Below are 86791 nucleotides of genomic sequence, written 5' to 3'. Positions count from 1 at the left end.
AATGGGTGGCCGGATCATCGTGGAATCAGTGGCCGGATGTTTATGGAATAGGTGGCCGGATGGCCGTGGAATCCGCAGTACCCACTGCAGCTGCTTTAACTAGCGCTAATCCGGCACCAATTGTTGGTCTACCAGGTACACCCCGTCTCCTTGTTTCTCCTTTGGTTTGGGAGACGGCTTAGGCGCCCTAGTGGCGCCTTTTTTTATGGCGCGTAGCTCCGTGACTGGCGCTGTTCGGCTCATTACGGTGATTAGTCGGACGACTTAGAGGCGCAAGTCCTCTACACACCCGGCAAGGGGAAGTGTTAGCCAGAGGCAAGGGTGTCGCGGGCGACTGCGAATCTGAAGGAAGCCCGAGGCAAAGACGAACAGGAGGCAGATAGCGGCGGTGCAGCGGGGTAAGACGGCCCATACCGTTGAAGCTCAATACTTGCGTGGAACGCTGCGACGTAGAGCGCGGAATAGAAAGTATTTGTCCCGCTGCATAGCTATGTCACTAACCATGCAGGGACAGGATCGAGGGGCCAGATTATTTTCCGGGGTACTCAGCAATGACCTGGTCTGTGCCTGCTTTGGACAAGCCGATTACCTGGTAAGCATCACGTTTTCCGTTGATTTCCATGCCTGGAGATCCAGCCGGCATGCCAGGAACGGCGATCCCGAGAAGGTCGTCACGTTTGCTCATCGCAATGATTTGCTCGGCGGGCACGTGACCTTCAACAAACTTTCCATTGATCATTGCTGTGTGGCATGACGAGAGTCGTGGAGAAACACCGAGTTCCTGCTTGACCGCGCTCATGTTGGTTTCTACATGATCAACGACCGTGAAGCCGTTAGCTTCAAGGTGCTGGATCCACTTCTTGCAGCATCCACAGTTAGCGTCACGATGGACGTCAATCGTCAGCGACTCTGCTGCATGACCAGCTGAACTGATAAACAGAGCCGCGAATGCAGCGAGGCGAAGTGCCCGACCGGGACGAAGAAAGTTATTTCGCATGGGTATGCTCCTTCCCATCCGCGTGGGTATGAGTTTTTGGCTGAACGGCCGGAGGTGCAGAAGCGTCATGTGAAGCCTCCACAACCTGAGGATGGGCGTGTTCGGTACTTTCATCCTGAGAAGGCGCTGCGGCGGCCTCATGGGCATGGGCGCTGTTTCTCTCGCCATGATGGTCGCCTGCTTCGGCTATCTCTTCGGCTGCACCCGCATCATGATGCCCAACAGCAGCCCCTTTTTGGACCTCATGCTGGCCTTCATGGTTATGCATTTTGCTCTCACCGCCACCGTGTTGATGACCACCGCTGCTGGTTGTTAGAGCGTTGTATTGCTCTGCATCCAATGAAGGCAGCTGCTGGAGAAAAGCGACCATTCCCCATATGTAGGGATCGGCCATGCTTTTACCCCAAGCGGGCATGCCTGTGGACTTGATTCCATGCTTGATGATCCAGAAAGCTGCGGCAGGGTTTCCATCAACGCCCAGTTTTGAAAGATTTGGAGGTGCAGGGTAAAGGCTGTTACTTAACTCGGTTCCTGCAATACCCGGAGCCAGATGGCAACCGATGCACATAGAGTTGTAGTTGCCAGCACCTGCGCGGATGAGAGCTACATCGCTCAGGTCGGGCACTTCAATGTCGCGTGAGCGCACTTCGATCGAGCGATCTCGAGCGGTGGAAAGTAGCGCGTAAACGGGATCGGAATGTGGTTCATCCGCCCCAACATTAATCACACCAAAATACACCACGCCGGCGCCTACTATTGCGGCGACCACCCCGGCAGCAGTCAATGTTTTCAATGTTCTTTTCATGTTAGGCCCTCAAAACCACATCCGAATACCGGCGACAAACCGCGCCTCGTTGGCATCCTCTCCTTCATCGCTGGCCAGGTCAGCCGTATTGCCGTAGGAGCGGCTCCAGCTAACCCCAATGTAAGGGGCAAATTGGCGAACAATCTCATAACGCAATCGGAGCCCTACTTCGGTGTTTGCCAATCCAGACCCAATACCGCGCTGAGGATCATTTTTCCCGTAAAAATTGGCTTCGGCCGTCGGCTGCAAGATCAGGCGATTGGTCAGCAGAATGTCGTAGTCGCCTTCCAATCGAGCAGCGGTCTGACCATTCTCACCGATGTAGGCAGTCGCTTCGGCTTCAAAGTTATAGAGGGCCATGCCCTGAATACCGAGCGCTCCCCACGTTTGTGGTGACCCGGGCTTGAAGTCTTGTCTTACGCCGGTGACGACATCCCACCATGGACCGATGGAGTGCCCCCAAAGAGCTGAGAGTTCAGCGTTTTCCGTTACGCCATTGGTACGTTCGCCTTCCGAGCGCAACCACAGGCGGTCAACGTCACCGCCGATCCATCCTTTTGCATCCCAGGCCAATGCACTACCGTTGTCAGCATCCTGGTACTCAAACTTATCCAGCAGCATGAAGGAGTTGACCTTCTTGTCGTGAACACCATGACCAGCCACATCAGGGAACGCGGCTGCACGGTCGGCGTCGGTCAGTACAGGGATTGGAGTTCGGCTGGTGGTGGTAGCCCCTCCATCCATACTTTCCATACCGTCCATTGCTCCATTGTCCATGCTCATCTTGCTGTGATCCATTGCCCCCATCTTGCTATGGTCCATAGCTCCCATCGAGCCGTGATCCATCTTGGAGTGATCCATCTCTTCTGCCGCCTGGGCCATGAAAGAGAAAGCAGGACTGGTAGAGACAGCAATTGCTAACAACGTTGGGCGTATGAATTTACTGGTCATGATCTCAATCTGCCTTTTTGGTTTTTTGGTCATGATCCATCGACTCATGGCGCTTCTTGCTGTGATCCATTGACCCATGATCAGGCTTTGACTCGGTTGTCGTAGTTGCGGGCTTGCTCGTTGCTTTTGCAGGAGTAGCAGGTGAATGATCACTGCTATCTTCGACTGCCAGCGCCACGGACGAGAGTCCACCCATCAAGCCGATGGCAAAGAGGCAACCGACCAGCGATTTACGATTTAGGTATGTGCTCACAGATCGTCTCCTTTACTCATCAACCCGTACTTCACGGAACATGCCCATTTCCATATGGAAAAGCAGGTGGCAGTGATAGGCCCAGCGACCTAAGGCATCAGCGGTGACTCGATAGCTGCGCTTGGTACCTGGTGGCATGTCGATTGTGTGCTTGCGTACCATGAACTTGCCGTTCTCATCCTCAAGGTCACTCCACATACCATGAAGGTGGATGGGGTGAGTCATCATGGTGTCGTTCACCAAGGTGATGCGCAGACGTTCTCCATACTTCAGGCGCAGCGGCTCGGCGTCAGAGAACTTGATGCCGTTGAACGACCACGAAAATTTCTCCATGTGGCCGGTAAGATGCAGCTCAATGGTGCGATTGGGCTCGCGGCCATCAGGGTCTTGGAAAGTGCTTTTCAGGTCAGAGTAGGTAAGTACTCGACGACCGTTGTTCCGCAGCCCGATACCTGGATCGTTTAGCTTTGGCGTCGCGGTCATGGCTTGCATGTCAACCAAGGGGTTGTTGGTTTCGGAAGCTGGATGGGTCAGCATTTCGCCACCCATACTGCCCATGCCAGTCATTTCTGACATATCTCCACCATCCATCCCTGCCATCTTGCTGTGGTCCATACCAGCCATCTTGCTATGGTCCATGCCTGCCATGTTACCGCTGTCCATACCGGTCATCCCGGTCATGCCACCTTGGTCCATGCCGGTCATCTTGCTGTGATCCATGCCCGTCATCCCGGACATGTCACCGTGTTTCATCTCGCTACCACCCATACCAGCCATGCTGCCATGGTCCATACCCGCCATCCCGCCCATTCCCATGTCATCCATGGTTAAAAGAGGCCGAGGATCCAGCGCAGGTACCTGTGCTTTTAATCCCTCGCGAACGGCCAGCGTTCCGCGTGCGTACCCAGTTCTATCCATAGATTGGGCGAAGATGGTGTAAGCCTCTTCGCTGGCAGGTTCTACGATGACGTCATACGTTTCTGCCACGGCAATACGGAATTCGTCGACGCTTACTGGTTTGACGTGTTGTCCATCGGCGGCCACAACGGTCATTTTCAAGCCAGGAATACGGACATCGAAATAGCTCATAGCCGAGCCATTGATGAAGCGCAGGCGCAGCTTCTCGCCCGGTTTGAAGACCCCGGTCCAGTTACCGTTCGGTGCCTGGCCATTCATGAGGTATGTGTAAGTATCCCCACTGACGTCTGCGAGATCAGTGGGATTCATTTTCATCTCAGCCCACATCTTCCGATCGGCCACGGCAGCAGACCAACCTTCCTTGCTGACATCGTCGATGAAGTCGCCAACCGTCCGTTTGTGGTGGTTGTAATAGTCTGATTGCTTCTTGAGCTTGGCCATGACCCGAGCAGGATCTTCATCGGTCCAGTCAGTCAGCATCACCACGTAGTCGCGGTTGTATTGGAAAGGTTCGGGCTCTTTCGAGTCGATGACGATTGGACCGTAAACGCCTGCCTGTTCCTGTAAACCAGAGTGGCTGTGGTACCAGTATGTACCGTTCTGATGAACCTTGAATTTGTACTCGTACATGCCATCGGGAGCGATGCCATGGAAACTCAAACCCGGTACACCATCCATGTTGGCGGGCAGAATAATCCCGTGCCAATGGATGGAGGTGTCTTGGTCCAAGCGATTTTTTACACGCAGCGTGACTGTTTCCCCTTCACGCCAGCGCAGCAAAGGTCCCGGCAATGAGCCATTGATGGTCATGGCTGTGCGTGGCGAGCCGGTGATGTTTACAGGGGTTTCTCCAATAAACAGATCAAATTCGTTACCGGTGAGCACGCTCGGCAGACCAGGACTGGTCACTGCCCATACAGGAGTGCGCCACAGACCAAGGCCGCCGAGAATGCCACCAGCGGCCAAGCCTTTTACGAATGTCCGCCTAGAGGTTTTGGAATTCATGCCGTTTATATCCAATCAGTCAAAAGGGAAGCCGTGCGAACAACCAATGAGCTGCTCAGGTTGAAGGCACTCTCTCGGGGTGAGTAATGAGCCCGGATGAGCTTCGCCCGCCGTTACTGAAAAAGAGCTTTGACGGCAAGCGAGCTCTGAAATTGCCACATTTGAACCATCAAAGTGATTACATTTCTGTCAGCTTTGGAGTGCTGCAAGCTATTCAGCAATTCTTGTGTTCCATCTCTTTGACTTTGCTTTCCGCGACAGGTGGTTGGGATTTTTGTGTTTGAGCTACTTGGTACGACTCCATTGAACTAATCCTTGCCGCTTCCATACGTGCGAATGTCCGATCACCGCCGCCTTCAGCCATAGCCAGCGAAGAGATGGACAGAGCGGCGATGACGAACAAAGTTTTGATAGGTTTCATTTTGGTTCCTCGAATGTATTGGTAACCCCCGAATCCACAGCAATTGATGATTCTTAGGGGAGAGCTCAAGGCTCAATAGGACTATACAACTCACCCCCTGTCAGGAACCTTAGGTGAATATTACAGTTGTGTCAGGTTGCGATATTTCTCTTGAGGAACACGCTATTTAATCCGTAAGGTCTCGATCTCCAGCGTTACACCGCTATTTATTGAGTATCAGTTGAGGTGCCTAACATTGTAAGTATCCGATTGCTTTCAAGGTGCAGACGTTTTTTTAGTTTCTGCACCGGGACTGCGAATGTGAGCCTGGGTGCACCGCGTCAACACTTGAGTGTTCAATGCTCATGGAAAATGGCAACGCTAGTGAGGGTGATTGAGTGTGAGTATTAATTTTGAGAAAGCGCTTGGCCCCGCAGAAAGAGCGTTAATTTATCGTAGTCAAAGAGCCGAAATCCTGAGTAACAATATCGCAAACGCTGATACGCCGAACTTCAAGACCCGAGACTTAGATTTTTCTACTGTGCTTGCAAGCCAGGCAAAAGAAACTCCTGCTACTCCGTTTTCTTTGAAGACAACAAATGTAAAACATATAATTGGACAAGCGTCAGCAAGTGATATTTACGGAGGTGCTTTGCTTTACAGCACACCGGCTCAACCTGCCATTGATCAAAATACTGTCGGTCAGCAGGTCGAGATCGCAAAGCACACAGAAAATGGAATACGTTTCGACGCCGCTTTTACTAGGTTGAATGGAGCATTCAAAGGTTTGCTCAAAGCTCTGCGAGAGGATTAGTAGCGCAGGGGCTTGTGAGCGGTAATTGTGGCCGACGCGGCTGCTTCGGTACTCCCAAAGGGTTCACCAAGGGGAGTCCTCTGCATACCGGGCTCTGACCAGGGGGGCAGGTCAGCATTCAAGCGCTGATCTGGGAAGGAAAACCTAACGCCTCGACAGCTTTACGAATCTGCTCAGGGCTTTCGCTGCTTTCAACACTCACTTTGCCGGCTGACCGATTAACGGAAACGGTAGCTTCGTTGTCCAGTGACTGAATCGCTTTGGTGATTTTGCCGACGCAACTGCCGCATCCAATGCCTGATACATCTAAGACGAACATGGTGATTCCTCTCGTGCTGAGCGGTCTCTTTTCACCGCACCGACAGCATCAACGTTGACACGATGGTAAGGTCAACAGTTTTCCGTTTCGGGTTGTGACCGTCATTAATGGCTAATTGCAAAGACTTGACCACCCGTTTGCGTCGTATTCGACCAGTACGCTTCTTGGCCATGGCCGGCAGAGAACGGCCAGAAGTGACATTCCAGGTCCTCTCGCTTCATCCCTGCTAATTGAAGCCTCTCTTTCCTGCCGCGGGCTTTAGATGATTTGTTCGTCTGCCAATTTTGCATAGGTATAGGGGGTATGCCTATCATGCGTGACATATAGGTAGGGGGGGTATTCCATGGGTCATATCGCAGCACACAAAGACGACCTTCTCAAGCGCGTAAAACGTATCGCCGGACAAATCCAAGCCGTTGAACGGGCATTAGAATCGGATCACGATTGCGCCAAAACACTACACCTTGTTGCGGCCACTCGCGGAGCCATCAACGGCTTGATGGAGGAAATTATCGAGGACCACGCGCGGGAGCATGTCGCGAACCCTGCGCTCAGCGAAGAACAGCGTAACAAGGGCGTCGAAGAGCTTCTTGAAGCCATTCGCCGTTACTCCAAGTGAACGCATCTAGGTACACACTCATGAGCAGCACCAACATCAACTACACACACGACCACGTGTTCCTTGGCTCAGCGCACGACGAAAATGCCAAGCGTACGCTTTGGGTTGTGGCACTGACGGTGGTGATGATGATTGGCGAGATCACCGCCGGCTATATCACGGGTTCGATGGCGTTACTGGCCGATGGCCTCCACATGGCAACCCATGCCGGCGCATTGGGCATCGCGGCGGCCGCTTACGGATACGCAAAACGCCACGCTTCCAGCCAACGCTACAGCTTCGGTACCGGAAAGGTTGGAGACTTGGGTGGGTTCGCCTCGGCGCTCATTCTCGGCATGGTCTCCTTGGGAATTGGCGTTGAGTCTGTCATGCGCCTCTTGCAGCCAACGGAAGTTCAGTTCGGCACCGCTACTCTCATCGCGATTGCTGGTTTGATCGTCAACATTGTCAGTGCTCTGCTGCTGGGCCACGGGCACAGTCATGGGCACGAGCACGAGCACGAGCACGAGCACGAGCACGAGCACGAGCACGATCACGATCATGGCCATGCCCATCACGGGAACGACAACAACCTAAAATCGGCCTATGTCCACGTCCTGGCGGATGCGCTGACGTCGGTTCTGGCCATTGCTGCACTGCTCGCCGGCCGCTACCTCAGCTGGGTGTGGCTGGACCCGATCATGGGCATTGTCGGCGCCATCGTTATCGCGCGTTGGGCATGGACCTTGATGCGGGTCACCGCAGGTGTATTGCTGGATCAGACAGACGCACACGTTGCCGAGGAAATCCGTGAACTGGTTGAGAAACCTGGGGATGCCACCATTACCGACTTGCACGTCTGGCGGGTCGGGCCGCAAGCCCATGCGGCCATCGTCAGCGTCCTGGGCCGAGCAAGCGTGAATGCCGATAGCATTCGTGAGCGGCTCAAACCGGTTCACGAAGTCAGCCATCTGACGGTCGAGTTTCGACTGGGCTGATGAGCGCCTCCCCTCCATGGTCTCCAATGGAACCCGCAATGGCCCTAGCGAGAATCGGGGTAAGAGCGTTGCCATGACGCTGTACAGGTGGGCTGCGGCGGTACCCAAACCAATCAAAGCCCACATGTTTGGACTGCTATTGCTGATAGAAGTGATGCCCCTTACAAAAAAGGGCTGACCTGCCCATAAGGTCACCGGTGTCGCCAGAGCGTGCTCGATCCAGTTTTGGATCGAGCCATGGACGAGTTGCAACGAGTGTCCCGCCATGGCGAGCATGGTCACCATCACGGTTAAGGGCAGCGACCACCAAAAGCGGCGAGCGCAAACCCGGAGTTCAGGATTTTCTTCTTCATCGAACGCGGGCATGACCGGCTCTAATGTCATGCCACATTTAGGGCAGTTGTCGGATTCGGGCTGGCGTATTTCCGGGTGCATCGGACAGGCAAATTCAGTGCCTGTTGTACCGCAGACTCTGGAGTGGTGACGCGAGACTCGGAGCTCGAAATATTACCGCTGAAGCGTTCAGGATCAGCTCGAAATTTCTCCTGGAATTGGCTAGGCAACCAAGCTTACTGAATTGTAATCACCATTGTGGCTGGCTTATGTCATCTTCCGATCAAACACGCATGTGGCAGCTGACCTCGGACTTTAACGCCTGGCGCCGCTACTGATGCTTGCTCAGATATCCGTCTGATGGGATTTGGCGCAATGCAATCCAAAACTTTGAGGCGCACCTTAGTGAAAGGTCTGGCCGCCGATGGAGTCTTCGGCGGCCTGGGGCAATGGCGCACCCCCATCTTGGCCATAACCAGGCCAGGACAGTGCCACGTCCTTTCGCGTACAGAGTTTGATCTTTTCGTTGGTGAAAGCTCGGTGAGTATTACAGGCCCCCCGCACCTTCATGACCGTCAACGGCGGATTTCCTGGACATCTGCTGCGATAGCGGGGGTTCTTGGGGTTCGCAAGTGGTTTTGAACACAGCAAAAAGAACGTGAAATAAACCAATCGACAAGCCGACAGCCTCGCGCTGTGGGGAGCCTTGCATGTCTATATTCAAAGTTACTGCTGTTGCCGTTGCCCTGACCTCCGGACTTTTAACGAGTGCATTGGCACAGGCGCACTCTAAACTGTTGTCCTCCACCCCGGCGGAAGGAGAGAGTGCCACTGCTCCAGCGAAGATCGAACTGTATTTCTCCGAAAACCTGATAATTACTTATTCCAAAGCCGAGCTGATCAAGATCGACGCACCCATGTTCCACTCGCCGGTCGTAAAAGCTACTGTCGCGAGTGGTAGCGATCCAAAGACTATGATCATTACGCCAGCATCGACTCTTCCCTCCGGCGCCTATAGGGTGGAATACCATGCTGGAACGCATGACGACAGAAGCACCATACACGGCAACTTCACCTTCAAAGTGAAATAAGCCATTAGCGATTCACTAGACGTTGCACTGCGTTTTACCCTTTACACCGATCTCATGTTGCTCTTTACAGTCTACGGGGCAGAGAGCGGATATCGGGAGCGGTGCTAAATTTTGAGTCGCTGCTGGTGGGGAAAGCCGTCCTCGGTATGGTGCTGTCTCTTGCGGCTGTAGCAGTGCTCGCTCAAAACATGAGCGGCGCCCCAAATTGGGCTGAGCTGCGCCCTCATATTGAAATGATTCTGGCCGACGCCGAAGTGGGTTTTAGTTGGATTGCTCGCAGTCCCGAGATGGAGATGGCGGCAAAATAACCGGACAATCCCAGCCGGCCCAGCGAGCGGAAATTTCACTGGCGTCTTACTGGCTGCTAGGAATGTCAGCAACAATGTCCCGCGAGCCTGCCTTGGCCACATCTACCGTGGTATGAAGGCACCGCTTCGCAGCGCTAACCAAACTGAACCATTATTCCTCTCGTGCTGATCGGTCTCTTCACCGCACCGCCAGCATCAACGTTGACGCGATGGCAAGTGTTTCGGGTTGTGAGCGTCATTGACGCTCAGTCAATTCGGGTATTCCTCAGTCTCAATGCATTGAAAACTACAGATGCAGAACTGACGCTCATGGCTATGGCGGCGATCATTGGCGACAGGAGATGTCCCGTCAGTGGATAGAGCAAGCCTGCGGCAAGAGGAATGCCCATCGAGTTGTAAAGAAAAGCGAAACCCAAGTTTTGCCGCATGTTTTTTACTGTTGCGACCGAAAGAGCCCTTGCTCGTAAAATCCCCATGAGGTCGCCTTTTACCAGCGTGAGTTGTGCGCTATTCATCGCAACGTCAGTCCCTGTCCCCATGGCAATGCCCACATCGGCTCGCGCCAGGGCCGGTGCATCGTTGATACCGTCACCAGCCATGGCAACTTTCCGGCCGTATTGCTGGAGGTCTGCCACCAGACGCTCCTTGTCCTGAGGTTTCACTTCACCGTGGACTTCTTCAATCCCCATCTCCCTGGCGACAGCCCGAGCGGTGGTGAGCCCGTCGCCAGTAGCCATGATGATTTTGATGTCGTCAGCCTTGAGCTTGGTGACTGCCTCTTTGGAGGTCGGTTTAATTGGATCTGATACTGCCAACAACCCTGCCAATTCCCCGTCGACTGCGAGGTAGATGATGCTGATGCCATTAAGTCGCAACAACTCTGCACGCTTTTGTAGGGGACTTGTGCTCACGCCTGCGGCGTCCATCAACGCGGTGTTCCCCAGCTGGATGTTCCTGCCATCAACGATGCCACTGACCCCGATACCTGAACCAGACTCAAAGGATTCTGGCTTGGTGAGCTTAATATTCTCGGCTCGGGCGTGATCGACGATTGCATGAGCCAAGGGATGTTCGCTGCCCTGATCAAGGCTGGCAGCCAGTTGAAGAACATCGTGGGGTTTGAAACTGGGTTTGGCCTCCACGCTGTGAAACACTGGCCGTCCCTCTGTCAGGGTGCCTGTTTTATCGACAATCAGTGTGTCGATCTTGCACAGGTTTTCGATGGCACTGGCATCCCTGAATAGCACGCCCATGCTGGCTGCTTTACCTGTCGAAACCATGATCGACATTGGCGTAGCAAGACCCAACGCACAGGGGCAGGCGATGATCAGCACGGCGACAGCGTTGATCAGACCAAACACCCAACTGGGCTCAGGGCCAAAAAGCCCCCAACCGACAAATGTCAGTATCGCAATCGAGATAACACCCATCACAAAGTAGCCGGCAATCGAGTCGGCCATTCGTTGCATTGGTGCTTTGGAGCGCTGAGCCCGAGCGACCATCTGTACGATCTGTGACAGCATGGTCTCGGCGCCCACCTTCTGCGCCTCCATTACCAAGCTCCCGTGTGTATTGAGCGTGGCGCCGATCAGGCTATCTCCAGCTCTCTTCATTAGCGGCACTGGCTCGCCAGTGAGCATGGACTCATCCACCGCACTTTCACCCTCCAGTACTGAACCATCAACTGGCACCTTTTCACCTGGCCTGACCCGCAAGCGGTCTCCTAGGTGAACATGGGTGAGAGGAATATCTTCCTCCTGGCCATCCGCATTGATCCGGCGTGCGGTTTTGGGCGACAGGCCGAGTAGGGACTTAATGGCGGCGGAAGTTTGCGATCGGGCTTTGAGCTCAAGAATTTGCCCAAGCAAGGTGAGCGAGATGATGACTGCGGCGGCTTCGAAGTAGACGCCGATACGCCCATCTTGCATAAAGGTAGTGGGAAAGCTTTGGGGAAAGAGCGTTGCCATGACGCTGTAAAAATAGGCTGCGGCGGTACCCAAACCAATCAGAGTCCACATGTTTGGACTGCGATTTCTAATAGAGGCTATGCCCCTAACAAAAAATGGCCAACCTGCCCATAAGGTCACCGGTGTCGCCAGAGCGAGCTCGATCCAGTTTTGGATCGAGCCATGGAGGAGTTGTAACGAGTGTCCCGCCATGGCGAGCACGGTCACTATCACGGTTAATGGCAGCGACCACCAAAAGCGGCGGGCAAAATCCCGCAGTTCAGGATTTTCTTCTTCATCGAGCGCGGGCATGACCGGCTCTAATGTCATGCCACATTTAGGGCAGTTTCCGGGTTCGGGCTGGCGTATTTCAGGGTGCATCGGACAGGTAAACTCAGTGCCTGTTTGTACCGCAGACTCTGGGTTGGTGACGCGGGATTCGGCGCTCGAAACGTTACCGCTGAAGCGTTGAGGATCAGCTCGAAACTTCTCCTGGCATTTCAGACTACAAAATCGATACGTCTGTCCCTGATAAGACTCACCGAATTTACTTGATGAAGTGACTGCCATTCCGCACACCGGGTCACGTAGATCATCGTCATTGAGCGGAGCAGCATGGGCGTGACTGTGGTCGTGGTGGCTCGATATAGTAGGCATGGCTATTTCCCTTTTTCGTCCTTGTGCGTTGCTGCCTGATCGCCATGGCTATGTCCGCCATGTCCATGTCCAAAAAAATGCATCAAAGGACAGATCAACAGAATCAGATAAGGCCAAAATGGATAAACGTGGCTGAAATGCTCCCGCAACACGTAGAAGGCACCAATCGCAATGAGCATGATTAGTACAACGCCTGTTTTGCGCCTCCAAAATGGTGCGGTGATGTTTCCATCCGGATGTTGATGGTTGTTCATGATCTAAACCCCACTGTGTAAGCGTTGCTATGATCTCTGCGACAGAGCGTAGCCAACTCGTGCGTCGAAGCGTTGTTAGCAGCCAACCCCGGCTTACTTCAGGTCAAACGGACCAACCATCCCTGACTGATAATGCCCTGGCACGTTGCAGGCAAACTGAAGGCCTGTGCTGTTGTTGAAGGTCCAGATCAGCTCTTGGGTTGCGCCAGGCTCAATCAGGACGCTGTTCGGGTCGTTGTGCTCCATTCCGACCATCTTCATCCCACCCATGCTGTGGCCCATACCGCTCATCGTTTTCCCGGTACCGGTGGGGTTAAGCGTCCCGTTCTGGAACATGCTTGCCATTTCTTTTTGGTGTGCTGCATGAGCAGCGACTTTTCCGATGTTGAACTCGTGCAGCAGCGAACCCTTATTGCGAAGGACAAAGCGAATAGTTTCACCAGGCTTTACGTCGATGCTTTGAGGTTTGAAGAAAATATCGCCCATTTCGACCTCCACCGTACGGGTAACCTCAGAGGCCACTCCAGGCTGGCCGATGTCCTCTTTCCCATGCCCTGCGCTGGCCATAGCCGTAGCACCGAAGAGTAGAGCGATGGCTGCGATGACAGGGGTAACGAGCTTAGCTTTCATAGTGACCTCGAGAGTAAGAGTGGGAACACTGGTTATGCTAAAGACACGGAGCTGCCAGTTAACTGACCTGAACACTACATTTCTGTCAGTTTCATAAAAAACACGGCGTTCAGATGACGCCGTGTTATCACGCTCTAACCAGAAAATGCGTTGAGCACGAATTACTGATGGCACTCTGAAAGCATCAACTTGTGCTCGCGCTGCATTTGGCTCAAAACGTCATCGACGATTTTGTCGTGCTTTTCCATCCAGGCCAGGTGCTGCTGAGGTGACATTGAGGCGTCTGGATGATCTTTATGGAGTTGGCTCATGATGTCGCCGAGCATCTTCATATGCTCGGCCATGTGGACATGACGCTGCCCTTCAGGGGCTTTTTCAGCTTGTATCAGGACGGCTTCCGCCTTGTCGCGCAGGCGTTCCATTCGCTCCACGACCCGATCTCCACCACTTTCAGCCCATACAGAAGCCGAGACGAGTATCGAGCTCACAAAAAACAGCATTTTTAGGCGATTCATGGGGCAGCTCCTCATGGAATTGATTTCCGGCTCCCATACGTTTCATGCTGAAGAGTCGGTCGAGCGCTAGGAAGTGCTCATGTGTGAACCCTAGACAGCGGTCGCTGACATTTACCTGAGGCCAATATTACTTTTCTGTCAGTTGCTGGTTGGCTAGCGTGTTTCGTTGCAGACTGCGCTTCATCATTATCCGAGAGCCACCCTCATGAGACTTCTGGTTGCTGAAGACGAACCCAAAATAGGTATCTATTTGGAGCAAGGACTCACGGAGGCGGGGTTCAATGTGGATCGCTTTACCAATGGCAAAGTGGCGCTTCAGCACGCTTTGAGCGAGGCCTATGACCTGCTGATTCTCGACGTCATGATGCCTGGGCTGGATGGCTGGGAAGTACTTCAGAAGGTTCGGGCATCCGGAAAAGATGTTCCCGTGCTCTTCCTCACGGCGCGAGACCGCGTTGAAGATCGAGTGAAAGGACTTGAACTCGGGGCAGATGATTACCTGATCAAACCCTTCGCATTTTCTGAACTGTTGGCTCGTGTCAGAACGTTGCTGCGTCGGGGTAACGGCGCTCCCTCGCAAACCTATATGAAATTGGCTGATCTCGAGGTGGACCTGCTCAAGCGTCGGGCCATTCGTGGAGGTAAGCGCATAGACCTTACGGCCAAAGAGTTTGCGTTGCTTGAGCTGTTGCTACGACGTCGAGGGGAGGTACTGCCAAAGTCACTTATCGCCTCCCAGGTTTGGGATATGAACTTTGATAGCGATACCAACGTTATTGAGGTTGCAGTGAGAAGGCTGAGGGCAAAGATAGATGACGACTTTGAGGTCAAATTGATTCATACCTCAAGGGGAATGGGTTACATGCTCGACGCACCTGATTCGGAGTCGGAATGAACCGAATGTCCCTGACGACTCGCATGAGTCTGATGTTCATGCTCGCGGTAACGGCCGTACTCACGGTCGCCGGACTCAGTTTCAATAACCTAAGCCGGCATCATTTCAAGATGCTGGATCAGCAGGCATTGAACGAAAAACTCCACTCGACCCAGAGAATTTTGTCGGGGTTGAACAGCATCGATCAATTCAGCGAATTTAAGCCTGAGCTGGAGGCGCTGCTGGGTGCTCACCGCGATTTGACTGCCCTAATAGTCGATGGTGACGGCAAGCTGCTGTTTGCTGATCCCGGCCCGGTAGATATTCCGAAGGAGTTCCGCACAACCACAAACAACAACGTCTGGGAGTGGCGGCAGCAAGAGCAGATGTTCCGTGGCGTGACAGCACAAGCCGTTGTGACGGGGCAAGAAAAGCCGTTGACCGTCATTTTGATCTTTGACGTTACTCAGCATATGTCCTTTTTCGAGACGCTTGAACGCTGGTTTTGGATAGGGTTGGTGATCAGCGCACTGGTCAGTGCGGCACTCGGCTGGATGGTTGCAAGCAGTGGTATGCGGCCTATTCGCCAGGTCACGCGGGTCGCTGCCTCAATGTCAGCAAAATCACTCAAAGAGCGCATCCCCTTAGCACCCGTTCCGAAAGAACTTCAGCAAATGGTGCTGTCGTTTAACGCAATGTTGTCCAGGCTCGACGATGCATTTGTCCGGTTATCGAACTTTTCCGCAGACATTGCCCACGAACTACGGACCCCCGTAAGCAACTTGATGACCCACACCGAAGTGGTGCTTTCAAGAAAAAGGAATATTGAAGACTACGAGGACAACCTGTACTCAAATCTTGATGACTTGAAGCGTATGAGTCGGATGATTGATGACATGCTTTTCCTGGCGAAATCGGACAACGGTCTGATCACACACGAGAACAAACCAATAAACCTGTTGGAAGTCGTGGAAAAACTGCTTGAGTACTACCGCCTTTTGGCTGATGAGCGAGGGATTGAACTCAAGGTTTCAGGAAGGGGCAGCGTCCGAGGCGATGTCCTTATGCTGCACAGAGCCATTTCTAACCTGCTCTCTAACGCTCTGCGCTACACCTCTGAAGGGAAGACGATCAGTGTCGATATTAAGCAGAAGGAAATGTCGGTATTGGTCGTTGTGGAGAACCATGGAGAACCCATTGCTCCCGAACACCTGGAAAAGCTGTTCGATCGCTTTTACCGCGTGGACCCAGCTCGGCGAGAAGGCAGTCCAAGCAATGCGGGGCTAGGTTTATCGATTACCCGATCAATTATTGAAGCGCATGATGGCAAGATCTGGTGTACGTCCTTTGATGGAAAAACGGCCTTTCATCTAGAGTTCCCTAGTGTTGACTTGAAGGTCAGCTGATCAACGGTAATCAACGGAGATCTCTCAGCCTGCGCCCCGCGTTCCACTTTCGTAATTTTGAATGAGTGAAAACCCTACTATAGCGGGCACGCGGTCTCGTCTTTAAGTCTCGCTACACCCGCCAGTTCGAGGCCAAACACCGCGTCAAGCTGACTGAAATGTAATCGAACAGTTTGCATTCGTGTGGCATCGTGTTCTTGCACTGTGACGTTGGGGCCTAGTGAGTTTCTCGTGTTCAACCTGCCCTAAAACACGGAGGCTGCTAGCTAATCATCAGTGGTTTTAAAAAGAATCGAAAAGTAAAAACTAGATATTCCCAAACAAATCTCGAATCAACAGCTCTTGCTGTGAGGAGTCTTGCATGTCATTCCTTAAAACTACGACCGTAGCTGTTGCGCTTACCGCTGGTTTGCTTCTGAGTGCAGTTGCTCAAGCACATCCAAAGCTCCTTTCTTCCACTCCGGCAGAAGGCTCGGATGTGGCGGCCCCTGCGAAAATTGAGCTGCACTTTTCTGAGAATCTCACCACTCAGTTTTCCGGTGCAAAACTGATCATGACCGATATGCCTGGCATGCCGAATTCCCCAATGGGTGTTAAGGCCGCCGTCGCTGGTGGCGGTGATCCGAAAACGATGGTGATTACACCGGCAGCACCTCTGACCACCGGTACCTACAAAGTCGAATGGCGTGCTGTCTCCTCGGACACTCACCCGATCACCGGCAACTTCTCATTTAAAGTGAAATGATTTATGAGCGACTCAATAAATATTGTGGTTCGCTTTGCTCTTTATTTCGACCTGATGTTGTTATTCGGATTGGCAATTTTCGGCTTGTACAGCCTCAGGGGAAAGGAAAGAGTATCGGGCACGGTCTTGAATTTTGAGTCGCTTCTTTACGTTACTTCTGTTGCAGGTATAGCTCTATCCCTTATCGCCATGTTGTTGCTTGCGAAAGCAATGAGCGGTGTGTCGGAGCTTATGGAGCTACATCACCATATTTTTGAAATGGTCCTCATGGGGACTGACGTCGGGTTGACCTGGATGGTCCGAATAGCTGCCCTGGTGATGGCAATTATTGGCGTCGCATTGAATAAGCGATTTCCGACACCCAGTCTCTGGGTCGTCACCGTATGCGGAGCGATTGCGTTGGCGACGTTGGCTTGGACAGGGCACGGTGCCATGGATGAAGGCAGCCGACGCTACTGGCATTTCATCACCGATATATTCCATCTTTTAGCCGCAGGTGGCTGGTTGGGTGCTCTATTGGCATTCGCTCTACTGCTGCGGTTGAAATCGCTAAAGGGCGAGCAAGAAGCTCGAATTCTTGCACGGGTGCTGACTGGTTTTGAGTCGGCCGGCGCTGTGATCGTAGTGATCATAAGCATCACAGGCGTAGTGAATTATCTGTTTGTCATCGGTCCAAATCTCGATGAAGTGATGCTCAGTACGTATGGCCAACTGCTGTTTTTGAAGATCCTGCTCTTTGCCGGGATGATCGTGTTAGCCACGCTGAACCGCTTTCACCTAAGTCCAGTATTGGAGCGGTCAGTTCGAAATGGAGAATACTCTGCCGCGGTCAATGCCTTGCGCCGCAGCATGACACTCGAGTTTGCAATGGCAGTCATCATAATTTGTCTTGTCGCCTGGTTAGGCACTTTAAGTCCGGAAATGGAAATGAGCGCCGAATAGAGGTTGGTGACAGCCGACTAAGGAGTCTAGAAGGTGAATTGTAAGCGCCATTTCCACCGGCTACACTCCAGCCCATGAAACGCTATTTGCGGTTTTGCATCATCTTCATGATCAGCTTGGCGCTTCCCCTCAGCGGGATGGCGGGTGTTCAGGCGCCAACAGAACCTTGCCCCATGAAGACGATGGACATGGCGATGATGGACGGCATGGGGCAAGACTGCTGCCAGGATATGAAAAGTCCCACCGAGCACGGCAAACCCTGCAAGCCAGGCCAGGAGTGCAAGACTGGTGGCATTCTGCAGGTCTCCATCATCAAGCCTCCTATTACCTTATCCAATCCCCTCGTACTGTCCTTCTCCATGGATTCCCTTCCAGTACAAACCCCCTCAGGGGTATGGCGACCGCCTCGCGTTTGATTCCTGTCCAACATTGAGCCTCATTCCGCGTTAGCGGGATGGCATATCTGCGTGCATGTCTGATGAAGCGCGCAGTGGATCATCACAGGAATCGTGAACATGAACTCCAAGTGCTATCGCACAGGGTGGTCCCTCGTGGCCGGCCTGGCGGCAAGCGTACTGGCATTGCCGAGTCTCGCTGCCGCATTGACACTCGATGAAGCTTTGCAGCTGGCTGAAAACAATGCGCCGTCGCTGACTGCACAAGACGCGAAAATTCAGGCTGTCAGCAATGCCGCCATCCCCGCTGGTGAACTGCCCGATCCCAAGTTGCTGCTAGGCGTACAGAACTATCCCATTGGTGGACCGGATCGCTGGAGCATCGATCAGGACTTCATGACTATGCAAATGGTCGGAGTCAGTCAGGAGATGCCCAACAGCGCCAAGCGCAAAGCCCGCATCGAGGTCGCTGATGCGGCCATTGACCGCGCCGCCGCTGAGCGCCGGGTCGAACGTCTAAAGGTTCGTCAGGCCACGGCGCTGGCCTGGATCAACAGCTTCTCCGTTGAGCGTAGAGACGCGCTGTTCCAGGATTTCTACAAAGAAAACCGTTTGCTGGCCGATACCGTCCGTGCACAGATTGCCGGCGGCCGTGCTCAACCTGCTGATGCAGTAACGCCCAAACAGGAAGCGGCACAACTGGAGGAGCAGCAAGATGATCTGATTCGCCAGAGAGCGCAGGCCCGAGCGGCCCTGAAGCGCTGGATTGGACCAGCCGCCAATGACAAACCTGTGGGCAGCTTGCCGGAGTGGCCTGTCGAAGCCTCTGGCTACTCTCATAAGCTGCAACATCATCCAGAATTGGCAGCGTTTGCGCCAATGACCCGCGAAGCGCAAGCCAAGGTCCGTGAAGCTGAGGCGGAAAAACAGCCGGATTGGAGCTGGGAACTGGATTACCAGCGCCGTGGCCGTGAGTTTGGCGACATGGTCAGCGTGCAATTTTCTTGGGATCTACCGCTGTTTCCTGGCTCTCGGCAAAACCCCAAGATCGCGGCCAAGCACGCTGAACTCAATCAGCTTGAGGCTGAGCGCGAAGCCCTTGCACGCGAGCATACCCAGCAACTGGAGAACGAACTGGCTGACTATGAACGCCTGAATCGTGCCGTGCGCCGTACCCAGGAGACCCTGTTGCCGTTGGCCATGAAAAAGGTTGAGTTCAGCATGGCTAGCTATCGCGCGGGCAAGGGCGACTTGAGTTCGGTTGTTGCCGCCCGCCGGGAACTCATCGAAGCCCGCCTCAAACAGGTTGACGTTGAAGAACAGCGTGCTCTAACCAGCGCTCGCCTGTATTTCGCCTATGGGGAGTCCGCTCAATGATCTCTAGAACTTGGAAAAGGGCTTTAGTTGTCGGCATCTCGGTTGCCTTGGGCGTTGCCGGTGGTTACTGGTTTGCTCAACCGAGAATGAGCGGAGAACCGGATGCAGCCCCGGAGCAGAAGCCCGAGGCGTCAGTCGATCGCAAAGTTCTGTATTGGTACGACCCCATGTACCCACAACAGAAATTCGATAAGCCGGGTAAGTCACCCTTTATGGACATGCAGATGGTCCCTCAGTACGCCGATATCAAAGGGGAAAGCGCCGCCGTTCGTATTGATCCAAGCCTGACTCAGAATCTCGGTGTGCGACTGGCTACCGTCAGTCGAGGCGTGTTTGCTTCGAATCTGGACGTGGTCGGTGTGTTGACCCTCAACGAGCGGGACGTCGCCGTAATCCAAGCCCGTACGGCGGGTTTCGTCGAGCGCGTGTATGCCCGTGCTCCTGGCGACGTGATCAAAGCCAATGCCGCCTTGGCGGATATTCTTGTACCTGAGTGGGCTGCGGCTCAGGAGGAGTTTCTCGCACTCCAGCGCAGTGGTGATGCGGGCTTACTGACAGCGGCTCGCCAGCGTTTGCGGCTCACCGGGATGTCGGCAGCCTCAATTGCTCAAGTAGAGCGCAGTGGCAAAATCCAACCAAACCTGACACTCACCAGCCCTATTAGTGGCGTGCTGCAAGAGCTAAATGTACGCGAGGGTATGACGGTGGCCGCAGGCGAGACACTGGCACGCGTTAATGGATTGAGTAGCGTCTGGCTGGCCCTGGCCGTTCCGGAGACTGAATCTGGTTCGATCCTGATGGGTCAATCGGCAGAGGCGCGTTTGCCCGCGTTCCCAGGGGTTGTGCTCAAGGGCGTCGTCAGCGCGATTCTTCCGGAAACCAATCCGGATAGCCGCACACTTCGCGTGCGCGTCGAGTTACCCAACCCGGAAGGCCGTCTCAGAGCGGGTATGACCGCACGAGTGAGCCTCAATCGTTCAACGGAGGAAAGTGTGTTGTGGGTGCCGAGCGAGGCCGTCATTCGCACCGGCCGACGTGCCCTGGTGATGCTCGCTGAAGACGCTGGTCGCTATCGTCCCGTGGAGGTGCAAGCCGGGCAGGAAAGCGATGGCAAGACGGCGATATTGAAAGGTCTGGAAGAGGGCCAGAAGGTGGTTACCTCTGGCCAGTTCCTGCTCGACTCGGAGGCCAGTCTTAAGGGCATTGTTGCCCGCTCAGAGGAAGAGTCACCACCCAGGGCAGCAGCCTCCAGCTTTCATGAAGCGGATGGGCAGATCGTTGAGATCAACGATAAAGAAGTCACGCTTGCCCATGGTCCCTTCAAAACGCTGGGCATGCCGGGTATGACGATGACGTTCCCACTCGCTAGTCCGGCGCTGATGCAGGGCCTCAAAACGGGCGATAAAGTGCGGATTGCGGTGAGCCAGACCGATGATGGCTTGCGTGTTGAGCGTCTGGATAAATCGGGGAGCCAGCCATGATCGCTGCCCTGATTCGTTGGTCAGTAGCCAACCGATTCTTGGTGATACTGGCGACGCTGTTCGTCACTGCTTGGGGCATCTGGTCGGTGCAGAGCACGCCCATCGATGCGCTGCCGGATCTCTCGGATGTTCAGGTGATCATACGCACCCCGTATCCGGGACAAGCGCCGCAGATTGTCGAGAACCAGGTGACCTATCCGTTGGCCACCACCATGCTCTCAGTACCGGGCGCCAAGACGGTGCGTGGTTATTCCTTCTTCGGTGACAGCTTCGTTTACGTGCTGTTCGAAGACGGCACTGACTTGTATTGGGCCCGCTCGCGGGTGTTGGAATACCTGAGCCAAATACAAAGTCGATTGCCGGCCAGCGCCAAGCCAGCGTTGGGGCCGGATGCGACGGGAGTGGGCTGGATCTATCAGTACGCACTGGTGGATCGCAGTGGCGGACACGATCTGGCGCAATTGCGCGCCTTGCAGGACTGGTTCCTCAAGTTCGAACTCAAGACCCTGCCCAACGTTGCGGAAGTGGCTACGGTGGGTGGCATGGTCAAGCAATACCAGGTGCAGCTTGATCCACTCAAACTGGCCAGTCTTGGAATCACTCAGGCCGAAGTGACTGAAGCTATTGGCAAGGCCAACCAGGAAACCGGTGGGGCCGTGCTGGAGATGGCAGAGACCGAGTTCATCGTGCGTGCTTCCGGCTACTTGAAGACGCTCAATGACTTTCGGGCGATCCCGCTCAAGCTGGGCTCGGGCGGCGTGCCGGTGACCCTTGGCGATGTCGCCGCAATCCAGTCGGGGCCGGAAATGCGGCGTGGCATTACCGAGCTCGACGGCGAAGGCGAGACCGTCGGCGGCGTTGTGATTTTGCGCAGCGGCAAGAACGCTCGCGAGACCATTGCAGCGGTCAAGACCAAGCTTGACGAACTGAAAAGCAGTTTGCCGGCCGGAGTGGAAATCGTCACCACCTACGACCGCAGCAAGCTGATCGACCGTGCTGTGGAAAACCTCAGCCTCAAGCTCATCGAAGAGTTCATTGTCGTCGCGTTGGTGTGTGGGATCTTTCTCTGGCACTTGCGCTCATCACTGGTGGCGATCATTTCGCTGCCGGTGGGGGTGCTGATTGCCTTTATCGTCATGCGCTACCAGGGCATCAACGCCAACATCATGTCCTTGGGCGGGATAGCCATCGCCATCGGCGCCATGGTCGATGCCGCCGTGGTGATGATCGAGAACGCCCACAAGAAGATTGAGGCTTGGCACGCGGCCAATCCGGGAGAAGAGCTGAAGGGTGAGCGTCATTGGCATGTAATGACCGAAGCGGCGGCAGAGGTAGGCCCGGCGCTGTTCTTCTGTTTGTTGATCATCACTCTGTCGTTCATTCCGGTGTTCACGCTGGAAGCTCAGGAAGGACGGCTGTTCGGTCCTTTGGCTTTCACCAAGACGTACGCCATGGCCGCAGCGGCGGGATTGTCAGTGACCTTGGTGCCGGTGTTGATGGGCTACTGGATTCGGGGGCGAATTCCCAATGAGCAACAGAACCCGCTAAACCGTTGGCTGATCCGGATTTATCAGCCGGCTCTGGACGCGGTCTTGCGTCGACCAAAGATCACGCTACTGGTGGCGCTATTGGTTTTTGTCAGTGCGCTATGGCCAATGTCTCGCTTGGGTGGCGAATTTCTTCCCCCGTTGGACGAGGGCGATCTGCTCTATATGCCTTCGGCTCTACCGGGGCTGTCAGCGCAGAAAGCGGCGCAACTGCTGCAACAGACCGACCGCCTAATCAAGACCGTGCCAGAGGTTGAACACGTCTTTGGTAAAGCCGGCCGCGCTGAAACCGCCACCGACCCGGCGCCGTTGGAGATGTTCGAAACCACCATCCAATTCAAGCCGCACGAGCAATGGCGTCTAGGCATGACCCAGGAAAAGTTAGTGGAAGAACTGGATCGAGTGGTACGAGTCCCTGGGCTGACGAATATCTGGATACCACCGATTCGCAACCGTATCGACATGCTGGCCACGGGGATCAAAAGTCCCATCGGAGTGAAAGTTGCCGGCACCAACCTATTGGAGATCGATGCCGCGACTCAGGCCGTCGAGCGAGTAGCCAAGGGAGTACCCGGCGTTAGTTCGGCTCTGGCCGAGCGACTAACTGGTGGTCGCTATATCGATGTGGATATCGACCGCAAAGCCGCCGCTCGTTACGGACTGAATATCGCCGATGTGCAGTCCATCGTGGCCGGTGCTATCGGTGGTGAGAACGTCGGGGAGACCATTGAAGGGCTCGCACGTTTCCCGATCAACGTACGTTACCCTCGTGAGTGGCGTGACTCGCTCGGCGCTCTGGAGCAATTGCCGATCTACACCCCGCTAGGGAGCCAGATCACCCTGGGCACTGTGGCGAAGGTCAAGGTCAATGACGGCCCGCCGATGCTCAAGAGCGAGAATGCACGCCCCTCTGGTTGGGTATACATCGACGTGCGTGGCCGGGACATTGCCTCGGTAGTCGCCGATCTACGCCGGGTCGTCAGTGAGCGGGTCACATTGCAGCCAGGTATGAGCCTGAGCTACTCGGGGCAGTTCGAATTTCTCGAACGGGCCAACGCACGACTCAAGCTGGTGGTGCCTGCCACGCTATTGATCATCTTCGTGCTGCTCTACCTGACTTTCGCCCGCTTCGATGAAGCCGTGTTGATCATGGCCACGCTGCCATTTGCGCTCACGGGCGGGGCATGGTTTCTCTATCTGCTGGGGTACAACTTGTCGGTGGCCACCGGAGTCGGCTTTATCGCCCTGGCCGGTGTATCGGCCGAATTTGGCGTGATCATGCTGCTCTACCTGAAAAACGCCTGGGCCGAACGTGAAGACCTCGGCGACAACACTGAGCGCGGGCTGATTGCGGCCATTCGTGAAGGTGCCGTACAGCGTGTTCGACCCAAGGCCATGACCGTGGCCGTGATCATTGCTGGTCTGTTACCCATCCTGTTGGGCAGCGGCACCGGCAGCGAGGTCATGAGCCGCATCGCCGCGCCTATGGTGGGCGGCATGATCACCGCGCCCTTGCTGTCCCTGTTTGTCATTCCGGCAGCGTATCGCCTAATGCGTCGCCGACACCTTTCAGTCGAACCCATCAATCCTCAAGGAAAAGGCGTATGAAACTGACTCTGATTTCAGTTGCAAGCACCGTATTGGCGCTGCCACTTTTCGCCCACGCGGTGGATATGCCGGGCATGAAAATGGACGGAATGGATGTCATGTAGATGAAGCAGGTAACAACGCAGGCTCCAGTCGCCACCGCCGACGGAGCGATCAAGTCTATCGATACTACGAAGCATGGGGTGACCATCTCTTACGGAGCTGTTCCCGCTGTGCAATAACCGCCGATGACTATGGCCTTTTCCGTGACGGAAGATCATCTAACAGGGCTTAAGGCTGGAGACTGTGTGTCGTTTTCGTTTCGGCTAGATCGGTTGAATCCACAGCCGATTGCTGCCTAATCATGAAGGGCTGCAACCGACTCAGCTGGCGGTGAGGACTGGCAATATCCGGCCAGTTCCGGTCCTTGGCCAGTCCCGCCGGGCAGTCATTCGAACGGCTGATCCGCTCCGAAACTTGCCCGATAGAGATAATGCCGTTTCGCTGACCTTAGGCGGGGCGAAAACATTCAGGAAGTAGTACGACCAACCCCACTTGTCTATCGCCATTACATCTGTCTGCCATTGCGGGCAGCGATCGCAACGGTGGTCGGCGAATCAGCAAGTGAAACGAATTGTCGTGTCGCACCATCAAGCGCATCGATGCAACCCGCCTCGATGTCGTAGACCCAGCCGTGCAGATTCATGCGTCCCTGCTCGAGCGCCAGCGCAACCGATGGGTGAGTACGCAGATTCGCCAGTTGCGCGATCACGTTTTCGCGCACGAGGCCGTCGAGCTTCGCGCGAGGCGTGTCGAACTCATGCGCCGCGTTAATCGCTTTCGCGGCGTCCGAGTGACGTAGCCAGTTAGCGACCGCCGGAAGATGGTCGAGACACGTGCAGCGTGAAATCGCGCCCATCGCTCCGCAGTCCGAGTGGCCGCAGATCACGATGTCCTGTACGCCCAGCACTGCGACCGCATATTCGACGGTAGCCGAGACGCCGCCCGGTTCGGGACCATACGACGGCACTATGTTACCGGCGTTGCGAATCACGAACAGCTCGCCCGGTTCACGCTGTGTAAGGAGTTCAGGCACAACACGACTGTCCGAGCAGGTGACGAACAACACCTTCGGATTTTGTGTCGTCGCGAGCTGCCTGAAAAGCTCGACGCGTTGCGGATAAACCTCGCGCTGAAAGCGCAGAAAGCCGTCAATAATGTCACGCATGGAGTCCTCCAAACCCGAATGCCGGATGCTGGCACGAGCCCTCAATATGCCATCGCGCCGCTGTGGTCGCATTATCGCAGACCTCCCGCGCCTTGGCTGTATTCGATCAACGATGGACTTCGAGCCGCGACCAGCGCGGCGAATGTCCGAAGCACCCTGGCAGCCACCATTTATCTTTCGCTGGCTGAAAGGCGAGTGAATTGCCCGGTTTTTTATAGACATCCTATGACCGCTTCTGGCCCGACTGCTGCCGGTCTAGGACACGCCGTGTGCTGGTCAAATACGATGCAACCGCCTGGTCAGGTCGAATGCAAATGACTGCTCAGAGGCAATGCAAACGGGTGGTCAAGTGGAATGCGATTCTCCACATGCAGGCAAGAGAGATCAAGCTGGCAGGAGTGCGGAGCAGCTTAATCGAAGGTGGGAAGCCCGGCGTGCTCAATGAACCTATCGAGCACCGCTCGTTCGTCATACGATGTGGGGGTTCCGCCGTGGGACGCTTTGCCACGGAGATCGACTTCCCAGCTGGCGTACCAGGCGTCTTCTGGTCCCACATACACAGCTTCGCGTCCATCAGGAAACTGGTCTGCCGTTAGGTCAACAATCAGCGAATTCACAGCGAGCCACATGTGCGACTTGCCGTCACGCATAGCGCTAATGGTTTCGGCTTCAGGGCCGCCCGGTATGCTGTTGAAATAGTCGCCAAGCAGTTCGGAAGTCACTGCGCAGCAGGCATCCGGAAAATCTGCCATGTGCTGCGGGAGAATGCCCAGGACTTTCTGTTCTTCGATCGATGCACGAAAGTCATGCGCGATCTTGTGTAACTCAATCAGCATACTGCGAACCATCATCATGGGTGAGTCGAGGTCGCCGCTTCTGGGGCGCCCACAAAAAAGCCCCGGCGGTAATCCGAGGCCTTTTAACTTCCTAAGCCGTAACGCTCTGAAAGGAGCAGCTAGGGCGAAACCACGAACCGACCGTTACGAGCCGCAACATGGAATCCCCCGCGTGTCGGAGAGTAAATTACCTCACCCACAAACCGGTTTCAAGTGCAAGCAATCCATCGGGCGAGGCAAGCTAAGGAATGATCACGTAGGCCAACTGGCTCGATATCGCTGTGGCTTCCCGGCTGAATGGCAGCAGCATTGCAGTAGGTGGGGGGGGGTGGGTGGCTGAGCTGTCATATGCCTGCTTCAAAGCGTCAAGCGCGACGTGTTAACCACTTTTTTGATCTGTAAACCACAGTGGTTTACAGATCAAAAAAGTGGTTAACAACCAGCGAGCCCGACCTCGTGTTCGCATTGCCACCAGTCCTATCGGGAGAGTGAATTTGACTGGGAAAGGTTAGCACCAAGATCTAGCCGTTCGGCTTCTATCGACACCTGCTTGAGCAATTCCGCTACTGATCGGTTTTCCTTTAGGGCGTAGCTCCCTATTAGGAGTGTGACAGGGTGCACGTCGAGCACCGACGCTATGGAGTCAAGCTTCTCAATGGTCGGTACATACCTTCCCCTTTCCAGCGTACTGATGTAAGTACGGCTGCTCACCGTTGCGAAATCTTCCTGCGTAAGCTTTCGCTTGACTCTCACCCATTGCAGTACCCGACCGAAGGCGCTTTTCAGTTCCACTTTGCATTTTCCGCAAAAGGAAAGATGAGGCACCCGTGAACAGTATATGACTACAATGTATGCTGTTCATTTGAGAGGAAGTCGGGATGTTTATCACCAACCGATGGGCTGAAGTGGATCGTTCCTCCGCCTGGCTGGCTGAGGATCAGCAGGCTTGGCATTTCGTAGAACAACGGCTTTCATCGCCATGGCTTCACATCACGATTACGAGAGCGCGAGGAGAGGACACTTGTATCGAGGTCTTTTTTCTGGAGGATATGCGGGGGCTCGAGCATTTCACACGGATGGCCCTAGACGGCGCAGCTGTTCTGTCCCTGCAGATTGTCACCCCTGGGTGGATGAACGGTAGCGGTGGGTGGTCAATGGAGCATCTGGAGTCTATTCATGAAAGCGAGGATGGCTTATACAGGTGTTACACCGTTCAGAGCGGTCGGCGGTATTGCCAGCCTAATAGCACCGATTGCCTGCGCTGTTGTTTTTTCAAAGAGCTTTACCGACGGATATAATGGGCTTATCAGGTCGTCGCATCGTTGAAATACCGCCTTGGGTCCATGGCATCCTCTGTCATCAGTTGAGCAGCTTTGATGATAATCTGAATCAACCGGTTGTTCTCCGCTCGCGCGTTTTCCAACTGCGTTTCGAGGGCAAAAATTCTGGCATTGCTATTTTTACGCCCGGCCTTTTTGACATCCTTAAGATAGGTCTGGGTGTCCGCATATAATGACCGGATCTCCTGATCTCGCCATAGCGTTTGCCTACTTACAGCGACCTGCTGGGCAAGACCATTTTGTGTGAGCTGTCCCTGAATCCGTCCGGCTTGGTAATCGGCGAGAATGGATTTCACTTGCTCCTTCCATTTTTTTACTTGCTTCATAATGAGGCCTTCTCAGATACTGAGTAAACGTCTAAGGCTGCCTTGCAGCTCGTAACCATATCTGACACAAACAACACGTGCTGATCAAATACTTGGGTATTATCGAGTTCAGCCTTAATGCTTGCTGTGATATCAGTTTGGTTGTCAAAAATAACCTTCAAAATTTTCTCATATTCACTGAGCAAGGTCTCGATAGCGGCTTTTGCTTCCAGATCACTAGGGTTCAGATGAAATGATTTACACCCGGCGTCCGTACCGAAGCCTCTGATACACATGAGGCCCCTATCACAAGGGCTAATGTAGAGTTCACGCGAGCATCCGCCCCAGGGCGTTAGATTTATAATGCTAAGCTTCTCGATGATCATTTCTTCGATTCGGTCGTCAGCGATTGACTCTTCCCGCCATCGGATGACCAGCTTGCCCAAAAAGTCTTGGGGAGGATCATCGGTCAAGTATAACGACCTCACATATTCTGCCCGTTCTTTAGCTGTACGATAGTCATATTGACGACTCTGGCGTGGGGTGCGACCCATCCACAGGTCCACAGCCATTTCAGAGGGGCCGGCGCGAAGAATTGCGGTGGTAACCCAGCGGCGGATTTGGTGAGGTGTGATTGAAAATAGCTCTCCGTCTTGCCCTCTTAGCTCAAGACGTTGAAAAATTGTGCTCTTTGAAGAGTTTGTAGAGAGATAGTTGTAGAGGTCGGCTCTGAAAAGGGGGCGAGGGATGATGCCTTGCTCAGATACCGAGTTAAATTGGTTTTCCCAAATAACAATCAGGTTGTCGCTCAGTTTGTTAGGGTAACCTTTGGCGGTGTGCTTCGCCTGGTAACGTGCTTCTTCGCCATCATTGGGCATTGCAAATTGTTCGTCAAAATGGCGCTGAAGATAAAACCTGTACTTTTTTTCCAAAGCGCGTTTAAACAGCCTGATATCTATGACCAGGGATGGAACTCCGGCTCCAGTTCCTCTTCTAGATAACATGACTTCTCTGATGGTAGCCCACTCTTTCTTTATCTCAAGGAGATGCGGGTATGAGGGTCTGTAGCCAGGTTTGAAAAGTCCTCTTTTGACCATTCCTTTAAGAAAAGTGCGCAGAGACTCAATAAACCATCTGCATTTGCTTACTGACGACTTCGAGGAGTTGGTGTGTTTTCCTATATCAAGAACAGATACACTGTAACAGTTGTTTTTGTACTGGTTTAGGTAGTTTGACCAGTCCCAGTTTAGCATTCGTTCGTCTATCCAAATCGCAAACCTTGCGGCTGTGATTCTGGGAAGCTCAATACCGCAGCTGGAAAATCGCCCCCCGCTGTACAGCTCTTTACTGGATATCGAAAAACACCCAGATATTTCCTCCACAAAATAATGGTGCTCTACGGGTAGGTCCAACGATGAGATCTGATCCACGGCGCCAGGTTCTAGAGGATAGTTGTTTCGGTGGGCTGCGAGTGTTTTCTCTACGAAGGAAAAACCATTTGCTTCGATATCAAGAGCGCGTTCTCTGGCGCCCTGGCAGCATGCCAGCAGATACTCATAAGCCTCTGTGAGGGGGCCGCTCCATAGGTCTGCCACTGGCACGGCGCTGGGTATGAGGTTTTTTTCAACAGGTACCCGCACAAAAGTTGTATGAGTATCGCGGTCCTGAAAAAGGCAATTCGCCGGCAAATTTGTTATTTCACCAACTCTCAAACCAAGCGCCATGCCGAAGCAAATCGCCTCCAGGCGAATTCTATCGAAGCCATAGGTTGGCTCAAGACTTGGATCACTTTTGATAAGCCATCTGGCTTGCGCGATCCCCTGGTGTAAATCAGGAGAGAATAGGCTTTCTTCTCGATTTTTGAACTCTTCCGAAGTGAGTTCTAGTGCGCTGTGAGTCGGGTTAGGAACTCCGGTAGTCCACTTGATAAACCTGTCAATGAATCGAAGTGGTACCCCATCGATTGCGGTGCTGAGTTGGTTAAGGAAATCTAGAAACGCCTTTAGTGCATTCGCTCTATGATAAACCGTAGACTCTGCATGATCTTGCCTTATAGCGGCTACGGTCTTGTCGAAGACTTTACGCGTTATGTCGCTCCATTCAATGTTCTGGCTATCCATTACCGCAGAGAGGTGTCTGATCGACGCCATGCGCCCGATGACAAGCGTCGCTGACGGCTGGCGAAGTATTTCTTTAGCTATAAAGCAGCGAGCAAGCTTCCCAGTCACCTCCGGAAGAGCAGGCTGATTTTTATTCCGTTTTTGCAAAGAGTCGAGTGACGTGAATGGGATAATGCTCGCTCTGTATTGCCAAACCTTACCCTCAAAGTCTCCGGCCACTAATCCGCTTGCTTTAAGATCATTGAACTGTTGTTCTGCAAGCTTGTACCGCTCTTCGAGAACCTCCATAGATATACTCAATCATCTAGCTCCTTCACGGCGATTATCACGGACTTGGCGCCGTGAATTGCTGCTTCGACCTGCTGGGCCATTGCGCCCGTAGAAGTACTCCCCAACATCTGCTGAAATTTAGTGATATCAGCTAGAGCTGCTTCATGATCAGCGTGACGACTGGGCCTGAATTTGGGACATGCATAGCATGTCACCGTGGGATGGTAAGGACATGGCTCGGTGGAGCTGCACAACCCTAAGCTGCTAATTGCTGTTAGTGAAGATCTGTCAGCAGTTACTTCCATGAATTTTCCGCACCACATTTGCACTGCAAGATTGATTTCTGGGCTCGCCATGTGAGTTGTATTTATAAACTCTTGTAGTTCAAGGTTGTAGCGAAAATAGTGCTTGATGGAATTAAGGTTTCTATGGTCTAACGCTTCTGCGACTTCTTCCGGAGATGCTCCGGAGAGAACCATGGAAGTTGCTTTGGTTCGGCGCAGTCTGTAAGCCGAGATCCGCATAAAAGGAGCTGTTTCTTGACGGCTTCTGTGCGGATCAGGCAGTTTGAGCGTCCAGGTAAGCGAGGTTAACTCATAGCTCAAGCGGTGATTGTCAAGGTGCAAAGTGAATGGCGTCAATTTGGGGTTGATTAGGAACCGCAGGAGTCGAATCTCAGATTTATAGACCGCAGGAAACAACGGAGTAGGCAGTTTGGGAACGCTTATGCCATGCTTGGCGCATAACGCATGAATTGCCCCGGATGCGGCATTGCATTGGTGCTCAGCTGAGGCGCACTGTTGCTTTACAGCTTCTGCCGTATCGTTAGAAATGTAACGTTTTACTAAGTTACTTGGATGCCTCCTGAGCCTTGAACGTCGAATCCCTTTCACGCTTGGCACCCTGACAAAGGGGCCGCTTTCATCAACGCCAAAGTCTGTAATCTGCATTAGAGCTAATTGTATGGGGCGAATACCCCAGTCGCGAGCAAGGAGAAAAAGCGTGCGCTGTGCATGAGTTACGAACTCACAGGTGGAGAGGTGCATCTCGATGTGCGTGAGTTGGACCCGAGTGAAGGGGCCGAAGTCATCGTCTCGCATCGTGACCAAGTGCCTGTTATCAAATGCCGTTACTGTCAGCTGCGATAGTTCAAGGCTGTCGTGTTCATTGAATCCTGAGACTTCTTCGTCCAAGCACCATCGATAGAAAACTCGAAGTGCAACCAACTCATCATTGCAGCTTAACGTTTTTAACCGAGTACATTCGCGTACAGCAAGTGACGACAATCCATTTCCAATAGTCTCTGCGTCATCTCCCGGAAATTCATGAGCAGCTAGAAGCCGCTGGACGACAATTAGTGGTCTAAGGTCAATGTGAGTTTGAATGCGATCTATGAACCATCCTCTGAGAAGCCACTCAACTAACAAGTTAGCGTGTAGAGGGCGGCCCCACGCAATATTCGTCGGGGCGCACCCGATTTTTTCTATCGTTAGCTTTTCAAGCCACGCGGTATCATTACGAACCGTGATGGTTTGACCGTATGTAGATTGAACCATGAAAGGGAAGGCATCAGTTTCGATGCCGAAACGACATTCGATTTCACTGATCAACTCAGTCGGCGAAAAGCTAGTCATCGGCCGTCTCTCGCAAATTTGAGCTTTCGGATTTTCTGATAATTTCTCCGAGGCGGTCCGATATTGCTTGCCGAGAATACTGCTGAACGCTTTCGCTGTTTGGACTCCAGCCCCCCAGATACGCCAAGGCGTCCTTTACGTTAATGCTAGGAGCGCCGCTATTCTCAAATCGTTTGCGGGCTATGTTTGCCCCAGTCGATCTCAGTCCGTGCGGATGAATCCGCGTTGAGAATTTCGGTAGGCCGAGGCAGGCTGCGACGGTTCGAAGAACCGTGTTTACGGTTCGAGCAGACAATCGTCGACCATCACGAGAGCTTACAAAAAGGGCGGTGCAAGGCCTTCTGGGTTTGAGCAGCTTTGCGCGATGATCGGAGATATATTCGTTCAGGCTCGCGGCTAGCGAAGCGCTTATTGGGACTTCCCTTCCGCGCGTCTTAAGGCTTGCCCCATCTTTTCTTCGCTCCCTGTTGATATCGCTTGGGCGTTTGATGCGGATGGTTGGAGAGGGTCCAAGATCAACGTCGTTCAATTCTATGAGAACCACCTCGCCACGCCTGGCAAGTGTTTCAAGCATAACCAAAAATAGGCAGTGATTACGGGCCTGTGTTTGTACGCTGTTAAAGGGGTTTCTCGAGTCACCTGGGCTTAACACGCTTTTGAGTAAAGCTTGCTCACTTGAATCAAGCGGAGTAGCAGGGAGCGATGGCTCTGATTGCTGCGCGATTTTAATGACTTTTTTGTGAAGGTTTCGGAGATTCTTATTTTTGTTTTTCTCAGCTTGACTTTGCTCCAGTAGGCTAAGTCGATTGAGCTCTACGTAATGCTCAAAAGAGAAGTCTATGAATGATTTGATGGATTCGAGCCGTCGCGCGCATGTCGATTGGCTGGCTTCCGCACCGCGTTTGGTGGAGCAGAGGCGTTCGGCCAGCGAGGTCAGCTCGGTTGAACTGAAGACCGCCAAGCGCTCAAGTTTTCCCTCCAGTGGGGAACCTCGGCTGAGAGCCCACTCATACGCGATAGCAACGTCACGAAGGTAGTTTTCGACGGTGTTGAGACGTGATTTTTGAAGCAAATCCTCGGCCCAGAGGTTTGCTAAAATTACCGGAACTCCCTCCACCAGAAGGTACGGTCTGAGGCCGCTGGAGGCAGTACGGATCATTCGGATTTCGCAGAAAGGGACGTCTGGCATCGGTACCTCCAGCTCTGCAACGTTTCAGAGCATATACCATAACTGTCACAACCATCCGTCAGGCAACACTGACCCCAGCCAGGCTGACCGGATGCTGACCAAGCGCCTGCAGAAGGCGCTGGACCTCATCGATGTGCGGGTGCTCGACCATTTCATCATTGGCGATGGCAACCCGCTGTCGATGGCGGAGTACGGGTGGATGTGACCCCCCCCCCGTGTAGGAGCGAGCATGCTCGCGATGGTGGTAGGGGCACCGCTTTCTTTCAGGCGGCCCTTGTCATCGTTGACGACCATCGCGAGCATGCTCGCTCCTACAGGGTTTTGTGTCGGGTGGCCTATTTGATGTTGACCTTCGAGTAATCCTGTCGCCCAAACGGGCTGACCGAGTATCCCTCGACGGCCTTGCTGGTCAGGGCGAAGGCGGTTGGATGCGCCAGGGGCAGCCACAGTGCCTGTTGCTGGATCTGCGTCTGGGCCTGTTCGTAGAGCTTGGTGCGCACGCCTTGCTCACCGGTGGTCTTGCCGGCATTGATCAACTTGTCCAGGTCCTGGTTGCAATAGCGCGCAAAGTTGGTGCCGGACTTGACGGCTGCGCAGGAAAACTGCGGCGTGAGGAAGTTATCCGGGTCACCGTTGTCACCCGCCCAGCCCATGAACAGCAAGTCGTGTTCGCCAGCTTTGGCGCGGCGAATCAACTCACCCCATTCGATGACGCGGATTTCGGCCTGAATGCCGATTTCCGCCAAATCGGACTGAAGCAGTTGAGCGCCGAGGCTCGGGTTAGGGTTCAGCAGGCTGCCCGAAGGACGGGTCCAGATGGTGGTCTGGAATCCCTCCTTGAGCCCGGCCTTAGCCATCAACGCCTTGGCTTTCTCGACGTCATGCGGGTAACCCGGCAATGTTTTCGCATAGCTCCAGGTGTTGGGCGGGTAGGGGCCGTTGGCGGGTTCAGCGGTGTCTTCGAACACGGCCTTGACGTAGTTGGCCTTGTCGAAGGCGAGGTTGATCGCCTGGCGCACTTCGGGTTTGTCCAAAGGCGGGTGCTGACTGTTGATGGCAACGAAGGCGGTCATGAAGGCGTCAGTCTTTTCGACTTTCAGCGTCGGCTCCTTCAGCGCCGCCTGGACATCCAGAGGCTTGGGCGACAGCGCAATCTGGCATTCATTGCGGCGCAATTTCTGCAAGCGCACGTTGGCGTCAGGGGTAATGGCAAAGATCAGCGGATCGACCGAGGGCTTGCCGCGGAAGTACTCGGCGTTGGCTTTGTAGCGAACGGTGGCGTCCTTCTGGAAACGCGTGAATACGAACGGGCCAGTGCCGATCGGTTGGTTATTGAGCTTTTCCGGCGTGCCGGCTTTCATCAGCTTGTCAGCGTACTCGGCCGAGTAAATCGAGGCGAAGCCCATGCTCAGGGTGGCGAGGAAGGTGGAGTCCGGGTGATCCAGGGTAAAGCGTATGGTCAGGGGGTCCAGTGCGTCGATCTTCTTGATCAGTGCGGGCAATTGCATCGACTGAGCATGGGGGAAGCCGCTCTGGGCGACTTTGTGCCATGGGTTGGCCGGATCGAGCATCCGGTCAAAGCTGAACTTCACGTCCTCGGCGGTCAGTTCACGCGTTGGGCTGAAGTAGTCGGTGCGATGAAATTTCACCTGGGGGTGCAACTTGAAGATGTAGGTCAGGCCATCCGGTGTGACCTCCCAACTGTCCGCGAGGCTGGGGACAACTTTGCCGCTGGCATTGTCGAAGTCCACCAATCGGTTCATCAGCACGTCAGCCGAAGCGTTGGTGGTGGTCAGCGAGTTGTATTGCACCACATCGAACCCTTCGGGGCTGGCCTCGGTGCAGACGCTCAGGGCGGCGGCGTAGGCCTGTGGGCCCAGCAGGAGCGGGGCAAGCAACAGCGGTAGGGCAGCGAGGCGCATGGTCGGGTTCCTTTACAGATCGAAGGCCCATCTGCAAGTGCAGTCTGGAAAAGGCTTACCCTAGTGGGCTGGATTGCAAATGACTATCCCCTTTTTCGTTTTCAGGGGACTATAGCCGATCGATTCTGGCGAGCGCTGGTTGGGAAAAAGCTGGATCGGCTTGTTGCGCAGATTCTCTGCGACGAGCGGTCGCAAGCGACGATAGCCTTGATCCAAGGCGCCTGGCGCCTGAAAAACAGGGTTTTTATCAACTCAGCGCACACTGAATGTTGTTGCTCTCTAGTCTTTCTGGTATAAAGCAGCGCTCTTTTCTAGGGGCCCGGTTCCTTCGTTTGTAGGTGTAGCCGGTAAGACCCTTAAAGAAACGCGGCGCCTGGCGCCAAATGACTGAGAGATTAAGCGGCCAACCCATGCCGGGTTGGGCATGTGGTTTTAGAGGGCTGAGGCATGTCGAGAGTCTGTCAAGTTACCGGTAAGGGTCCGGTGACTGGGAATAACATTTCCCACGCAAATAACAAAACCCGTCGTCGTTTCCTGCCGAACCTGCAGCATCACCGCTTCTGGGTTGAAGAAGAGAAACGTTTCGTGCGTCTGCGCGTATCTGCCAAAGGCATGCGCATCATCGACAAGCGTGGCATCACTGTCGTGCTGGCCGAAATCCGCGCCGCTGGCAAGATCTAAGGGAGCTAATCATGCGTGAATTGATTCGTTTGATTTCGAGCGCCGGTACTGGTCATTTCTACACTACCGACAAGAACAAGCGTACTACTCCGGACAAAATCGAGATCAAGAAATTTGATCCGGTTGTTCGCAAGCACGTGATCTACAAGGAAGGCAAAATCAAGTAATTGATTTTTCCTGACTTACGAAAAAGGCCCGTATCGCGAGATACGGGCCTTTTTTGCTGCCTGCAAAAAAATCAGGCTTTCTGTTCAAACGCCACATAGATCTTGCGGCACGGCTCCAGCACTTCCCAGGTGCCACGGAAGCCTGCCGGGATCACGAAGCGATCGCCCGCGCGTACGGTTTTGCTGTTGCCGTCGTTGTCACGCAACACAGAAACACCCTGAACGATTTCGCAGTATTCGTGCTCGGTGAAATTCACCAGCCACTGGCCGACCGCGCCTTCCCACACACCGGCATTCAACTGTCCGCAAGGGCTGTTGTAGTGGTTGTACACGGCTTGCTCGGGATCGCCTTTGAGAACTTTCGCCGGGTCTGGGCGATAGCGTTCGACGGCAGTGGTGGCCTGGCTGAAGTCTACGATGTTCTGGATGCTCATTATTGTATTCCCCCGTCTTTGCGGTGCGAGTGGCTGGTAATGTTTAAGTCTATGTTTATTAAAATGAACATCGCAAGGCCGTTTGCCGGTGTTATGTCAAATATATTGAAACTTCACCTGCCGCTGGTTTAGGGTGGTGGTTGCCTTGGGCCGCAAGCTGGCTGGCCGGGCAGAATTCCTGACAGCGCCCGCGAAGAACGCGGGTGTCGTATTCAATAAGAGGAGGACACTCGCATGACCACCCTGACTCGTGCCGACTGGGAGCAACGCGCTCGCGATCTGAAGATCGAAGGCCGCGCCTACATCAATGGTGAATACACCGATGCCGTCTCCGCCGAGACCTTCGAGTGCATCAGCCCGGTCGATGGCCGCCTGCTGGGCAAGATCGCCAGCTGTGACGCCGCCGATGCCCAGCGCGCTGTTGAAAACGCCCGCGCCACCTTCAACTCTGGCGTCTGGTCGCGCCTGGCGCCGACCAAGCGCAAAGCCACCATGATTCGTTTCGCCGGCCTGCTGAAACAGCACGCCGAAGAGCTGGCCCTGCTTGAAACCCTGGACATGGGCAAGCCGATCAGCGACTCCCTGTACATCGACGTTCCTGGCGCGGCGCAAGCACTGAGCTGGAGCGGCGAAGCCATCGACAAGATCTACGACGAAGTGGCGGCAACCCCGCACGATCAACTGGGTCTGGTCACTCGCGAGCCAGTCGGTGTTGTCGGTGCCATCGTGCCGTGGAACTTCCCGTTGATGATGGCGTGCTGGAAACTCGGCCCGGCGCTGTCCACCGGTAACTCGGTGATCCTCAAGCCGTCGGAAAAATCCCCGCTGACTGCCATCCGCATCGCTGCCCTGGCCGTCGAAGCCGGTATTCCGAAAGGCGTGCTCAACGTGCTGCCGGGTTACGGTCACACCGTCGGCAAGGCCTTGGCCCTGCACAACGATGTCGACACCCTGGTATTCACCGGTTCAACCAAGATCGCCAAGCAACTGCTGATCTACTCCGGCGAGTCGAACATGAAGCGCGTCTGGCTCGAAGCCGGTGGCAAGAGCCCCAACATCGTGTTCGCCGATGCACCGAACCTGCAAGAAGCCGCCGAAGCCGCTGCGGGCGCCATCGCGTTCAACCAGGGCGAAGTCTGCACCGCTGGTTCGCGCCTGCTGGTGGAACGCTCCATCAAGGATAAATTCCTGCCGCTGGTGATCGAAGCCTTGAAGACCTGGAAGCCTGGCAACCCGCTGGATCCGGCGACCAATGTCGGCGCGCTGGTCGATACCCAGCAGATGAACACTGTGCTGTCATACATCGAGTCTGGCCATGCCGACGGCGCCAAACTGGTGGCCGGTGGCAAGCGTACGCTTCAGGAATCGGGGGGCACCTACGTTGAGCCGACCATTTTCGACGGCGTAAGCAACGCGATGAAAATCGCCCAGGAAGAAATCTTCGGGCCAGTGTTGTCGGTCATCACCTTCGACAGCGCCGAAGAAGCCGTCGCCATCGCCAACGACACGCCTTACGGCCTGGCCGCCGCGGTGTGGACTGCCGACATCTCCAAGGCTCACCTGACCGCCCGCGCACTGCGTGCCGGTAGCGTCTGGGTCAACCAGTATGATGGTGGCGACATGACGGCGCCGTTCGGTGGCTTCAAGCAGTCCGGCAACGGTCGCGACAAGTCGCTGCATGCGTTCGACAAGTACACCGAGCTGAAGGCGACCTGGATCAAGTTGTAATGTGACGCGAGCCCTGGCTATGCCGGGGCTCAACGCAGACCCCCTGTGGGAGCGAGCCTTTGTGGTGAGGGGATTTATCCCCGTTCGGCTGCGAAGCAGTCGCAAAGCCAGTGCAAGCGGTGTATCGATACTCCGCTGTTGCAGGTTTTGGGGCCGCTTCGCGACCCAACGGGGATAAATCCCCTCGCCACAAAGGCCCGCTCCCACATTGCTTTGTGCCGCCTGTAAAAATAACAATCCACAGGAGCGTGGAACATGCGTTGGGCGACGTATTTCGCCGTATTGGCGTCTGTCTTGAGTGTCGGCCTGGCCCTGGGTGTCAGCATGCCGCTGGTGTCGTTTCGCCTGGAAAGCTGGGGATACGGCTCGTTTGCCATCGGCGTAATGGCCGCGATGCCGGCCATTGGTGTTTTATTAGGCGCGAAGATTTCCAGTCACCTGGCAGCGCGTCTTGGCACGGCCAATCTGATGCGCCTGTGTTTGTGGGGTGGGGCTGTGTCCATCGGCCTGCTGGCATTGTTGCCCAGCTATCCGATCTGGCTGGTGCTGCGCTTGTTGATCGGCGTGGTTCTGACCCTGGTCTTCATCCTCGGTGAAAGCTGGATCAACCAACTGGTGGTCGAGGAGTGGCGCGGGAGGCTGGTGGCGCTGTACGGCAGTAGTTATGCGTTGAGCCAATTGGCTGGGCCGATATTGCTGGGCGTCCTCGGCACCCAGCACGATTATGGCTTCTGGGTTGGCGTCGGATTGCTGGTGGCGGCACCGTTGCTGTTGTTGGGCCGCAGTGGTGCGCCCAGTAGCGAGGCCTGCAGCGTGACCTTCGGTGATTTGCTGACCTTCTGCCGTGGCCTGCCGGCGATTGCCTGGGCGGTGTCGCTGTTCGCGGCGTTCGAAGCGATGATCTTGACGTTACTGCCGGTGTATTGCCTGCGCCAGGGCTTCACCACGGAAATCGCCCTGGCGATGGTCAGCACGGTGGTGGTGGGGGATGCTTTGCTGCAATTGCCCATCGGCGCGCTGGCGGACCGGATGTCGCGCCGAGCATTGTTCACCTGGTGCGCGGTAGTCCTGTTGGTGTCGAGCCTGGCGATCCCGCTGCTGATCGACACTCTGATGATCTGGCCGCTGTGGGTGCTGTTCGGCGCCAGTGCTGGCGGGCTGTTTACCTTGTCGCTGATCCTGATTGGCGAGCGTTATCGCGACGATGCGCTGGTCCGAGCCAATGCCCACATCGCGCAGTTGTGGGGCATCGGTTGCCTGCTCGGGCCGTTGATCGCCGGTGCTGGCAGCCAGTGGATCAGCGGGCACGCGCTGCCATTGCTAATGGCGGCGGGAGCGTTTGGCCTGGTGATTCTGCTGTCGCGCCAAGGGGCATTTGGCGCCGTACAGCCAGCATAAGATCAAAAGATCGCAATCTTCGGCAGCGCCTGCAGGCGATCGCATTTCAGTGGCAGGACTGCCGAACGCTCGGGTCTTTTAAAGCATGCGCTCCAGTCCCACTGTAGTGCTGAGCCAGGCATTGAAGCGTCGCCACCAACTGGCCGGCTCTTCGGTGAGGGTGTGCATCTTGCCGTCGTCTTCGGTCACCCATACCACTTGGCCATTCTCCAGCCGCGCCTGATAACTCAGGGCTGGCGCCATGCCTTCCAATGCCAGTTCGCGCACGCGGGCCGCGAGTTCCGGGCTGTCCACCAGCACGCCGACTTCGGTGTTCCACAGTACCGAGCGTGGATCGAAGTTGAATGAACCGATGAAGGATTTCTGTTGGTCGAAGATGATCGCCTTGCTGTGCAGGCTGGAGTCGGACTCGCCATAGGACCTGCGGGAAAACAGGCGCGGTCCGCTGCCGCTTTCATCGCCGGGCTGGCGGCGCAGTTCGAAGAGTTGTACGCCATGCTCCAGCAACGCCTTGCGATACGGGGCGTAGCCGCCATGCACCGCCGGTACGTCCGTGGCCTCCAATGAATTGGTCAGCAACCTCACCGACACGCCGGCATCGGCGCGGCCGGTCAGATACACCAGGCCCGGCTGACCGGGCACGAAATAAGCGGAAATCATCACCAGTTCTTTACTGACGCCATCGAGTTCGGGTGCTAATTGGGTGGTCAGCAGCAGGTGCGGGTCTGGCTCGCCGTCCGCAAGCACTTTGCTCGGTGCATCCCACAACGCCTGGTTCCAGGCCCAGATCAGCTCTTTGCGCCAGGTATCCAGGCGCGGGTCCGTGGCAAACTTCCTCAACTGCTGAAAGAGCGCATGGTTCTGTTTGCGTGATTGTTCCAGGGATTCTTCCAGTCGGGCCCGGGTATTTTTCAGGTCCTGTGCGGTCGGTTTGCTCGACAGAAACTGTTCGACCGGTTTGCTCAGGGCGCTATTCCAGTATTGGTCGAAACTGTGCCCGAGCTGCTCCGCGATCGGGCCGACGCCGAGGATGTCGATGTCGGTAAAATTCAGATTGGGTTCGGCATCGAAATACTCGTCACCCAGATTACGCCCGCCGACGATGGCCATGCTGTTGTCCGCCAGCCACAGCTTGTTGTGCATGCGCCGATGTTGTTGTGACAAGTTGAACAAGCGACCCATGGTACGCGTTACGCCGGTGCTGCGCCCCAGGTGCAAAGGGTTGAACACTCGAATCTGGATCTGCGGATGCGCTGCAAGCGTGGCGATGGTGACGTCCTGGCCGTCACTGGTGGTGTCGTCGAGCAGGATGCGCACACGCACCCCGCGGTCGGCGGCCTTGAGCAATTCCTCCACCAGCATCCGCGTGCTGACGCCGTCATGCACGATGTAGTACTGCAAATCGAGACTACCTTGGGCGTTGCGGATCAGTTCGGCGCGGGCGGTGAAGGCTTCGGTGCTGTCCGATAGCAGGCGAAAGCCGGATTTCCCTTCATGGGGTGCCGCCTGCGCCTGGACCGAACGGCCAAATGCCGAAGCGCTCGCCGGCAGCGCCTGGCTTTGTTCGCGCTGCACGTCGAGGCTGGCGCAGCCGCCAAGGAACGAAGCAAGTAACACCAGAGCTAGCAGGGGCTGTCTGATTCTCACGTGGGACCGTTCCGATTGGCGGCAGATGTTGGTATATGGACGCTAATTTGCGCAGAAAGGTCAGTCAGTCAGCCCGTTGGTTTGCGCCAGCAGTTGGATGGCAGCGGCGCCGACCTTGCGCACAGCTTCTTCAACCTGTGCTGTTGGTTTGGCAGCGTAGTTCATGCGCAGGCAATTGCGGTACTTGCCCGAGGCAGAAAAGATGCTGCCGACGGCAATCTGTACGCCCTGATCGTGCAAGGCGCGATTGAGTTTCAGGGTGTCGAAGCCTTCCGGCAACTCGACCCACAGCATGAAACTGCCTTGCGGGCGGCTGGCGCGGGTGCCTGCGGGGAAATACCGCGTGACCCAATCGATCATCGCGTCGCGATTGCGCTGGTATTGCGTGCGCATGCGCCGCAAATGCGGTTCGAAATGACCGGCCTTGAGAAACTCGGCGATGGCAATCTGTGGCTGCGGCGCGGTCGAGCCGGTGCTGATGTATTTCATGTGCAGCACGCGCTCCAGATAGCGTCCCGGCGCCACCCAGCCAATGCGCAGGCCGGGAGCGAGGGTTTTGGAAAACGAACTGCACAGCAGGACACGACCGTCTTCGTCGAAAGATTTGATGGTGCGCGGGCGAGGATAGCTGTAGGCCAGCTCGCCATACACATCGTCTTCGATGATCGCCACGTCAAAGCGCTGTGCAAGCATCAAGAGTGAGCGTTTGCGCGACTCCGACATGATATAGCCCAGCGGGTTGTTGCAGTTTGGGGTCAACTGTATGGCCTTGATCGGCCACTGTTCCAATGCCAGTTCCAGTGCATCCAGGCTGATCCCGGTGAGCGGGTCGGTGGGGATTTCCAGGGCTTTCATCCCCAGGCCCTTGAGGGTTTGCATGGCGCCATGAAAGCTTGGCGAATCCACAGCCACAATATCGCCTGGCTCGCAGATCGAACGAATGCTGGTGGACAGCGCCTCGTGGCAGCCAGTCGTTACCACCAGGTCGCCGGGGGCCAGTTGGCAGCCGGAATCGAGCATCAGCCGGGCGATCTGCTCGCGCAGTTCCAGATTGCCGTGGATGTTGTCGTAATACAGGCCGGGCATGTCTTGTCGGCGGCTGAGCTGCGCCAGGCCGCGCAGCAGCGGCTTGAGGGTCGGCGTTGTGATGTCCGGCATGCCGCGACCCAGTTGCACGACATCCTTGCGCGGCACCGCACGGATCAGCTCCAGCACCTGGTCCCATTGGGAAATGTCTACCGGCCGCTGAGCCGGGCGACCCACCGCTGGAAGTTCGGGCAGATCGCGGCTGACCGGCACGAAATATCCGGATTTAGGCCTTGGCGTGGCCAGTCCGCTGTCTTCCAGCACGCGATAAGCCTGCTGCACTGTGCTCAGACTGACGCCGTGTTCAACACTCAGCGCGCGCACCGACGGCAGTCGGTCACCGGGGCGATAGAAGCCTTGTTCGATTCGCGTGCCGAGCAGTTCGGCGAGGTTGACGTAGAGAGTCATGGTGCAGTCTCGTCTGAGGTCAGGTGATTGACCAGTACAGATGGAGCAAAAAATCAGGATTCAGTACCTACAGCGTTAAATCTGTATGGAGATAATACATTTTGGTTGAATCTGTAATGCTTTTCGCCGTCCACGCATCATGAAAGCTCTGGCTACCCAAGTAAACAGGAGCAATCAAAATGAACGGCTTGAGCGATGTGCGGCTGACGTTACACAGTCAAGAGCTGACGGCAGGGCAGGATCACGGTGCGCGCGAGGCGGACATGCGCGGCGCGCCTTTGAAGCGCTGGGATCGGTTCTGGCGTCGTCTGCACACGCGCAAGGCATTGCTCGAACTGACACCTGCTCAGCTCAAGGATGTCGGGCTGACGCGTGAGCAGGCGCGGGAGGAGGGGCTTAAGCCTTTCTGGAGAGTTTGAACATTGCGGTGTTCATTCGATCCATTCGCGGGCAAGCCCGCTCCCACAAGGACCGCGTCGGTCACAGATGTTTTGTACGACACGGCTCCTGTGGGAGCGGGCTTGCCCGCGAAGAGGCCCGGTGAGCCGAAACCAAACGATCAGACCAACTCTTTGAGCCGATGCCACAACATCCCCAACGCCAACAACGGCGAGCGCAAATGCTTACCGCCGGGGAACGTGATGTGCGGCACCTGGGAGAACAGGTCGAAGCCACCGCTGTGCTGCCCGCTAATGGCCTCGGCCAGCAACTTGCCCGCCAGGTGCGTGGCGTTCACCCCGTGACCGGAATATGCCTGGGCGTAATACACATTTGGCTGATCTTTAAGTCGTCCGATCTGCGGTAGACGGTTGGCGCCGATTCCGATCATCCCGCCCCACTGATAATCGATCCTCACGTCGGCCAATTGCGGGAAGACGTCCAGCATTTTTGGACGCATATAGGCGGCGATATCTTTCGGGTCCCGCCCCGAGTAATGGCAGGCACCGCCGAACAGCAGGCGGCGATCCGCCGAGAGTCGATAGTAATCCAGCGCCACCCGCTGATCGCAGACCGCCATGTTCTGCGGCAACAGTGCGTGGGCCAGTTCTTCGCTCAAGGGTTCGGTCGCGATGATATAGCTGCCGGCGGGCAACACCTTGCCGCTGAGTTCGGGATTGAGCTCATTGAGGTAGGCGTTGCAGCCCAGTACCAGCGTCTTTGCCCGGACCGAGCCTGTGGCGGTGTGCACCTTGACCTCGGGGCCGTAGTCGATGCGCGTGACGGCCGACTGTTCGAACAGTTTCACGCCCAGTTGCCGGGCGGCGGCGGCTTCGCCCAGCGCCAGGTTCAGTGGGTGCAGATGCCCGGAACCCATGTCGATCAAACCGCCGACGTAGCGGTCGGAGCCCACTACGGTGTGCATTTCATGGGGTTGCAGCAGACGGGTTTCGTAGCGGTAGCCGAGGCTGCGCAATTCTTCGGCGTCTTCGGCGAAACCTTCGAGATCACGGGGCTTGTTGGCCAGGTCGCAGTAACCCCACGTCAGGTCGCAGGGGATCTGAAAACGTTCGACCCGCTGTCGGACGATTTCAACTGCTTCCAGGCCCATGAGCTTCATCTGACGTACACCGTCGGCGCCGATCACGTTGGCAAACTGATCAAGGCCATGGCCAACCCCGCGAATCAGTTGCCCGCCATTGCGGCCGCTGGCGCCCCAGCCGATTTTATGGGCTTCCAGCAGCACCACGCTCAGGCCGCGTTCCGCCAGTTCCAGCGCTGTGTTCAATCCGGAGAATCCGCCCCCGACCACGCAGACATCAGCCATCTGTTCGCCGGACAGCACCGGAAAGTCAGGCTGAGGCAGGCTGCTGGCGGCGTAATAGGAGGCGGTGTGCCGGTGATTCGGGACAGGCTGCTGGGCACGGCCATTCATGTGCGTGATCCTGATGGGTGTGTCTAGAAAATTCGACGGAGCATAAGCCGGACCTCGAAGGCGGGCAACACTGGTCGCTCGGTGCTGTCTGGATGGGGATTTTTACGTCAGAATCTGCCTCTGTTTCGAGATCGGTAATAGTTTGGATGAGCTGCAACAGTCAGAAAATTCGCACGTTGCGCCAGCAGATTCCCTCGTTCGAGTGCGTCCCCGGCTGCCATGACTGCTGTGGTCCGGTAACAACCTCGCCGGAGGAAATGTCCCGCCTGCCACGCAAGAGCCGCGCCGAGCAGGATGCGGCGATGGATGAACTCAACTGCGTCCATCTGGGGCCGAACGGCTGCACGGTGTATGACGAACGGCCGCTGATCTGTCGGTTGTTTGGCACTACTAAAACACTGCCATGCCCGAATGGGCGGCGGCCGGTAGAGCTGATTCACCCTCGGGTCGAGAAGCAGATCCATGAATACATGGCCAGCACCCGGCAGGTTCTTGTTTGATCGTTCCCACGCTCCGCCTGGGAACGATCCATGTCGAGTCAATCCGGAATCGGCAGGCTCAAGCTCTCTTTCACCTCTTCCATCACGATATAACTCTTGGATTCGCGCACATGCGGCAGCTTGAGCAGGATGTCGCCCAGCAGTTTGCGGTACGAGGCCATCTCCGATATCCGCGCCTTTACCAGGTAGTCGAAGTCGCCTGATACCAAGTGGCACTCCAGGACGTGGGGCAGTTTCAGCACGGCGCGTCGGAATTCTTCGAAGGTATCACCGGACTTGTAGTCGAGGCTGATCTCGACGAATACCAGCAGGCTTCCCTTGAGGTGCTGCGGATTGAGCCGGGCGTTGTAGCCCATGATGATCCCTTCGCGCTCCAGGCGCCGCACCCGCTCGGTACAGGGCGTGGTCGAGAGCCCGACCTTTTCCCCAAGTTCCGTAAAAGATATGCGCCCATCCGCTTGCAGGATCCGCAGGATATTGCGGTCGATCTTGTCCAGCTCACGTTTGGTTTGAGTGTTGGTACGCATAGGGGATGCGCCTCCGTGAAAAGGGTTTTTGCCGAGAATTGTCGCCAAATATAGGCGCTTATATAGTGAAAAGCACTGGCAAATCTTTTTTACACTGCGCACATCCGAAGCTTTGAACAACAAACGTCAGCGGTTAGCCGCGATGAGGGAAATGAAAATGCGCGTTATGGTCTTGGGTAGCGGCGTCATCGGTACCACCAGTGCTTATTATCTGGCACGCGCCGGGTTTGAAGTGGTGGTAGTGGACCGGCAGCCGGCTGCTGCCATGGAGACCAGTTTCGCCAACGCCGGGCAGGTCTCGCCGGGCTATGCCTCGCCGTGGGCCGCGCCGGGTGTGCCGCTCAAGGCTATCAAATGGCTGTTGCAGCGCCATGCGCCCCTGGCGATCAAGGCCACTGCCGACATCGATCAGTACCTGTGGATGGCACAGATGCTGCGCAACTGCACCGCCAGCCGCTACGCGGTGAACAAGGAGCGCATGGTCCGCCTGTCCGAGTACAGCCGTGACTGCCTTGACGAACTGCGCGCCGAAACCGGTATTGCCTACGAAGGCCGCAGCCTGGGTACTACTCAATTGTTCCGCACCCAGGCTCAGCTCGATGGCGCTGCAAAAGACATCGCCGTGCTGAAAGAGTCCGGCGTGCCGTTCGAACTGCTTGACCGCGAAGGCATTGCCCGCGTCGAGCCGGCCCTGGCCAATGTGACCGACATCCTCGCCGGTGCCCTGCGCCTGCCGAACGACCAGACTGGCGACTGCCAGATGTTCACTACCAAGTTGGCAGAGATGGCCACTAACCTTGGCGTGCAATTCCGCTTTGGCCAGGACATCCAGAGCCTCGACTTCGCCGGTGACCGCATCAACGGTGTGTGGATCGATGGCAAACTGGAAACCGCTGACCGCTACGTGCTGGCGCTCGGCAGCTACTCGCCGCAATTGCTCAAGCCGCTGGGCATCAAGGCGCCGGTGTATCCGCTCAAGGGTTACTCCCTGACCGTGCCGATCACCAACCCGGCGATGGCCCCGACTTCGACCATTCTCGACGAGACCTACAAAGTCGCGATCACCCGTTTCGACAACCGTATCCGCGTTGGCGGCATGGCGGAAATCGCCGGTTTTGACCTGTCGCTGAACCCGCGTCGGCGCGAAACCCTGGAGATGATCGTCAACGACCTTTATCCTCAGGGCGGCAATCTGGCCGAGGCCAGTTTCTGGACCGGCCTGCGTCCGACCACGCCGGACGGCACGCCGATTGTCGGCGCTACCCCGTTCAAGAACCTGTTCCTGAACACCGGTCACGGCACCCTCGGCTGGACCATGGCGTGTGGCTCTGGCCGCTTGCTGGCCGACCTGATGGCCAAGAAAAAGCCGCAGATCAGTGCCGAAGGGCTGGATATCTCCCGGTATGGCAGCAACCGTCAGGAGCCTGCAAAACATGTCAATCCAGCGCCGGCTCACCAGTGAGCCCACGCTAGGCGCGCTGCGAAAGCGATAATGCGAGATCCCTCTCCCGGTGCTACTGGCGGTTATCGCCGCCCGCAGCGCCGGTTTTTTATTAACCGACCGACCAGAAGTCTGCCGCCATGCGTCCTGCCCGTGCCCTGATCGACCTCCAAGCCCTGCGTCACAATTACCAGATCGCCCGTGAAGTCACGGGTGCCCGTGCTCTTGCGGTGATCAAGGCCGATGCCTACGGCCATGGCGCGGTGCGTTGCGCCCAGGCGCTGGAAGCCGAGGCGGACGGGTTTGCCGTGGCCTGCATCGAAGAGGCCCTGGAGTTGCGAGCGGCGGGCATTCGTGCGCCCGTCCTGCTGCTGGAAGGTTTTTTCGAAGCCAATGAGCTGCCGCTGATCGTCGAGCATGATTTCTGGTGCGTGGTGCATTCGCTGTGGCAACTCGAAGCGATCGAGAAAGCTGCATTGAGCAAGCCGATCACGGTCTGGCTCAAGCTCGACTCGGGCATGCATCGGGTCGGCCTTCATCCGAAGGACTATCAGGCAGCCTATCAACGGCTGCTGGCCAGCGGCAAAGTTGCGAAGATTGTGCTGATGAGCCATTTCGCCCGTGCTGACGAATTGAACTGCCAGGCCAGTGCCGAGCAGGTCGCGGTCTTCGAAGCGGCGCGTCAGGGCTTGTCGGCCGAAGTCAGCCTGCGAAACTCCCCGGCGGTGCTGGGTTGGCCGCAGATTCCCAGCGACTGGGTTCGCCCGGGGATCATGCTGTACGGCGCCACGCCGTTCGAGGAAGCCAACGCCGTGGCCTCGCGCCTGCAACCGGTGATGACCCTTGAATCGAAGGTGATCAGCGTCCGTGAATTGCCTGCTGGAGAGCCGATCGGCTACGGCGCCAAATTCATTACCCAGAAGCCGATGCGCGTTGGCGTGGTGGCCATGGGTTATGCCGATGGCTATCCGCGGCTGGCGCCGACCGGGACGCCAGTATTGGTCGCCGGGCAACGCAGCCAGTTGATCGGCCGGGTGTCGATGGACATGCTGTGCGTCGATCTGACTGACATTCCACAAGCAGGCCTGGGCTCGACCGTCGAGTTATGGGGCAAAAACATCCTCGCCAGCGACGTGGCCATCGCCGCCGGCACGATTCCGTACCAGATCTTCTGCAACCTGCGCCGGGTGCCAATGCTCTATTCCGGGAGCTAGGGCAAAGCCGCCCAGACCGGAAGTCGCCTCGCCGAACAGGATTCAGGTCAAGGTGTTGTAAATACTGAACGCTGTCGCCATGATAACGCTCAATATTCCAACAACCTGAATCCTTGGAGGCGCAAGCTTGGACGTCGGTGAACGACTGCAATCAATCCGCAAGCTCAAAGGTCTTTCCCAGCGTGAGCTCGCCAAACGCGCGGGCGTCACCAACAGCACGATTTCGATGATCGAGAAGAACAGCGTCAGCCCCTCGATCAGTTCGCTGAGGAAGGTGTTGGGCGGGATTCCCATGTCCATGGTCGAGTTCTTTTCCGAAGAAATCCTGCAGGAAATACCGACTCAGATCGTCTACAAAGCCAACGAGCTGATCGATATTTCCGATGGTGCAGTGACCATGAAACTGGTCGGCCGGGCTCACCCGAGCCGCGCTATCGCATTCCTCAATGAAATCTACCCTCCAGGCGCCGATACCGGTGAGGAGATGCTCACCCATGAGGGCGAGGAAACCGGGATTTTGCTGGAAGGGCGACTGGAACTGGTGGTCGGGCTTGAAACTTTTGTGCTCGAAGCTGGCGATAGCTACTACTTTGAAAGTACCAAGCCGCATCGTTTCCGTAATCCATTCGATGCGCCGGCGCGACTAATCAGCGCAGCAACACCCGCGAACTTTTAAGGAAAGAGGCGTCCTGCCAGCACGGCAGAGGCACTTGAGCCGTTTGACCGTTGCGCAACAAGACCCCTTCGACTTTGGGGTTGTTTCAGTGTCGCGGGCTTACCGCTATACTTGCGCCCGCCTGCGAACCGTGGCCGTAGGCGTGACTAGCCACCATTGAGGGTGAACGCGTGAATCTAATTATGAAAATGCTGGCCGTACCAGCAACCGTATTGGCCCTCTGGGCTGCCAGCGCTCAAGCTGCGACCAATGACGAAATCGCCAAGCGCCTTGAGCCAGTCGGCCAGGTCTGTGTCCAGGGCAAAGAGTGCAAGGGCATGGAAGTCGCCGCTGCTGCTGGCGGCGGCGGTGGTGCAAAAACCCCGGATGAGGTGATTGCAAAACATTGCAACGCTTGCCACGGTTCAGGCTTGTTGGGCGCACCGAAAATCGGTGATGCCGCCGCCTGGAAAGAGCGTGCCGATCACCAGGGCGGCCTCGACGGCATCCTGGCCAAAGCCATTACCGGTATCAACGCGATGCCACCTAAAGGCACCTGCGCCGACTGCTCCGACGCCGAGCTAAAAGGCGCCATCCAGAAGATGTCCGGCCTGAAATAAGCCTGAGTCTTCCTGCTGAAAAGCCGCTTTCGAGCGGCTTTTTTTGTGCCTGCGATTTCGTTAATCGCTCCTACAGGGTTTCCTGTGTGGGTCGATTGTTTTTAATGGGCTGGTCAATGCAGCAAAGACCCGGCAAGCTCGGTCCAACCTCACTCATGGAATGTACGGGAGGATCGGATGGTACAGCTGTGTTCTATCGAGCAAGCGGTCGATGAAGTGTTGGCGAGGTTGCCGGCGCATATTCACATGGGCTTGCCCTTAGGATTGGGTAAGCCCAATCACTTCGTCAACGCGCTGTATCAACGAATTGCTCAGTTGCCTGAGCGACGGCTGACGATTTACACCGCGTTGTGCCTGGGACTCCCGCCCTTGGGCGATGGCTTGCAAAAGCGCTTCCTTGAACCCTTTATCGAACGGGTTTTCGGCGATTATCCGGAGCTGGAGTTCCTCGCCGACCTGCGTCGCGATGATCTACCGGGCAACATTCACATCCAGCAATTCTTCATGCAGCCCGGCAGTCTGCTCAACAGTGCCACGGCGCAACAGGATTACGTCAGCAGCAACTACAGCCATGCCGCCCGGGACATTAACGCTGCCGGTTTGAACTTGATTGCTCAATTGGTGGCCAGTCATCCCGAACATCCCGATCGCTTGAGCTTGAGTTGCAACCCGGACATCACCCTCGACCTACTGCCGATGATTGCCAGGCGCCGTGCAGAAGGGGAGACGATCCTGATGGTCGGGCAGGTGCACGACGATTTGCCCTACATGCCCGGTGACGCTGAAGTCGGCATCGACACCTTCGACCTGTTGATCGACGAGAAAGACAGCACCACGCTGTTTTCCACGCCGAACATGCCGGTGGGTTTCCAGGATCATTTCATTGGCCTGCACGCCAGCTCACTGGTGCGTGATGGCGGTACCCTGCAGATCGGCATCGGTTCCATGGGCGATGCGCTGACCGCTGCGTTGCTGGCGCGTCAGGCTGACAACGATGCCTATAAGGCTTTAATGAGCGACCTGAATCTCGATCCGTGGGCGCAACTGATTGAGCGCGAAGGTGGCATCGAACCATTCGCCAAAGGCTTGTACGGTTGCAGCGAAATGTTCGTCAACGGCCTTCTGGTGCTGGCTGACGCCGGGATCGTGCGGCGCAAGGTTTACCCGGACGTGCCGACCCAACGGCAGGCCAATGCCGGCACCCTCGACGAAGCGGCGCAAACCGACGGTATTTCGGTGCACGGCGGCTTCTTCCTCGGCCCACGCAGTTTCTATCAGCGGCTGCGCGAATTGCCGCAGAGCAAGCGTCTCGAATTCAACATGACCCGCATCAGCTACATCAACGAACTGTACGGGCAGGAAGAGCTCAAACGCCTGCAGCGGCTCGATGCACGATTTATCAACACCGCGTTTACCGTAACCCTGCTAGGCGCCGGTGTGGCGGATCAGCTTGAAGATGGGCGCGTGGTCAGCGGGGTGGGTGGACAATACAACTTCGTTGTCCAGGGCCATGCGCTGGAAGGTGCGCGTTCGGTGTTGCTGCTGCGTAGTTGGCGTGAGTCGGCGGGTGACGTCAGTTCCAATATTGTCTGGGAGTACGGTCATTGCACCATCCCCAGGCACCTGCGGGACATCGTGGTCACCGAGTACGGCATTGCCGATCTGCGCGGCAAGACGGATGCGGCGGTGATCGAAGCCCTGTTGAACATCAGCGACTCGCGTTTTCAGCCGGGCTTGATCGAGCAGGCACGGAAGGTCGGCAAGTTACCGAAGGATTTCCATCTGGATCCGCGTTTCACCGACAACACACCACAGCGTTTGCAGGCGATTGAAGCGCGTCATTCGCGGTTGTTTCCGGAGTATCCGCTGGGTTGCGATTTCACCGACGTGGAGCGTGACCTGTTGCGGGCGCTGAACTGGCTCAAGAGCAAATTCAAACTCAGCGAAGTGCTGGCGTTGGGCAAGGCTGCGCTCGATGCACCGCAGGCGGCAGCATTCCCGGAACATCTGGAACGCATGCAGCTGGCCAATCCGGAGGGGATGAAGGAGGATTTGTATCAGCGGTTGCTGCTCACGGGCCTCAAGGCCACTACACCGATCTGATCGTTCCCACGCGCAGCAAAGGAATGCCTCTTCGGACGCTCTGCGTTCGACTCTGGATGGGACGCAGAGCGTCCCGGGCTGCATTCCCACGCAGAGCGTGGGAACGATCAATGCGGTGGGCGGCTTTACTCGATGAAGGTCACGACGCCGCCAGCCAGCGACTGCACGCGCGCCAGCGACTCAACGCGATAACCCTGGGCATCCAGCTCCGCACGACCGCCCTGGAACGATTTCTCGATCACGATCCCCAAGCCGGCCACGGTGGCACCGGCTTGCTTGATGATCGAGATCAGCGCCTGGGACGCCTTACCGTTGGCCAGGAAGTCATCGATGATCAGCACGCGGTCGCTGCTGGTCAGGTGGCGCGGAGAAATCGCCACGGTGCTTTCGGTCTGCTTGGTGAACGAGTAGACGGTCGCCGACAGCAGGTTTTCAGTCAGGGTCAGGGACTGATGCTTGCGCGCAAAAATTACCGGCACACCGAGGTTCAGGCCGGTCATGATTGCCGGCGCAATGCCCGAGGCTTCGATGGTGACGATCTTGGTGATGCCCGAATCCTTGAACAGCGTGGCGAACTCATCGCCGATCAGCTTCATCAGGGCCGGGTCGATCTGGTGGTTCAGAAAGGCGTCGACTTTCAGGACCTGATCGGAAAGCACGATGCCTTCTTCGCGAATTTTCTTGTGCAGTGCTTCCATGAAGCTGTCCTCGTTTGGCGCCTTTTGCGCCGAAGGTCTAAATAAATGTGGTCAATTCTAGCGCTTTAACATCGCGCGTATATCCGCCAATGCGCTATTGCCACGCACGGCTTTGACTTCGGTCGGTGTGTCGTCGTTGCCTTCCCAGGCCAGGTCGTCCGGCGGCAGTTCATCAAGGAAGCGGCTTGGTGCGCAGTCGATGATCTCGCCGTATTGCTTGCGCTTGGCGGCAAAGGTGAAGGCCAAGGTCTGGCGCGCGCGGGTAATGCCCACGTAGGCCAGGCGCCGCTCCTCCTCGATGGTGTCGGCTTCGATACTGGAACGGTGCGGAAGGATTTCCTCTTCCATGCCCATGATGAACACGTAGGGGAATTCCAGGCCCTTGGAGGCGTGCAAGGTCATCATCTGCACGCCTTCGGCACCGTCTTCCTCCTCCTGCTGGCGCTCGAGCATATCGCGCAGCACCAGCTTGCCAATCGCGTCTTCGACGGTCATTTCGCCTTCTTCGTCCTTCTCGAGCGTGTTTTTCAACGCTTCGATGAGGAACCACACGTTGCCCATGCGGTAGTCGGCGGCCTTGTCGCTGGAGCTGTTGGTGCGCAGCCAGTTCTCGTAGTCGATGTCCATGACCATGCTGCGCAGGGCCGAGATCGGGTCTTCGCCGGCGCATTGCTCGCGGACCTTGTCCATGAAGCGCTTGAAGCGCGACAGACGATCGGTGAAGCGGCTGTCCAGATGCTCGCCCAGGCCGATTTCGTCGGTGGCGGCATACATCGAGATTTTTCGCTCGGTGGCGTAGTTGCCCAGTTTCTCCAACGTAGTCGAGCCGATCTCGCGGCGCGGCACGTTGATCACGCGCAGGAAGGCATTGTCGTCGTCCGGGTTCACGATCAGGCGGAAGTAGGCCATCAGGTCTTTCACTTCCTGGCGCCCGAAGAAGCTGTTGCCGCCGGACAAGCGATAGGGAACCTGGTGATGCTGCAACTTCAGTTCGATCAACTTGGCCTGATAGTTACCCCGGTACAGGATCGCGAAATCGCTGTAAGGCCGGTCGGTGCGCAAGTGCAGGCTGAGGATTTCCACGGCCACGCGCTCGGCTTCGGCGTCTTCGTTGCGGCAGCGGATCACGCGGATCTCGTCACCGTGACCCATTTCACTCCACAGCTGCTTTTCGAATTCGTGGGGGTTATTCGAAATCAGTACGTTTGCGCAGCGCAGGATGCGGCTGGTGGAGCGGTAGTTCTGCTCCAGCATCACCACTTTCAGGGAAGGGTAGTCTTCCTTGAGCAGCATCAGGTTTTCCGGGCGGGCGCCGCGCCAGGCGTAGATCGACTGGTCGTCGTCACCTACCACGGTGAACTGATTGCGCTTGCCGATCAGCATTTTCACCAGCAGGTACTGGCTGGCGTTGGTGTCCTGGTATTCGTCCACCAACAGGTAACGCACCTTGTTCTGCCACTTTTCCAGGATGTCGGCGTGCTCTTCGAACAGCTTTACCGGCAGCAGGATCAGGTCGTCGAAGTCCACCGCGTTAAACGCCTTGAGCGTACGCTGGTAGTGGGTGTAGACAATGGCGGCGGTCTGTTCCTTGGGATTGCGCGCGTTCTCCAGGGCCTGGGCCGGCAGGATCAGGTCGTTTTTCCAGGCGCCGATCATGTTCTTGATCTCGTCGACGCCGTCGTCGCCCGAGTATTCCTTTTGCATGATGTCGGTCATCAGGGACTTGACATCGGTCTCGTCGAAAATCGAGAAACCGGGCTTGTAGCCCAACCGCGCGTGTTCCTTGCGGATGATGTTCAGGCCCAGGTTGTGGAACGTGCAGACCGTCAGGCCGCGGCCTTCACCGGCGCGCAGCAGGGTGCCGACCCGCTCCTTCATCTCGCGCGCGGCTTTGTTGGTGAATGTCATGGCGACGATGTACTGGGCGCGGATGCCGCAGTTCTGGACCAAGTGGGCAATCTTTCGGGTGATTACGCTGGTCTTGCCGGAGCCTGCACCGGCGAGCACCAAAAGAGGGCCGCCGACATAGCTCACGGCTTCTTGCTGCCGGGGATTGAGTCGGGACATAGGTAAATTCAGGAGTCAGTCACGAAATGGGCCGGCATTTTAACAGGCTCAGAGAATTGTGCTGCTCTCTCCGACTTGTGACGTACAGCGCGATCTGTATTTGCCGGTTTTGTTACTTTCACGCAGGATGCACGACGAATTCGCGTCTAATGTTCGTAATTCCGGATACAAAGGCCTCGGATGTCCATTGGTCATCAGGGATCGGCGCGGCATAATGCCGTCGCCTACATCTTTGCAGAGTCTAGGGAGCTAGCTTGTCTACGCCTGTCGAACCCTTGCGTTTGCTGCTATTGGCCGAAGAGCCAGCGTGGGCAGCGTTGTTGCGCGAGTGTCTGGCTCCGATGGGGAGCTTGGCCGTGCTCATCAGTGCGCCGAGCTGGGAGTCGGTCAGCAGTCTGTTCGATGACAACCGCAGCGCGGTGTTGTTGACGATCCCGGCTCTCCAGCCGGCGCCGGGCCGTTGCTGCCTGCCGACGGTGTTGCTGCTCGAGCATGAACCCGTGACCGCGCCCGACGGTGTAAGCGACTGGCTGGTGCGTGACCATCTTGACCCGGGCATGTTGCGCCGTTGCCTGCGCCATGTGCGTGAGCGCGGCTTACTGGAAAACACCCTGCAACGCCTGGCCGAGCAGGATCCGCTGACCGGCATCGCCAACCGCCAGGGTTTCCAGACCCTCTTGACGGCGCGGCTGGCGGAAAACGATGGTCGTGGCCTGGCCCTCGGCCATCTTGACCTCGACAACTTTCGTTATGCCAATGATGCCCTCGGCCACCAGGCCGGTGACCGCCTGATCCTGCAAGTGGTCGCGCGGCTCAAAGGCCAGCTTGAGGCCGGCGATCAACTGGCGCGATTGGGCAGCGATGAGTTCGCCTTGCTGATCGACACCCGCCGCGCTCCTGAGCGCGCCGAATGGATGGCCGAGCGCATTACCGAAGCGTTGGCCGAGCCTTATTGGGTCGACGGCGAAAGCCTGCTGATCGGCTCCAGCCTGGGCATTGCCCATGCACGGGCGCAGGCGGGCGCCGACCCGTTGATGTGGCACGCGCATATCGCCATGCAGCAAGCGAAAAGCACCCAGGGCTGCACATTTCATATTTTCAACGAACGCATCAACCGCAATGCCCGCAGTATCGCCGACCTCGAGACCGAGCTGCGCCGGGCCTTGCGCCGCGATGAGCTGGAACTGCATTACCAGCCGCGAATGAACCTTGAAGACGGGCAAATCGTCGGCCTCGAAGCCTTGGTGCGCTGGCGTCATGCCGAGCGCGGCTTGCTGCCACCGAGCGAGTTCGTGCCCCTGGCCGAGCAGAGCGGTTTGATCGTGCCGCTGGGTTACTGGGTCATTTCCCGGGCATTGCGCGATATGCAGGCGTTGCTTGAGCTAGGTTTGCCGCCGTTGCACATGGCGATCAACCTGTCGTTCCGGCAATTTCAGGACAGCCAGTTGCTCTCGACCCTGAGCCGGCTGATCAGCGAGCGCGGAGTCGAAGCGCAGTGGCTGGAATTCGAACTGACCGAAACCGCGGTCATGCGCCGCAGCGACCTGGTCAAGCAGACCATGGACGCCCTTGGGCGCCTGGGCGTGCGCTTCTCCCTCGATGACTTCGGTACCGGCTTTTCATCCTTTGTGCACCTCAACAGCCTGCCGATTACGTTGTTGAAGATCGACAAGAGCTTTGTCGGTGGCATGGAGCAGCGCGAAGAAAACCGTCAACTGGTGCACGCGATGATCAACCTGGCGCACAACCTCAATCTGGAAGTGGTTGCCGAGGGCGTGGAGACGCCGGAGCAACTGGATCTGTTGCGCGGGTTCGATTGCGATCAGGTGCAGGGGTATCTGATCAGCAAGCCGTTGCCGTTGGCGGAGCTGGTGGAGTACCTGATGTTTGACGGCAATCAGCAGGCGCCGCTGGAAATCGTGGTCTGAACACAAAACCTGTAGGAGCTGGCAAGCCAGCTCCTACAGAGTTTTCATTCGGCCTGGATGGCGTCGAAATGTCCTGGCACCGGCTCCCGCCGAATCATCCGCTTCATCTTCCATTCAAACGCCAGCGTCAGGGCCACCGCTGCACAGGCCAGTCCCAGTGCCAAGCCCCACCAGACGCCCGTTGGCCCCCAATTCAAGTGGAACGCCATCCACCAGGCTGCCGGGGCGCCAATCAGCCAGTAACAGCCCAGGCCCACCAGGAAGGTGGTCTTGGCGTCCTTGAGCCCACGAATACAGCCCATGGCGATGGTTTGCGTGCCGTCGAACAGCTCGAACCATGCCGCCACTGCCAGCAGGCTCACCGCCAGGTTGATGACATCGCGAAACGCGGGGTCGTTGTGATCGAGAAACAGCCCGACCAACTGATTTGGCAACAGCCAGAAGACCATCGCAAAGCACAGCATCGCCACCGCGCCAAAAGCCAGGCCCACCCTTCCGGCCAGCCGTGCGTCCAGTAACTGCCCGGCGCCGTAGTGCTGACCGATGCGCATGGTGATCGCGTAGGAAATCCCCGCGGGCACCATGAATGCCACCGAGACAATTTGCAGGGCGATCTGGTGCGCCCCCAGCTGCGTGCTGCCCATGGTGCCCATGCACAAAGCGGCGAAGGCAAACAGCCCAACCTCCACGGCGTAGGTGCCCCCAATCGGCAGCCCCAGGCGCCACAGCTCCTTCAGGTACTGTCGGTTGAGCCGCAACAGACCCCGGCGCAGGGGATAGGCGTCGTAGGCCGGGTGCCGGCGAATGTGCCACGCCAGCGCCAGCGCCATCAGGTTGGCGACAATTGCCGTGACCAGGCCAATGCCCATCAGCCCCAGTTTCGGCAAACCGAACATCCCGGTGATCAACGCGTAGTTCAGCAGGAAGTTGGCGACGGTGCCCCCCAGGCTGATGACCATGACCGGCGTTGCCCGGCCGATCGCGCTGGTGAAGCCACGCAGGGCCATGAAGCTCAGGTAGCCGGGCAGGGCGAACGGCAGGAAGATCAGGAATTGACCGGCCGACTGGACGTTGCTTTCGGTCTGGCCGAACAGCAACAGTACCGGCTTGAGGTTCCACAGCAGCAAGCCCGCCACCAGCGCCATCAGCCAGGCCAGCCATAACCCGGCCTGGGTCAACCGGGTCGCGCCGAGGATGTCGCCCGCACCCTGGCGGATCGCCACCAGGGTGCCGACCGCCGCGATCACGCCGATGCAGAAAATCGACACGAACGAGTAAGTCGCCGCACCGAGCCCGCCGCCCGCCAGGGCCTCGGGGCTCAGTCGCGCCATCATCAAGGTGTCGGTGAGGACCATCAACATGTGCGCCAACTGCGAGGCGATCAGCGGCCCCGCCAGCCGCAGGATGGCCCAGAGTTCAATACGCGCTGGATGCTGCATGGTCATCACGCTCGATTATCAAAGGAGACAGGAAAGCGTCGATTCTCGGCGCTCTACGGGGATTGCACAAAGGGATAAAAAGGATGGGTAGCATGATTCAAACTCATGCTGGAGATTTTCTGCTAGGGTATTCAAAACCGCTGTAGGAGCTTTCCTGATGTCGCGTCGTCTTCCTCCTTTATATGCTCTGCGCGCATTTGAAGCAGCGGCGCGTCACACATCGTTTACCCGGGCTGCGGAAGAGCTGTCGATTACCCAAAGCGCGGTCAGTCGGCATATTCGTACGCTCGAAGAGCATTTTGCCTGTCGGTTGTTTCACCGCAGCGGGCGAAACCTGCAACTCACTGAGTCGGCGCGGTTGATCCTGCCGGGCATTCGCGACGGTTTCTCTGCCCTGGAGCGCGCCTGCAATACCTTGCGCGCCGAAGACGACATCCTGCGTATGAAAGCCCCGTCGACCTTGACCATGCGCTGGTTGCTGGCGCGGCTCAGCCGTTTTCGGCACCTTCAACCGGGCAATGAAGTACAGCTGACCAGCGCGTGGATGGACATCGACTCGGTGGACTTCAATCAGGAACCGTTCGATTGCGCCGTGATCCTCAGCAACGGGCATTTCCCGCCGGACTGGGAGGCTACTTTGTTATTTCCAGAGGAACTGATTCCGGTGGGCGCGCCCAATCTTCTGAACGATCAGCCGTGGGACGTCGCACGGCTGGCCAGCACCGAACTGCTTCACCCAACACCCGACCGTCGCGACTGGCGCAGCTGGCTGGAGCGCATGGGCCTGACTGACCAGGTCTCACTCAAGGGCGGCCAGGTGTTCGACACGCTGGAGTTGGGGATGATCGCCGCCGCCCGAGGCTATGGCGTGTCCATGGGCGATTTGTTGATGGTGGCTGAAGATGTTGCGCAGGGTCGCCTGAGTTTGCCGTGGCCGACGGCGGTCGCCAGCGGTGAGAATTATTACCTGGTCTGGCCGAAAACCCGCCCCGGAGGTGAGCGTTTACGCCGCCTCAGCGTTTTTTTGTTGGGCGAGGTTCGGGCCATGGAGTTACCGGCGGTCGAGCACTTGAGCTGAATCATCGCCGGCAAGCCTCAATGGCGGATCCGTCGCCAAGCTAATCACACTTGGCATTGCTGGATACTTCCTTGCTCGCCTGTTTCAACAGGTTACCCAACTCAGCTGCGTTGGTGCTGTTGTAAATCCGACCTCCGGTATTTTCAGCGATACAGCGTGACGGGCCGCCCGCACCGATTTTCACCACGTTGACTCGCAGGCGTGGTTGCTCCCTGGCGATTCGACGGGATACCGCGCAAACATCCTGTCCGCAACCGTCTTCGCCGTCGACGAACATCACGATCACGGCATCGTTATTGCGTCCGTCGACCGTGCTCGCCGCGTGGGCCAGGCTGTCGGCCAGCGGTGTGCCTTCGTCGGGAACCAGGCCTCGAATCCCGTTGATCAACCGCGGGCGGTCGCCGAACTTGAACAAACCCCGGTCCGGCGTTCTTTCGCAGCCGGCAAAGGTGATCAGGCGTGTATCAATCTTCGGGTCCAGCCCGTTGATCATGCCGGCCAGCGACTCCTTGGCGACGTCCATGCGGCTGGGCTTGGCGGTAAGCCGCATGGTGCGGTTCGGGTCCAGCAGCTTGTTGATGTCAGGACCGTAGAACCAGTCCTCGTCGGCTCTCACTGCCTTGATGTTCAAATCCATCGAACCCGAGGTGTCGAGCACCACCACGAACTGCGGGACCTCTGACTTCGGTGCTGTTTTGCGGCATGCGAAGTTGTCCAGCGTCGGAGCTGGGGGCGGGGCTGGTGGCGGGGCAGCCACTACCGGTTTTGGTGGTGGAACCGGTTTGGGTGGCGGGGCCGGCTTGGGTTCCGGTACGGGTGCCGGTGCCGGTGCCGGTGCCGGTTTTGGTGGTGGGACCGGCTTGGGTTCCGGCACCGGTTCTGGCGTGGGTTCTGGTGCCGGAACAGGTTTCGGTTCCGGTTCCACCACAGGCGCGGGGGCGGGTTCAACCGGTTTCTCAAGCGGTTTCTCAGCCGGCGTAACCACCGGCGCCACAGGCGCTACAGGCGGAACCACGACCACCGGCTCACGGTGCAGGAACCACCAGAGCCAGAGCGCCAGAAGCAGCAACAGCAGCGCGAGTAAGGCCGCCGCGATCCACCAGCCACGCCGCGACGGCGGTACGATCGGTGCCACCGGAATCACTGGCGGCACAATCGGTTTGGGCGGACGCTGGTTCCAGCGCACCACCAAAGGCTCACCGTTGAGGCTGTAGAGTTTGTCCAGCTCAGGCGTGCCGAGCAGGCTGCGCAGGTCTTGCGCTTCCGTCGGTTGACCGCGTTTTTGCAGTTCATCCGCCAGCTGTGCGAGGGACGTTTGGCGCACCTCATAGGTTTCCAGCAAACGTCGTTGCGCGTCCTCGTTGAGATCGGCATAAGGCGTGGGTTGGCCACCCAGTTCAGTCCACCATTCCAGCACGTCGCCGCTGCCCATCCGCGGGATGGCAAACAGACTGGCGACGGTCGGCGGAAAGTGTTTCTGGATGAGGGCGACTTTGGCTTGCAGCGCACTCATCCCCTCCGATGTGGCTTGCGCATCCCTGATGACCCGCTGCATGACGACGATTCCTGAAAAAGTGCAGGCATCCCTCGGGATGCTTGCGGGGTGAAAAGTTACTCTTCGTAGCCGAGGCTGAATTGCAGCTGGTTGACCTTTTTCTGCAACGTTTTCAGTTCTTGCTGCCTGGCCGCCAGTGCCGCTGGCGATGCTTTGGCCGTTGGCGCCACTTGCGTAGCCTTGAGTTGCTTCTCGAGGTCGGCAATCTGCTTCTGCACTTGGGCTTCATTGCCGCGCCGGGCCTTGAGCGAGGTCAGCAGTTTCGACAGCGACTGATTCAGCGCCGCCTGGGATTTCTGCTGGCTGGCCAGGTCGGCCTTGGTGCTGAGCTGCTGGGCCTGAATGTTCTCGTACACCTGACGGAACATTGCGTTTTGCTTTCGGGATTCGCTCAGGGCCTCTTCCTTCTGCTTGACCTGATCGCTGTAACCACCGGAATAGTCGCAGTTCATCTTGGTCAGCATGCTGCTGTCGCGATTGGTCGCATCGCATTCGCCGGGCTGGGTCGCGCAACCGCTCAGGGCCAGGACGGCAGTGATGACCATCAGTTGTCTTGGTGTCATGTGTTTAGCCCAGGGTGATTGCGGAGCGTTGGCTGTACAGCGCGTCGACTTCCTTCTGGAGGCTGACGACTTTCTGGTTCATTCTCTGAATGTTCATCTCCACTTGCCTGATCTCGGCGCTGCTGCCTTGCGAACGCTCGGCGTCTGCCACCTTGCGGTACTCGGTGACTTTGGTCCGCATGTTGGCAAGGTCTTTGCGCAGGCGCGCGATGTCCGAATCGATCCCGGCGATTTGCGCCTGGGCTCTGCTCTTGTCGACTTTCTTGTTGGCGATGTCCTTTTTGATCTGGGCAATTTGCGCACGGTCATCATTGATCACTTGCTGAGCGGTCTCAGTCCGGGCGATCACTTTCTGCGTGTCTTGTTCGACGTCGCTGTTCATCTTCGCCAAGCGGGTGGTGGTGTCGGCGTATTCAGCGCGACGTTGATCCAGGTAATAGTTCGCACCCATGGCCACGCCACACGCGGTAATACCGGCAGCGATGACGCACACGGTTTTGTTGCTGCTGTTGGACAGCGCGCAAGCGAGGATGCCGACACCGGCGCCGACGGCGCAGGCCTGGTATCCGGACTTGCTGAAGAACTCTGCGTCATTGCCCTGGGTCAGGCGCGGGTCGGTACCGTCGCCTTCACCTTCGCCGAGCATGGAGCTGCCGGTGTTGGCGCAACCGGTCATTAGCAGGCTGCTGGCGACTACGAAAGCGATCTGTAGTTTGAAGCGAGTCCAAAGGCTGCGCGACATGGTGAAACTCCTACGTAACGGTGTTGACGCATTGTTATTGAGTGACGGTTTTGCAGCTGTTCAACCAGGCTGCAGTGTCGATTTTCTGCTTTTGCAGGAACGCTTTCTGATTGGCCCAGTGCGTGCGCAAGTAAGGTTTCAGGTCTTGCAACTGCTTGTTGCGGGTGATGATTTCTTCCATCACCGGGACTTGCGTTTCAAGCAGTGGCTGGCCGTACAAGGTAGCCGATTCCACCAGGCTGCTGGCGTAGTAACGGCTGAGTTTGTGCAGGCGATCCTTTTGCTCCTCGAGCTTGCTTTTACGCATGTCGCAACTGGTGTCTTTGTCCGCGCCTTCGCAGTTGAGCTTGTAGTTCTTTTGCAGGAAGTCCACGTACTGGCCGTCGTCGAGCATCTTGGTGCACAGGAACGCACCCAGGTTGAGGCTGGCGCGGATCGCCTGGTCGCGGGTTTCTTCCTGCTGCTGGTTGCTAGCGCGCAGCTGGTTCTCCAGGGCCTGGAGCTTTTCCTTGAGCGCTTTGTCTTCGACGCCCGAGGCGAGGCTGTTCAGCGATTGCACGGTGCCTTTGTCGGCGGATTCGGCTTCGTTGCTTCCGGTGCCGAGTTTCTTCCAGCTGCTTTCGATGCTGGCGACCCGTTCGCGAGAGGTGAGGGTCGGGGAGACCAACACCAGTCGCAGGCCGGTGGTCTTGTTTTTCACCTGGCCCTCGGCATTGTAATACGGTTCTTCCTTACGTAATGCAGTATGCAGGTCGGCCTGCGCGGTCAGGTAGTTTCCGCCACGGACGACGTAGCCGCCGGCCTGGCCGTGCTGGCGGTCGAGCTTGTTCAGGCGAAACGGCTCGAACATCATTTCGTCGACGTTACCGAGCATGTCATGCAGGCCCAGCGGGTTGGGCTTTTGCAGGCCGGTCAATTGCACTTTGCCGTTGGACGATTGCGCCCCGGCGAACCACTCGTAGGCGTTGATGCCTTCTGGCATCGGGTAGTGCGTGTCGCGGAATTCAGCAGCGCCGACTTCCAGCCCGCCGCGCGCGGCGAACTCCCATTCGACCTCGGTTGGCAGGCGCAGGAACCCTTGGGCGCCGTCTTCCTTGGGCAGCTTGCCAGCGGCGTTTTTGCGTAGCCACAGGTTGTACTTGTCGGCGGCCTCGATGGCTTGCACCCAGCTCACCGCCGTTTGCGGCAAGCGCATCTTGGTGGCAGCGGTGGGGCAGGTTGCTTCGGTCAGCGCGGCGTATTGCAACTGACTCATCTCGTACTTGGCCATCAGGTAGTAGCGGGACTTGTCGCTCTTGGCGCCGGTAAAACTGCCGGCGATAAAGGTCGGGCGGGTCTGCTCGACATAGCCGTATTCCGCACCGTCCTGACCGATGTTGATCGGATAGTCGTCGAGCGGGCCGGCGACCGGGATGAACACCTTGCGGAACACCATCGAGCCTTCGCAGGGCATCGGCAGCACGACGTCGCCAGCCTCGGGCATCGGGTTGTAATACTTCTCTTCCCAGCCCGCCGCCGAGGCGTCGAGCAAGTAGCCGAGGCTCAGGGGTAACAGCAAGCCAAAACGTTTATAGCTCACGCAGACTCTCCGCAGGTTGGATGTTGATGGCTCTCAGGGCGCCGATCATGGCCACCAAGGCAGCGACCAGGAAGGTCAGGAGCAGGGCGGCGACGCCATGCCAGACAGTGATGTGGCAAACGAAGGTGCCGGTGGCTTGGCTGCTGCCGAGCAGGTAGTCGAACAAATGACTGCCCACCGCATAACATCCCAGCCCGCCCACGTAGCCAGCCAGACCCAGCACCAGCGCTTGCAGGACCACGAAACCGCCGACGGACCTGCGCTTGAAACCCAGCAGGCGCAGGACCGCCAGGCTTTTGCGTTTGCGATCGATGTTGGCCAGGAACGCGCCAACCATGGACGCCACGCAGCCGATCAGCGCCGCCATGGCGATCACACCGAAGATCAACCCCAGCACATGGTTGATGGCTTTGACGTTGTCGATGTCGGCCAGTCGGCTCGACGTTTCGATGTGTTGTTCGTTGAGCCAGCGTTCCAGCGGCGCGACCTGATCGATGTCGCGCGCATACACGCGGGCGCGGGCATACAGCGGTTGTAGATTATCCTGAGGCTTGCCGGTGGTAACGCCAAATTCACTGACCTGATAACCGTCGCGAAAACGCTCCAGATCCAGCAATAGCGGCGGGGCGACAAACCCGGCAGCGCGACCGAAGCGGGCACCGTCGAGCACGGCCAGTACCGTCAGCGTCATCTCGCCGCGTTCATTGACACCTTCCAGGCGGCGCAAGGCCCGCAGCTGCACGCTGTCGCCGGCCTTGGCCTGCAAGCGCTGCGCTGCACTGGCGCTGAGGATCACCTGATTGCCGACGGGGTTGAGGGATGCCAGATTCAGCTGTGGGTCGCCGGGCTCGGTGGCGATGATTTCCGCGCCTTCGACAAAGCGTTGCATGCCGATCAGCAGGTCCGCCTGGGTATTGAGCGAGCGGGTCTGGCCGAGGGCAAAACCGGTCTCGGGGCGCAGGCGCAAACGCTCGATCCAGGCTGCGTCGTAGTTACCGTTACTGAGCATCTTCACTTCAAGGTTGCGCGGGTCGCGCAGCAGCTCGTCCTGCAGCTGGCTGACCACCCCGTGTTTGAGCCCGAACAGCAACAACAACGGCGCGATCACCGCCACCAGAGAGGCGGCGATACACAGTGAGACCTTGCGGTCGTGCCAGAGGTCTTGCAGTGCCAGTGAGCCCAGCAGGCGCAAGCGATCAGTCCATCGGTTCAAACAGAGTCTCCCCCTGATGGCTGATAGCGCCGAGACGCGGCAAGCCGAAATCCTTCAACAAAGCCCAGTCATGGGACACAACGAGCGCACTCAGGCCCATGCTCGACACCAGGCTCAGGAGCAACTCGAACAGACGCCGGGCACTGTGAGGGTCGAGCGCGGCGGTCGGCTCGTCGGCCAACAGCAGCAGCGGTTCATGGGCAATCGCCCGAACGCAGGCAACGCGCTGGCGTTCGCCAATCGACAAGGCTTGAGGTTGTTTATCCAGCAACCCTTGCAGGCGCAACACGTCAACGGCATGGTCGATGTGATCGCTCTTCACCGGCATCCCGAGCAAACGGCGCGGCAAGCTGATGTTGTCGCGCACGCTTAGGAACGGCAGCAAGCCGCCGCTCTGCAAAATGAATCCAAGATGCCGTGAACGCACCGCTGCAAGAGCAGGCTGGTCGTCAGTGGCCAGCAGTTGGGCGATATCCTGGGCGTGCGTCGGGCCCAGCCGGAAGCGCTCGAGCTCCACCGGCGCGAGCAACAGGCCGATGGCTTCGAGCAATGTACTTTTGCCGCTCCCGCTCTCGCCGGTGATGGCGAGGATTTCCCCGGCGCCGACCTGCAAGTGCGGCAGTCGCACATGATGAGCCTGTGCGCCTTCACCGCGGCGCACCAGCAGGTTCTTGATATCGAGCATCGGCGTCTCGTCAGGGCATCATTTCCAGTGGCACGGGGTAGACGTTGTCCCGCGCATCGCTGTCTTTGGCTAAAGCGACCCAACGGTCGACATCGGCGTTGTAACGTTGGTAATGCCGCAGTTTGGTGTTTAGCGTGCGGATGAATTTCTCCTGGGCCAGGCCATCCCAGCTCTTCCAGGTTTCTTCATCGAGGTTCAGTACTTCGCTTTGATAGGGCAGGTCTTCGAGGTATTCACCGAGGACGCCCATGTCCGCCAGTTTGGCATTGCTGTTCTGCTTGAGCTGATTGGGATCGGCGCCCATGGTCGCCGCCACCGAACGCAGGCGATTGAACATATCCGTCGGCGAAATCAGGCCTTCGTTGGCGGCATCGAGAATCTGCTTCATCACATCGCTCAAGTCGCTGAGCTGCGACTTGGTCAGCAGCACCCGTACATCGGTGGTCGGGATGTTCTGCTTGATCAAGTCGCGGTCGGTGATCCATGCCTTGAACACTGGCGGGGCTTTGCTGTTGGTCTTCTCGCCGAGATAGGCGAGTTGCATGGCGTGGCCGATCAACGCTGCGTCTTCGAGCATTTTTTTCTCGCCCGGGTCCTGCTTGGCGTTCGCCGCGCTGCCGATGGCGTCTTCGCCCATGTAGGCGGCTTTCACTTGTGTAGTGATCGCGCCGGCCAGGGCGTCGACCTTGCGCCCGAACTCTTGTACATCGCCAGCGTTCACCGGGTAGTACAGCGAAGTGTTGGTGCCCGGGTAGGTCGACAGGTTTTTGTATTGCGCCTCGGCCTTGGCATGGTCCTTGGCTCCCGCCGGGGTTTTCAGGTGCAGGGTGTAAATCGCCACGCCCGGGTTGGCGGCTTCCATACGCACCTGCGCAGCACTCAAGCCGGTCTTCGACAGCTTGTCGTCGCCTTCGATGGCGCCCGCATCGGTGATCAGCACCACGTAGCGTGCGCCGAACTGGTTCCAGTCGACCTTGTCGATGCTCTCCATGACGCCGGCAAACGAGTCTTCATCGAAGCTGCTACTCGACACGGTGGCCTGCTTGAGGTCTGCAATCTTGGCGAAAAAGTCGGCACTGTCTTTCACCTTGGTAGGGTCGGCGTACATCTTGGTGGTGTATTCCAGCCCCGGTACCGCCTGGGTGTTGGAGCGGAAAGCCACCAGGCCGAACTTGACCTGCTTGCCGAGGTTCTGCGCTTCGATCTTCTGGTAAACCTTGCGGATCGCCTCGCGGGTGCGGTCGATGTAGGGGTCCATCGAGATCGTCGAGTCGATGACAAATACCACGGCCGCACTGAATTCCTTCAGTTGGTTGGCTTTTTTCTCTTCGGCTTCCTTGCTGCCGGCAGCGCTGCTTGCAGCACCGCCCTTGGCGTTTTTGTCATCCGGCTTGCTGACAGAAGCGACGTTGAGCACGCGCGTGCGAAAACCGCTTTCGGTCATGACTTCTTCGCCACTGAGCACCGGCAGCAGGTAAAACTGCTTTTGCAGGTCGACGAAGTATTCAGGTTCTTCAGCCAGTACGCCCGGTGCCTGCTGGCCCTTTTTCAGCGTGGCACGCAGCGGCGCAACTTTGCTGACCGGGTCCGGCGCATCAAGGATGCCTTCAACGGTGGCGCGGTCCTTGAAGAAGAGCAGCCGGTCGCGGTTGGCCGGGTTGGTGAAGGCCAGCGTCAGCTGCATCTTCCAGTCGGTGGTGCAGCTGGCGGGCAGCCAGCCAATGGTTTTGCCATAACTGTCGGGGCCGACTTTCAGCCATTCGGCATTGTTTGCCTGGGCGCGCTCGTACACATAGAAGCGGCTGAAGACCGGTTGTGCTTCACCTTCGGCACCGCCCGCCGTCGGGCTGATTTTGCAGCCCGGTGTGGTCAGCACGCGTTGGAACAGGGTCTTTTTACCGGCCTGGATCAGCGGTTTGTCATCGGCCTGGGACAGCGGGCTGATGCACAGAGCGAGCAAGGCGGCACCGCTCAGCAGGAGTCGACTCATGGGTGAACGCATCACTTCTGCAACTCCTCGAAACGCTGCTTGGCTTCGGCATTGTTCGGGTCCTGGGTGAGGATGGTTTCATACCAGTAGGCGGCGGTGGCGTTGTCCGCGGCCGGGAAGCACTCGCTGGCCTTCAGGTATTTAGGGTCGTATTCGCGGGCATAGGCGTTGGCGATCAGCACGTCACCGGCCTGGGCACGGTTGGCGTACAGGCGCTGGGCGACGCCGCAATGTTTACTGGCCTTGGCCTGGTTGATGATCTCCAGCAACCTGGCACTGTCCGGCGCCGCCTTGATGCAGGTCTGGACGAAGGTCAACTCGGGCAGGCTGTTCATGCTCTCGAGGGTGCAGGCTTGAGCATTGGCGCCGGCAGGTGCGGCGGCAGTGGCTGCAACCGCAGGCGCTGGGGTGCGTTTGTAGAACCAGAATCCGGCGCCCGCCGCCAGCAGCAACACCACAATCAACAGGCCGATCAGGCCTTTGTTGCTTTTCTTCACCGGTGCGGGAGGCGGCGTATAGGCGCGCTCGGTGAGTACCGATTCCAACTCCATTTCTGGCTCGGCGGTGGACAGGGTCAGTTCAGGCAGATCCGGGATCTCCGGGATCTCTGGTGCCGGTGCCGGTGCGCTGAGCGCCGTCAGTTCGACAGCGCCGTAAGTCGAACGTGTCTGGCCGCCGGCCGTGGACGGCAACAAGCCGATGCCTGGCCGAACCACGCCTTTGTCGGCGTGGCCTTGGCCCTGTTCACGCAATTCGATCTGGAATTGCGAGTTGGCGCCGCCTTCCAGCAGCGGGTCAACCACGTCTGGTCCGACCTGGGTTTCCAACGCTTCGCCGTTGGCCATGAGGTTGAAACGCGAGACCTTGAACCAGAATGGGTTGTTGCTCCAGGCCTTGTGGTCCTGAAGGTAAAAACCGTCCTGGTTGCGCTGAATGGAAAATTCCAGCTGATGCTCGTCACCCTGCCATTTCTTCACAGTGAGGCGGGCCTGGCCAGGCACATTGGGCTCTAACGCGAGCAGGTCGACACGAATTGGCATTGCTTATCTCGCTGCGAAGGCTTTGAGCACTTGGCCCAGCCGTTCGTTCTGTTCAGGGGTGATTTCACGTCCGGCACCATGGCCGGCATTGTCCTGCGTGATGTAGGCCAGGCCCGAAAGCCAGTCGCCCAGGTACCGTTGCGCCTGATTCGCCGGTTGCGCCGGCAGTACGGGCACTTGTCCCGGGCCAATGTCGGTGTAGAAAGAAAACAGGGGCTCCTTGGCACCGGCGCGGCTGTTCGGACGCTCGCTCACCGGTTTCTGGAGGTAGCCGAACCAAGACACGAAATCGCGCAGCACGCGCTGCACTTCCAGCACCTGGCGCTCGACCAGTTGATCACGCCGCGCGCCACTTTGTGCGCGCTTGAGGACGGCGCGGCTCAGTTGCCCCGGCAAGTCCTGGCGATAGCCGGCGGTGATCAGTTCATCGACCACCGCTTCCAGCAAGGCCTTTTCCAGCCCCAGCAGGTTGAGCAGGCTTTGCCGGGTGGTCAGTTCACGCAGGTGCGCGATCCAGGCCTTGAACGCCGCTTTGGCGAAACGGTGCTCATTGCTTTGCAGTTCGGGTGCCGGGGTGGCAGTTTTACTGCTGACTGGCGCGTCATGGCCCGGGTCGTCACTGAAATCGAAATTGAAACCGGCGTCGTTGCCGTAGAGGCTCTGGCTCGGTGTCGGGGTGACCGGCTCGTCGTTCACGACCGGCTCATCATCGGTTTCGTACACACCGCTGAGGTACAAGTCGCGCACCTCTTCGCTCGGTATGTCGAGTTGATCGATCAATTCGCCAAGTACCGCGGGGCGACGGCCCAGGCCCGTCAGAATCATTTGCGCCTTGGCTTTCTTGGCGGCTGCGGCGCCGTCGTCGTCAGCGTGGTACCAGGTGCTCAGGCCGTGAGTGGTCAGGCCTTCGAGGCATTCGCTCAATTGCTCGCGGATACGCTGCAGTTTAAATTCGATATTCGCCACGCCTTTGAAACTGCCGCTGAAGTGGCTGATGCCACCGTCATCGTTGCGCAGCATTTCTGTCCAGGCGTTGACCGGATTCTTGATGTGTTTGCACACCAGCGCGTTGCTGGCGAAGCTGGTGCCCAGCGCGCTGACACGTTCCTGATAGATGGCATTGAGGCCGGTTTCCGCACCCGTCGCGTCTTGCCCGATGAACGCCGCATCCATACGCGGCTTGCGCACCAGGTAGGTGTTCTGGAACGGTGTGCCGGCCCAGTCGTTCATCCAGCTCAGGCTGCCGAAACGCTCCAGCATGGTCAGTTTGACCATGCCGTTCCAGCTCTCATCGTACTGATCGGGTGTCAGGCTCAGGGAGTTGGTAATGCGCAGGTCGAGCATGGTCAGCGCCCAGATCAGGCCAGTATCGCGCTTGCTGCGAGCAGCCGAGTCGGCGCCTTGGGTTTTTTCGATCCAGCGGGTCAGCACCGGGCCCACGTCGTTGACGTCGCTCTGCTTGGTCGAACTGGTGCAGACCACCAGTGCGTTCATTTCCTGGTTGTCGGTGTAGCGTTCGAACAGGTAGGCGACCTTGCCGCGCAGGATCAGCTGGGAAACGGAATTGTCCTTGGCGCTGGATTGCGGGTCGTTGGAATCGGCGATCTCGTGCAGTTTCTGGCGCCCGCGATAACCGGGGAAATCCAGCAGGTCGACCTGATTGACGATGTCATCTACCGGCGCCTCGATCAGACGGAAGGTCATTTCGGCGGTCAGTGCCGCCAGTTGCGCGACCGCAATTGCCTGACTGTTTTGCAGGCGATCGCCAACCAGCGGCCGAACCTCGATCGGCAAGTCCAGCGGGCTGCCGAAGCGTTCGAGGATGTCGACGTTCATGATGCTGTCGCGCTGGCTGTAGGTGTCGTTGTCGAAACTCACCAAGGCCTTCAACGGTGCAAACACGGTCTCGGGCAGACCCAGCTTGTGCAGCGCGCCGGCCAGTTTCTGGTACACGCGTGTCAACTCGCTTTGCTCACCCCAGAGGATCGAAAACAGCTCGGCCCGCTCCTGGAAATTCAGCCGTGGCGCCAGCTGCAACGCTTTGGGCCAGTACAGGTGCTCAAGCTTCTTCACCGAGTTGCGAAAATTGTCGCGCAGGTAATCCCACAGCGACACCAGATCGTCGGCGTTGACGCCCGTTTGCAGCGGCCCGGTTTCGCGGCCTTCGAACGGTTTGAGCACGCGCTGGATGCGCTCTTCGTCGATCTCGTAGGAAATCCGCTCAAGGTCGAAATCCTTGAACCAGGCGTTGGCGAGAATCTTCGCCAGCTCGATTTCCTTGAACAACGTAAGTTCTACCGGGAAGTCCTTGTCCTGGCTTGCCGTCGCCCGACGGCTGAAGCGCGTGACCAGGCCGGTGGCTTCCTTGCCTCCACCCACCGGGTTGATGTGTTTGATGAAGTCCAGGCGATGGTCGCCGAACTCGGTTTCCAGCTTGCCGTTCTGACCGGCGGCGAGGGCCGAGATCAGGTAGGACTTGCCGGCCTGGGACAAGCCGAAAAAGCCAATGGTCATCGGCGTGCAGGCCACGCGACCGAGGCTTTGAGCCAGGTTGCGGGCGCGGTGCAGGCGGATGTTCAGGTTGTCGGCTTCGCTGTCCAGGCGTGGCGCATTGCCGCGCGTCTGATCAATCCAGTCCAGCGCTTGACCGGCGCCTTCATAAACAGCGGCCCAACTGGCAGAGAGCTGAGTTTGATCGGGGGTCAGGTCATTCATTTGCGTTTCACACTTCCACTGTCGAGCCAGTACTTGGTCTCGCTCAGGCCGGCGTCGAGCATGGTGTTGAGTTCCAGCTCGAGGTCGCTGCGCGGGTTGAAGTTGACGTTGTTACTGTTGGATTCGATGTCGCGAACCGAGAGGCGATCGCTGACCAGATCCTGCTTGCGCGTGTATTTGTCCGCCGGTTTGACCTCGAACCGCACCTTGAGCAGCGGGGCGCTGCCGTTTTCACCGGTTGCCCGGGAAAACTTCTCCCGACCCGCCTTGGTGAACCGCAAGGTGTACAACGGCGAAGCGGCCCAGCGTTCGGTGGCCAACTGGCGAAAACCGAGGCGCAGGTCGCCGCGCATTTCCAGCTGCGGTGTGTCGACGGCGTCGCCAACGCCAATTTCAGGTAGCTTGATTTTGTAGTCTTCGGACTGGATGTCGCGGTACAGCACGTCGGCATCCTTGATCACGTTGTTCAGATCGATGACGCCGATGTGCTTGACCGTCGAATATGGCTTGAGCGCCGATGCCCGGAAGTAGAAGTTCGGCACGCTGTGGTTGGCGCACAACAGGCAGAGCATGGCGCCGACCGAGGCGGTGCTTTTCGGGTCGTCGATCCGGCCGTTCTTGTGAAACGGATACCAGCCGCCGGTGCGGTAGTTTTGCAGCGCCAGAATGCGCCCCGGTGGCAGCGGCAACAGCTTGCGAATGAACGCCTGGATGCCGGGCAGGCGCGAAGGGCGGCCGGTCAGCAGCAAGACGTCACAGGGGTAATGCGCGACCACTTCACACAGCGCACCCAGGATCTTGGTGATGTTGATCTGGTCGTTGAGGAACGCGGCATGGAGCTTTTGCAGGTCGAAGCTGATCGGCGCGTCATACAGGTCGAAACTGCTCTGGGCGCCGACATCGCGACGCACGGCGACATTGACGTAGTCGAGCACGGTCTGGCTGATGGCATTGTCACCGAGCAATTGGCGGTAGCTTTGCGGGATGACTTCTTGCGGGACCTGCGGATCGTAATGCTCATACGCCTTGAGCAGCGCCAGGCCCAGCGGGACGAACACCTGGAGGTTCAATTGCTGACGCAGGATCATGTCCTGGGCACTGACCGATTCATCGCCACACAGCCGTGACATCAGTGAGTTCGGAGCCTTCACGCCGGCGTTCTGCAGGGCTTTTTCGAAACTCGGCAGGATGAAGTCCTGGATCACGTCCAGCAGGATGTCGTCGCCGGCCACTTTGAAGCCATCGCGAAAACGCTGTTCCGGCACGATGTGCACGTTGCTGCCGCTGCCGGTATTGCCCGCGCGGTCGAGGCGGTAGTCGGTGATCACCAGGTCGGTGGTGCCACCACCGATGTCGATGGTCGCGAGGGTGATGCGTTGACGGTCGACCTTGTCCGGCCGGGCGATGGTGTCAAAAAACTCTTCCGGGTGACCGGCGAAGTTCTCGTTGACCTCGGTGTACAGGTACACCAACTGGCCGCAGGACGCTTCGTCCCATTCCACGCGGATACTCGGGATCGGCGTGCGCGGACTGACGGCCTGATCCAGATGTGGATCTTCCTCGCCGGCATGCCAGCCGAGGCTTTTCCACACCAGGCCGATGGCTTGCAGCATGCGTTCGTTGAGGATACTGCGCTCGGCCTGCGGCATGCCCGGCGGCACGGTCAGGGTAATGCTGTTGAGCTGGCGCGGCACGCGGGTGTGACCCTGGCGCGAACGCTGGGCCGGGCTGTTGATTTGCGACAGCGCCTGGGCCAGTACTTCGGCGAGCATGAAGGTCATTAGCGAGCTGCGTGAGTAACGCGGCATGAACACCGGCAGACGATCGTCTTCTTCGAGGCTGTAAAGCGCCTCGCCGGTTTCGTTGATCAGGTGCGAGAACGGCGCGGCGGTGGCGTACGGCTCATTGTCGGTCTTTATGTACGAGCAGTTGAAACGCCAGCCGTGGCCATAGGCGTGTTCGTCCCACAGATAGCGTTTCGGGCTGGACAGGCCCGTGGAGCCTTCGGTGCCGCGACGACGACTGGCCAGGCGACTGGCCTCATTGCCGACACGGGCAATCGTCGCCCATTGGAACGCATCGTGGCGACCGCTCTTGACCGAGCAGTGGTCCTTGCCGAAGTACGCCTGGGAGAACTCCACGCGGCTTTCAAACGGCAGGTTATAGGTGTGTTCGGGGGTGATCAGGTCACGCAGTTCCAGCACGTAGTTCTGCTTCAGTCCGGAGCCGGCCTGACCGTGGTTTTCGATCAGGATGCCGCAGGTACGCGAGTTGCCGACGTCCAGCACCAGGTCTACCGGTATCGGTTTGACCAGGCCATTGCTGTCGTTGGCGACCACTTTCAGCTCGGGGATTTCAACTTTCGCCCGGGCCTTCGACTCCTGGGCGGCTGACGGTTTGCTCAACAGGCTGAGCAAGTTGAGGTAGTGCGCCAGGTGATGGTTGGCGCGGATATCGATGTCCAGCTCTGCGCGCGAACGGTGGGCATTGCCCTCATTGAACACTTCCAGCAACCACTCGTTGACCCACGGTTGCGCCAGGAACCAGCGGGTTTCGCTAGCCTTGGTCGCCAGTTTGAAAGACACGCCGGAGCTGATGTCTTCATCGTTCGGCGCCAGATAGGCAGTGCCGTCACGCTTGGGCATCACACGGCTGTCGAACGCCATCGTCAGGCGGTGGGTATTACCGTCGATGTCGGGAGTCGCCAATTTCACCAAGCGCATGCGCGACCAGTTGGTCGGACCTTCGTCGAAGCGATGCGGCGGCATGAAGCGGAAAAACGGAATCGGCAGCCAGATGCCGTCGAGCAAATCGAGGCTGCTTTTCATGTCGACGCTGAACGCAGGCTTGGCTTTTTCGACCTTTTCCGGTTCGGGTTCGTAGAAAAAGAAGTCTTTCTCTTCGTTGTACGCCAGGCGGCAGATCAGCCCGCTGATCATCGGTGCGAACTCGCCCGCCGGTTCCTTGCGGGGATCCAGGCGCAGGGCGAAATCCATGAACTGGATGCCGGTGTCGCTGACCAGCGTGACGGTGTCTTCGAATTGAGTGACTTCAGGCAACATGTCGAGTTATTCCGTTTTTATTCGGCCACTTGCCGCATGGACATGGGGAATTGTTCTTTTCCGTAACCGCCGGTGCAGTCCGCGATCGAGGTCGCCCCTTTGCTGCAGCTGACCTTGGGCATGTCGTAAGTGCTGCCATCGCCGCAAACGGCCTGGCCCTGGCTGTCGATGGCCAGGCTGCCACCCTTCATAGTAGCGCTCACTGGCCCGCTGCATTTCGAACCGTCGGCCTGGTGCACGGTGACTTGGCCCTTGCCGTCCTTGAGCTGGTACTCCAGACGCAGCGGCTTGCCGGTTCTGCGGTCCTGTATCCCGGCGCCTGCGCTGTACTGGCCATCGAGAAACTTGGCGGCACCATCGGCGGCGTCTGGCGGGATGCTGAGGGGAGGGCCGGGTTTGGCGGCGGCGGGTTTTTCTGCCTCGGGCGATGTGACATCCGGCGGTGCGGTTTTGTTTTCGGGTGTCGCGGTTTTGTTTTCGGCTGCCGGGTCTTTGGCCGGATCTTTGGCTGGGTCGGCCGCTGCTGCATCAGCCTCGGTGCCTTTGGCCAGGTCGGCCGCCGCTGCATCATCCTCGGTGCCTTCGACTGGCGGCGCCTCTACGTCATGGGTTCCGGTCACGGCGGTACCGATGCCGGTTCCAGTGCTGGAGCCTATAACGGTGCCTGTCACCGGGACGCCATTGACCGTCGTGACATTGCCGGTCTTTGGCGGCTCTTCCAGGTGTTTCTCTACTGGCACAACGCTATCTGGCAGCAAATCTACCGCCACCAACGGAATCGGAACGCACCCTCGCAGGCCGAGCAACAGCCACAACAGCAGGAGCAACAGCGGCAGCAACAGCCACCACCACCAGCGACGCCACCATGGACGAGCAACCACCGGCATGACGGGCGCGACAACAGGCGGTTCGACCTCGGGTGGCAGCGTGAACGCGGGTGGGACCTGATAGAGGCAGTGCAGGGGATCGCTATTGCCCGTACCGGCATGCTCGAAACCCCAGAAGGTCAGCACCGGTTTGCCTTGCACCAGGTAGACGAAGTTTTCGTCCGGGAAATGAATCACGCGCTTGAGTAGCTTACCGAACACGGCTTTGTCGCCTTGCGGCTGTTCGGCGGAGTCCGTACCCAGGAAACGCTGGCTCAATTCTTCGAGCGCGTTTTTCAATGCTTCAAGCTGGCGGCGGGCAGGGGCGCGTTCTTCTTCGGTCGCACTGCTCCACGGAATCACGTCGCCGTCGAGGGCGCTGTACCAGTCGATCCGGTTGCCGAGTTCATCGCTTTGAGGGATGGCCAGATGATCTACCAACTCGGGGTTCTTGCGGCGAATGGCTTCGCGCAATTGCAGGGCTGCCCGGTAGACCGGTTGACCTGTTTCGCCGAGGGCAGTGAATGACCCGCTCTTACCGCTGCGTAATAGTGCCCCGCGCATTCAAACTCCATACGATCCGTTGCGCAAAAATGACAGACAGATGTGTCTGTACGTGCTCCTGCATTTGGCGGGCGGCCTTAATGCCATGATGATATCACCGCCAGTCTGCCGGAGGTTTAAACCTTATGAGACTAACGTAAGCGTGCGGAGGTTGCATAAGGTCAATATTAATTGACGTGGGAAGGCTCGGGCGTGGGCTTTTTAAGCTTGCTGAATCGTTTCATCAGCGCTATAAAAAATGCACAACTCCAAGAAAGGCTTCCCCCATGACCTCGCTCAAACTCCTCGTTGTCCTTGGCGCGCTGTCCGCCTCCCACGCCATGGCCTGGGATTACGTCCTGCTCGACAGCGATAAAGCTGCGCAAAACTGGCAGATCACCAGCCAGCAACTCGGTGTGAAAACCGACCAACCCTTCTCCGTGACTCTTCGTACCCTGCACGGCGGTCGGCAAGAGGGCGTCAGCATCGTCGAGATCGATAACGGCAGGATGAAACTCTCCGTGGTGCCGACTCGCGGGATGAACGTGTTGCAGGCGTCGGTCGGTAGTGTGCGCATGGGCTGGGATTCGCCGGTCAAGGAAGTGGTCAATCCGTCCTTCATCGAACTCAATGGCCGCGGCGGTCTGGGCTGGCTGGAAGGTTTCAATGAGCTGGTCACCCGCTGCGGCTACGAATGGGTTGGCCACCCCGGCGTCGACAACGGCGAACTGCTGACCCTGCACGGTCGGGCCGCGAATATTCCTGCGAGCACAGTCACCCTGCACATCGATGAAAAACCACCGTACGCCATCACCTTGCGCGGTGAACTGAAAGAGCAGGCGTTCAAGAAAGTCGACTTCTCCGTGGCGACTGAGCTGGTCACCGAGCCCGGCAGCGTAACGTTCGCTCTCAACGACACCCTGACCAACAACGGTGACTATCCGAAGGAATATCAGGCGCTGTATCACAGCAACTTCAGCACGCCGTTCCTGGAACAGGGCGCCCGCTTCGTCGCGCCGGTGAAACAGGTCTCACCGTTCAACGATAAAGCCAAAGGCGATTTGTCGGACTGGCAAACCTATCGCGCACCGACCAAGGACTACGACGAGACGGTTTACAACGTGGTGCCGTATGCCGATGCCCAGGGCGATACGTTGACCGTGCTGCATGACAAGGCCGGTAGCCTTGGAGTTTCGGTCGGCTTCAACACTCAGACACTGCCCGTGTTCTCCCTGTGGAAAAACACCGACACCCAAGGCCAGGGCTATGTCTCGGGGCTGGAGCCGGGAACAAGTTTTTCCTACAACCGCCGTTATCAGCGGCCACTGAACCTGGTGCCGACCATTGCGCCGAAGGAACACAAGCAGTTCCGCATCAGCTACAGCTTGTTGGCGGATAAGGCGGCTGTGGATAAGGCCTTGAAGCAGGTGGGCGAGATTCAGGCGGGGCGGGAAACTGAGGTGCGGCAGACGCCGTTGGTTGATCTAACCAAAGGGTGATGCCGGCTAGAGCGTTGTCGGCCGATATTGCAGCGCCTCGGCCAAATGTTCGCGTCCAATTCCATCGGCTTGTTCAAGGTCCGCCAGCGTGCGCGCAACTTTGAGCAGCCGGTGCGCTGAACGCAGGGAGAGGTTTAGTCGTTCACAAGCGGTTTCCAGCCAGTTTTCATCGACTGTGGATAACTTGCAGTGCTTACGCAGCGCCGGTAGATCGAGAAAGGCATTGGCACAGCCCTGACGCTTCTGCTGGCGCTCGCGTGCCTCGGCCACTATCAATGCAGCGCTGGCGCTGTCCTCTCCCGGTTTCACGGGGGGATTCAGCGCCGTGGCCTCCCGTGCGACGGTCAGGTGCAAGTCGATCCGATCCAACAGTGGGCCCGACAGCTTGTTGCGGTAACGTTGCACCATGTCCGGTGTGCAGGAGCAGCGGCCCGTGGGTTCGCCAAGATATCCACAGGGGCACGGATTCATCGCCGCCACCAACTGGAACCGCGCTGGAAACCGCACGCGATCCTTCGCCCGGGAAATCACGATATGCCCGGACTCCAATGGTTCTCTTAAAACTTCCAGCACCCGGCGTTCAAACTCTGGAAGTTCGTCCAGAAACAGGACGCCATGGTGGGCGAGGGTGATCTCGCCCGGCTGCGGTTTCGAGCCGCCACCCACTAGTGCGGGGCCTGAGGCAGAATGGTGGGGTTGGCGAAACGGCCGATGCGGCCAATGGCTCAGCGGTACGCAACTGGTAACGGATTGGATCGCCGCCACCTCCAGGGCTTCGCTTTCGGATAGCGGCGGCAGTAGCCCGGGCAGGCGACTCGCCAACAGCGTTTTTCCGGTTCCAGGCGGCCCGCTGAACAACAGGTTATGAGCGCCTGCGGCAGCAATCAACAGCGCCCGCTTGGCCGCCAGTTGTCCCTGCACTTCATTCAAGTCAGGATAAGGTTTGCTGGCGTAGAGCAAACCATTGGAGACGTAAGGCTCGATCGGTGTATGCCCATTGAAATGCGCGACAGCCTCCAGCAAATGATCCACCGCAATCACTTTCAATCCCGACGCCAGGCACGCTTCCTCGGCATTGGCCCGTGGTACCACCAACGATCGCCCGGCCTTGCGCGCCGCCAAAGCCGCCGGCAATACACCGCGCACAGCCCGGACCGCGCCAGACAATGCCAGCTCACCCAGGCACTCCACATCATCGAGCGTCAACGTCGGCACCTGCACGCTCGCCGAAAGAATCCCCAGCGCAATCGCCAGATCGAAGCGCCCGCCATCCTTGGGCAAATCCGCCGGTGCCAGGTTCAGCGTGATGCGCCGTGGCGGAAACTGCAGCCCCGAATTGATGATCGCACTGCGCACCCGGTCCTTGCTTTCCTTCACCGCCGCCTCGGGCAGGCCGACCATGGTCAGTGATGGCAAGCCATTGGCCAGGTGGACTTCAACAGTGACAGCGGGCGCATCCACGCCAATCTGGGCGCGGCTGTGGACGATGGAGAGGGACATGGTCGTTCCTTGAGGTGACGAGAGGCCGCTTCCTGCGGGTTTTTCAAGGGTAGACGTGGGAGAGGGGATTGGTGAAGTGGTTAGGCGGGCAAACTTTCACGGGATATTACGGTGACGCTCCGCGTCGCTTCAGAGGCGGAACGCGGAGCGTCCCTGGAAGCATTCCCACGCAGAGCATGGGAAGGATCAGTTACTTCAGTTATTCAGTTTCCGCTGGTGGGCTCAGCTTCGCTTCCAGCTCCGCCACTTTCGCCTCAAGAGCCTCCAACCGTGCCCGGGTGCGTGCCAACACGACCATCTGGCTATCGAACTCTTCGCGGCTGACCAGATCCAGCTTGCTGAATCCGCTCTGCAACAATGCCTTGAACTGGCTTTCGATTTCGCTTTTCGGCAGTGGAGTGTCGCCGCTGAAGAGGCGGGAGGCGGTGCCTGTCAGGGCGTCGAGGAAGTCTTTGGGCGCGAGCATGGGGGAATGTCCTGGTAGCAATGCCCGGCAGTGTACCACGCAGTGTCTATAGTCAAATTCGCGGGCAAGGGGTGCACGCTTTTCGAGCATGGGGACGGACGGTATCGCACCGTTGTTGTGCGTAACGCGTTGGGTGTTGTCGTGAAGTGGTTGCGATCTGTTGGCAAAGGCTTGAAATCAAAGTGTTTTGTGGAGATGGCAAGCTTTCTGCTTAGATGCTGATGACCCATGCACTGATGCAGTCGCTGTGACGAATGCAGTGCGCCAGGCGAGACGCGGGGAGTGTTTCGCAAGGAGCGGTTAGCTGGCGTCGTACGGGCAGGTAAGGCCGACGATGCGTTACAAAGCCAGGCACTGCGCTTAGACTTGAGACGGGTTTGTTTTCCTGGGGCAAGTCCACCAAATTCGGGAGAGAGTTTTCATGAAGCTAGTCACTGCCATCATCAAGCCGTTCAAGTTGGACGACGTGCGCGAGTCGTTGTCCGAGATCGGCGTGCAGGGCATTACCGTTACTGAAGTCAAAGGCTTCGGTCGGCAGAAGGGTCACACCGAGCTGTATCGCGGCGCGGAGTATGTGGTCGATTTCCTGCCAAAGGTGAAGATTGATGTCGCCATTGACGACAAGGATCTCGACCGGGTTATCGAGGCGATAACCAAGGCGGCCAACACTGGCAAGATCGGTGACGGCAAGATCTTCGTGGTCAATCTGGAACAGGCGATTCGCATCCGTACCGGCGAAACCGATACCGACGCAATCTAAGCCGCCACAAACCCAACGCCCCAGGAGAAAACAAAATGACTCTGCGTAAATTCGCAGGGCTAGGAGCCCTGTTGTCCTTCGTAATGCCCAGCCTGGCCTTGGCGGCAGACGAAGTGGCGGCCCCAGTCCTCAACTCCGGCGACACCGCCTGGATGTTGACCTCGACAGCCCTCGTGCTGTTCATGACCATTCCCGGCCTCGCGCTGTTCTACGGCGGCATGGTGCGCTCCAAGAACATTCTGTCGGTGATGATGCAGTGCTTCGCCATTACCGGCCTGATCAGCGTCCTGTGGGTCATTTATGGCTACAGCATTGCGTTCGACACCACTGGCATGGAGCAGGGCGTCGTCAACTTCAACTCCTTCTTCGGTGGCATGGGCAAGGCTTTCCTCGCCGGTGTCACGCCATCCAGCCTGACCGGCCCTGCGGCGCTGTTCCCTGAGGCGGTGTTCATCACCTTCCAGATGACGTTCGCCATCATTACCCCGGCGCTGATCGTCGGTGCCTTCGCCGAGCGCATGAAGTTCTCCGCGATGCTGATCTTCATGGGCATCTGGTTCACCCTGGTGTATGCACCGATCGCGCACATGGTCTGGTCCGGCAACGGCGGCCTGATGTGGGACTGGGGCGTGCTGGACTTCGCTGGCGGCACCGTGGTGCACATCAACGCCGGTGTGGCCGGTCTGATTGCCTGCCTGGTGCTGGGCAAGCGCAAAGGTTTCCCGACCACGCCGATGGCCCCGCACAACCTGGGTTACACCTTGATGGGTGCGGCCATGCTGTGGGTCGGCTGGTTCGGTTTCAACGCCGGTTCCGCTGCGGCGGCCAATGGCACTGCCGGCATGGCGATGCTGGTCACTCAGATCGCGACCGCCGCCGCTGCGCTGGGCTGGATGTTTGCCGAGTGGGTCACCCACGGCAAGCCAAGCGCATTGGGTATCGCTTCGGGTGTCGTGGCCGGTCTGGTTGCGATCACTCCTGCTGCTGGCACCGTGGGCCCGATGGGTGCCCTGGTTATCGGCCTGGCAGCGGGCGTGGTGTGCTTCTTCTGCGCCACTACCCTGAAACGCAAGCTCGGCTATGACGACTCCCTGGACGCCTTTGGCGTGCACGGTATCGGCGGTATTCTCGGCGCGATCCTGACCGGTGTATTCGCTGCACCGTCCCTGGGCGGCTTCGGCACCGTGACCGACATCGCCGCACAAGTATGGATTCAGTGCAAAGGCGTGGGCTTCACGGTGATCTACACCGCCATCGTCACCTTCATCATCCTCAAGGTCCTGGACGCCGTGATGGGCCTGCGGATCACCGAGGAAGAAGAAGCGGTCGGCATCGATCTGGCGCTTCACAACGAACGCGGCTACAACTTGTAAGCACGCGCATGAAAAAATCTTGCCCGGCTTGCCGGGCATTTTTTCGTCTGGAGTTTGTCATTGAAGCAAAGGCTGAAAGGTTTTTTCTTACAGCTTTTACGACGTTTGCGATGCGAGTTTTTGTGCCGCCAATGGCTTACATGATTGAAGGATGATCAGGGCCTTTGTTTTTTCCCTGAGCGCGCTAGAATGCGCCCCGGACGTGCGGAGAACTGTATGTGGCAACAGACTCTGATAACCCTTCGGGCGAGGCCCCGGGGCTTTCATCTGGTAACGGACGAGTTACTCGCTGGCCTGCCTGAACTCAAGGCGTGCCGGGTCGGTCTGTTGCATTTGTGGATACAGCATACCTCGGCGTCGTTGACCATCAACGAGAACGCCGATCCGGCGGTACGTCGCGACTTCGAACGATTTTTCAATCGTCTGATCCCACAAGGAACAGACGGCTATGAGCATAACGACGAAGGCCTGGACGACCTCCCGGCGCATTTCAAGGCCAGTGTGCTTGGCTGTCAGCTCAGTTTGCCGATTTCGGCGGGTCGACTGGCGTTAGGGACCTGGCAAGGCGTTTACCTGGGCGAGCACCGTGATCATGGCGGTGCCCGTAAAGTCCTCGCCACCTTGCACGGTGAAGGGGCATAACCGCTGGTCAGCAGCGGCTGTTGATTTTTTTCCGGCAGCCTTCGACAGAGGGCAAAGCTGGGCTATAACTAATCTGCTTTTCGCAAGTCATGAGGTAGAACATGAGCGACGATGATCTGGAAAACGACGACCTCGAAGTAGGCGACGACGACGAAACCGAAGAAGGTCTGGAAGCAGCGGCGGAAGACGTCGCTGAAGACGACGGCGGTGATGCCCCCGTTCCGACCGCCAAAGGCAAAGCCAAGGCAGCGGTATCGGTCGATGAGCTGCCGAGTGTCGAAGCCAAGAACAAGGAACGTGACGCCCTGGCCAAGGCCATGGAGGAGTTCCTGGCTCGTGGTGGCAAGGTGCAGGAAGTGGAGGCCAATGTGGTCGCCGATCCTCCCAAGAAGCCAGACAACAAGTACGGCAGCCGGCCTATCTGAGCCTGCTACGCGCTTGCTGAAAAAGCCCGCCGTCGCTGCGGGCTTTTTCATGCCTGAAATAAAACTCTGGGCTCAACGAGACCCAATGTGGGAGCGGGCTTGCCCGCGAATGCGGTTTGTCAGTCGACACCTTTATTGACTGTCACGACGCCTTCGCGGGCAAGCCCGCTCCCACAGGTTGCTATGTCAGGCTGAGGTTGCATTCCACCGCGCCAACAACGCTGGCAACTCGGTCAGGCTGCGAATCTCGGCATCCGGCAAACGCTCGTTTTCCCAGACCTTGCCCGCCGGGTTAAACCAGATCGCCCGCAACCCTGCCTGTTGCGCACCGGCGATGTCATCCCCTGGATGATCACCGATATGCACCGCCGTCTCTGCGGTTGCACCACCGCGCTGCAGCGCTTCATGGAACAGGCGCGCATCGGGTTTGGCGACGCCGATGTCTTCGGCACACAACGCAAACTTGAAGTAGTCCGCCAGCCCCAGCCGGCGCACGTCGGCGTTGCCGTTGGTGACCACGCCAAGGGTGTAATGGTTGGCCAGTGCCTGGAGGGTGGGTTGCACCTCCGGGAAGATTTCCAGCTGATGCCGGGCATGCAGGAACACTTCGAAGCTCTGATCGGCCAGGTCCGACGCTTCAGCGTGAGCGTATCCGGCTTCTTCCAATGCGTGAAACAACACGCGCCGGCGCAGGGCGCTGATACGGTGCTTGAGGTTTGGCTCGATGCTCAGGATGCGTTCGCGAATGGCCCACAAATGCTCCACCGGTATCGCTCCAAGGTTGGGCGCATGTTCAGTCAGCCATTCCCGCAATACGGCTTCGGCGCTGACGATCACCGGGGCGGTGTCCCACAGGGTGTCATCGAGGTCGAAAGTGATCAGTTGGAGAGTCATGAATCGTCGCCTTTAATGCGTTTGGCCCGTGGGTGGGCGCTGTCGTAGACGGTTGCCAGGTGCTGGAAATCCAAATGGGTGTAGATCTGGGTGGTCTTGATATCCGAGTGGCCGAGCAGTTCCTGCACCGCCCGCAGGTCCTGGGAGGACTCCAGCAGGTGGCTGGCGAAGGAGTGTCGCAACATGTGTGGGTGCAGGTTTTGCCCCAGTTCGCGTTCGCCCGCCGCCTTGACCCGCAACTGGATCGCCCGCGGCCCCAGGCGCCGGCCTTGCTGGCTGACAAACACCGCATCGTCTGCCGGATTGGCCAAGGCTCGCAGTGGCAGCCACTGTTCCAGCGCCTCGCGAGCTTTTTTGCCCACAGGCAGCAGACGGGTCTTGCTACCCTTGCCGTGCACCTGGACCATGCCGTCCGCCAAATCCAGCTGATCGAGATTGAGCCCGGTCAGCTCCGACAAGCGCAGTCCGGAGGAGTAGAACAGCTCAAGGATCGCCTGATCCCGGCGCGCCAGGAAGTCGTCTTCCACGCCGCCTTCCAGCAGTTGCAGCGCACGATCAGTATCGAGGGTCTTCGGCAAGCGGCGCTCGCCCTTGGGCGGTGCGAGGCCATTGGCCGGATCGTGGTCGCAGAGACCTTCGCGGTTCAGGTAGTGATAAAGCCCGCGTACTGCCGACAGAAGACGCGCCAGGCTGCGCGACGATTGGCCTTGTGAATGCAGGCGGGCGACCAGGCTACGCAGGCGCTGGATGTCCAGGGCCGCCCAACTGGCGATGTTCTGTTTGACGCACCAGTCCAGCACTTTGTCGAGGTCGCGGCGATAGGCCGATAGCGTGTGCGGCGACACCTGCCGCTCACTGCGCAGGTGTTCGCAGTAAGCGTCCAGTTGCCGTTCCATTTTCAGCGTACCGAGCGCAGGGAGCTGTTGAATCGTGGCAGCACGCGGCCCATGACTTCGGCGATGTAGCTCAGGAACAGCGTGCCCACCGAGCTCTTGTAGTGCTGCGGATCACGGCTGGCGATGGCCAGTATGCCGTGGATGCCTTGATGGCTGATGGCAACGACGGCGGTGGAGCCAATCTGCTTGCGCTGTTCTTCGCCGAACAGAAAGTCCAGTTCATGCTCGCGCAGGGTGCCGCTGACGCTCTTTTCTTCCTGCAGCAAACCACCGATGGCCACTTGTGCCTCGGCGTGGGTCACCCAGCGGCCCACCGGCATGGCGTTGTCGCCCAGCAGGATGAGGCTGACGAAGGGAACCTGGAAGTCCTGGCGCAGGCTGTCTTCGACGCAGATCACCACGTCTTCGAGGCTCGTCGCGTCGAGCAGGGCGAGAATCAGGCGGCGGGTCTTGTCGAACAGGCGGTCATTGTCGCGGGCCACATCCATCAGGTGCGAGAGGCGATGACGCAGTTCTATGTTGCGGTCGCGCAGGATGGTCATCTGCCGCTCCACCAGCGAAACGGTATCACCGCGCCGGTGGGGGATGCGCAAGGATGCAAGCAGGTCTTCGTGCTCGACGAAGAAGTCCGGATGAGCCTCCAGGTACGCGGCAATGGCCGCCGCCTCCAGGCTTTCGGACGGTGATTCGTCGGGCTGTCGGGCGGGTACCTGAGGCTTATCGGTCATGGTTGTGGCTCACTCAAAGACGCACTTGTCCTTCATAAACGCGCACTGCCGGGCCGGTCATCATGACCGGTTGGCCAGGGCCTGCCCATTCAATGGACAAGCGCCCGCCAGGCAGGTCGATCAGTAGTGGCGAATCCATCCACCCCTGGCTGATCGCAGCGACTGCGGCGGCGCAGGCGCCGGTACCGCAGGCCTGGGTTTCACCAGCCCCGCGCTCCCAGACGCGCAACTGCGCACGGCTCCGGTCGATAACCTGGAGAAAACCGACATTGACCCGTGCCGGGAAACGCGGGTGATGCTCGATTTTCGGCCCCAGTTCATGCACCGGTGCGTTGTTGATATCGCTGACCCGCACCACGGCATGGGGGTTGCCCATGGACACGGCGGCCAATTCGACGGGCGTGCCATCGACGTCGACCTGATAGTTCAGGGCCTGTTCTTGCGCCTGGAACGGAATGTCGGCCGGCACCAGGCGTGGAGCGCCCATGTTGACACTGATCTGGCCATCGCTGCGAACATCGAGCTCGATAATGCCGCTTTTGGTTTCGACACGGATCTGCCGTTTTGCGGTCAGGCGCTTATCGAGCACAAAACGGGCGAAACAGCGTGCACCGTTGCCGCACTGTTCCACTTCGGAGCCGTCGGAGTTGAAGATCCGATAGCGGAAGTCAACGTCCGGGTTGCTCGGAGCTTCGACGATCAGCAGTTGGTCGAAACCGATGCCGGTATGCCGGTCGCCCCATTGCTTGGCATGCTTGGGCAGTATATGCGCGTGCTGGCTGACCAGGTCGAGGACCATGAAGTCATTGCCCAGGCCGTGCATCTTGGTAAAACGCAGCAGCATGGTTTTACTCCGGCAGCAGGCTTTCGCCAGCGAACAACTCGGCTACCGTCTCACGGCGACGCACTTCAAATGCCTGATCACCGTCCACCAACACTTCGGCGGCGCGGCCGCGGGTGTTGTAGTTGGAACTCATGACAAACCCATAGGCGCCAGCCGAATGCACGGCCAGCAGGTCACCTTCTTCCAGGGCAAGCTCACGCTCCTTGGCCAGGAAATCGCCGGTCTCGCAGATCGGGCCGACGATGTCGTAGGGACGCGCAGCGGTATTGCGCGGGCGCACGGCGGTGACGTCCATCCAAGCCTGGTAAAGCGCCGGGCGGATCAGGTCGTTCATGGCTGCGTCGACAATGGCGAAATCCTTGTGCTCGGTGTGCTTGAGGTACTCGACCTGGGTCAGCAGCACGCCGGCATTGGCGACGATGAAGCGGCCCGGTTCGAAGACCAGCGACAGGTCGCGACCGTCGAGACGTTCACGCACGGCCTTGATGTAGTCGCCAGCCAATGGCGGCTCTTCATCGCGATAACGCACACCCAGGCCACCACCGAGGTCGATGTGACGCAGGTAGATGCCGCAGTCACCGAGGCGGTCGACCAGGCCCAACAGGCGATCGAGGGCATCGATGAACGGTGGCAGGGTGGTCAGTTGCGAGCCGATATGGCAATCGACGCCTATCACTTCCAGGTTAGGCAGTTGGGCGGCCCGCACGTAGACGTCTTCGGCGTCGGCGATGGCGATGCCGAACTTGTTCTCTTTGAGACCGGTGGAAATGTACGGGTGGGTACCGGCATCGACGTCCGGGTTGACGCGCAGGGAGATCGGCGCACGAACACCGAGCTCGGCGGCCACCACTTGCAGGCGTTCCAGCTCGTCGGTGGATTCGACGTTGAAGCAATGCACGCCGACTTCCAGCGCACGACGCATGTCGTCGCGGGTCTTGCCGACGCCGGAGAACACGATCTTGTCGGCGCTGCCGCCAGCGGCCAGCACACGTTCCAGCTCGCCACGGGAAACGATGTCGAAACCGGCGCCAAGACGCGCCAGGACATTCAGCACACCCAGGTTGGAGTTGGCCTTGACCGCAAAGCAAACCAGGTGAGGCATACCGACCAGGGCATCGGCATAAGCCAGGTATTGGGCTTCGATGTGCGCACGCGAGTAAACGTAGGTCGGTGTACCAAAGCGTTCGGCAATAGCAGACAGTGCAACACCTTCCGCGAACAGTTCACCGTCACGGTAGTTAAAAGCGTCCATGATGTTCCCTTATTGGTAGACGTCGTGCTTGTGCGACTTGGAGGGCTGCTTTTGCGAGGACTTGGCTTGCTCTGCAGGGTCCTGATCTTCATCGGGAAGGTACAGCGGGCCTTTTTGACCGCAGGCCGACACAAGGCAGGCAACCGCGAGGAGCGCAGCAAGGGAAGAGATCAGGCGCTTCATGGCGAAATCCTTGAAAATGCATTAATTGCGCCGGAGTATACCGGCCACCCGGCAGCTTGCCTATGCGACGGGGCTCCCGTCCGGCGGGCCTTGC

At 57.8% G+C, this 86791-nt stretch carries 77 protein-coding genes and 4 pseudogenes; 34 read left to right on the top strand and 47 right to left on the bottom strand.

Translation table 11 applies throughout. The annotated features are described in order from the left end of the window. Nucleotides 1–529: 529 nt before the first annotated feature. From AC1Q8Q_RS13065 to AC1Q8Q_RS13040, 6 genes are all read right to left on the bottom strand, one after another. Nucleotides 530–997, bottom strand: a complete 468-nt coding sequence (locus AC1Q8Q_RS13065; protein WP_492615117.1) for a DUF411 domain-containing protein — start codon at nt 995–997, stop codon at nt 530–532. Then, a complete protein-coding gene (locus tag AC1Q8Q_RS13060; protein ID WP_492615116.1) occupies nt 987–1802 on the bottom strand; it encodes a c-type cytochrome in 816 nt (271 codons plus the stop codon). The genes AC1Q8Q_RS13065 and AC1Q8Q_RS13060 overlap by 11 nt, the downstream gene beginning before the upstream one ends. A 9-nt stretch (nt 1803–1811) precedes the next feature. Further along, complete coding sequence (locus tag AC1Q8Q_RS13055; protein ID WP_492615115.1) at nt 1812–2786, bottom strand: copper resistance protein B; 975 nt, start codon at nt 2784–2786, stop codon at nt 1812–1814. Next, complete coding sequence (locus tag AC1Q8Q_RS13050) at nt 2758–3006, bottom strand: hypothetical protein (protein ID WP_492615114.1); 249 nt, start codon at nt 3004–3006, stop codon at nt 2758–2760. The genes AC1Q8Q_RS13055 and AC1Q8Q_RS13050 overlap by 29 nt, the downstream gene beginning before the upstream one ends. Before the next feature lie 12 nt (nt 3007–3018). Next, nucleotides 3019–4929, bottom strand: a complete 1911-nt coding sequence (locus AC1Q8Q_RS13045; protein ID WP_492615113.1) for a copper resistance system multicopper oxidase — start codon at nt 4927–4929, stop codon at nt 3019–3021. Nucleotides 4930–5143: 214 nt separating this feature from the next. Then, on the bottom strand, nt 5144–5350 hold the full coding sequence (locus AC1Q8Q_RS13040) for a co-regulatory protein PtrA N-terminal domain-containing protein (RefSeq protein ID WP_492615112.1): 207 nt from the start codon (nt 5348–5350) through the stop codon (nt 5144–5146). A 379-nt stretch (nt 5351–5729) separates the two neighbouring features. Here AC1Q8Q_RS13040 and flgB point away from each other — a divergent pair, with 379 nt between their 5' ends. Continuing rightward, a complete protein-coding gene (gene flgB, locus AC1Q8Q_RS13035) occupies nt 5730–6143 on the top strand; it encodes a flagellar basal body rod protein FlgB (protein ID WP_492615111.1) in 414 nt (137 codons plus the stop codon). Between the two features lie 118 nt (nt 6144–6261). On the opposite strand, the gene AC1Q8Q_RS13030 is transcribed toward flgB, so the two are convergent. Further along, a complete protein-coding gene (locus tag AC1Q8Q_RS13030; protein ID WP_492615110.1) occupies nt 6262–6462 on the bottom strand; it encodes a heavy-metal-associated domain-containing protein in 201 nt (66 codons plus the stop codon). A 343-nt stretch (nt 6463–6805) separates the two neighbouring features. Here AC1Q8Q_RS13030 and AC1Q8Q_RS13025 point away from each other — a divergent pair, with 343 nt between their 5' ends. Both AC1Q8Q_RS13025 and dmeF read left to right on the top strand, forming a co-directional pair. Next, on the top strand, nt 6806–7081 hold the full coding sequence (locus AC1Q8Q_RS13025; RefSeq protein WP_042955022.1) for a metal/formaldehyde-sensitive transcriptional repressor: 276 nt from the start codon (nt 6806–6808) through the stop codon (nt 7079–7081). A gap of 20 nt (nt 7082–7101) precedes the next feature. Beyond that, nucleotides 7102–8058, top strand: coding sequence for a CDF family Co(II)/Ni(II) efflux transporter DmeF (gene dmeF / locus AC1Q8Q_RS13020; protein WP_492615109.1), 957 nt, complete (start codon nt 7102–7104; stop codon nt 8056–8058). Nucleotides 8059–8112: 54 nt separating this feature from the next. Here the strand turns inward: dmeF and AC1Q8Q_RS13015 are convergent. Next, nucleotides 8113–8508: pseudogene (locus AC1Q8Q_RS13015) on the bottom strand (heavy metal-binding domain-containing protein); the annotation flags it as partial. Nucleotides 8509–8766: 258 nt separating this feature from the next. Between AC1Q8Q_RS13015 and AC1Q8Q_RS13010 the strand changes: the two are divergent. From AC1Q8Q_RS13010 to AC1Q8Q_RS13000, 3 genes and pseudogenes are all read left to right on the top strand, one after another. Then, nucleotides 8767–8998 (top strand): annotated as a pseudogene (locus AC1Q8Q_RS13010) (copper oxidase); the annotation flags it as partial. A gap of 103 nt (nt 8999–9101) precedes the next feature. Continuing rightward, on the top strand, nt 9102–9482 hold the full coding sequence (locus AC1Q8Q_RS13005) for a copper resistance protein CopC (RefSeq protein WP_492615108.1): 381 nt from the start codon (nt 9102–9104) through the stop codon (nt 9480–9482). Nucleotides 9483–9583: 101 nt separating this feature from the next. After that, on the top strand, nt 9584–9790 hold the full coding sequence (locus tag AC1Q8Q_RS13000; RefSeq protein ID WP_020795040.1) for a hypothetical protein: 207 nt from the start codon (nt 9584–9586) through the stop codon (nt 9788–9790). A 245-nt stretch (nt 9791–10035) separates the two neighbouring features. On the opposite strand, the gene AC1Q8Q_RS12995 is transcribed toward AC1Q8Q_RS13000, so the two are convergent. The 4 genes from AC1Q8Q_RS12995 to AC1Q8Q_RS12980 all read right to left on the bottom strand — a co-directional run bounded on the left by AC1Q8Q_RS12995 (nt 10036) and on the right by AC1Q8Q_RS12980 (nt 13792). Continuing rightward, on the bottom strand, nt 10036–12393 hold the full coding sequence (locus AC1Q8Q_RS12995) for a heavy metal translocating P-type ATPase (RefSeq protein WP_492615107.1): 2358 nt from the start codon (nt 12391–12393) through the stop codon (nt 10036–10038). Nucleotides 12394–12395: 2 nt separating this feature from the next. After that, nucleotides 12396–12647: a DUF2933 domain-containing protein gene (locus AC1Q8Q_RS12990; protein ID WP_489328621.1), complete on the bottom strand. Its 252-nt coding sequence runs from the start codon at nt 12645–12647 to the stop codon at nt 12396–12398. 93 nt (nt 12648–12740) lie between these two features. After that, the gene (locus AC1Q8Q_RS12985; protein ID WP_492615106.1) at nt 12741–13277 is read right to left on the bottom strand and encodes a cupredoxin domain-containing protein; all 537 of its coding nucleotides are present in this window, start codon (nt 13275–13277) and stop codon (nt 12741–12743) included. 161 nt (nt 13278–13438) lie between these two features. Then, nucleotides 13439–13792: a co-regulatory protein PtrA N-terminal domain-containing protein gene (locus AC1Q8Q_RS12980; protein ID WP_492615105.1), complete on the bottom strand. Its 354-nt coding sequence runs from the start codon at nt 13790–13792 to the stop codon at nt 13439–13441. Nucleotides 13793–13997: 205 nt separating this feature from the next. Here AC1Q8Q_RS12980 and AC1Q8Q_RS12975 point away from each other — a divergent pair, with 205 nt between their 5' ends. From AC1Q8Q_RS12975 to AC1Q8Q_RS12935, 9 genes and pseudogenes are all read left to right on the top strand, one after another. Then, nucleotides 13998–14687, top strand: coding sequence for a heavy metal response regulator transcription factor (locus AC1Q8Q_RS12975; RefSeq protein ID WP_020795035.1), 690 nt, complete (start codon nt 13998–14000; stop codon nt 14685–14687). After that, nucleotides 14684–16072, top strand: coding sequence for a heavy metal sensor histidine kinase (locus AC1Q8Q_RS12970; protein ID WP_492615104.1), 1389 nt, complete (start codon nt 14684–14686; stop codon nt 16070–16072). The genes AC1Q8Q_RS12975 and AC1Q8Q_RS12970 overlap by 4 nt, the downstream gene beginning before the upstream one ends. A 361-nt stretch (nt 16073–16433) precedes the next feature. Then, on the top strand, nt 16434–16817 hold the full coding sequence (gene copC / locus AC1Q8Q_RS12965) for a copper homeostasis periplasmic binding protein CopC (RefSeq protein ID WP_492615103.1): 384 nt from the start codon (nt 16434–16436) through the stop codon (nt 16815–16817). Nucleotides 16818–16820: 3 nt separating this feature from the next. After that, nucleotides 16821–17759 carry a copper homeostasis membrane protein CopD gene (gene copD, locus AC1Q8Q_RS12960; RefSeq protein WP_492615102.1) on the top strand — a complete coding sequence of 313 codons (939 nt, stop codon included), beginning with the start codon at nt 16821–16823 and terminating at the stop codon, nt 17757–17759. Between the two features lie 74 nt (nt 17760–17833). Continuing rightward, on the top strand, nt 17834–18175 hold the full coding sequence (locus AC1Q8Q_RS12955) for a hypothetical protein (RefSeq protein WP_492615101.1): 342 nt from the start codon (nt 17834–17836) through the stop codon (nt 18173–18175). Between the two features lie 99 nt (nt 18176–18274). After that, nucleotides 18275–19531, top strand: coding sequence for a TolC family protein (locus AC1Q8Q_RS12950; protein WP_492615100.1), 1257 nt, complete (start codon nt 18275–18277; stop codon nt 19529–19531). Continuing rightward, on the top strand, nt 19528–21012 hold the full coding sequence (locus AC1Q8Q_RS12945) for an efflux RND transporter periplasmic adaptor subunit (RefSeq protein ID WP_492615099.1): 1485 nt from the start codon (nt 19528–19530) through the stop codon (nt 21010–21012). The genes AC1Q8Q_RS12950 and AC1Q8Q_RS12945 overlap by 4 nt, the downstream gene beginning before the upstream one ends. Further along, nucleotides 21009–24167, top strand: a complete 3159-nt coding sequence (locus AC1Q8Q_RS12940) for an efflux RND transporter permease subunit (protein WP_492615098.1) — start codon at nt 21009–21011, stop codon at nt 24165–24167. Before AC1Q8Q_RS12945 ends, AC1Q8Q_RS12940 begins: the two co-directional genes overlap by 4 nt. After that, nucleotides 24164–24508, top strand: a pseudogene (locus AC1Q8Q_RS12935) (copper-binding protein). Before AC1Q8Q_RS12940 ends, AC1Q8Q_RS12935 begins: the two are co-directional and overlap by 4 nt. Before the next feature lie 206 nt (nt 24509–24714). On the opposite strand, the gene AC1Q8Q_RS12930 reads toward AC1Q8Q_RS12935, so the two are convergent. From AC1Q8Q_RS12930 to AC1Q8Q_RS12900, 7 genes are all read right to left on the bottom strand, one after another. Further along, nucleotides 24715–25374 carry a carbonic anhydrase gene (locus tag AC1Q8Q_RS12930; RefSeq protein WP_213605956.1) on the bottom strand — a complete coding sequence of 220 codons (660 nt, stop codon included), beginning with the start codon at nt 25372–25374 and terminating at the stop codon, nt 24715–24717. Between the two features lie 410 nt (nt 25375–25784). Further along, complete coding sequence (locus AC1Q8Q_RS12925; protein WP_492615097.1) at nt 25785–26228, bottom strand: hypothetical protein; 444 nt, start codon at nt 26226–26228, stop codon at nt 25785–25787. A 459-nt stretch (nt 26229–26687) separates the two neighbouring features. Next, the gene (locus AC1Q8Q_RS12920) at nt 26688–27002 is read right to left on the bottom strand and encodes a helix-turn-helix domain-containing protein (RefSeq protein ID WP_492615096.1); all 315 of its coding nucleotides are present in this window, start codon (nt 27000–27002) and stop codon (nt 26688–26690) included. A 514-nt stretch (nt 27003–27516) separates the two neighbouring features. Then, a complete protein-coding gene (locus tag AC1Q8Q_RS12915) occupies nt 27517–27876 on the bottom strand; it encodes a hypothetical protein (RefSeq protein ID WP_492615095.1) in 360 nt (119 codons plus the stop codon). Beyond that, on the bottom strand, nt 27873–30263 hold the full coding sequence (locus tag AC1Q8Q_RS12910) for a hypothetical protein (protein WP_492615094.1): 2391 nt from the start codon (nt 30261–30263) through the stop codon (nt 27873–27875). The genes AC1Q8Q_RS12915 and AC1Q8Q_RS12910 overlap by 4 nt, the downstream gene beginning before the upstream one ends. A gap of 8 nt (nt 30264–30271) precedes the next feature. Next, on the bottom strand, nt 30272–31879 hold the full coding sequence (locus AC1Q8Q_RS12905; RefSeq protein ID WP_492615093.1) for a site-specific integrase: 1608 nt from the start codon (nt 31877–31879) through the stop codon (nt 30272–30274). Next, nucleotides 31872–33038: a tyrosine-type recombinase/integrase gene (locus tag AC1Q8Q_RS12900; protein WP_492615092.1), complete on the bottom strand. Its 1167-nt coding sequence runs from the start codon at nt 33036–33038 to the stop codon at nt 31872–31874. Before AC1Q8Q_RS12900 ends, AC1Q8Q_RS12905 begins: the two co-directional genes overlap by 8 nt. Nucleotides 33039–33114: 76 nt before the next feature. Here AC1Q8Q_RS12900 and AC1Q8Q_RS12895 point away from each other — a divergent pair. Further along, nucleotides 33115–33273, top strand: a pseudogene (locus AC1Q8Q_RS12895) (JAB domain-containing protein); the annotation flags it as partial. Nucleotides 33274–33403: 130 nt separating this feature from the next. On the opposite strand, the gene AC1Q8Q_RS12890 reads toward AC1Q8Q_RS12895, so the two are convergent. Further along, nucleotides 33404–34990 (bottom strand): ABC transporter substrate-binding protein, encoded by a 1587-nt coding sequence (locus AC1Q8Q_RS12890; RefSeq protein ID WP_083349911.1) that lies wholly within the window; start codon nt 34988–34990, stop codon nt 33404–33406. A gap of 447 nt (nt 34991–35437) precedes the next feature. Here AC1Q8Q_RS12890 and rpmB point away from each other — a divergent pair, with 447 nt between their 5' ends. Beyond that, the gene (gene rpmB / locus AC1Q8Q_RS12885; protein ID WP_003176907.1) at nt 35438–35671 is read left to right on the top strand and encodes a 50S ribosomal protein L28; all 234 of its coding nucleotides are present in this window, start codon (nt 35438–35440) and stop codon (nt 35669–35671) included. An 11-nt stretch (nt 35672–35682) separates the two neighbouring features. Beyond that, nucleotides 35683–35838 carry a 50S ribosomal protein L33 gene (rpmG, locus tag AC1Q8Q_RS12880; protein WP_007894709.1) on the top strand — a complete coding sequence of 52 codons (156 nt, stop codon included), beginning with the start codon at nt 35683–35685 and terminating at the stop codon, nt 35836–35838. 71 nt (nt 35839–35909) lie between these two features. Here the strand turns inward: rpmG and AC1Q8Q_RS12875 are convergent, their stop codons facing one another. Then, nucleotides 35910–36272, bottom strand: coding sequence for a cupin domain-containing protein (locus tag AC1Q8Q_RS12875; RefSeq protein ID WP_008054608.1), 363 nt, complete (start codon nt 36270–36272; stop codon nt 35910–35912). Between the two features lie 234 nt (nt 36273–36506). On the opposite strand from AC1Q8Q_RS12875, the gene AC1Q8Q_RS12870 reads away from it, so the two are divergent. After that, nucleotides 36507–38000, top strand: coding sequence for an aldehyde dehydrogenase (locus AC1Q8Q_RS12870; protein WP_020797898.1), 1494 nt, complete (start codon nt 36507–36509; stop codon nt 37998–38000). Nucleotides 38001–38255: 255 nt separating this feature from the next. Continuing rightward, nucleotides 38256–39398: an MFS transporter gene (locus AC1Q8Q_RS12865; protein WP_033044259.1), complete on the top strand. Its 1143-nt coding sequence runs from the start codon at nt 38256–38258 to the stop codon at nt 39396–39398. Nucleotides 39399–39476: 78 nt separating this feature from the next. Here AC1Q8Q_RS12865 and AC1Q8Q_RS12860 read toward each other — a convergent pair whose 3' ends face one another. Continuing rightward, entirely contained in the window at nt 39477–41045 is a 1569-nt protein-coding gene (locus tag AC1Q8Q_RS12860; protein ID WP_492615091.1) for a phospholipase D family protein, read from the bottom strand. Nucleotides 41046–41105: 60 nt separating this feature from the next. Continuing rightward, a complete protein-coding gene (locus AC1Q8Q_RS12855; protein WP_492615090.1) occupies nt 41106–42539 on the bottom strand; it encodes an aminotransferase-like domain-containing protein in 1434 nt (477 codons plus the stop codon). A gap of 179 nt (nt 42540–42718) precedes the next feature. Between AC1Q8Q_RS12855 and AC1Q8Q_RS12850 the strand changes: the two genes are divergently transcribed. Next, a complete protein-coding gene (locus tag AC1Q8Q_RS12850) occupies nt 42719–42958 on the top strand; it encodes a DUF1127 domain-containing protein (RefSeq protein WP_168756989.1) in 240 nt (79 codons plus the stop codon). 140 nt (nt 42959–43098) lie between these two features. Here AC1Q8Q_RS12850 and AC1Q8Q_RS12845 read toward each other — a convergent pair whose 3' ends face one another. Continuing rightward, nucleotides 43099–44412 (bottom strand): NAD(P)/FAD-dependent oxidoreductase, encoded by a 1314-nt coding sequence (locus AC1Q8Q_RS12845; RefSeq protein ID WP_492615089.1) that lies wholly within the window; start codon nt 44410–44412, stop codon nt 43099–43101. A gap of 146 nt (nt 44413–44558) precedes the next feature. On the opposite strand from AC1Q8Q_RS12845, the gene AC1Q8Q_RS12840 reads away from it, so the two are divergent. After that, on the top strand, nt 44559–44912 hold the full coding sequence (locus tag AC1Q8Q_RS12840; protein WP_110748172.1) for a YkgJ family cysteine cluster protein: 354 nt from the start codon (nt 44559–44561) through the stop codon (nt 44910–44912). A gap of 38 nt (nt 44913–44950) precedes the next feature. On the opposite strand, the gene AC1Q8Q_RS12835 is transcribed toward AC1Q8Q_RS12840, so the two are convergent. After that, nucleotides 44951–45439, bottom strand: coding sequence for an Lrp/AsnC ligand binding domain-containing protein (locus AC1Q8Q_RS12835; protein WP_003177284.1), 489 nt, complete (start codon nt 45437–45439; stop codon nt 44951–44953). Nucleotides 45440–45596: 157 nt separating this feature from the next. Here AC1Q8Q_RS12835 and dadA point away from each other — a divergent pair, with 157 nt between their 5' ends. The 5 genes from dadA (at nt 45597) to AC1Q8Q_RS12810 (ending at nt 51472) form a co-directional block, all read left to right on the top strand. Further along, complete coding sequence (gene dadA / locus AC1Q8Q_RS12830) at nt 45597–46901, top strand: D-amino acid dehydrogenase (protein WP_033044263.1); 1305 nt, start codon at nt 45597–45599, stop codon at nt 46899–46901. Nucleotides 46902–47020: 119 nt separating this feature from the next. Then, nucleotides 47021–48094: an alanine racemase gene (gene alr, locus AC1Q8Q_RS12825; RefSeq protein WP_151143739.1), complete on the top strand. Its 1074-nt coding sequence runs from the start codon at nt 47021–47023 to the stop codon at nt 48092–48094. Between the two features lie 127 nt (nt 48095–48221). After that, nucleotides 48222–48770 (top strand): cupin domain-containing protein, encoded by a 549-nt coding sequence (locus tag AC1Q8Q_RS12820; protein WP_020797889.1) that lies wholly within the window; start codon nt 48222–48224, stop codon nt 48768–48770. A gap of 182 nt (nt 48771–48952) precedes the next feature. Continuing rightward, entirely contained in the window at nt 48953–49369 is a 417-nt protein-coding gene (locus AC1Q8Q_RS12815; RefSeq protein ID WP_020797888.1) for a c-type cytochrome, read from the top strand. A 177-nt stretch (nt 49370–49546) separates the two neighbouring features. Continuing rightward, nucleotides 49547–51472, top strand: a complete 1926-nt coding sequence (locus AC1Q8Q_RS12810) for an acetyl-CoA hydrolase/transferase C-terminal domain-containing protein (RefSeq protein ID WP_492615088.1) — start codon at nt 49547–49549, stop codon at nt 51470–51472. A 125-nt stretch (nt 51473–51597) separates the two neighbouring features. On the opposite strand, the gene AC1Q8Q_RS12805 is transcribed toward AC1Q8Q_RS12810, so the two are convergent. Both AC1Q8Q_RS12805 and rep read right to left on the bottom strand, forming a co-directional pair. Then, nucleotides 51598–52170, bottom strand: coding sequence for a xanthine phosphoribosyltransferase (locus tag AC1Q8Q_RS12805; RefSeq protein WP_020799401.1), 573 nt, complete (start codon nt 52168–52170; stop codon nt 51598–51600). Between the two features lie 57 nt (nt 52171–52227). Beyond that, complete coding sequence (gene rep / locus AC1Q8Q_RS12800) at nt 52228–54237, bottom strand: DNA helicase Rep (protein WP_020799400.1); 2010 nt, start codon at nt 54235–54237, stop codon at nt 52228–52230. 254 nt (nt 54238–54491) lie between these two features. Between rep and AC1Q8Q_RS12795 the strand changes: the two genes are divergently transcribed. After that, on the top strand, nt 54492–56165 hold the full coding sequence (locus AC1Q8Q_RS12795) for a putative bifunctional diguanylate cyclase/phosphodiesterase (RefSeq protein ID WP_020799399.1): 1674 nt from the start codon (nt 54492–54494) through the stop codon (nt 56163–56165). Between the two features lie 44 nt (nt 56166–56209). Here the strand turns inward: AC1Q8Q_RS12795 and AC1Q8Q_RS12790 are convergent, their stop codons facing one another. After that, nucleotides 56210–57604, bottom strand: coding sequence for a NorM family multidrug efflux MATE transporter (locus AC1Q8Q_RS12790; RefSeq protein WP_042955649.1), 1395 nt, complete (start codon nt 57602–57604; stop codon nt 56210–56212). 157 nt (nt 57605–57761) lie between these two features. On the opposite strand from AC1Q8Q_RS12790, the gene AC1Q8Q_RS12785 reads away from it, so the two are divergent. Continuing rightward, nucleotides 57762–58682 carry a LysR substrate-binding domain-containing protein gene (locus AC1Q8Q_RS12785; protein WP_020799397.1) on the top strand — a complete coding sequence of 307 codons (921 nt, stop codon included), beginning with the start codon at nt 57762–57764 and terminating at the stop codon, nt 58680–58682. Between the two features lie 40 nt (nt 58683–58722). Here AC1Q8Q_RS12785 and AC1Q8Q_RS12780 read toward each other — a convergent pair whose 3' ends face one another. From AC1Q8Q_RS12780 to AC1Q8Q_RS12730, 11 genes are read right to left on the bottom strand one after another with little or no spacing between them, the layout of a single operon-like run. Continuing rightward, a complete protein-coding gene (locus AC1Q8Q_RS12780) occupies nt 58723–60237 on the bottom strand; it encodes a vWA domain-containing protein (protein WP_168759121.1) in 1515 nt (504 codons plus the stop codon). Nucleotides 60238–60293: 56 nt separating this feature from the next. Then, on the bottom strand, nt 60294–60800 hold the full coding sequence (locus AC1Q8Q_RS12775) for an ATP-binding cassette domain-containing protein (RefSeq protein WP_168759120.1): 507 nt from the start codon (nt 60798–60800) through the stop codon (nt 60294–60296). 4 nt (nt 60801–60804) lie between these two features. After that, nucleotides 60805–61542, bottom strand: a complete 738-nt coding sequence (locus AC1Q8Q_RS12770) for a hypothetical protein (protein WP_020799394.1) — start codon at nt 61540–61542, stop codon at nt 60805–60807. Nucleotides 61543–61576: 34 nt separating this feature from the next. Continuing rightward, nucleotides 61577–63121 carry an SUMF1/EgtB/PvdO family nonheme iron enzyme gene (locus AC1Q8Q_RS12765; RefSeq protein ID WP_492615087.1) on the bottom strand — a complete coding sequence of 515 codons (1545 nt, stop codon included), beginning with the start codon at nt 63119–63121 and terminating at the stop codon, nt 61577–61579. Continuing rightward, a complete protein-coding gene (locus AC1Q8Q_RS12760; RefSeq protein WP_492615086.1) occupies nt 63111–64334 on the bottom strand; it encodes an ABC transporter permease in 1224 nt (407 codons plus the stop codon). The genes AC1Q8Q_RS12765 and AC1Q8Q_RS12760 overlap by 11 nt, the downstream gene beginning before the upstream one ends. After that, entirely contained in the window at nt 64318–65019 is a 702-nt protein-coding gene (locus AC1Q8Q_RS12755; protein ID WP_168759119.1) for an ABC transporter ATP-binding protein, read from the bottom strand. Before AC1Q8Q_RS12755 ends, AC1Q8Q_RS12760 begins: the two co-directional genes overlap by 17 nt. A 10-nt stretch (nt 65020–65029) precedes the next feature. Beyond that, entirely contained in the window at nt 65030–67009 is a 1980-nt protein-coding gene (locus AC1Q8Q_RS12750) for a vWA domain-containing protein (RefSeq protein ID WP_492615085.1), read from the bottom strand. A gap of 11 nt (nt 67010–67020) precedes the next feature. After that, nucleotides 67021–68049 carry a hypothetical protein gene (locus AC1Q8Q_RS12745; RefSeq protein ID WP_432668743.1) on the bottom strand — a complete coding sequence of 343 codons (1029 nt, stop codon included), beginning with the start codon at nt 68047–68049 and terminating at the stop codon, nt 67021–67023. Between the two features lie 3 nt (nt 68050–68052). Continuing rightward, nucleotides 68053–70764, bottom strand: coding sequence for a putative virulence factor (locus tag AC1Q8Q_RS12740; RefSeq protein WP_492615084.1), 2712 nt, complete (start codon nt 70762–70764; stop codon nt 68053–68055). Next, nucleotides 70761–73826, bottom strand: a complete 3066-nt coding sequence (locus AC1Q8Q_RS12735; protein ID WP_020799387.1) for a virulence factor SrfB — start codon at nt 73824–73826, stop codon at nt 70761–70763. The genes AC1Q8Q_RS12740 and AC1Q8Q_RS12735 overlap by 4 nt, the downstream gene beginning before the upstream one ends. Nucleotides 73827–73843: 17 nt before the next feature. Beyond that, nucleotides 73844–75256, bottom strand: coding sequence for an SrfA family protein (locus AC1Q8Q_RS12730; protein WP_492615083.1), 1413 nt, complete (start codon nt 75254–75256; stop codon nt 73844–73846). 266 nt (nt 75257–75522) lie between these two features. Here AC1Q8Q_RS12730 and AC1Q8Q_RS12725 point away from each other — a divergent pair, with 266 nt between their 5' ends. Further along, entirely contained in the window at nt 75523–76734 is a 1212-nt protein-coding gene (locus AC1Q8Q_RS12725; RefSeq protein ID WP_020799385.1) for an aldose 1-epimerase family protein, read from the top strand. Nucleotides 76735–76740: 6 nt separating this feature from the next. Here AC1Q8Q_RS12725 and AC1Q8Q_RS12720 read toward each other — a convergent pair whose 3' ends face one another. Beyond that, on the bottom strand, nt 76741–78234 hold the full coding sequence (locus tag AC1Q8Q_RS12720; protein ID WP_151143731.1) for a YifB family Mg chelatase-like AAA ATPase: 1494 nt from the start codon (nt 78232–78234) through the stop codon (nt 76741–76743). 199 nt (nt 78235–78433) lie between these two features. Further along, a complete protein-coding gene (locus tag AC1Q8Q_RS12715) occupies nt 78434–78700 on the bottom strand; it encodes an accessory factor UbiK family protein (RefSeq protein WP_020799348.1) in 267 nt (88 codons plus the stop codon). A gap of 421 nt (nt 78701–79121) precedes the next feature. On the opposite strand from AC1Q8Q_RS12715, the gene glnK reads away from it, so the two are divergent. The 4 genes from glnK to sutA all read left to right on the top strand — a co-directional run bounded on the left by glnK (nt 79122) and on the right by sutA (nt 81900). Beyond that, nucleotides 79122–79460: a P-II family nitrogen regulator gene (glnK, locus tag AC1Q8Q_RS12710; RefSeq protein ID WP_002555808.1), complete on the top strand. Its 339-nt coding sequence runs from the start codon at nt 79122–79124 to the stop codon at nt 79458–79460. A 35-nt stretch (nt 79461–79495) separates the two neighbouring features. Continuing rightward, nucleotides 79496–80833, top strand: a complete 1338-nt coding sequence (locus tag AC1Q8Q_RS12705) for an ammonium transporter (protein WP_020799347.1) — start codon at nt 79496–79498, stop codon at nt 80831–80833. A 216-nt stretch (nt 80834–81049) separates the two neighbouring features. Further along, the gene (locus AC1Q8Q_RS12700) at nt 81050–81475 is read left to right on the top strand and encodes a secondary thiamine-phosphate synthase enzyme YjbQ (RefSeq protein WP_033039357.1); all 426 of its coding nucleotides are present in this window, start codon (nt 81050–81052) and stop codon (nt 81473–81475) included. Nucleotides 81476–81576: 101 nt separating this feature from the next. Beyond that, on the top strand, nt 81577–81900 hold the full coding sequence (gene sutA / locus AC1Q8Q_RS12695; RefSeq protein WP_007980816.1) for a dormancy-specific transcriptional regulator SutA: 324 nt from the start codon (nt 81577–81579) through the stop codon (nt 81898–81900). A gap of 186 nt (nt 81901–82086) precedes the next feature. Here sutA and AC1Q8Q_RS12690 read toward each other — a convergent pair whose 3' ends face one another. From AC1Q8Q_RS12690 to lptM, 6 genes are read right to left on the bottom strand one after another with little or no spacing between them, the layout of a single operon-like run. Next, nucleotides 82087–82794 carry an HAD family hydrolase gene (locus tag AC1Q8Q_RS12690; protein WP_033039360.1) on the bottom strand — a complete coding sequence of 236 codons (708 nt, stop codon included), beginning with the start codon at nt 82792–82794 and terminating at the stop codon, nt 82087–82089. Next, a complete protein-coding gene (gene xerC, locus AC1Q8Q_RS12685) occupies nt 82791–83690 on the bottom strand; it encodes a tyrosine recombinase XerC (RefSeq protein WP_033039362.1) in 900 nt (299 codons plus the stop codon). Before xerC ends, AC1Q8Q_RS12690 begins: the two co-directional genes overlap by 4 nt. Before the next feature lie 2 nt (nt 83691–83692). Then, nucleotides 83693–84418, bottom strand: a complete 726-nt coding sequence (locus AC1Q8Q_RS12680; RefSeq protein ID WP_020799343.1) for a DUF484 family protein — start codon at nt 84416–84418, stop codon at nt 83693–83695. Between the two features lie 13 nt (nt 84419–84431). After that, nucleotides 84432–85262: a diaminopimelate epimerase gene (gene dapF, locus AC1Q8Q_RS12675; protein ID WP_020799342.1), complete on the bottom strand. Its 831-nt coding sequence runs from the start codon at nt 85260–85262 to the stop codon at nt 84432–84434. A gap of 4 nt (nt 85263–85266) precedes the next feature. Further along, nucleotides 85267–86514, bottom strand: a complete 1248-nt coding sequence (gene lysA / locus AC1Q8Q_RS12670; RefSeq protein WP_033039364.1) for a diaminopimelate decarboxylase — start codon at nt 86512–86514, stop codon at nt 85267–85269. A 9-nt stretch (nt 86515–86523) separates the two neighbouring features. Beyond that, nucleotides 86524–86697, bottom strand: coding sequence for an LPS translocon maturation chaperone LptM (gene lptM / locus AC1Q8Q_RS12665; protein ID WP_020799340.1), 174 nt, complete (start codon nt 86695–86697; stop codon nt 86524–86526). Nucleotides 86698–86791 lie beyond the last annotated feature (94 nt).

It is taken from the genome of Pseudomonas sp. GW823-FHT06B06, assembly GCF_058795195.1.
This window is presented reverse-complemented; position numbering and strand designations above follow the sequence as displayed.

What these genes read in the sequence shown, in the direction of transcription:
- AC1Q8Q_RS12975 (WP_020795035.1), top strand. Translation starts at nt 13,998, where the DNA reads ATGAGACTTCTGGTTGCTGAAGACGAACCCAAAATAGGTATCTATTTG.
- AC1Q8Q_RS13025 (WP_042955022.1), top strand. Translation starts at nt 6,806, where the DNA reads ATGGGTCATATCGCAGCACACAAAGACGACCTTCTCAAGCGCGTAAAA.
- AC1Q8Q_RS12995 (WP_492615107.1), bottom strand. Translation starts at nt 12,393, where the DNA reads ATGCCTACTATATCGAGCCACCACGACCACAGTCACGCCCATGCTGCT.
- AC1Q8Q_RS12950 (WP_492615100.1), top strand. Translation starts at nt 18,275, where the DNA reads ATGAACTCCAAGTGCTATCGCACAGGGTGGTCCCTCGTGGCCGGCCTG.
- AC1Q8Q_RS12785 (WP_020799397.1), top strand. Translation starts at nt 57,762, where the DNA reads ATGTCGCGTCGTCTTCCTCCTTTATATGCTCTGCGCGCATTTGAAGCA.
- AC1Q8Q_RS12930 (WP_213605956.1), bottom strand. Translation starts at nt 25,374, where the DNA reads ATGCGTGACATTATTGACGGCTTTCTGCGCTTTCAGCGCGAGGTTTAT.
- AC1Q8Q_RS12855 (WP_492615090.1), bottom strand. Translation starts at nt 42,539, where the DNA reads ATGACTCTCTACGTCAACCTCGCCGAACTGCTCGGCACGCGAATCGAA.
- AC1Q8Q_RS12915 (WP_492615095.1), bottom strand. Translation starts at nt 27,876, where the DNA reads ATGAAGCAAGTAAAAAAATGGAAGGAGCAAGTGAAATCCATTCTCGCC.
- alr (WP_151143739.1), top strand. Translation starts at nt 47,021, where the DNA reads ATGCGTCCTGCCCGTGCCCTGATCGACCTCCAAGCCCTGCGTCACAAT.
- AC1Q8Q_RS12745 (WP_432668743.1), bottom strand. Translation starts at nt 68,049, where the DNA reads ATGCCAATTCGTGTCGACCTGCTCGCGTTAGAGCCCAATGTGCCTGGC.
- glnK (WP_002555808.1), top strand. Translation starts at nt 79,122, where the DNA reads ATGAAGCTAGTCACTGCCATCATCAAGCCGTTCAAGTTGGACGACGTG.
- dmeF (WP_492615109.1), top strand. Translation starts at nt 7,102, where the DNA reads ATGAGCAGCACCAACATCAACTACACACACGACCACGTGTTCCTTGGC.
- AC1Q8Q_RS12980 (WP_492615105.1), bottom strand. Translation starts at nt 13,792, where the DNA reads ATGAATCGCCTAAAAATGCTGTTTTTTGTGAGCTCGATACTCGTCTCG.
- AC1Q8Q_RS12905 (WP_492615093.1), bottom strand. Translation starts at nt 31,879, where the DNA reads ATGACTAGCTTTTCGCCGACTGAGTTGATCAGTGAAATCGAATGTCGT.
- AC1Q8Q_RS12870 (WP_020797898.1), top strand. Translation starts at nt 36,507, where the DNA reads ATGACCACCCTGACTCGTGCCGACTGGGAGCAACGCGCTCGCGATCTG.
- AC1Q8Q_RS13005 (WP_492615108.1), top strand. Translation starts at nt 9,102, where the DNA reads ATGTCTATATTCAAAGTTACTGCTGTTGCCGTTGCCCTGACCTCCGGA.
- AC1Q8Q_RS12680 (WP_020799343.1), bottom strand. Translation starts at nt 84,418, where the DNA reads ATGACCGATAAGCCTCAGGTACCCGCCCGACAGCCCGACGAATCACCG.
- AC1Q8Q_RS12955 (WP_492615101.1), top strand. Translation starts at nt 17,834, where the DNA reads ATGAAACGCTATTTGCGGTTTTGCATCATCTTCATGATCAGCTTGGCG.
- rpmG (WP_007894709.1), top strand. Translation starts at nt 35,683, where the DNA reads ATGCGTGAATTGATTCGTTTGATTTCGAGCGCCGGTACTGGTCATTTC.
- AC1Q8Q_RS12780 (WP_168759121.1), bottom strand. Translation starts at nt 60,237, where the DNA reads ATGCAGCGGGTCATCAGGGATGCGCAAGCCACATCGGAGGGGATGAGT.
- rpmB (WP_003176907.1), top strand. Translation starts at nt 35,438, where the DNA reads ATGTCGAGAGTCTGTCAAGTTACCGGTAAGGGTCCGGTGACTGGGAAT.
- AC1Q8Q_RS12705 (WP_020799347.1), top strand. Translation starts at nt 79,496, where the DNA reads ATGACTCTGCGTAAATTCGCAGGGCTAGGAGCCCTGTTGTCCTTCGTA.
- AC1Q8Q_RS12810 (WP_492615088.1), top strand. Translation starts at nt 49,547, where the DNA reads ATGGTACAGCTGTGTTCTATCGAGCAAGCGGTCGATGAAGTGTTGGCG.
- AC1Q8Q_RS12755 (WP_168759119.1), bottom strand. Translation starts at nt 65,019, where the DNA reads ATGCTCGATATCAAGAACCTGCTGGTGCGCCGCGGTGAAGGCGCACAG.
- AC1Q8Q_RS12725 (WP_020799385.1), top strand. Translation starts at nt 75,523, where the DNA reads ATGACCTCGCTCAAACTCCTCGTTGTCCTTGGCGCGCTGTCCGCCTCC.
- sutA (WP_007980816.1), top strand. Translation starts at nt 81,577, where the DNA reads ATGAGCGACGATGATCTGGAAAACGACGACCTCGAAGTAGGCGACGAC.
- copC (WP_492615103.1), top strand. Translation starts at nt 16,434, where the DNA reads ATGTCATTCCTTAAAACTACGACCGTAGCTGTTGCGCTTACCGCTGGT.
- AC1Q8Q_RS12735 (WP_020799387.1), bottom strand. Translation starts at nt 73,826, where the DNA reads ATGTTGCCTGAAGTCACTCAATTCGAAGACACCGTCACGCTGGTCAGC.
- AC1Q8Q_RS12750 (WP_492615085.1), bottom strand. Translation starts at nt 67,009, where the DNA reads ATGAGTCGACTCCTGCTGAGCGGTGCCGCCTTGCTCGCTCTGTGCATC.
- AC1Q8Q_RS12715 (WP_020799348.1), bottom strand. Translation starts at nt 78,700, where the DNA reads ATGCTCGCGCCCAAAGACTTCCTCGACGCCCTGACAGGCACCGCCTCC.
- AC1Q8Q_RS12865 (WP_033044259.1), top strand. Translation starts at nt 38,256, where the DNA reads ATGCGTTGGGCGACGTATTTCGCCGTATTGGCGTCTGTCTTGAGTGTC.
- AC1Q8Q_RS12700 (WP_033039357.1), top strand. Translation starts at nt 81,050, where the DNA reads ATGTGGCAACAGACTCTGATAACCCTTCGGGCGAGGCCCCGGGGCTTT.
- AC1Q8Q_RS13060 (WP_492615116.1), bottom strand. Translation starts at nt 1,802, where the DNA reads ATGAAAAGAACATTGAAAACATTGACTGCTGCCGGGGTGGTCGCCGCA.
- AC1Q8Q_RS13030 (WP_492615110.1), bottom strand. Translation starts at nt 6,462, where the DNA reads ATGTTCGTCTTAGATGTATCAGGCATTGGATGCGGCAGTTGCGTCGGC.
- AC1Q8Q_RS13045 (WP_492615113.1), bottom strand. Translation starts at nt 4,929, where the DNA reads ATGAATTCCAAAACCTCTAGGCGGACATTCGTAAAAGGCTTGGCCGCT.
- AC1Q8Q_RS12990 (WP_489328621.1), bottom strand. Translation starts at nt 12,647, where the DNA reads ATGAACAACCATCAACATCCGGATGGAAACATCACCGCACCATTTTGG.
- rep (WP_020799400.1), bottom strand. Translation starts at nt 54,237, where the DNA reads ATGTCCCGACTCAATCCCCGGCAGCAAGAAGCCGTGAGCTATGTCGGC.
- AC1Q8Q_RS12890 (WP_083349911.1), bottom strand. Translation starts at nt 34,990, where the DNA reads ATGCGCCTCGCTGCCCTACCGCTGTTGCTTGCCCCGCTCCTGCTGGGC.
- AC1Q8Q_RS12770 (WP_020799394.1), bottom strand. Translation starts at nt 61,542, where the DNA reads ATGTCGCGCAGCCTTTGGACTCGCTTCAAACTACAGATCGCTTTCGTA.
- AC1Q8Q_RS12910 (WP_492615094.1), bottom strand. Translation starts at nt 30,263, where the DNA reads ATGGAGGTTCTCGAAGAGCGGTACAAGCTTGCAGAACAACAGTTCAAT.
- AC1Q8Q_RS12720 (WP_151143731.1), bottom strand. Translation starts at nt 78,234, where the DNA reads ATGTCCCTCTCCATCGTCCACAGCCGCGCCCAGATTGGCGTGGATGCG.
- AC1Q8Q_RS12840 (WP_110748172.1), top strand. Translation starts at nt 44,559, where the DNA reads ATGAGCTGCAACAGTCAGAAAATTCGCACGTTGCGCCAGCAGATTCCC.
- copD (WP_492615102.1), top strand. Translation starts at nt 16,821, where the DNA reads ATGAGCGACTCAATAAATATTGTGGTTCGCTTTGCTCTTTATTTCGAC.
- AC1Q8Q_RS12925 (WP_492615097.1), bottom strand. Translation starts at nt 26,228, where the DNA reads ATGATGATGGTTCGCAGTATGCTGATTGAGTTACACAAGATCGCGCAT.
- AC1Q8Q_RS12835 (WP_003177284.1), bottom strand. Translation starts at nt 45,439, where the DNA reads ATGCGTACCAACACTCAAACCAAACGTGAGCTGGACAAGATCGACCGC.
- AC1Q8Q_RS12805 (WP_020799401.1), bottom strand. Translation starts at nt 52,170, where the DNA reads ATGGAAGCACTGCACAAGAAAATTCGCGAAGAAGGCATCGTGCTTTCC.
- AC1Q8Q_RS12730 (WP_492615083.1), bottom strand. Translation starts at nt 75,256, where the DNA reads ATGCGCGGGGCACTATTACGCAGCGGTAAGAGCGGGTCATTCACTGCC.
- AC1Q8Q_RS12740 (WP_492615084.1), bottom strand. Translation starts at nt 70,764, where the DNA reads ATGAATGACCTGACCCCCGATCAAACTCAGCTCTCTGCCAGTTGGGCC.
- lptM (WP_020799340.1), bottom strand. Translation starts at nt 86,697, where the DNA reads ATGAAGCGCCTGATCTCTTCCCTTGCTGCGCTCCTCGCGGTTGCCTGC.
- AC1Q8Q_RS13065 (WP_492615117.1), bottom strand. Translation starts at nt 997, where the DNA reads ATGCGAAATAACTTTCTTCGTCCCGGTCGGGCACTTCGCCTCGCTGCA.
- AC1Q8Q_RS13040 (WP_492615112.1), bottom strand. Translation starts at nt 5,350, where the DNA reads ATGAAACCTATCAAAACTTTGTTCGTCATCGCCGCTCTGTCCATCTCT.
- AC1Q8Q_RS12790 (WP_042955649.1), bottom strand. Translation starts at nt 57,604, where the DNA reads ATGCAGCATCCAGCGCGTATTGAACTCTGGGCCATCCTGCGGCTGGCG.
- xerC (WP_033039362.1), bottom strand. Translation starts at nt 83,690, where the DNA reads ATGGAACGGCAACTGGACGCTTACTGCGAACACCTGCGCAGTGAGCGG.
- AC1Q8Q_RS12850 (WP_168756989.1), top strand. Translation starts at nt 42,719, where the DNA reads ATGAACGGCTTGAGCGATGTGCGGCTGACGTTACACAGTCAAGAGCTG.
- AC1Q8Q_RS12970 (WP_492615104.1), top strand. Translation starts at nt 14,684, where the DNA reads ATGAACCGAATGTCCCTGACGACTCGCATGAGTCTGATGTTCATGCTC.
- AC1Q8Q_RS12875 (WP_008054608.1), bottom strand. Translation starts at nt 36,272, where the DNA reads ATGAGCATCCAGAACATCGTAGACTTCAGCCAGGCCACCACTGCCGTC.
- AC1Q8Q_RS12945 (WP_492615099.1), top strand. Translation starts at nt 19,528, where the DNA reads ATGATCTCTAGAACTTGGAAAAGGGCTTTAGTTGTCGGCATCTCGGTT.
- AC1Q8Q_RS12775 (WP_168759120.1), bottom strand. Translation starts at nt 60,800, where the DNA reads ATGACACCAAGACAACTGATGGTCATCACTGCCGTCCTGGCCCTGAGC.
- lysA (WP_033039364.1), bottom strand. Translation starts at nt 86,514, where the DNA reads ATGGACGCTTTTAACTACCGTGACGGTGAACTGTTCGCGGAAGGTGTT.
- AC1Q8Q_RS12985 (WP_492615106.1), bottom strand. Translation starts at nt 13,277, where the DNA reads ATGAAAGCTAAGCTCGTTACCCCTGTCATCGCAGCCATCGCTCTACTC.
- AC1Q8Q_RS12690 (WP_033039360.1), bottom strand. Translation starts at nt 82,794, where the DNA reads ATGACTCTCCAACTGATCACTTTCGACCTCGATGACACCCTGTGGGAC.
- AC1Q8Q_RS12940 (WP_492615098.1), top strand. Translation starts at nt 21,009, where the DNA reads ATGATCGCTGCCCTGATTCGTTGGTCAGTAGCCAACCGATTCTTGGTG.
- AC1Q8Q_RS12815 (WP_020797888.1), top strand. Translation starts at nt 48,953, where the DNA reads ATGAAAATGCTGGCCGTACCAGCAACCGTATTGGCCCTCTGGGCTGCC.
- dadA (WP_033044263.1), top strand. Translation starts at nt 45,597, where the DNA reads ATGCGCGTTATGGTCTTGGGTAGCGGCGTCATCGGTACCACCAGTGCT.
- dapF (WP_020799342.1), bottom strand. Translation starts at nt 85,262, where the DNA reads ATGCTGCTGCGTTTTACCAAGATGCACGGCCTGGGCAATGACTTCATG.
- AC1Q8Q_RS13055 (WP_492615115.1), bottom strand. Translation starts at nt 2,786, where the DNA reads ATGACCAAAAAACCAAAAAGGCAGATTGAGATCATGACCAGTAAATTC.
- AC1Q8Q_RS12900 (WP_492615092.1), bottom strand. Translation starts at nt 33,038, where the DNA reads ATGATCCGTACTGCCTCCAGCGGCCTCAGACCGTACCTTCTGGTGGAG.
- AC1Q8Q_RS12845 (WP_492615089.1), bottom strand. Translation starts at nt 44,412, where the DNA reads ATGAATGGCCGTGCCCAGCAGCCTGTCCCGAATCACCGGCACACCGCC.